Origin of the sequence: Streptomyces showdoensis, assembly GCF_039535475.1 — a bacterium.
GTDB lineage: Bacteria > Actinomycetota > Actinomycetes > Streptomycetales > Streptomycetaceae > Streptomyces > Streptomyces showdoensis.
In genome coordinates, this window is record NZ_BAAAXG010000027.1 from 191,387 (window position 1) to 305,245 (window position 113,859).

Consider the following 113,859-nt stretch of genomic DNA (forward strand, 5'->3'; position numbering starts at 1 on the left):
CGCCACGAAGAGGAGCAGTACCTCGGTCATCGGTTCACCTCCGTCCCTCGACGAGTCCCATGATCAGTCAGGGGAGGGAGGACCGCGCGATGTCGGCTTCGGGAACGGCTACTGGGAGGCTCGCCCATGGGCGGACGCTCACACCTTTCGATAGTGCTGGGGCCGTGCTCACGCACGGCCGGGGATGCTCAGAGCGATCGGATGATCGAATTCTGACCACCCATAGTAAAGGATGGGCAAAAGCGGGTGGCTTTCAGTGACCGGTGGTGACCGCAAGCGGCTTCACCCAGCGGGTCCACTGCTCCTGCGGGCCGTAGCCGGTCGCGCGCCACGCGGCCTGCCCCCGCTCGTTCCGGTCCAGCACCATCGCGTCCGCGCGCCGGCCGCCGAGCCGTGCGAACCGCTCCTCGGCCGCGGCGAGCAGCGCGCCGCCGATGCCCCGGCGGCGGTGGTCCGGGTGGACGGCGAGGCGGTAGAGGTGGCACCGCCAGCCGTCGAAGCCGGCGATCACCGTCCCCACCAGCTCCCCGTCCCGCTCCGCGAGCAGCAGGGACTCGGGGTCCCGCTCGACGAGGCGCTCCACGCCCGCGCGGTCGTCGCTGATGCTCGTGCCCTCGGCGGCGGCCTTCCAGAAGGCGAGTACGGCGTCGAGGTCGGCCGCCACCGCGGCCCGTATCCGAAGATCGTCCATGCTCGCATCCCACCACCGCCCCGGGCCTGCCGTCGACCGTGTTTCACGGGTCAGGACGGGCCGGGGCCCGGCCCCCGGCGTCAGGAGGGCGCGGACCCCCGCAGCCGTGCGATCACCGGGCCGAACGCCTCCATCGCCCGGTCCAGCACCGTCAGGTACGAGAAGCCGAACCGTTCGCGGAGCGCCTTCACCCGGTCGGCGATCTCCGGCACCGTGCCGATCAGGAGGATCGGCAGGTCCAGGATCAGCTCCTCGTCGAGGTACGGCGCCAGCGGGAGGAACTCGGCCGCCGCGGCCGGCCGGTCCTCGGTCACGATCACCCGCTGGACGAGCAGGTTGAGCTCCGCGGGCGTCGTGCGGCCGGCCTCGCGCTCGAAGCCCCGGTAGGACTCCACCCGCCCCGCCAGCTCCTCGGCGGTCAGCACCGTCACCCCCTCGCCGGTGAAGCGGCCGCCGCTGAAGGCCGTGACGTCGGCGTGCCGGGCGGCGAGCCGCAGCACCCGTTCCCCGTTGCCCCCGATGAGCAGGGGCGTGCGCGGGCCGCCCTCCTCGCCCTTGAGCGTCCCGGCCAACTCCTCGACGGTACGGGCGAGATGGCCGACCCGTTCGCCGGGGGGCAGGAACGGGATCCCGGCCCGCTCGTGCTCCGCCCGTACGTAGCCGGTGCCCAGGCCGAGTTCGAGCCGCCCGTCGGTCAGGGCCGCGGTCGTCGCCACCTCGCGGGCCAGCAACGCCGGGTTCCAGAAACCCGTGTTGAGCACGAAGGTGCCGAGTCGCGGCCGGGTCGTCGCCGCGGCGGCCGCCACCAGCGAGGGGAACGGGGCCGGCATGCCGAGGTGGTCCGCGACGAGGATCAGGTCGTACCCCAGCTCCTCGGCCCGGCGGCAGCGCGCCCGCCACTCGGGACCCGTGCCCGGCGTGAGCATGTTGACGGCGAATCGGAAGGGCGACACCACGGCGGTACCTCCAGGTCGACGAGCCGCTGCGAGCGGCGACGAGCGGCGACGAGCGGCGAACGGCGACGAGCGGCGAACGGCGACGAGCGGCGACGGTCGGCTCAGCCTGGCACGCCCGGCGCGGCACCGGCGCGGCGCAACGAGCGGATCGCCGGAATCGCGAGCAGGGCCGCGCAGCCCGCCAGGCAGGTGCCCGCCGAGACCAGCAGCAGCCGCCCGGGCGAGGCCAGCGCGGTGGCCGGTCCCGCCAGGATCTGGCCGAGCGCGATCCCGGACACGGACCCGGCCAGCTCGTACGCGCTGACCCGGTTCAGCACGGCGGGCGGGGTGTGGGTCTGCACGCTGGTCGCCCACATCACCGACCAGAACGCCAGGGCGCCGCCGCCGAGGACATGGCCCGCGAGCAGCACCGGCAGCCCGGAGTCCAGCGCCACGCAGAGCGGCAGCACGGTGTGCAGCGCCATGGCCACCGCCCCGGCGGCCAGCGGCCGGGCCGGACGCAGCCGCAGGGCGAGCAGCCCGCCCAGCACCGTACCGGCACCCAGGAAGGAGACGGCGAGGCCGTACGCGTCCGGGCCGAGCCGGGCGCCGATCAGCGCCGAACTCAGCGGCACCAGCGGGCCGAAGAGCAGCACGCCGTACGCGACCCAGATCAGGATCACCGCCCACATCCAGGTGCGGGAGCGGAACTCGTGCCAGCCCTGGCGCAGATCGCGGCGGAGGGAACGCACGGGGGAGGCGGCCGTGATGGCGCCCTCGGTGCCGGTGCCGGTGTCCGTGTCGGCGGCGGCCGGGGCGAGCCGGATCAGGGCCAGGCAGAGGGCGCTGAGCAGGAAGGTCCCGGCGTCGATCGCGTACACGGCGCCGGCGCCGGTCAGCGCGATCAGCAGTCCCGCCAGGGCCGGTCCGAGCAGATGGGCGAGGGCGTCGGCCACCTTGAGCGTGGCGTTGGCCCGCTGCGGTTCGGCGGCGACCAGCGGGACCATCCCGTTCGCGCCCGGCAGGAACATCGCGACGGCCGCGCCCGCCAGCGCCGCCATGGCCACCAGTAGCCAGAACGGCGGCCGTCCGGCGAAGAAGGCGGCCGCCAGCACGCCCTGGGTGAGCACCCGGACGAGGTCGGCGCCGACCATCATCCGGCGCGCGCCGAACCGGTCGGCGAACACACCGCCGAACAGGACCAGGAGGACGAACGTCCCGGTCCAGGTGCCGAGGACGATGCCGACCCCGGAGATCCCGTACAGCGCGCCGACCGCGAGCGCGGCGGCCACCGGCATCATCGCGTCGCCGAACAGCGACACCGTACGGGCGGCGAAGTAGAGGGTGAAGCGCCGGTCCCACAAGGGGAGCCGGACGGAGGCGGATGAGGGGGAGGACGGGTTCCGAGCCTGCGTGATGGTCACAGGAGGGATCATGGTCTGGACCACTCGGCCCGTCCCAGTGTCCTGACCGACATGAAGGGGTACTTTCGCGCCATGACGCCGTCCCGTCCGCTGCCGGAGTCCCGGGCCCGCCACCGGGTGGTGGCCCTGTTGCAGCCCCAGCAGTCCACCTTCCCGCTGTCCTGCGCCGCCGAGGTGTTCGGCGACCACGGCCCCGCGATCCCCGCCCGCTACGCCTTCGAGGTCTGCGCCGAACGGCCCGGCCCCGTCCGCACCCAGGCCGGCTACGACCTGCTGGTCACCCAGGGTCTGGAGGCGCTGGAACGCGCGGACACCGTCCTGGTCCCCGGCAGGCAGCGGCCGGCCGACGCGGAGGTGCCGCCGGAGGTCGCCGCCGCGGTCCGCCGGGCGCACGCGCGCGGCGCGCGGATCGTCGGACTCTGCTCGGGCGCCTTCGTGCTCGCCGCCGCCGGACTGCTCGACGAGCGGCGGGCCGCCACCCACTGGGCCCGGGCCGCCGAGCTCGCGACCCGCTTCCCCCGGGTCCGGGTCGACCCCGGCGTGCTGTACGTGGACCACGGCGACGTCGCCACCAGCGCCGGGTCCGCGGCCGGCGTGGACCTCTGCCTGCACCTGGTGCGCACCGACCACGGCGCCGCGTACGCGATGCGGATCGCCCGGCAGATGGTGACGCCGCCGCACCGTGAGGGCTGCCAGCTGCAGTACGCCGAACTCCCCACCTCCGGGCCGGTCGCCGACTCGCTCGCCCCGCTCCTCGAATGGCTGTCGGGGCGGCTGGACCGGCCGACCGGCATCGCCGAGATGGCCGCCTACGCGCAGCTCTCCGCCCGCACGCTGACCCGGCGGTTCACCGAGCAGCTGGGCATCAGCCCGGGGCGCTGGCTGCTGGACCGGCGGCTCGCCGCCACCCGGGCGCTGCTGGAGGAGACCGACCTGCCGGTCGAGACCATCGCGCGCCGGGTGGGCCTCTCCTCGGCGGTCAACCTGCGAAGGCGCTTCCACGAGGCGCTGCGCACGACACCGGCGGCGTACCGGCGCACGTTCCGCGCGAACGGGACCGGGGACGGGACCGGGGACGGGACCGGGGACGGGAACGCGGCCGAGGCCCCGGCCGGGGCCCATGGCGCGGCCCATGGCGCGGACGAGGCCGTCGGCTAGCCGTGCGGCGGGGTGTTCAGCCGCCCGTCACGAAGCAGAACTCGTTGCCCTCGGGGTCGTGCATCACCTGGAAGGTCCCCTGCTCGTCCGTCACCGGGCCGCCCGAGCGGCGCGCGCCCCGCGGCAGCACCTCGTCGGCCGCCGCCACCGGATCGGCGACCTCCACGTCGAGGTGCAGGCGGTTCTTCGCCGCCTTGCCCTCGGGCACCTTCTGGAAGGCGATCCGGACGAACCCCGGCGGATCGACGTACGACCAGTCGGGGCTCCGGTCGACCGGAGCCCCGCCGAGGAGGGCCGACCAGAAGCGGGCGAGGGCCGACGGGTCGGCACAGTCGAAGACGATCTCCTGAACGCGAGCACGCATGCGGGCCAGCGTACGGAGTTCAGGCGCGGGTCGCCGCCGCGAACTCCTCGGTGAACGCCGCCGCGTCCCAGTTCCCGCCCAGCGCGGGCGCCAGCCAGCCGGCCGCCGCCGCGCGGAACGCCTCGCCGTCCAGGGCGCCGGCGCCCGCCGGCACCGCCCCGAGCAGCGGGGCGTCCGACACCGCGGGCAGGTCCGCCAGGTTGCACCGGGCCGCCAGGTCCGGCTCCCCGGGCCAGCTGCCCACCACCACGCCCAACTGCTCGATCCCGCGCGCCCGGAGGGCCTCCGCCGTCAGCGCGGCCGAGTTGAGCGTGCCGAGTCCGGCCGTGGCGACGACGAGGACGGGCGCGCCGAGCAGGCGGGCCGCGTCGGCGAGCGTCCCGCCCTCCTCGTCGAACCGTACGAGGAGGCCGCCGGCGCCCTCCACGAGCACCAGGTCGTGCTCCTCCGCCAGCTTCCGGGCCGCCTCCGCGACCTCCGCCGGGCCGACCGGTGCCATGCCGGCGCGCCGGGCCGCCGTGTTCGGCGCCAACGGCTCGGGGAACCGCGCGAGTTCCTCCCCCGTGGCCGCCCCCGACAACCGCAGCACCTCGTCGACGTCCCCCGCCTCACCCGGTGCCACCCCCGTCTGCGCGGGCTTCAGCACGGCGACGCTGCGGCCGGCCGCGGTGGCGAGGGCGGCGGTGGCGGCGGTGACGATGGTCTTGCCGATCTCGGTGCCGGTGCCGGTGACGACGATGACGGTCATGCGGATCCTTTCGAGGTGGTGCTCTGCGATCGATGGCGGGCGCCGCGACCCGCCGGGGGTGCGCGGCGCCCCGCGGCCGGTCAGCCCGCGCGGGCCGCCGCGCGCACCGCCGTCGCGATGCGGGACACGTCCGCGTCCCCCGTCACGAACGGCGGCATCGTGTAGATCAGGTCCCGGAAGGGCCGCAGCCAGACCCCCGACCGGACCGCCGCGCGGGTCGCCGCCGCCATGTCGACTTCGTGGTCGAGCTGGACGACGCCGATCGCGCCCAGGACGCGGACGTCCCGGACCCCCGGGAGGGCGGACGCCTCCGCGAGGCCCTCGCGCAGGCCGGCCTCGATGCGCTTGACCTCGACCTGCCAGTCCTGCGAGAGGAGCAGGTCGATCGAGGCGAGCGCGACGGCGGAGGCCAGCGGGTTGCCCATGAAGGTGGGGCCGTGGGCGAGTACGGGGACCTCGCCGCGCGAGATGCCCTCGGCGACCCGGCTCGTGCAGAGCGTCGCCGCCATCGACAGGTAGCCGCCGGTCAGCGCCTTGCCCACGCACATCACGTCCGGCGAGACCCCGGCGTGGTCGGCGGCGAACAGCGCCCCCGTACGCCCGAACCCGGTGGCGATCTCGTCGAAGACGAGGAGGACGCCGTGCTCGTCGCAGGCCTCGCGCAGCACCCGCAGGTAGGCGGGGGAGTGGAAGCGCATGCCGCCCGCCCCCTGCACCACCGGCTCCACGATGACCGCGGCCAGCTCGTCCGCGTGCCGCCCGATCGCCTCGCGCAGCAGCTCCGCGTACGACTCCTCGTACGCCGCCGGCGGGGCGTCCACGAACACCTGCCGCTGCAGCACGCCGGACCACAGCTCGTGCATCCCGCCCTGCGGGTCGCACACCGACATCGGCTGCCAGGTGTCCCCGTGGTAGCCGCCGCGCCAGGTGAGCAGCCGCTGCTTGCCGGGTCGGCCGACCGAGCGCCAGTACTGGAGGCACATCTTGGCCGCCACTTCGACGGCGACCGAGCCGGAGTCGCTGAGGAAGACGTGCCGCAGCGGCTCCGGCGTGATCTCCACCAGGCGGGCGGCGAGCCGGACGGCCGGCTCGTGGGTGAGCCCGCCGAACATCACGTGGCTCATCCGGTCGAGCTGGCCGCGCACCGCCTCGTTCAGGACGGGGTGGTTGTAGCCGTGGATCGCCGACCACCAGGAGGACATGCCGTCGATCAACTCGGCCCGGCCCTCGGACGGTTCGGCGAGCCGGAGCCGCACCCCGGACGCGGAGTCGACGACCAGCGGCTCCGCGCGGCCCGGCATCGGGCCGTACGGGTGCCAGACGTGCGCCCGGTCCAGGGCCAGCAGTTCGTCGTTACGCATTCGGCGCGAGGTCCGTACCGGCGCCGCGGCGGCGCACCGCCACCAGGTCCGTCCTGGCCTCGGAAGCCGAGGGAGCCGCGGGAGCCGCAGGGGCCGAGGCCGCCGCGGGCTCCGCGGGCTGCTCGGACACCGCGCCGCCGCACGGACCGCAGCCGCCGCCCGCCTCCGCGTGGGAGCCGCAGCCCCCGCCACCGGCCGACGCGTGGGAGCCGCAGCCCCCGCCACCGGCCGCCGCGAGCGCGTCCGCACGGTGCGCCGGGAGCGTCGTCGTGCCCGCGCCCTCCACCTCGAAACCGGCGTCCGCGATCATGTCGAGGTCGGCCTGGCCGGCCTGGCCCTCGCTGGTCAGGTAGTCGCCGAGGAAGATCGAGTTGGCGATGTTCAGGGCCAGCGGCTGCATCGTCCGCAGGTGGACCTCGCGGCCGCCCGCGATCCGCACCTCGACGTCCGGGCAGACGAACCGGACCATCGCGAGGATCCGCAGGCAGCGCTGCGGGGTGAGGTTCCACTCCTTGGCGAGCGGGGTGCCCTCGAAGGGGATGAGGAAGTTGACCGGGACCGAGTCCGAGTCGAGCTCGCGCAGCGCGAAGACCACGTCGACCAGGTCCTCGTCGGTCTCGCCCATGCCCGCGATCAGGCCCGAGCACGCGGACAGGCCCGCCGCGTGCGCCTTCTGCACGGTGTCCACCCGGTCCGCGTAGGTGTGGGTGGAGGTGATCTCCCCGTACGTCGCCTCGGACGTGTTCAGGTTGTGGTTGTACGCGTCGGCGCCGGCCTCCCGCAGCCGCTCCGCCTGGCCGTCCGAGAGCAGACCGAGGCAGGCGCAGACCTCCACGCCCTCGTTCTCCTCCTTGATGGCCTCGATGGTCCGCCCGACCCGCTCGACGTCACGGTCCGTCGGTCCGCGGCCGCTCGCCACCAGGCAGACCCGCTTCGCGCCGCCGGCGACCCCGGCGGCCGCCGCCGCGGAGGCCTCGTCGGGCTTCAGCCACGTGTACTTGAGGATCCCCGCCGTGGAGCCGAGGCGCTGCGAACAGTACGAGCAGTCCTCGGGGCACAGGCCGGACTTCAGGTTCACCAGATAGTTGAGCTTCACCCGCCGCCCGAACCACTGACGGCGCACCTTGCCGGCAGCGGCCACCACATCGAGCAGGTCGTCGTCGGAGGTCGCCAGTACGGCGAGCGCTTCTTCACGGGTCGGCGACTCGCGCCGCAGCCCCTTGTCCACCAGCGTGTTCAGCAGGTCCATAAGCGCTGATCCTGGCGTACCGCACGCCCCTCGGCCAAGGAGGAACTGAACAAACGACCCCGTTTGAGGTGTGTGTATGGCCACACCCTGACCTCGGCCCGGGACGGTTAGGGTCTGTGCGCTGCCTACAAAAGGATCCGCCATGCCGCCGTACGCCGAGGACCCGCAGGACCCGAGCGCGGGGCGGGACCCGCGCGAGGCCGCTTTCGACTGGACCGACACCGCGGCACGGCAGCGCGAGCGGGCGGGCCTGGTGCGCACCCTGCGCCCCCGGGCGGCCGAGTCCGACCTGCTCGACCTCGCGGGCAACGACTACCTGGGCCTGACCCGACGCCCGGAGATCACCGAGGCGGCGGCCGGGGCGGCCCGCCGCTGGGGCGCGGGCGCCACGGGCTCGCGGCTGGTCACCGGCTCCACCCGGCTGCACGCCCGGCTGGAACGCGAACTCGCCGAGTTCGGCGGCTTCGAGGCGGCACTCGTCTTCTCCTCCGGTTACACCGCCAACCTCGCCGCGCTCACCGCGCTCTCCGTGCCGGACGGCCTGATCGTCTCCGACGCGGGCAACCACGCCTCCCTCGTGGACGGCTGCCGACTGGCGCGCGCCGAGACGGCCGTGGTCCCGCACACCGACCCGGAGGCCGTCGCCAAGACCCTCGCCGCCCACCCGGGCCGCCGGGCGCTGGCCGTCAGCGACTCCGTCTTCTCCGTGGACGGCGACCGGGCCCCGCTCGCCGAACTCGCCGCGGTCTGCCGGGCGCACGGCGCGGGCCTGGTCGTCGACGACGCCCACGGCTTCGGCGTGCTGGGCGAGGGCGGGCGCGGCGCGCTCCACGAGGCGGGACTCGCCGGCGCCCCGGACGTCGTCGCCACCCTCACCCTCTCCAAGTCGCTGGGCAGCCAGGGCGGCGCGGTCCTCGGACCGGCCCGGGTGATCGAGCACCTGGTCAACGCGGCCCGCACCTTCATCTTCGACACCGGACTCGCCCCGGCCGCCGTGGGCGGCGCGCTGGCGAGCCTGCGTCTGATCGCGGCCGAACCGGGCCTGGCGGCCCGGGCCCGTGCCGTGGCGGCCCGCCTGCACCGGCTGCTCACCGAGGCCGGGCTGACCGCCGCCCGCCCCGACGCGGCCGTGGTCTCGGTCCGCGCCCCGGGCCCGCAGGAGGCGCTGCGCTGGGCGGCGGACTGCCGTGAACGGGGTCTGGGCGTCGGCTGCTTCCGGCCGCCGTCGGTCCCGGACGGCATCTCCCGCCTCCGGCTGACCGCCCGGGCGGACCTCACGGACGCGCAGATCGAGCGGGCCGTGGAGACCATCGTCCGGACGGCTCCGGACGGGGCGGCGGAGAGGGAGCCCGACGCGGGCTGACCGCGGGTCACGCGCGGTTGTCCGGTCGCCCGTCGCACCGTTCACTGCTTCGGGCGACAGATATCCGCATATCTTGGTGGATCGCCACCCAGGGCGGCACGATCGGTGGCAGTCTGGCGCGCAGCGCAAACCGGGGCTCGGCCCGGTGGGAAAGGGACGGCGTCGCCATGGCAGATCACCAGGAAGCAACCGTCACGCTGCCGAGCGATCCGGCCTCGGTAGCGGCCGCCCGGCGGTACGTCGCCGAGGTCCTCGGGTCCTGGGGGCTCGACGACATCGACGAGGGCGACGACATCGCGGACACGGTGCGGCTGATCGTCTCCGAACTGGCGACCAACGCCGTCCAGCACACCTTCGGCCAGTCGCCGACCTTCACGGTCGACGTGCGCCTGGAGCGCGACGAGCAGTTGCGCATCGGGGTGACTGACAGCCACCCGCGCTGGCCGCGGCGGCTGCCCGCCGCCGTGCAGCAGGACAACGGGCGCGGCATGGTGATCATCCGCTATCTGGCCGCCGAGGCGGGCGGGCGGCTCTCCGTGACGCCCACGGAGGAGGGCGGCAAGACGGTCTGGATCCGACTGCCCTGGCCGGCGGCGCACGCCGCCTAGGCTTCTCGGCCCAGCGGCGGTCCGTGCGGTCGCGGGGGTCGCGCCCGGGCGGGAGGAGGGGCCGGCGGCGCCACCGGACGCTCCTCCCGCACCGTCGTGCATCACGTCGGTACTTCACACTTCGTACATCGGCGCATCAGCGCATCGGCTGATCAGGCCGACGAGCCCGTGCGGCGGGGTCCGCTCGTCAGCGGACGCGGCCGTAGGAGATCTTCGAGCTCCAGATCTTGTCGAGCTTCACCCATGAGCCGGTCTTCGGCGAGTGCCAGATCTTGTTGTTACCCGCGTAGATTCCGACGTGGTACACCCTTCCGCCGGAATGGAAGAAGACCAGGTCCCCCTTCTGTCGGCCGGCCGCCGAGATGTGCCGGGTCTTGTTGTACTGCTGCTGCGCGGTGCGGGGCAGCGTCTTGCCCGCCTTCTTGTACGAGTAGAGCGTGAGTCCCGAGCAGTCGAACCGGCTCGGTCCCGTGGCTCCGTACCTGTAGGGCGATCCCTTCTTCGAGGCGGCGACGTTCAAGGCCGTGTTGGCGTAGGACGTCGCGGCCTGGGCCTCCGGCGCCGCTCCTGGGGCGAGCAGCGTGCCGCCGACGGCGGCGAGGGTGAGAGCCGAGACGGCTCCGGCCCGGGACAGCAGGGACGGGACATGAATCTGCGCAGTCATGCGCAACCCTTCGTCAGCCGCCTGTGAAGGATGACCTGTCGGGTTCGGGCAGGCGAAGATGCCCGGCCGCGGCTGCGGCTTCACCCCGAGGAACGTCCCGTACTGCTCGCGAACGTCCCGTACTGCTCGGGTCCTCCACTCCTGCCGATCCACTCCTGTCGACCAGACGTCCGGGACGGCGGCAGGACTCGGCGTCCGCCCGGACCGCCCCGCCGTGGGTGGCGGGGGCTTGTCGTCGACGAGGATCTTGACCCACGGACAGGGCGAAATCCGAGCTGAAACGGCGATATGTGAGGCTCCTCACGACTGATCCATACGGGTGGACAGTCTCGTTTCTCGATCTTCGGAGGTTTGGCCGATGAGCCCCGCACCTGCGACGGAACGCCCGATTCCGCCAGATGCGTACTCCTGTTGCGCAACTCGTCCGGGTTCTATGTCGATACGTCGACTACGCCGAACGAGGGAGTGATTCTGCGCTTTCCGTGCCCCGGGTGGACCTCGACACGACACGCCGGAGTGTCAACTCGCGGGCTCTTCGGGGACGGTGACCCGGCCGGCCCGTCGCTCTCCGTCCAACACCCGTAACGCGCGCGCCAATGTGTCGGCGTGGACCTCGCTCTCGCCCCGCATATGCATGAGCGTCAGGGCGTCGCGCAGCGCCGTCGCCCGCCCCACCAGCGCTTGAGCGGCGCGCAGGGCCCCATAGGTATGCGTGGATCTGGATGGATTGATCCGCCCCAGGAGGTCCACGACTTCGAGGTACGTGTCGACGAACTCGCCCTCGGCGCGGGTCAGTGCGGGGAGCGGCGGCAGCTCCGGGACCATCGCGGGATCACCCCTCCCCGGCGCCGGTCGAGTGGGCGCGGGTCTGAACCACGTGGTCCACCAGGCCGTACGCCAGCGCGGCCGGCGCGTCCAGGACGGTGGTCCGGTCCAGATCGGCGCCGGTCCGCTCGCGGCTCTGTCCGGTGTGCTCGGCGAGCAGGCCGACGACCAGCTCGCGCTGGCGCAGCAATTCCCGGGCGTGGATGTCCAGATCGCTCGGCTGCCCCTGCAACGGTTCGTCCATGGTGGGCTCCTGGAGGACGATCCGGGCCCCCGGGAGCGCCAGCCGCCGCCCCGGCGAGCCGGCCGCGAGCAGGACGGCGGCGGGCCCGACGGCCTGGCCGAGGCAGGTGGTCTCCACCTCGCAGGAGAGTGTCCGCATCGTGTCGTAGACCGAGGTCATGGCGCTGATCGAACCGCCGGGGGAGTTGATGTAGAGGGAGAGCGGCTGCCCGGGGGACGCGTGGTCCAGGTACAGGAACTGGGCGATGGCGTCGTTGGCCGAGGTCTCGTCGATCGGCGTGCCGAGGAAGACGATGCGTCCTTCCAGCAGCTTCGAGTAGGGGTCGAGGGTGCGGCTGCCGTAGCCGGTGCGCTCGGTGAACTCGGGAAGGACGTAGCGGGCCTCGTGCATGGCGTACTCCTCTGTCTGTAAAAAATGTACAGGACGTACAGACCGTAAGATGAGGAGCATGGCCTACGAGATTCCGGTGACGCAAGCGCGCGCAGAGCTCGCCGATCTGATCAACCGTGTCGTCTACGGCAATGAGCGCGTGGTCGTGACCCGCCACGGCAAGCCGCTCGTCGCCCTGGTGTCCGCCGCTGACCTGGAACTTCTCGAGGCGGCCGAGCAGCCGTCCGAGGAGCGGGCGATCAGCTCGGTCGCCGCCGTGCACACGATCGCGTCCGCTCCGGGTGAACAGCGCCGTTTCGGCATCGCCGCCCACCACCGCGACCCGGGCGCGCCGGGCGCCCCCGGCGTCGGCGGCTGAGGCAGGGGCGAACGCCTTCGCGTCGAGCGCGTTCGGTCGGGGCCCGTGAAGGTATACGAGCCCCGACCCCGGCGACGGGAAGTCCGTGGCCGGGAATCGTCCACCCCGTACTCCCGCGTGCTGAACTCCACGGCGTCGCAAAGCCCGAGTTAACCAGCAGGAAAAACTTCCGCCCTAACGTGCAATGTCTGGCCCGCAGGCCCTTCCCCCGACGTCAACAGAGTGTTGAAGATCGTTAGGGTCCCTGCGTCCGGGAGTCATGCCCGGTGGACGACAGTGAGGTGGAAGCGTGCAACTCAGCCCCCATGAGCAGGAACGGCTGCTCATCCATGTCGCGGCGGACGTGGCCGAGAAGCGCCGGGCCCGTGGCGTCCTGCTCAATCACCCCGAGGCCGTCGCGCTCATCACCTCGCACGTCCTGGAGGGCGCGCGGGACGGTCGGACCGTCGCCGAACTCATGGCCTCCGGCCGCAAGGTGCTCACCCGCGACGACGTCATGGACGGCATCCCCGAGATGATCCACGACGTCCAGGTCGAGGCCACCTTCCCCGACGGCACCAAGCTGGTGACCGTGCATGAGCCGATCATCTGAGGGGGCACGGCCGATGATCCCCGGAGAGATCCTGTACGCGGACGGCCCCGTGGTCCTCAACGAGGGCCGCCCGGTCAGCCGCCTCACCGTCCTCAACGCCGCCGACCGGCCCGTCCAGGTCGGCTCCCACTACCACTTCGCCGAGGCCAATCCCGGTCTGGACTTCGACCGCGCCGCCGCGCGCGGGCTGCGGCTGAACATCGCCGCGGGCACCGCCGTCCGCTTCGAGCCCGGCATCCCCGTCGAGGTCGAGCTGGTGCCGATCGCCGGCCGCCGGGTCGTACCGGGGCTGCGCGGCGAGACCGCCGGACCCCTGGACACCACCCGGCCGGAAGGAGGCGACCGTGCCTGAGCTGCACCGCGCCGTGTACGCCGACCTGTTCGGCCCCACCACCGGCGACCGGATCCGGCTCGCCGACACCGATCTGCTCGTCGAGATCGAGGAGGACCGCTCCGGCGGGCCCGGCCGGGCCGGCGAGGAGGCCGTGTTCGGCGGCGGCAAGGTCATCCGGGAGTCCATGGGCCAGTCCAGGACCACCCGCGCCGAGGGTGCCCCCGACACGGTGATCACCGGCGTCGTGGTCATCGACCACTGGGGCATCGTCAAGGCCGACATCGGCATCCGCGACGGCCGGATCACCGCCCTCGGCAAGGCCGGCAACCCCGACACGATGGACGGGGTCCACCCCGAGCTGGTCATCGGCCCCGAGACCGAGGTGATCGTCGGCAACGGGCGGATCCTCACCGCCGGCGCCGTCGACACCCATGTCCACTTCATCTCGCCGACCGTCGTCGAGCAGGCCCTCGCCACCGGCGTGACCACCCTCGTCGGCGGCGGCACCGGCCCGGCCGAGGGCACCAAGGCCACCACGATCACCCCCGGCCCCTGGCACATGGCCCGGATGTTCGAGGCCCTGGACACCTTCCCCGTCAACATCGGTCTGCTCGGCAAGGGCAACACCATGTCCCGGGAGGCCATGCACTCCCAACTGCGCGGCGGCGCCCTCGGCTTCAAGATCCACGAGGACTGGGGGGCCACCCCGGCCGTCATCGACGCCTGTCTGAGCGTCTGCGAGGAGACCGGCGCCCAGCTGGCCATCCACACCGACACCCTCAACGAGGCGGGCTTCGTCGGCGACACCCTCGCCGCCATCGGCGGCCGCACCATCCACGCGTACCACACCGAAGGCGCGGGCGGCGGGCACGCCCCGGACATCATCACCGTGGTCTCCGAGCCGCACGTGCTGCCCAGTTCGACCAACCCCACCCGGCCGCACACCGTCAACACCATCGAGGAACACCTCGACATGCTGATGGTCTGCCACCACCTCAACCCGGCCGTCCCCGAGGACCTCGCCTTCGCCGAGTCACGGATCCGGCCCTCGACCATCGCGGCCGAGGACGTCCTGCACGACCTCGGGGCCATCTCGATCATCTCCTCCGACTCCCAGGCCATGGGACGGATCGGCGAGGTGATCATGCGGACCTGGCAGACCGCCCACGTGATGAAGAGGCGGCGCGGCGCCCTCCCCGGCGACGGGGACGCCGACAACCACCGGGCCCGGCGCTACGTCGCCAAGTACACGATCAACCCGGCCGTCGCGCAGGGCATGGGCCACCTCATCGGCTCGGTCGAACCCGGCAAGCTGGCCGACCTGGTGCTGTGGGAGCCGGCCTTCTTCGGGGTCAAGCCGCTCGTCGTGATCAAGGGCGGGCAGATCGCCTACGCGCAGATGGGCGACGCCAACGCCTCCATCCCCACCCCCCAACCGGTGCTTCCCCGCCCGATGTTCGGCGCGCTGGGACGGGCGGCCGCGGCCGGCTCGGTCAACTTCGTCGCCGAGGCGGCGATCGAGGACGACCTGCCGCGGAAGCTCGGCCTGCACAAGGAGTTCACCGCGATCGGCTCCACCCGCCGGATCACCAAGGCCGACATGCGGGAGAACGACGCGCTGCCCCGGGTCGAGGTCGACGCCGACACCTTCTCGGTGAGCATCGACGGCGAAGCGGTCGAACCCGCTCCCGCCGTCGAACTGCCCATGGCCCAGCGCTACTTCCTCTTCTGACGGGCCCCGCACTCCATGAGATCCGCACTCCTCGTGCTCGCCGACGGGCGTTTCCCCGCCGGCGGGCACGCCCACTCGGGCGGCGCCGAGGCCGCCGTCAAGGCCGGCCGGCTCAAGGACGCCGCCGACCTGGAGGCCTTCTGCCGCGGCCGGCTGCACACCACCGGGCTCACCGCGGCGGCCCTCGCCGCCGCCGCGGCGCTCGGCGCCGATCCGTACGCACTCGACGCCGCCGCCGACGCCCGCACCCCCTCGCCCGCCCTGCGCGCCACCGCCCGCAGACTCGGCCGGCAGATGATGCGGGCCGCCCGCGCGGCCTGGCCGGGCCCCGAACTCGACCGGCTGTCCACCGCGTTCCCGCGCGGCGCCCACCAGCCGGTGGTCCTCGGCACCGCGGCCCGCGCCGCCGGGCTCGGCCCCGAGGACGCGGCGCACTGCGTCGGCTACGAGACGGTGAGCGGACCCGCCACCGCCGCCGTACGCCTGCTCGGCCTGGACCCCTTCCAGGCCACCGCGGTCCTCGCCCGGCTCGCCCCCGACCTCGACCACGTCGCCGCCCGGGCCGCGGCGGCGGCCCGCGAGGACGACGTGGACGCCCTGCCCGCCGCCTCCGCCCCGCTGCTCGACCTCACGGCCGAACAGCACGCGACCTGGCCGGTCCGCCTCTTCGCCTCCTGAACCACGGCCTCGGCGCGCCGAGCACCCCGAGCACCCCGGCACCCCGAGCACCACGGCGCCCGAGCACCCCGGCACCCCGGCACCCGAGGACGCCGCGGGGCGCCGCGTACGCGGTAGTCCCCCCGAGCGGCCCCCGCACCCCGACAACCCTGGAGCCCCCATGCACCTCGACCACGGCCACGACCACATCCACGCCGTCTCCGCCGACGCCCGCCGCCCCGACGGCACCCGCCGCGCCCTGCGCATCGGACTCGGCGGCCCCGTCGGCTCCGGCAAGACCGCCACCGTCGCCGCCCTCTGCCGCGAGCTCCGCGACAGCTTCTCCCTCGCCGTCGTCACCAACGACATCTACACCCGGGAGGACGCCGAGTTCCTGCTCCGCGAGGCCGTGCTGCCGCCCGAGCGGATCCAGGCCGTCGAGACCGGCGCCTGCCCGCACACCGCGATCCGGGACGACATCTCCGCCAACCTCGAAGCCGTCGAGGACCTGGAGGACTCGGTCGGCCCGCTCGACCTGGTCCTCGTCGAGTCCGGCGGCGACAACCTCACCGCCACCTTCTCCCGGGGCCTGGTCGACGCCCAGATCTTCGTCATCGACGTCGCCGGCGGCGACGACATCCCGCGCAAGGGCGGCCCCGGCGTGACCACCGCCGACCTCCTCGTCGTCAACAAGACCGACCTCGCCCCCCACGTCGGCTCCGACCTGGACCGGATGGCCGGCGACGCCGCCGCCCAGCGCGGCGAGCTGCCGGTGGCCTTCCAGTCGCTCCGCTCCGCCGAGGGCGTCGCCCCGGTCGCCGACTGGGTCCGGGCCCGGCTCGCCGCGTGGACCGCATGAGCCTGCGCGCCACCGCCCGGATCGTCGCCGCGCCGGACGGTTCGCTCCCCGTCCTGGAGAGCGACGGGCCGCTCGCCCTGCGCCGCACCCGCGCCCCCGGCCCGTACACCCGGGTCACCGTCGTCGGCGCCATGAGCGCCCCGCTGGGCGGCGACCGGCTCCTCCTGGAGGCCGAGGTACGGGACGGGGCGCGGCTCCTGGTCGACTCCGCCGCGGCGACCGTCGCCCTGCCCGGCGTCGACTCGGCCCCCGCCACGTACGACCTCCGGCTCACCGTGGGGGAGGGGGCGGAGCTCCGCTGGCTGCCCGAGCAGCTGGTCTCGGCGGAGGGTTCCGAGCTGCGGATGCGGACCACGGTCGAACTCGCCGAGGGCGCCCGGCTGGTGCTCCGGGAGGAGCAGATCCTCGGCCGGCACGGCGAACGGCCCGGCACCCTCGCCACCCGGCTCACCGTGCGGCGCGCCGGCCGTCCCCTGCTCGACCAGGAGCTGGGGTACGGGCCGGGCGCCCCCGGCGGCTGGGACGGACCCGCCGTCCTCGGCGGTCACCGGGCCACCGGGCAACTCCTGGTGGTCGACCCGGCCTTCCTCGCAGAAGGGGGCGAGAGGGGCGAACCGGTCGAATCCCGGCTCCTCGGCGAGCATGCCGTGCTCGTGCCCCTCGCCGGTCCCGCGGCCCTGGTCACCGCCGTCGCGCCCGACGCGCTCGCGCTGCGCCGCGCCCTGGACGAGGGCCTGGAGCTGCTCGCTCCGAAGTGAGTCCCGCTCAGCGGTACACCGCTCTCCGGTTATTGGTTCGGCAAAGAAACACGCGTACGCCCTTTTACCGGAGGCCCCAAGGACGAAAGGATCCCCCGGACAGCCCACCACGGCGCTGCCACGGGGGCGGCGCCCACCGAGGGGGAGGAACCACTTGAGACGTACAGCAGTGCTCGGCTCCGCCGGCACTCTGATGACGGCGACGCTCATAGTCGGCGCGCTGGCCGCACCGACGGCCGGCGCGCAGAGCCGCCACGACCGCGACGACGAGGCGCGCGGCGCGACCATCGCCGCCGCCCGCGCCGCGAAGGCCGGCATCGACTGGCAGGACTGTCCGGCCGACTGGGGGCTCGAGAAGCCCATCAAGTGCGGCTGGGTGACCGTTCCGGTCGACTACGCGCGGCCCAACGGCAAGACCATCAAGATCGCCGTGGACCGCATCGGCGCGACCGGCACCCCGGCCGAGAAGCAGGGCGCGCTGCTCTACAACCCGGGCGGCCCCGGCGGCTCCGGTCTGCGCTTCCCGCGCCGCGTCACCACGAACAACAAGATCTGGGCGAACGCCGCCAAGGCCTACGACTTCGTGGGCTTCGACCCGCGCGGCGTCGGCCACTCGGCGCCGATCTCCTGCGTCGACCCGACGGACTTCGTCAAGGGCCCGAAGCTGGACCCGGTCCCGGACAGCGAGGCGGACAAGCTGGCCCAGCGCAAGCTGGCCGCCGCGTACGCCAAGGGCTGCGCCGAGAAGAGCGGCGACATGCTGCCCTTCATGACCACCCGCAACACCGTCCGTGACCTGGACGTCATCCGGGCGGCGCTCGGCGAGAAGAAGCTCAACTTCGTCGGCGTCTCCTACGGCACCTACCTCGGCGCCGTCTACGGCACGATGTACCCGGACCACGTGCGCCGCATGGTCGTCGACAGCGTGGTCAACCCGGCGAAGAGCAACATCTGGTACCAGGCCAACCTGGAGCAGGACATCGCCTTCGAGGGCCGTCTCAAGGACTGGATGACCTGGGTCGCCCAGCACGACGACACCTTCCACCTCGGCAAGACCCTCGCCGAGGTGCAGCAGCAGTGGGTGACCCTGCGCGCCGCCGCCAAGAAGGCCCCCCTCGGGGGGAAGGTCGGCCCGGCCGAGCTCATCAACTTCTTCCAGAGCGCGCCGTACTACGACTCCTCGTGGATCCCGGTCGCCGAGGCCTGGAGCGCCTACGCCCAGGGTGACCCGCAGCCGCTCATCGACGGTGCCGCCCCGGATCTCACCGACACCGCCGGCAACATCGCCTCGGAGAACGGCAACGCGGTCTACACGGCCGTCGAGTGCGCCGACGCGCCGTGGCCGACCAGCTGGAAGAAGTGGGACCGGGACAACTCCCGCCTGCACGAGCAGAACCCGTTCATGACCTGGGCCAACGCCTGGATGAACCTGCCCTGCGCCACCTGGTCCGGGCCGCGCCAGCAGCCCACCCAGGTGAAGACGGGCAAGGGCCTGCCGCCGGTGCTCATCGTCCAGTCCGAGCGTGACGCGGCGACGCCGTACGCCGGCGCGGTCGAGCTGCACAAGCGGTTCAAGGGTTCGCGCCTGATCACCGAGAAGGGCGCCGGCTCGCACGGCGTCACCAACCTGGTGAACTCCTGCATCAACCCGAAGGTCGAGGCCTACCTGCTCACGGGCAAGGTCGACAGCCAGGACGTGACGTGCGAGCCGCACGCCACGCCCAAGCCGTAACACCCGCACCACAGGGGGGCGGTCGCCGTACGGCGGCCGCCCCTCCGCGTGTCAGCGCGCGGCCAGCCAGGCGTCCTCCGCCGCGTAGTCGAAGAAGTCCACGCCGTACTTCACCAGACCGGGGAAGGCCTCCCGCCAGTCCCGCTCCGCCACCGCGGCGGCCAGGTACTCGATCGTGCCGGGCAGCGACTCCGCGTACCCCGTCACCGGCCGGTAGCCCAGCTCCCGCTCCGCCGCCGCCATGTCGCAGACCATCGGGCGGGGCGTCGTCCACGGCGTGTAGCCGACCATGTCCTTCCCGGGCGCCCCGTCGAACAGGACCGTCTCGCTGCTCACGCCCATCGCCGCGTCGATCGCCGCGCCGATCTCGGCCACCGAGGGCGCCTGCGGGTCGGCGGCGTTGAGCACCCGCGTCCCCGGCTGCGCGGCGGCCAGCCGGACCAGCTCCGCCAGGTTGTCCACGTGCACCGGGTGGAAGACGGACCGCCCGCCCTCCGCCAGGATGCGCACCGGGCGCCCGTCCAGCGCCCGCTTGACGAACCACAGCTCGCGCGGCCCCGGGCTGTACGGGCCGTGCACGGCCGCCGCCCGCAGCAGGGTGGCCGGCAGCCTCCCGGCCGCCGCCAGCAGCTCCCGCTCCAGCGCCACCTTCCGGGTGCTGTACGAGCTGTCGCCCGGCGCGACCGTGCCCAGGGTCTCCGGGACCGGCAGCGGGTAGTCCGGGAAGCCGTCCGGCTCGTCCTGCGTGTCGAAGTTGCGGCCCTGCGCGTCCTGGTAGACGGCGGCGCTGGAGATCACCACCGCCGATCCGATCCGCTCGGCGAGCCCCGTCAGCTGCCGCCCGTGCGCGGCGTCGAAGGCCACGACGTCCACCAGGACGTCGGTGCCCCCGCCGAGCGCCGTCGCGAGCGCCCCCTCCTCCGTGCGGTCCACCGCCACCGACCGGACCTCCGCCGGCCACCTCTCGTCCCGGCCGCCGCGGCGCGAGGCGGCCGTCACCTCCCAGCCGTCCTCGACGAGCGCCCGCACGGCCGCCCGCCCGATCTGTCCCGTCGCTCCCAGCACGAACGCGTTTCCCTTGGTCATGCGGGGGACGCTACGGGCCGGGGGCCGCGCCGCCCAGGCCCTTTCGCCGTGCGCGGATCCGCTGTGGGCGTCAGGCCGGCGGGAACTTCCCCGGTCCCTCGTCCGTGCCGCCCGCCGCCTTCACGTCCGCCGCGTAGGCGTCCACGTACTCCTGCCCGGACAGCCCGAGGATCGCGTACATGATCTCGTCCGTGACCGCCCGGACCACGGCCCGCTCGCCCTGCATCCCCGCGTGGCGGGAGAAGTCCAGCGGCTCCCCGAAGCGGATCGTGACCCGCCGGATCCTCGGCAGCACCCGCCCGGGCGGCTGGATCTCGAAGGTCCCGACCATCGCGCAGGGCACCACCGGCACCCCCGCGGTCAGCGCCATCACGGCCACCCCGACCTTGCCCTTGTAGAGCCGCCCGTCGTGCGAGCGGGTCCCCTCCGGGTAGATGCCGAGCAGCTCGCCGCGGCCCAGCACCCCGAGCCCCTCCCGGATCGCCGCCCGGCCCGCCTCCTTGCCGGAGCGGTCCACCGGGATCTGCCCGACGCCGCGGAAGAACGCGGCCGTCAGCCGGCCCTTCAGGCCCGGGCCCGTGAAGTACTCCTGCTTGGCCAGGAAGGTGATCCTGCGGTCCAGCATCACCGGCATCAGGAAGTGGTCCGAGAAGGACAGGTGATTGCCGGCGACGATCGCCGCGCCCTCCTCCGGCACGTGTTCCAGGCCCTCCACACGGGGCCGGAACAGCAGCTTCAGGAGCGGACCGAAGAGCAGGTGCTTGAGGACGTGATAGATCACCGGCAACCCCCGTCGGACGTCGGACAAGCTGTGCGCGGCCCCGTCAGGGCTGGGGCTTCGGGCGTGGACGCGGGCGCCCGGCCCGTGGCTCGCCGCTGTCCGCGGCGGCCATCCCGATCGTGACCACGCCGAGAATCACCCAGCCGAACCAGAGCCAGCCGCTGCTGCCGAGCGCCACCGTGTACGCGGTGGTGAGCACCAGGGCGGCGGCGGTGACCGCCGCCATCGTCTTCGTGGGACCGGACATCATCGCTCAGCCCTCCTCGAAGCCATCGTGACTCCTGGGACGGGCCGGGCGCCAGCCCTGCGACGGCGGGGAAACCGTGCTAGGGGCGGAACCAGGGGGCGCTACTGCGAGGGACGCCCCTGGAGCGAGGCCAGGTACGCGTTGTACGCCTCCAGCTCCTTGTCGCCGTCCCGGTCCGCCTGCCGGTCCTTGCGGACCGCCTGGCGCTGCTCGGAGTGGTACCACTGGTAGACCAGGGCGATCAGCACCAGCACCGACGGGATCTCGCTGAACGCCCAGGCGATGCCGCCCGCCGCGTTCTGGTCGGTCAGGGCGTCGATCCCGAGCGAGGCCGGCGGGTTCTTGTACACCTCGACCAGCGGTTCGGTCGCCATCATCATCGCGATGCCGAAGAACGCGTGGAACGGCATGCCCGCGAAGAGCTCCAGCATCCGCATCACGTAGCCGGGGCGGTGCGGGCCCGGGTCGACGCCCATGATCGGCCAGAAGAAGACCAGGCCCACCATGAGGAAGTGGACCATCATCCCGATGTGGCCCGCCTTGGAGCCCATCAGCGTGTCGAACAGCGGGGTGAAGTACAGCCCGTACAGGCTCGCGATGAACATCGAGATCGTGAACGCCGGGTGCGTGATGATCCGCATGTACCGGCTGTGCAGCAGCTTCAGCAGCAGCTCGCGCGGACCCGTGGAGCCCCGCCCCGCCACCGGCAGCGCCCGCAGCGCCAGCGTCACCGGCGCGCCGAGCAGCAGCAGGATCGGCGACAGCATGGAGATCACCATGTGCTGCACCATGTGCACGCTGAACATGACCATGCCGTAGTCGTTGAGCTTGGTGCACATCACCAGGGCGATGCTCAGCACGCCCACCGCGAAGAACACCGTCCGGCTCACCGGCCACGCGTCCCCGCGCTTCCGCAGCCGCGCCACGCCCCAGCCGTACAGCCCGAGCCCGGCGACGCAGCCGATCAGGAAGAAGAGGTCGGGGGAGAACTCCAGGGCCCGCCCCAGCGTGAACGGCGGCAGATCCATGGTCATGCCGTGCCCGCTGTGATCCATTTTTCTACTCCTGGAGCCCGATTCGCGCTTGTTGTCCGCACCAGACTAGAACCGCCCCCGGCCGCGACTGCGACCGGGGGCGGTTCCTGGGGTGACGGGGTGCCTCAGAGCACGCACTCGGCCTCGGCGTAGCGCTCCGCCGGGACCGTCTTCAGGGTCTCCACGGCCTGCGCCAGCGGCACCAGCTCGATCTCCGTGCCGCGCAGCGCCGTCAGCATGCCGAAGTCGCCGCGGTGCGCCGCCTCCACCGCGTGCCAGCCGAAGCGGGTCGCGAGGACGCGGTCGTACGCGGTCGGGGTGCCGCCGCGCTGGACGTGGCCGAGGATGACCGGGCGGGCCTCCTTGCCGAGGCGCCGCTCCAGCTCGGCGGAGAGCTGGTTGGCCACGCCGGTGAAGCGCTCGTGGCCGTAGATGTCGGTGCCGGCGGTCTTGAACTCCATCGAGCCCTCGCGGGGCTTCGCGCCCTCGGCGACCACCACGATCGCGAAGCGCTTGCCGTCCTCGAAGCGGGCGCCGACCCGGGCGGTCAGCTCGTCGATGTCGAAGGGACGCTCGGGCACGACGATCGCGTGCGCGCCGGCGGCCATGCCGGAGTGCAGCGCGATCCAGCCGGTGTGCCGGCCCATGACCTCGACGATCAGCACGCGCTGGTGGGACTCGGCGGTGGTCTTCAGCCGGTCCAGGGCCTCGGTGGCCACCGTGACGGCGGTGTCGAAGCCGAAGGTGACGTCGGTCGAGGCGATGTCGTTGTCGATGGTCTTGGGCACGCCGACGATCGGGAGGCCCGCCTCGGAGAGCAGGTTGGCGGCCTTGAGGGTGCCCTCGCCGCCGATCGGGATGATCGCGTCGATCCCGAGGTCCGCGACGTGGCCCTTGGCGCGCTCGACGCCGTCGACCAGGTGCGCGGGCTGGACCCGGGAGGAACCGAGCATGGTGCCGCCGCGGGCGAGTATGCCCGCCACCGAGTCGAGGTCCAGCTTGCGGTAGTCGCACTCCAGGAGGCCCTTCCACCCGTCGTGGAAGCCGATGACCTCGTCACCGTGGTCGACGACGGCGCGGTGCACGACGGACCGGATGACGGCATTCAGACCGGGGCAGTCTCCGCCGGAGGTGAGCACACCAATGCGCATAGCCCAAAAACCTTTGCAACGTGGGCCGACTCCCGGACCACGTCGTCCGGCTGGATCCCCGCCACCCTATCGGTGCAGGGTGGCGGGGCCGAACCGGATGTCCGCACAGTGGACAACGTACTTTCGTACGAGAGATGTACGGACCGGGGCGATACGGGCCGTCAGGCCGGCTGCGAGGCCGCCGCGATGCGCTCGGCGCGCAGCGCCTCGTACCACCGGTCGTCCGTCGGCGGCAGCGCGTTCACGTCCAGCGCCAGCTTCAGCATCAGGTCCGCGACCTGCGGGTTGCGGGCCATGACGGGGCCGTGCATGTACGTGCCGAAGACCGTGTCGTTGTACGCGCCCTCGGTGCCGTCGCCGGTGCCGTTGCCGTTGCCGAAGACGGTCCGGGCGAACGGGCGGGCGGTCGGGCCGAGGTGGGTGACGCCCTGGTGGTTCTCGAACCCGGTGAGCTGGGGCAGGCCCAGGTTCGGGTCGATGTCCGCGAGCACGTCGCCGACGCACCGGGCGCCCTCGCCGCGGACCGTCGTCACGTCGAGCAGGCCGAGGCCCGCCTGGCGCTCGCCGACGTCGTTGACGAACTCGTGGCCCAGGATCTGGTAGCCGGCGCAGACCGAGAAGATGATCGCGCCGTTGGCCGCCGCCCGGCTCAGACCGCCGTCGCGGAGCAGCCGCTCGGCCGCGAGCCGCTGCGGCCGGTCCTCGCCGCCGCCGATGAGGTAGATGTCGCCGGAGGTCGGGACGGGCTGGTCGCTGCGCACGTCGACGCGCTCGACGCTGAGTCCGCGCTGGCGGGCGCGGCGCTCGACGACGAGGACGTTGCCCTGGTCGCCGTAGGTGCTGAGCAGGTCCGGGTAGACCCAGACCAGACGCAGGCTGCTGTCAGTCATGCTGCAAGTCCTTCTGCGGGGTCGTGTCGGGTCAGTTGCCGACGCGGCGGCGGACGTCCTGGAACGCGGTGTAGTTGCCGATCAGCTCGATCTGGCCGGGCGGTGCCACCGTCACGGCCTCGTCGATCGTCTCGCACACGCGGAAGTCCACGCCGGCGACCTCCAGCCGGACCGCGAGGTCCAGCTTGCGGTCGCCGATCACCATGATCGGGTGGCCGGCCAGGCGGCCGTAGTCCACGTCCCACAGCCAGGAGGTGTCCGTGCCGTCGGCGCCGCGGGCGTTGACCGCGAGGATGACCGGGGTCGGCGGCTGGTCGATGAGGGAAAACGTTTCGAGCCAGCCGGCCGGGTTCTTGGCCAGCAGGAGCCGCAGCTCGCGGCCCTGGAAGGAGACCACGTCGTAGCGGCCGGCGACGGCCTGCACCTGGTACATGCGCTCCAGCGCGACCTGCGGCGGCACCCCGAAGACCGCGGCGACCGCGGCGGAGGTGGCGGCGTTGGCCTTGTTGGCGCGGCCGGGCAGCTGCAGGTGGATCGGCCAGGCCGAGCCGTGCGGGTCGAGCACGTGGTCGCCGCTGAGCGCCCAGCTCGGCGCCGGACGGCGGAAGCCGCACTCGCCGCAGAACCAGTCGTCGCCGGGGCGCTGCATCACACCGCCGCAGGCGGGGCAGGACCAGGCGTCGTCCTTCCACTCCTGGCCCGCGGCCACCCACACCACGTTCGGCGAGGAGGAGGCGGCCCAGACGATCAGCGGGTCGTCGGCGTTGGCGATGACGACGGCCTTGGTGCCGTTGAGGCCCTCGCGCCACTTCTCCGCGAGCATGCGGGTCTCCGCGGCGCGGTCGAGCTGGTCGCGGGAGAGGTTGAGCAGCGCGATCGCCTTCGGGGTGGTGTCCCGGGCGACGCCCGCCAGGTACTTCTCGTCGACCTCGATGACGCCGTACTTGGCGTCCGAGCCGCCGGCCAGGGCCGAGGTGATGCCCGCCGGCATGTTGGCGCCGAGGGCGTTCGAGACGACCGGGCCGCTGGCGCGCAGCGCCTCGGCGATCAGTCGCGTCGTGGTGGTCTTTCCGTTGGTCGCCGACACGAGGACGACGTCCAGGTGCTGCGCGAGCCGGCCCAGCAGATCAGGGTCCAGCTTGAGCGCGACCCGGCCGCCGATCACCGATCCGCTGCCGCGTCCCGCTGCCCGCGACACCGCGGCGGCGGCCTTGCCCGCCGTCACGGCCAGTTTCGCGCGCGGCGACAGCGGCTCCGAGTTGCTGCCTGACATCGTCCTTGTTCCTCCTTGCGTCGGTCCGGGCTCAGCCTATCGAGATCCGGCCAGCAGCCCGAACCGCGCCTCCGTGGCGCGGGTGGCTGCCCCCTGAACGTACCCTTGCGCCCATGCGAAACCGCTTGATCCCCGGCAGTTCCGGCCATGTCCGAGCGATGACCCTGCTCGGCGACCCGGTGCTGCACACGCCCTGCGCGCCCGTCACCGACTTCGGGCCGGAGCTCGCCCGGCTCGTCGAGGACATGTTCGCGACCATGTACGCGGCGAACGGCGTGGGCCTCGCCGCCAACCAGGTGGGCGTGGGGCTGCGGGTCTTCGTGTACGACTGCCCCGACGACGAGGACGTCCGGCACCTGGGCCATCTGGTCAACCCGCGCCTGGTCGAGGCCGACGGCGACGTGTACCGCGGCCCCGAGGGCTGTCTGTCGCTGCCGGGCCTGGAGGCGCCGACGCCCCGCTTCGACCGTGCCGTGGTCGAGGGCGTCCGGGTGGACGGCACCCCGGTCCGGGTCGAGGGCACGGGCTTCTTCGCCCGCTGCCTCCAGCACGAGTCCGACCACCTGGAGGGCGGCGTCTACGCGGACCACGTGACCGGGTGGCGGCGGGGCAGGCTGCTGCGGCAGATCCGGAAGGAGCCGTGGGGGAGCGGGGCGGCGGCGCTGTAGCCGCCGCGGGTGCGGGCGCGGGCTCAGAACCCGGGCCCGTCCGGCCGGTCGCCGGCCGCCGCGAGGCGGCCCCACAGCAGGTCCGCCATGCTGCGGACCAACTGCTCCCGGGAGCAGGGGCGTTCGCCGAGCCACCAGTCCCCGGCGGCGTGCATCATGCCGACGATGCCGTGGCCCCAGATGCGGGCCTGGGCCTCGCCGTCGGGGCCGAGGTCGACCCGCTCGGCGATGACCTGGCCCAGCTCCTCGCCCATGCGCCGCAGCAGCGGCGCCGAGTGGCGTCCCACGTCGAAGCCCTGCTCGGACTGGTGGGACTCCTCGGCCGGGTGCATGAGGAAGCGGTAGACCTGGGGCATCGCCTCGATGGAGGCCAGGTAGGTGTCCAGGGTGGACTCGACCCGGCGGCGGCGGTCGGCGGGCGCGTCCAGCGCGGCCCGGAGCGCCGAGAGCAGGGCGTCGGTGTGGCGGGTGGCGAGGGCCCGGTAGAGGCCGCCCTTGTCGCCGAAGTGGCGGTAGAGGATCGGCTTGGTGATCCCGGCCTCGGCGGCGATCGCGTTCATCGAGGCCTTGGGGCCGTCCCGGAGCACCACGCGGTCCGCCGCCTCCAGCAGTTCGCGGCGCCGTTGGTCGGCCGGCTTCTGCTGCTCGGTGGTGGTCCGGTGTGTGGTGTCCATAAGCGTGTCTCCCCGCCCGTGCGAATTCCTGAGGCTGTCGCAACGTAACACCCTGACGGCACTCGGTGCCGATCGGGCGGAACCGCTCCGCTGCTGGTTGACAGCCTCTACCCGTCGGTAACAGACTGCTGTTACCGCAAGTAACATACCGCCGGGAGGGAACATGGCCGAGTTCACGCTCGAACTCAACGACGACCAGAAGCAGGTGCGCGACTGGCTCCACGGCTTCGCCGCCGATGTGATGCGCCCGGCGGCCGCCGAGTGGGACGAGCGTGAGGAGACGCCCTGGCCGATCATCCAGGAAGCGGCCAAGATCGGCATCTATTCCCTCGACTTCTACGCCCAGCAGTTCTTCGACCCCACCGGCCTCGGCATCCCGATGGCCATGGAGGAGCTCTTCTGGGGCGACGCCGGCATCGCCCTCTCCATCGTCGGCACCGGCCTCGCCGCCGTCGGCGTGCTCGCCAACGGCACCGAGGAGCAGATCGGCACCTGGATCCCGCAGATGTACGGCGACGCCGCCGACGTGAAGGTCGCCGCCTTCTGCTCCTCCGAGCCCGACGCCGGCTCCGACGTGGCTTCCCTGCGCACCCGCGCCGTCTACGACGAGGCCAAGGACGAGTGGGTGATCAACGGCACGAAGACCTGGGCGACCAACGGCGGCATCGCCAACGTCCACGTCGTCGTCGCCGCCGTCGACCCCGAGCTCGGCTCCAAGGGCCACGCCTCCTTCATCGTGCCCCCGAACACCCCCGGCCTCTCGCAGGGCCAGAAGTTCCAGAAGCACGGCATCCGCGCCTCGCACACCGCCGAGGTCGTCCTGGAGGACGTCCGGGTCCCCGGCAGCTGCCTGCTCGGCGGCAAGGAGAAGCTGGACGAGCGCCTGGCCCGCGCCCGAGAGAAGGCGAAGGCGGGCGGTGGCGAGCGGGTGAAGAACGCCGCCATGGCCACCTTCGAGGCCTCCCGACCCGCCGTCGGCGCCATGGCCGTGGGCACCGCCCGCGCCGCGTACGAGGTCGCCCTCGACTACGCGAAGACCCGCGAGCAGTTCGGCCGCCCCATCATCGACAACCAGGGCGTCGCCTTCCAGCTCGCCGACATGCGCACCCAGATCGACGCCGCCCGGCTGCTCGTCTGGCGCGCCTCCTGGATGGCCACCGCGGGCAAGCCCTTCACCTCCGCGGAGGGCTCGATGTCCAAGCTCTACGCGAGCGAGGTGGCCAAGAAGGTCACCGCCCAGGCCATCCAGATCCTGGGCGGCAACGGCTACACCCGGGAGTACCCGGTCGAGCGGATGCACCGCGACGCCGCCATCTACACGATCTTCGAGGGCACCAGCGAGATCCAGCGCCTGGTCATCGCCCGCACGCTGTCGGGCATGCCGATCCGCTGACCCGGAGCCGGAGCCGGAGCCGGAGCCGGAGCCGGGGCCCGGAGGGGGCGGAGCGTGTCACACGACACAGAACTCGTTGCCCTCCGGGTCCTGGAGCACCACCGCGTAGTACTCCATGCCCTCCGGCCGGTCCATCGTGTACAGCACCGAGGCGCCCAGGACGGTCAGCCGGGCGACCTCGGCGTCGACCCGCTCGCGGCGCAGGGCGAGCGGGACCGCCCGGCCGCCGCCGACCTTCAGGTCCAGGTGGAGCCGGTTCTTGACGGTCTTCGGCTCGGGGACCGCCTGGAACCAGACGCGCGGCCCGACGCCCTTCGGGTCGACGATGGACTCGGGCAGCTCGCCCGCGCCGTCCGCCAGCTCCTCCTCCGGGACGCCCAGCGCCCGCCAGTACGCCAGCCAGCTCACGTGGCCCTCCGGCGGCGGCTCCGGCTCGTAACGCAGGGCCTCCGCCCAGAAGGGCACCAGGCGCCGGGGGTCGACGCAGTCGATCGTGAGCTGCAGGGTCATCTCGGTCTCGTCCATCCCGGAAGCCTCCCAGACCCCACTGACAGCGGACCGGAACGACGACTGCCGGAGCCCGCTCCCGTACGGCAGAATCGAACGCGCCGACGAACACCACGGGACGTCGGACGGAACGTCACACGGGGGGCCGCACGATGACGACGACCACCAGCGCCACCGCACGGCAGGTGCCCGAACTCACGGGCGTCCCGCTGCTCGGCTCGCTGCTCGACCTCAAGAACGACTCGCTCGGCACCTTCCTGAAGGCCCGCCGCGACCACGGCGACGTCGTCCGGATCACCGCAGGACCGCCCGGCGCCCGGGCCACCGTCCACTGCGTGTTCTCCGCCGAGGGCGCCCAGCAGGTGCTCGCCACCGACGCCGCCAACTTCCGCAAGGACAACGCCTTCTACCAGGAGATCCGGGAGTCCTTCGGCAACGGACTGCTGACCAGCCAGGACGGCGACTACCTGCGCCAGCGCCGGCTCGTCCAGCCGCTCTTCACCCGCCGCAGCGTCGACGGCTACGCCGCCGCCGTCGCCACCGAGGTCACCCGGCTCACCGACGGCTGGCGCACGGCGGGCCACGGCTCCGTGGACGTCGTCCACGAGATGGCCGGGCTGGCCCTGCGCGCCGTCGCCCGCATCCTCTTCGGCACCGACGTCGACGAGGCCGTCGGCATCGTCGAGCGCTGCTTCCCCGTCCTCGGGGACTACGTCTCGCGCCGCGGCTACGCGCCCCGCAAGCTCCCGCGCTCCTGGCCCACGCCCGTCAACCGGCGCGCCGCCACGGCCCACGAGGAGCTGTACGCGGTCTGCGACCGGATCATCGCCGAGCGGCGCGCGGCCGGCACCGACGGCGCCGACGGCGGGGGAGACGGCGAGGACCTGCTGAGCCGCCTGGTCGCCGCGAGCGACGGCGCCGACGGCTTCGACGCGGGCGAACTGCGCGAGCAGGTCCTGGTGTTCCTGCTCGCCGGCCACGAGACGACCGCCACCTCGATGGGCTTCGCCCTCCACCTGCTGGCCCGCCACCCCGAGGTGCAGCGGCGGGCCCACCAGGAGCTCGACGAGGTCCTGGGCGGCCGCACGCCGGGCGCCGCCGACCTCGACGCGCTGCCCTACCTCACCCGGGTCCTCAAGGAGGCCATGCGGCTCTTCCCGGCCGCCCCGGCCATCGGCCGGCGGGCCGTCGAGGCCACCGAGATCGGCGGGTACGCGATCCCCGCCGGGGCCGACGTGATCGTCGCCCCCTGGGTCACCCACCGCCACCCGCGCTACTGGGACGACCCGGAGCGCTTCGACCCCGAGCGCTTCACCCCGGAGCGGGAGGCCGAGCGCCCCCGCTACGCCTGGTTCCCCTTCGGCGGCGGCCCGCGCGCCTGCATCGGACAGCACTTCTCGATGCTGGAGTCGGTGATCGCCCTCGCGATGATCCTCCAGCGCCACGAGCTGGAGGCGATCGACACCCACGTGCCGCTCGGCTCGGCGATCACCCTCCAGGCCCTCGGCCCGGCCCGCTGCCGGCTGAGGCCCCGCACCGCCCGGGAGGGCTAGGCCCGCAGGCCAGGCGGGACTTTCCGGACGCGACCGAGGCCCTGTCGTTCGGATCAGGCCTGGCCGGCCCGCGGTGCCAGGCCGGATCCGGACACGAGCAAGGGCCGCGTCGCCACCAGCACCGTGGCGTACAGCTCCTCGTCCTCCAGGATCCGGGCCGACAGGCCGTGCGCGGTGACCGCCGCCACGGCCCGGTCGGCCTGGCGCTCGCTCGTCTCCACCAGCAGGTGGCCGCCCGGCGCCAGCCAGTCGGCCGCCTCGGCCGCGACCCGGCGCAGCACCTCCAGGCCGTCCGCGCCGCCGTCCAGCGCCACCAGCGGCTCGTGGTCGCGCGCCTCGGGCGGCAGCAGGGCCACGTCCTCGCTCGGCACGTACGGCACGTTGGCGACGAGGACCTCGATCCGGCCGCGCAGCGCCTCCGGCAGCGGCTCGAAGAGGTCGCCCTCGTAGACCCGGCCGCCGCGCGGCTCCAGGTTCCGCCGGGCGCAGCGCACCGCCGCCGGCTCGATGTCCGAGGCGTGCACCTCGGCGCCCGGCACGGAGGCGAGCAGCACCGCCCCCGCCGCTCCGGAGCCGCAGCACAGGTCGACGCAGACGGCGCCCGGCCGGGCCAGCGCCACCGCGCGGCCCATCAGGAACTCCGTGCGCCGGCGCGGGACGAACACGCCCGGGTCGACCTCGATCCGCAGCCCGGCGAACCCGGCCCAGCCCACCACGTGCTCCAGCGGCAGGCCCGAGACCCGCCGCCGGACCATCGCGTCCAGTTCGGCGGGGCCCCGCGCCGCCGCGGTCAGCAGCTCCGCCTCCTCCTCGGCGAAGACGCAGCCCGCGGCCCGCAGCCGCTCCACCACGCCGGCGATCGCGAGCTCAGGCAAGCTGGGCCTCGATCGCGGCCACGACCTCGGGGGCCTCCGGCTCGGTGCGCGGGCGGAAGCGGGTGACCACGCCGTCGCGGCCGATCAGGAACTTCTCGAAGTTCCACTGCACGTCCCCGGCCGCGCCCTCGGCGTCCGCGACCTTGGTCAGCTCCGCGTACAGCGGGTGCCGGCCGGCGCCGTTGACGTCCGTCTTCTCCAGGAGCGGGAAGGTCACGCCGTACGTCGCGGAGCAGAAGGTGCCGATCTCCTCCGCGCTGCCCGGCTCCTGGCCCGCGAACTGGTTGCAGGGCACACCGACCACGGTGAAGCCGCGGTCCCCGTACTCCTTCTGCAGCCGCTCCAGACCCGCGTACTGCGGGGTGAGGCCGCACTGCGAGGCCACGTTGACCACCAGGACGGCACGGTCACGGAAGTCGGCGAGGGAGATCGGGTCCCCGGTGAGGGTCTTCAGCGGGATCTCGTACAGGCTCATGGACAGCTCCTCGGTTGCATGGGGTTTGATCTCAACATGGGAGACGAACCACTGGCAATCGAGATCGATTCCGCCGCACAGCCGGCGCCGGGCCGCGTGTGGTGCCGGCTGTGCGGCCGCCCGCTGACCGGAGCCGAGTCCCGCCGCACCGGACTCGGCCCCTCCTGCGACGCCAAGCTGCACCCGCCGGGCCCGGACATCCGCACCCGCCGCCACGAGGTCGAGCAGGACACCCTGCCCGGCGTGTGAGGCGCGAGGGGCCCCGCTAGAGCTTGCGGAACAGCCCTTCCTGCACCACCGACACCAGCAGCCGGCCCTCGCGGTCGTAGATCCGGCCGCGGGCCAGCCCGCGCCCGCCGTGCGCGATCGGCGACTCCTGGTCGTACAGGAACCACTCGTCGGCCCGGAACGGGCGGTGGAACCACATCGCGTGGTCGAGCGACGCCATGTCGAAGCCGCGCGGCCCCCACAGCGGCTCCACCGGGATGCGCACCGCGTCGAGCAGCGTCATGTCCGAGGCGTAGGTCAGCGCGCAGGTGTGCACCAGCGGGTCGTCGCCCAGCGGCCCCACCGCCCGCATCCACACCGCGCTGCGCGGGTCCGCGCCCTGGACCTCCTCCTTCGTCCAGCGCAGCCGGTCCACGTAGCGGATGTCGAAGGGCTGCCGCCGGGCCATCCGCTCCAGCGCCTCCGGCAGCGCCCCCAGGTGGTCGCGGATCTCGTCCGCCAGGTTCGGCAGGCTCTCCGGGTCGCCCAGGTGCCGGGGCGGCAGCTGGTGCTCGAAGGCCGACTCCTCCGGGCGGTGGAAGGAGGCCGTCAGATTGAAGATCGTCCGGCCCTCCTGGATCGCGGTGACCCGCCGGGTGGTGAACGAGCGCCCGTCGCGCACCCGCTCCACCTGGTAGACGATCGGCACGCCCGGCCGGCCCGGCCGCAGGAAGTAGGCGTGCAGCGAGTGCACCGGGCGCTCGCCGTCCGTGGTGCGCCCGGCCGCCACCAGGGCCTGGCCGGCGACCTGCCCGCCGAAGACCCGTTGCAGCGACTCCTGCGGGCTGCGGCCGCGGAAGATGTTCACCTCGATCTGCTCCAGGTCGAGCAGGTCCACGAGTCTCTCGGCGGGGTTGGTCACCTCATGCTCCTTCGGATGTCTCCACGGGGATGCCCCCAGGCGATGCCCACGAGGGGTGCCTGCGAGCGATGCCTACGAGGGGTGCCTACAGCTGTCCGACCGAGGTCACCCGCACGACCGCCCGGCCCTCCTCGTCCGAGGCCGCCAGGTCCACCTCCGCGCTGATGCCCCAGTCATGGTCACCGTTCGGGTCGGCGAAGGTCTGCCGGACGCGCCAGAGCCCGTGCTCCGCGTCCTCCTCGATGGCGAGCAGCTTCGGGCCCCGGGCGTCCGGACCGGTGCCCAGGTCCTCGTACTCGTCCCAGTACCCGTCCATCGCCTCGCCCCACGCGTCGGCGTCCCAGCCGGACTCCCCGTCCAGCTCGCCGAGCGCGTCCACGTTGTCCAGCGCCGCCAGCTCCACCCGGCGGAACATCGCGTTGCGCACCAGGACCCGGAAGGCGCGGGCGTTCGCCGTGACCGGCTTGACCTGGTCGGCCTTCTCCTGGGCCTCCTCGGCCGTCTGGACCTCCGGGTTCGCCAGCTGCTCCCACTCGTCGAGCAGCGAGGAGTCCACCTGGCGCACCATCTCGCCCAGCCACTCGATCAGGTCCTGGAGGTCCTCGGTCTTCAGGTCGTCCGGGATCGTGTGGTCCAGCGCCTTGTACGCGCTCGCCAGGTAGCGCAGCACGATGCCCTCGGTCCGCGCCAGCTCGTACCAGGAGGTGAACTCCGTGAAGGACAGCGCCCGTTCGTACATGTCACGGATGACGGACTTCGGCGAGACCGGGTGGTCGCCGACCCACGGGTGCGACTTCCGGTAGACGTTGTACGCGTGCCAGAGCAGCTCCTCCAGCGGCTTCGGGTACGAGATCTCCTGGAGCCGCTCCATGCGCTCCTCGTACTCGACGCCGTCCGCCTTCATCTGGCCGACCGCCTCGCCGCGCGCCTTGTTCTGCATGGCGGCGAGGATCTGGCGGGGGTCGTCGAGGGTCGACTCGACCACCGAGACCATGTCCAGGGCGTAGGAGGGGGACTCCGGGTCCAGCAGGTCGAACGCGGCCAGCGCGAAGGTGGACAGCGGCTGGTTCAGCGCGAAGTCCTGCTGGAGGTCGACCGTGAGCCGGATCGTGCGGCCCTCGGCGTCCGGGGTGTCCAGCTGCTCCACCACGCCGCCGTCCAGCAGCGAGCGGTAGATCGCGATGGCCCGGCGGATGTGCCGCAGCTGGTTGCGGCGCGGCTCGTGGTTGTCCTCCAGGAGCTTGCGCATCGCCTCGAAGGCGTTCCCCGGCCGGGCGATCACGGACAGCAGCATGATGTTCGTGACCTTGAAGCGCGAGGTCAGCGGCTCCGGCTCGGAGTCGATCAGCTTCTCGAAGGTGGTGTCGCTCCAGGCGACGAAGCCCTCGGGGGCCTTCTTGCGGACCACCTTGCGGCGCTTCTTCGGGTCGTCGCCGGCCTTGGCGAGCGCCTTCTCGTTCTCGATGACGTGCTCGGGCGCCTGCGCGACCACGAAGCCCGCGGTGTCGAAGCCGGCCCGGCCGGCCCGGCCCGCGATCTGGTGGAACTCCCGCGCCCGGAGCGTCCGCACCCGGTTGCCGTCGTACTTGGTCAGCGCCGTGAACAGCACCGTGCGGATGGGCACGTTGACGCCCACGCCGAGGGTGTCCGTCCCGCAGATCACCTTCAGCAGACCCGCCTGCGCCAGCTTCTCGACCAGCCGCCGGTACTTGGGCAGCATGCCGGCGTGGTGCACGCCGATGCCGTGCCGCACGTAGCGCGAGAGGTTCTGGCCGAACTTGGTGGTGAACCGGAAGTTGCCGATCAGCTCGGCGATCTTGTCCTTCTCCTCGCGCGAGCACATGTTGATGCTCATCAGCGACTGCGCCCGCTCCACGGCCTGCGCCTGGGTGAAGTGGACGATGTAGACCGGTGCCTGCCGGGTCTCCAGGAGCTCGGTGATGGTGTCGGTGATCGGCGTGAGCCGGTACTCGTAGGAGAGCGGCACGGGCCGCGTCGCCGAGCGGACCACCGAGGTCGGCCGCCCGGTCCGCCGGGTCAGGTCCTTCTCGAACATCGACACGTCGCCGAGGGTGGCCGACATCAGGATGAACTGGGCCTGCGGCAGTTCGAGGATCGGGATCTGCCAGGCCCAGCCGCGGTCCTGCTCCGCGTAGAAGTGGAACTCGTCCATCACGACCTGGCCGATGTCGGCGTCCTTGCCGTCCCGCAGCGCGATCGAGGCGAGCACCTCGGCGGTGCAGCAGATGACGGGGGCGTCCGCGTTCACCGAGGCGTCGCCGGTGAGCATGCCGACGTTCTCGGTGCCGAAGATCTTGCACAGGTCGAAGAACTTCTCCGACACCAGCGCCTTGATCGGCGCCGTGTAGAAGGTCACCTGGTCATTGGCCAGGGCCGTGAAGTGCGCCCCCGCCGCGACCAGCGACTTTCCCGAGCCGGTCGGGGTGGAGAGGATCACGTTCGCCCCGGAGACCACCTCGATCAGCGCCTCCTCCTGAGCCGGGTAGAGCGTGATGCCCTGGTCCTCCGCCCATGAGGAGAAAGCCTCGAAAAGGGCGTCGGGGTCGGCGGTCGGCGGGAGCTGATCGATAAGGGTCACGCCCCCATCTTGCCTGGATTCCGTTCGGATGAGGGAACCGGCCACCGGAAGGAAGATCACGGAGGATAGGCTGGCCCGTCGACCGGTCGCGCGACCGGTCGGCCGACCGTGCGTCAACTGGGCGCCGGCGTACGAGGAAACGGGGCGGGCACGACCATGATGGGACCGGCGCACTCGCTGTCCGGCGCAGCGGCCTGGCTGGGTGTCGGGGCGGCCGCGGCGGCGCTCGACCACCCGATGCCGTGGCCGGTTCTGGTCGTCGGCGCGCTCATCTGCGCGGGCGCTGCCCTCGCCCCCGACCTCGACCACAAGTCGGCCACCATCTCGCGCGCCTTCGGACCCGTCTCCCGCGGCCTGTGCGAGGTCGTCGACAAGCTCTCGTACGCCGTCTACAAGGCCACCCGCTCCTCCGCCGACCCGCGCAGGTCCGGCGGCCACCGCACCCTCACCCACACCTGGCTGTGGGCGGTCCTGATCGGCGCCGGCTGCTCCGTGGCCGCGGTCACCGGCGGCCGCTGGGCGGTCCTGGCGATCCTCTTCGTGCACCTGGTCCTCGCGGTGGAGGGCCTGCTGTGGCGGGCCGCCCGGATGTCCAGCGACATCCTGGTGTGGCTGCTCGGCGCCACCAGCGCCTGGATCCTCGCCGGGGTCCTCGACCAGCCCGGCAACGGCGCGGCGTGGCTGTTCACCGAGCCCGGCCAGGAGTACCTGTGGCTCGGCCTGCCGATCGTGCTGGGCGCCCTCGTCCACGACATCGGCGACGCCCTGACCGTCTCCGGCTGCCCGATCCTGTGGCCCATCCCGGTGGGCCGCAAGCGCTGGTACCCGATCGGCCCGCCGAAGGCCCTGCGCTTCCGCGCCGGCAGCTGGGTCGAGCTGAAGGTCCTGATGCCGGTCTTCATGCTGCTCGGCGGGGTGGGCGGGGCCTCGGCCCTCGGCTTCCTGTAGCGGTTCCGTCAGCCGTTCCGCCCCTGGGCCGAGGTACGCGGAAGGGGCCGCCCCGGTTCGACCGGGGCGGCCCCTTCGCGCTGTGCACGCCGAGCGGGCCCGGCGCGCCCGGCGTGCGCCTATCCGTGCCAGGAGCGCCACAGGGCCGCGTACGCCCCGTCCGCCGTCACCAGCTCGTCGTGGCTGCCCAGCTCGCTGATCCGGCCGCCCTCGACCACCGCGATCAGGTCGGCGTCGTGCGCCGTGTGCAGCCGGTGCGCGATGGCGATCACCGTGCGGCCGTCCAGCACCCGGGCCAGCGAGCGCTCCAGGTGGCGGGCCGCCCGCGGGTCCAGCAGCGAGGTCGCCTCGTCCAGGACCAGCGTGTGCGGGTCGGCCAGGACGAGCCGGGCGAGCGCGACCTGCTGGGCCTGGGCCGGGGTGAGGGCCAGGCCGCCCGAGCCGACCTCGGTGTCGAGGCCCGCGTCGAGGGCCCGCGCCCAGCCGTCGGCGTCGACCGCGCCGAGCGCCTCCCACAGCTCCGCCTCCTCGGCGCCCGGCCGCGCCAGCCGCAGGTTGTCGCGGAGCGAGCCGACGAAGACGTGGTGCTCCTGGTTGACCAGGGCCACGTGCTCGCGGACCCGCTCGGCGGGCATCCGGGCCAGCTCCGCGGAGCCGAGGGTGACGCTCCCGGAACGCGGCGCGTAGATGCCCGCGAGCAGCCGGCCGAGCGTCGACTTGCCGGCCCCCGAGGGACCGACCAGGGCGAGCCGGGTGCCCGGGGCGACGTCCATCGACACCCGGTGCAGCACGTCCACGCCCTCGCGGTAGCCGAAGCGCACCTCGTCGGCGCGGACCGCCCGCCCCTCCGGGCGCACCGTCCCGTCCCCGGCCTCCGGCTCGATCTCCCGGACGCCCACGAGCCGGCCCAGCGACACCTGGGCGACCTGGAGCTCGTCGTACCAGCGCAGGACGATGCCGATCGGGTCGACCAGCATCTGCGCCAGCAGCGCGCCCGTGGTCAGCTGCCCCACGTCCATCCAGCCCTGGAAGACGAACACCCCGCCGACCAGCAGTACGGACGCGATCACGATCGTGTGCGTGAGGTCGACGACCGGGAAGAGCACCGAGCGCAGGTAGAGCGTGTAGCGCTCCCAGCGCGTCCACTCCCGGATCCGCTGGTCCGAGAGGTCGATCCGGCGCTTGCCGAGGCGGTGCGCCTCGATCGTGCGGCCCGCGTCCACGGTCTCCGCGAGGGCCGCGGCCACGGCCGCGTACCCGGCGGCCTCCGAGCGGTACGCCGAGGGCGCCCGGCGGAAGTACCAGCGGCAGCCGACGATCAGCAGCGGCGCCGCGCACACCAGCGCGAGCGCCAGCGGCGGGGCGGTCACCGCGAGACCGCCGATCAGCAGTCCCGCCCACACCACACCGACGACGAGCTGCGGCACGGCCTCGCGCATCGCGTTGGCGAGCCGGTCGATGTCGGTGGTGATCCGGGACAGCAGGTCGCCGGTCCCGGCCCGCTCCAGGACACCCGGCGGCAGGGCCACCGAGCGCACGAGGAAGTCCTCGCGCAGATCGGCCAGCATCTCCTCGCCGAGCATCGCGCCGCGCAGCCGCACCAGCCGGGTGAAGACCGTCTGGATCAGCAGCGCGACCGCGAACAGGGCCGCCGTGCGCTCCAGGTGCAGCTCGCGGGCGCCGTCCGTCAGCCGCTCGACGACCGAGCCGAGCAGATAGGGACCGGCCATCGAGGCGATCACCGCGATCGCGTTGACCCCGACGAGCAGGGCGAACGCCCCGCGATGGCGGCGCAGCAGGTCCCGGACGTACGTCCGCACCGTCGCCGAGCCGCCCACCGGCAGCGTCGTCGCCGACTGGGGTGCCGCCGGGTCGTACTCCGGGGGCGCCAGGCCGATCATGCCGACTCTCCTTCCAGCTCTTCTTCCAGCTTTTCCGCCAGCACGTCGTCGAGGTCCCCGAGCCGCCGCGGCCCGCCGTCGAGGGCGTGCCCGGCAGGCTCGTCGCGCTCGTCGTCCGTCTCGCGGGTCACGACGGCCCGGTAGCGGGGCTCGTCGGCCAGCAGTTCGCGGTGGGTGCCGACCGCGACCGCCGCGCCCTCGTGGACCAGGACCACCCGGTCGGCGAGGTCCAGCAGCAGCGGCGAGGAGGCCAGCACCACGGTCGTGCGGCCCGCGCGCAGCCGCTTGATCCCGTCGGCCACCCGGGACTCGGTGTGGGAGTCCACCGCCGAGGTCGGCTCGTCCAGGACCAGCACCTCCGGGTCGGTGACCAGGGAGCGGGCCAGGGCGAGCCGCTGCCGCTGTCCGCCGGAGAGCGACCGGCCGCGCTCGGTGATCCGGGTGCGCATCGGGTCGCCGCCGGTGTCGACGGAGGCCTGGGCCAGGGCGTCCAGGACGTCCCCGCACTGGGCCGCCTCCAGGGCCGCCCGCGCCGCGACCGCCCCCGAGGACGGCACGTCCAGCAGCTCCCGCAGCGTGCCCGAGAGCAGCACCGGGTCCTTGTCCTGGACCAGGACCGCCGTGCGGGCCGCGTCGAGCGTCAGCTCGTCGAGGGCGACCCCGCCGAGCAGCACCGAGGCGTGGTCCTCGCCCGGCTCCGGCGGATGACCGCCGAAGCGGTCCGCGAGCCGTCCCGCCAGGTCCGGGTCCCCCGCACACCACCGCGGTGAACCGGCCCGCCGGGGCGAGCACCCCGGTGACCGGGTCGTACAGGTCGCCCGCGGGCAGCTCCTCGGCGTCCCGCGCGGGGGCGGGGGCCGTCGTGGTGCGCGACAGGGCGAGCACCCGGGCGGCGCGCTTCGCGGACGGGCGCGAGAAGGAGTACGCCATCGCGATCTCCTCGAAGGTGCGCAGCGCGTGATGGGTGAGCGCCACCGCCCCGTAGACGGTGACCAGTTCGCCCACCGAGATCCGCCCGTCCAGTGCCAGCCGCGCGCCGTACACCACGACCGTGAGCATCAGCAGTCCGGGCAGCAGCACCTGGACGGCCGCGATGACCGCCCACATCCGGGCGCTGTGCACGGCGGCCTCGCGCACCTCCTGGGAGGCGGCCCGGTAGCGGCCGAGGAACAGCTCCTCGCCGCCGATGCCGCGCAGCACGCGCAGCCCGGCCACGGTGTCGGAGGCCAGCTCGGTGGCCCGGCCCGCCTTCTCGCGCTGCACGTCGGCCCGGCGGGTGGCGCGGGGGAGCAGGGGCAGCGCGGCGAGCGCGAGGACCGGGACGCCCAGCGCGACGACCACGCCGAGGTCCGGCTGGTAGAGCACGAGCCCGACGCAGACGACGACCAGGCTGACGGCCGCCGCGGCGAACCGGGAGGCGGCCTCCACGAACCAGCCGATCTTCTCGACGTCGCCGGTCGACACGGCCACGACCTCGCCCGCCGCGACCCGCCGGGTCAGCAGCGAGCCGAGTTCGGCGGTCTTGCGGGAGAGCAGCTGCTGGACCCGGGCGGCGGCCGTGATCCAGTTGGTCACGGCGACCCGGTGGGCCATCGTGTCGCCGGCCGCGATCGCGCAGCCGAGCAGGGCGAGCAGCCCCACGCCCAGCGCCAGCCGGCCGCCGTCGCGGTCCACGACCGCCTGGACGGCGAGGCCGACGCCGATCGGCAGCCCGGCGATGCCCAGTTGGAACAGCAGGCCCCAGAGCAGGCACTTCACCTGCCCGCCGAGCTGCTGACGGCCGAGCCAGAGGAGGAACCTGCCGCCCGACCGGACGTCCGGGACCCCTGGGTCGGCATACGGTAGATCGCGAATCTGCATGATGTCCCAAGCGCCTTCGACCGGTGTCTCTCACCGGTCCTGTCCGGTGACTCCCACCGGTCCTGTGGTGTCCCGCATCCTGTGATGTCCCGAACCCACCAAGGCTCGCTCCACGGCCCACCGCTCGGCAATCGGTTTTCCTGCGCACCGCTTTCGGCACCTTCGAGACAGAACCCGCCAAGCCCGGCCCACGCCCTCTGGACCGGGCGCCGGAACCCGCGCTTCACTCCGGTCCCATGAGACAACGGAAGATCATGAGCATGATCGGCGGCCTCACCCTCGCCGCGGGTCTGCTGCTCGCCGCCCCGGCGGCGCACGCGGCGGACGACCCCGCCACCCCGCCTGCCGAGTTCACCACCGACTGGCACGATCCCGTGACCGCCGCCCCGCCCGTCACCACCCCCGGCACCCCCAGCTGCCAGGTGACCCTCGCCGAGGCGCAGTTCCGCGACTTCACCCCGTACCGCGGGAGTTACACCCCGCCCAGGGAGTGCGGCACCCGCTGGAACAAGGTCGTCCTGCGCCTGGAAGGGAAGGTGAAGGGGCGTCAGTACGACCGCCTCGGGCACCTCTCCGTCGGCGGCGTGGAGATCTTCCGCACCTCCACCCCGCAGCCCTCGCCCGACGGCATCGCCTGGTCGGTCGAGAAGGACGTGACCCGCTACCGCGAGGTCCTCAGCCGCCCCCAGCCCGTCGAGATGCTCATCGGCAACGTCGTCAACGACACGTACACCGGGGTCTTCGACGTCCGCGTCACCCTCACCTTCCACACCGCCGAGGGCCCGGTGAAGCCCGCCGCCGGCACCCCCGACCGGATCCTGCCGCTGACCGGCGCGACCCTCACCACCCCGCGCAACACCGAGCGCGTCCTCGCCGAGGTGTACGCCACGGGCTCGGGCGGCGGCTGCGAGGAGTACTGGTACCTCACCGTCCCCGACGCCGCGCCCTACTCCTGCAAGGCCGCCGACGGCCCGTACCGCGAGGTGCGGATCGCCGTCGACGGACGGCTCGCCGGCATCGCCGCGCCGTTCCCGACCGTCTGGACCGGAGGCTGGTCCAACCCCTTCCTCTGGTACGTCACCCCCGCCCCGCGCGCCTTCGACATCCAGCCGGTCGTCTACGACCTCACCCCCTTCGCCGCGCTCCTCAACGACGGCCGCCCGCACCGGGTGGAGGTCTCCGTGGCGGGCGTCCCCGCCGGGCAGACCGGCTGGGGCACGCCCGCCAACCTGCTGCTGTGGCAGGACGAGGGCAGCGCCGTCGTCACCGGAGGCCTCGACCGGCACGAGGAGGGCGCCCCGCGCGGCTCCGCCGTGTACACGGCCGGCGCACCGGCCCGGCTGGACACCACCGGCGGGCACACCCTCACCGTCGCCGGCCACCTGAACACCTCGCACGGCCGGGTCTCCACCACTGTCGCCCGCACCCTCGACCACCGCTCCGCCCACCGCTGGGGCGCGGACGAGAACCCCGACGCGCTCACCGCGTACTGGACCGACGACGAGACGGTGACCGTCGGCCGGACCGTCACCCGCACCCACCGCACGTACACCATGGACGGCGAGACCACCGTCGGCGCCGGCGACCGGCTGCGGACCGTGCTCACCCTCGGCGACCGGGCGGCCGTCACCGTCGAGCGGAACGGGAAGCGGCTGTCCTGGTCCCGCCTCGACGACACGTACACCGGCGACGCCACCTACACCACCGGCGTCCCCCGCGACCAGCGGCACGCGGTCGGCACCAGCGCCGAGCGCTACCGCCTGTACGGCTCCGACGGCTGCCACGACCGCTCGCTCAGGACCGTCCAGGGCACCCTCGTGGAGGACCTGCGGCGTTGCTGAGCGGATGCGGTCCGGCGCCCGACCGGTGATCCTGGACGGGAGCACAGCCCGCCAAGGAGGCTCGGATGAGCGTGATGGACAAGCTCAAGCAGATGCTGAAGGGTCACGAGGACAAGGCCGGTCAGGGCATCGACAAGGCCGGTGACTTCGTCGACGAGAAGACCCAGGGCAAGTACAGCGGCCACGTCGACACCGCCCAGGAGAGGCTGAAGGACCAACTGGGCACCGACCGGCCCCAGGACCCGCCGCCGCAGTAGCCCCCGGCAGGCACGTGCGGCGGAGTCCGTGCGCCGCGGGGACGGGAGGACCCGCCCCCGCGGCGCACGGCGTCCCGGTCACGGGCGGGTGGCCCGCTCCAGCTCCATGAGGGCGGAGTGGTAGCTGCGGCCCGTGGCGCGGTCCATGCCGATCTCGCACATCCGGTTCGCCGACAGGTGCGCGTCGAACGGCCGGGCCGTCACCTCGGCCGCCTCCCGGGCCGTCGCCGACGCGGTGAGCTCCGGGTGCAGCATGCCCCGGTCGCCCGCGAAGGCGCAGCAGCCGGCGTCCTGCGGCACGACCACCTCCTCCGCGCACGCCCCGGCGAGCACCGACAGCCGGTCCTCGTCGCCCAGGTGCCGCATGGAACAGGTCGGGTGCACGACCGCCGACCCGACCCGGCGGCGCACGTCCAGCCGGGGCAGCAGCTCGTCCGCCGCCCACACCAGCGAGTCGAGGAAGGTCAGTTCGGCGTGCAGCTGCCGGTTGTCGTCGGTCAGGTACGGCACCACCTCGTGGGCGATGCCGAGCGTGCACGACGAGGCGTCCACCACCAGCGGAAGGCGCCCGCCCGCCGTCCAGCCCCAGGCCGCCTCCACGATCCGGTTGGCCATCACCTCGTTGCCCCGCTCGTATCCCTTGGAGTGCCAGATCGTCGCGCAGCAGGTCCCGGCGACGTCCTCGGGGATCCACACCGGGCGCCCGGCCCGCGCCGAGAGCGCCACCACGGCCTCCGGCAGCGACGGGCCCCGGTAGCCGTCCGGATTGCCGAAGATCCGGTTCACGCACGCCGGGTAGTAGACCGCGACCGCCGCCGGCCGGTGCGTGCGCGGGAGCCGGCGCGGAGCCGCGCCCGGGATCTCCGGCAGCCACTCCGGTACGAGGTCGGGCCGCACCGCCTTGCGCGCGAGCCCCGTCACGGAGCCGAGCAGCCGGTCGCCGATCCGCTCGGCGGCCCCCACCGAGAGCCGGGCCGCGGCCTCCACGGCGCGGAAGTGCTCCGCGGCGAGCGCGGCGATCCGCTCCTCGCGCGGCGAGTGCCGCTCGTGCCGGAACTCCTTCATCAGCGCGCCCGTGTCGATCCCGACGGGGCAGGCCAGCTTGCAGGTGGAGTCGCCCGCGCAGGTGTCGACGGCGTCGTACCCGTACGACTCCAGGAGACTCGTCTCGACCGGGGCGCCGTCCGCCTGCCGCATCATCTCCCGCCGGAGCACGATCCGCTGGCGCGGAGTGGTCGTCAGGTCGTGGCTCGGGCAGGTGGGTTCGCAGAAGCCGCACTCGATGCACGGGTCGGCGATCGGCTCCACCGTCGGGATGGTCTTGAGGCCGCGCAGGTGGGCCTGCGGGTCGCGGTCGAGGACGATCCGGGGGGCGAGCACCCCGTCCGGGTCGATGACCTCCTTGGTCCGCCACATCAGCTCCGTCGCCCTGGGCCCCCACTCCAGCTCCAGGAAGGGCGCGATGTTGCGGCCGGTGGCGTGCTCGGCCTTCAGCGAGCCGTCGAAGCGCTCCACGGTCAGCTTGCAGAAGTCGTCCATGAAGGCCGCGTAGCGCTCGACGTCGGCGGGGTCGCCGGCGTCGAAGGCGAGCAGGAAGTGCAGGTTGCCGTGGGCGGCGTGACCGGCGACGGCCGCGTCGAAGCCGTGCCGCGACTGGAGTTCGAGGAGCTCGGCGCAGGCCTCGGCGAGCCGGGCCGGCGGCACCGCGAAGTCCTCGGTGATCAGCGTCGTCCCGGAGGGGCGCGAGCCGCCGACCGCGGTCACGAAGGCCTTGCGGGCCTTCCAGTAGCCGGAGATCGTCCCGGCGTCCCGGGTGAAGGCGTTGGTCACGGAGCCGACCGGGGCGACCAGGTCGAGCCCGGCCAGCACCCCGGCCGCCGCTTCCTCGTACGCCAACTGCCCGGCCTCGTCCGGCGCGCGGAACTCGACGAGCAGCGCGGCCGTCTCCTTGGGCAGCTCCGCCCAGTCGGCGGGCACCCCGGGCACCTTCACCGAGGCCCGCAGGGTGTTGCCGTCCATCAGCTCGACGGCCAGTGCCCCCGCGTCGTTGAAGAGGGGCACGGCCGCCGCGGCGGCCGGCAGGGACGGGAAGAAGAGCAGTGCCGTGCTGACCTTCCGGTCCAGCGGCAGGGTGTCGAAGACGACCTCGGAGATGAAGCCGAACGTGCCCTCGGAGCCCACCATCAGGCCGCGCAGGATCCCGACCGGGGTGTCCGCGTCGAGGAAGGCGTCCAGGCGGTAGCCGTTGGTGTTCTTGATGGCGTACTTGGCGCGGATCCGGGCCGTCAGCTCCGGGTCCGCCTCGATGTCCGCCTTCAGTCCGAGCAGCCCGGCGCACAGCCGAGGCTCGGCCCGGGCCAGCTCCTCGTCGGCGGCCGGGTCGGCGGTGTCGACGACGGTGCCGCTCGGCAGGACGAAGGTGAGGGAGGCGACCGTGCGGTACGAGTTCCGGGTCGTTCCCGCGGTCATCCCGGAGGCGTTGTTGGCGACGACGCCGCCGATCGTGCAGGCGATCGCGCTCGCCGGGTCGGGGCCGAGCACCCGCCCGTACGGCGCCAGGGCCGCGTTGGCCCGGACGACCGTGGTCCCGGGCAGGATCCGGGCCCGGGCGCCGCCGTCCAGGACCTCGACGCCCGCCCAGTGGCGGCGCACGTCGACCAGGATGTCCTCGCCCTGCGCCTGCCCGTTGAGGCTGGTCCCGGCCGCCCGGAACACCACCTCGCGGCCCTTGCCGTGCGCGTACGAGAGGACGGCGGACACGTCGTCGATGTCCTCGGCGACCACCACGACCTGCGGCACGAAACGGTAGGGGCTCGCGTCGGAGGCGTACCGCACCAGGTCCGAGATCTTCGAGAGCACCTTGCCGGGGCCGAGGACGGCGGTCAGCTCCTCCCGCAGGTGCTTCGGCGTGCCACGGGCCTGGAGGTCCGGCACCCGGTCGGGCGCCGCCCGCCGAGGCGTTCCGGCTCGCAGGGCCTGCGGGTTCGGCTCCAGTACGGGCATGGCCAGGGCTCCCCTCCGGCGCGGCCGGGCCCCGGTCTCAGCAGGCGCGCCCCGGACCGCGGTCGACCAGGGCGGACAGCAGACCTCCGAGCACCTCGCGCTGTTCGACGGTCAGTGGGGCCAGCATGTCCTCTGCGGCGGCGCGGCGCGCGCTGCGCAGCTCCCTCAGCGTGTCGCGGCCGGTGTCGGTGAGCTCGATCCGCACCACCCGGCGATTGCTCGGATCGGGCACCCTGCGCACCCGCCCGGCCGCCTCCAGGCCGTCGACGAGGCTGGTCACGGCCCTGGGCACGACTTCGAGCCGGGCCGCGAGGTCCGCCATCCGGGGCGGCTCCTCGTAGTGCGCGACGGTCCGCAGCAGGCGGAACTGGGCGGGCGTGATGCCGACCGGCTCCATGTACCCCTTGTGCGCCCGCTGCAGCCGGCGGGTCAGGCGGAGCAGCTGCTCCGCGAGGAGGCCGTCGGGGTCGGGGGCGCGGTCCGGGGTGCTCATGCGGGAATGATATCAGGAGAAAGTTCATTGTGAGTATAGGTAACAATGAGCTATGCTCCGCATGTGGTCGACTGGAGTCGACTGAGCCCGTCCCCGTCCCCGTCCCCTCACTTTCCTGTCCCCCCGCTTCCCCGCCCCTCCCCGCACCGGCACCCGCCGCCGCACCCGAATCCTCGTAGGAGCCCATGCATCCGCACGACGAGTCCACCTGGACGCCTCCCTCCCGTGAACCCGGCCGCCCCGAGGAGCCCGCGCAGCTGCGGCGCATCCTGCGGCTCTTCCGCCCCTACCGGGGCCGTCTCGCCGTCGTCGGCCTGCTGGTCGGCGCGTCGTCCCTCGTCTCCATCGCCTCGCCCTTCCTCCTGAAGGAGATCCTGGACACCGCGATCCCGCAGGGGCGCACCGGGCTGCTCAGCCTGCTCGCGCTCGGCATGATCGTCACCGCCGTGACCTCGGGCGTCTTCGGCGTGCTCCAGACCCTGATCTCCACCACCGTCGGCCAGCGCGTCATGCACGACCTGCGCACCGCGGTCTACGCCCAGCTCCAGCGAATGCCGCTGGCCTTCTTCACCCGCACCCGCACCGGTGAGGTCCAGTCCCGGATCGCCAACGACATCGGCGGCATGCAGGCGACGGTCACCTCGACCGCCACCTCCCTGGTCTCCAACCTCACCGCCGTCGTCGCCACCGTCGTCGCCATGCTGGCGCTCGACTGGCGGCTCACCCTCGTCTCCCTGCTCCTGCTCCCGGTCTTCGTCTGGGTCAGCCGCCGGGTCGGGCGCGAGCGCAAGCGGATCACCACCCAGCGGCAGAAGCAGATGGCCGCCATGGCGGCGACCGTCACCGAATCCCTCTCCGTCAGCGGCATCCTGCTCGGCCGCACCATGGGCCGCGCCGACTCGCTGACGCGGTCCTTCGCCGCGGAGTCCGAGCGCCTCGTCGACCTCGAAGTGCGCTCCTCCATGGCCGGCCGCTGGCGGATGTCCGTCATCGGCATCGTCATGGCCGCCATGCCCGCCCTCATCTACTGGGCCGCGGGCCTCGCCCTCCAGGCCGGCGGCCCCGCCGTCTCCCTCGGCACCCTCGTCGCCTTCGTCTCCCTCCAGCAGGGCCTGTTCCGGCCCGCCGTGAGCCTGCTGTCGACCGGCGTGCAGATCCAGACCTCGCTCGCCCTGTTCCAGCGCATCTTCGAGTACCTCGACCTGCCGGTCGAGATCACCGAGCCCGCCGAGCCCGTCCGCCCGGCGAAGATCGCCGGCGAGGTGGTCTTCGAGAAGGTCGGCTTCCGCTACGACCCCGAGGGCGAGGGCCGCCCCACCCTCGACTCCATCGACCTCACCGTCCCCGCCGGCGGCAGCCTCGCCGTGGTCGGCCCCACCGGCTCCGGCAAGTCCACCCTCAGCTACCTGGTGCCCCGCCTGTACGACGTGACCGAGGGCCGCGTCACCCTCGACGGCACCGACGTGCGCGACCTCGGCTTCGACACCCTCGCCGAGGCCGTCGGCGTGGTCTCCCAGGAGACCCACCTCTTCCACGCCTCCGTCGCGGACAACCTGCGCTTCGCCAAGCCCGACGCCACCGACGCGGAGATCGAGGCCGCCGCGCGCGCCGCCCAGATCCACGACCACATCGCCTCGCTGCCCGAGGGGTACGAGACCCTCGTCGGCGAGCGCGGCTACCGCTTCTCCGGCGGCGAGAAGCAGCGCCTGGCCATCGCCCGCACCATCCTGCGCGACCCGCCGGTGCTCATCCTCGACGAGGCGACCAGCGCCCTCGACACCCGTACCGAGCACGCGGTCCAGCAGGCCATCGACGCGCTCTCCGCGGGCCGCACCACCATCACCATCGCCCACCGGCTCTCCACCGTCCGCGACGCCGACCAGATCGTCGTCCTGGAGGACGGGCGGATCGCCGAGCGCGGCACCCATGACGAACTCCTCGCCCGGGACGGGCGGTACGCGGCACTGGTCCGTCGGGACGAACACGCGAACGTGGGAGCGGTTGTTCCCCAGAACGTGTGATCGTGCTGCTTTTCGTTGCCCAACTCCCGTACGGCGTCGGATGATTACGGAGCGCGAACGGCGGGCTGCAGACCGCGACCGCGCAGTCCCACAGAAAGCTCTGTACGAGGAGAAGCACCACCATGAACGTCATCACCCACCTGCTCGCCGGCGTCCTCCACTTCCTGGGCTGGCTCGTCTGACCCTCACGCCCGGCAGGAAAGCGGCGCCGTCGGTCCCCCGTCCCAGGGGACCGGCGGCGCCGCCGTGTGTCCGGCGCTCCCCGGATTCGCGCGCGCACCGGGTTAGCGTGCGCCCATGACGTACCGGTCCTGGCAGCCCGAGCGCCGTCGCCGCCGCCGCACCCGCCTGACCCGGCGCGGCCGCCTCGCGCTGCTCCTCGGCGCCGTCCTCGCCGTCGCCGCCGCGATCACCGTGCCCCTGCTGCTGGGCGGGGAGGAGCGGCCCGCGCCCGAGAAGCGGCGCACCCTGCTCATCCCGGAGGGCTGGCGGGCCGGAGAGGTGTACGCGGCCGTCGACCGCTCCCTCGGCCTGCCGCAGGGCACGACCCGCGCGGCCGCCGGGGCCCGGGCCACCGGGCTGGCCCTGCCGCCCGCGGCGGCGGGCAATCCGGAGGGCTATCTCTTCCCCGCCACGTATCCGGTGGTGAAGGCCACGACCCCGCAGGGCCTGCTCCGCTACATGGTCGACACGGCGGGCAGGCGCTTCGCCGGCGAGCGCATCACCGAGGGCGCCCGGCGGCACGGCATGAGCGTCCACCAGACCGTGATCATCGCGAGCATCGTGCAGGCGGAGGCCGACAGCGCGGCGGACATGGGCAGGGTGGCGCGGGTCGTCTACAACCGGCTCGGCCGGGGCATGGCGCTCCAGATGGACTCCACGATCAACTACGCCCTGGGGCGGGACACCGTGGACACCACCCACCAGGACACCCGCATCGACAGCCCCTTCAACACCTACGAGCGCCGGGGCCTGCCCCCGTCGCCCATCGGGAACCCGGGCGACGCGGCGATGACGGCGGCGATCGACCCGGCCGACGGCGACTGGCTCTACTTCGTGACCGTGAAGCCGGGCGACACCCGCTTCACCGCGAACTACGCCGAACACCAGGCGAACGTCGCCGAGTTCAACGCGCAGCGACGGGCCGCGGGGCGTTCCTGAGGAGCCGGCCGATCTCGGAGACGGCCGCCCGCCCGGCGCGGTTGGCGCCGATCGTCGAGGCCGAGGGGCCGTAGCCGACCAGGTGGACGCGCTCGTCGCGGACCGCCCTGGTGCCCTCGACCCGGATGCCGCCGCCCGCCTCGCGCAGCCGCAGCGGCGCCAGGTGGTCGATCGCGGCCCGGAAGCCGGTCGCCCACAGGAGCACGTCCGCCTCGACCGTCCGCCCGTCGTCCCAGGCCACCCCGGACGGGGTGATCCGGTCGAACATGGGCAGCCGGTCCAGGATCCCGCGCTCGCGGGCCGAGCGGACGGCGTCGTTGAGCGGGAGTCCGGTGACCGACACGACGCTCTGCGGGGGCAGTCCGCGGCGCACCCGGTCCTCGACCAGGGCGACCGCGGCCCGGCCCTCGACCTCGCCGAAGGGGCCCTCGCGGTAGACGGGCTCGCGCCGTGTGACCCAGGTGGTCTCCGCCGCGACCTCGGCGATCTCCATCAGGTGCTGGGTGCCCGAGGCGCCACCGCCGACGACGATCACCCGCTGCCCGGCGAAGGCCTCGGGACCGGGGTACTGCGCCGTGTGCAGCTGGCGGCCCCGGAAGGTCTCCTGTCCCGGGTAGCGCGGCCAGAACGGGCGGTCCCAGGTGCCGGTGGCGTTGATCAGCGCGCGCGTGGAGTACACGCCCTCGGAGGTCTCGACGCGCAGCCGCCCGCCCTCGCCCTCGCGCACCGCCGACACCTCGACCGGGCGGTGCACCCGCAGGCCGAAGCTCTCCTCGTAGTCGGCGAAGTAGGCGCCGATCACCTCGGCGGAGGGACGGGCGGGATCGGCCCCGGTCAGCTCCTTGCCGGGCAGGGCGTGCATCCCGTGGACCTTGCCGTAGGTGAGCGAGGGCCAGCGGAACTGCCAGGCGCCGCCCGGGCGCGGGGCGTGGTCGAGGACCACGAAGTCCCGGTCGGGCTCGAACCCCGAGCGCCGCAGGTGGTAGGCGGCGGACAGGCCCGCCTGCCCGGCGCCGACGACGACCACGTCCACTGCGTGTACCCCGAAATCGTTCACGGTTCCACCAACCGTGGGCGGGTCCGGCTTCTTCCCGCCCCACCCACGGGGACGGCACGGAGCTGCCCGCACCGGCGGCACGGAGCTGCCCGCACCCCGCACCGACGGTGCGGAACTACCGCCCGCCACCGCCCGTCACGAGCAGCGGCGCCCCGCCCGGCGCGGAGGCGGGGCGGCCGTTCGCCGCCGGGACGCCCCGCAGCGGCGAGTCGGGGACCGTCGGCAGCAGGCCGCGGGCCGCCAGCTCCGGGGTCACGCCCTCGCCGAACCAGTACGCCTCCTCCAGGTGCGGATAGCCCGACAGCACGAAGTGCTCGACGCCCAGGTCGTGGTACTCCTCGATCCGGTCGGCCACGTCCCTGTGGCTGCCCACCAGCGCCGTCCCGGCCCCGCCCCGTACCAGGCCCACGCCCGCCCACAGGTTCGGCGCGATCTCCAGCCGGTCCCGGTCGAGCGTGCCGCCGCCGTGCAGCGCCAGCATCCGCTGCTGGCCCACCGACTCGCTGCGGCCCAGCGCCGCCTGGGCCGTTGCCACCGTTTCCGGATCGAGGTCGGCGAGCAGCCGCTCGGCCGTCGCCCACGCCTCGCGCGAGGAGTCGCGGGAGATGGTGTGCAGCCGGATGCCGAAACGCACCTCGCGGCCCCGCGCCTCCGCGAGCCGCCGGATCCAGTCGATCTTCTCCTTCACCTGCCACGGCGGCTCGCCCCAGGTCAGATAGACGTCCGCGTGCTCGGCGGCGACCGGCCCGGCCGCCGCCGAGGAGCCGCCGAAGAAGATCTCCGGCAGCGGCTCCGGCGGCAGCGCGGTCAGCCCGCCCTCCACCTGGTAGTGGCCGCCCTCGAAGTCGTACGGCCGCCCGCCCCACACCCCGCGCACCACCCGCAGGAACTCGGCGGTCCGCTCGTAGCGCAGGTCGTGGTCGAGGAAGTCGCCGAAGCGCCGCTGCTCGGCCGAGTCGCCGCCGGTCACCACGTTGAGCAGCAGCCGGCCACGGGTGATCCGCTGGTACGTGGCGGCCATCTGGGCGGCGAGCACGGGGGAGATCGCCCCCGGCCGGAACGCCACCAGGAACTTGAGGCGTTCGGTGTGCTGGGCGAGGGCGACGGTGGTCAGCCAGGCGTCCTCGCACCAGGTCCCGGTCGGCGTGAGGACCGCCTCGAAGCCCAGCCGCTCGGCCGCCTTGGCGATCTGCGCCAGATACTCGATGTCCGGGGCCCGCACCCCGCTCGCGGCGCGCGTGCGGCCGATGCCGCCGTCGCCGTACACGTGCCGGTCGACGAGGGTGCGGCCGTCGCCGCCGGTCGGCAGGAACCAGTGGAGGTGGACGGTCATCGGGAGCTGCCCTTTCGGTAGCCGCGCCGGGTCGGCGGACGGCGGCGGGTGGTCGTCGAAGCGGGTGCCGACACGGTCGGCGAAGCGGTGGGGCAGCGGTCCGGAGGAACCGGCCGCTGCGCGGTCAGGCGGCCTGGGGTACGGGCACGCCCGCCCGCTCGCCGAGCTCGGCGAGCAGCCGGGTGCGCAGGGCGGCGAGCGCCGGGTCGGCGGGGGAGCGGGGCCGGCCGAGGGCGACCGGCACGTCGTACCCGATGCCGCCGTCCCGCATCACCAGCACCCGGTCGGCGAGGAGCAGCGCCTCGTCGACCTCGGAGGCGGCCAGGAGCACGGTGCGGCCGCGCCGCCGCGACGCCTCGCCCACCAGGCGCAGGGCCTTGACCCGGGCCGGAGCGTCGAGCCCCGCGAACGGCTCGTCGAGCAGCAGCAGATCGGACTCCCGCTCCACCGCCCCGGCCAGCGCGGCGCGTCGGGCGGGCCCCCGCCACACCCTCCGCCACGGCGCCGGGCGCGGCGCCTGGAGGACGACGGCGCGGCGCCGGGGTACGAGCACGGTGCCGCTGATCTCGCGGTCGAGCCCGGCGAGCGCCCGCAGCAGCGTCGACTTGCCGCAGCCGCTCCGCCCCACCAGTGCGGTGAACTCACCGGCCGGCAGGCTCAGATCGAGCCCGTCGAGCACGGTGCGCCCGTCGAAGGAGCGGGTCAGACCGCGGACGGTCACGGCCCGGGGAAGGTCGGTCGCCATGGGCGGCAGCCTTTCGAAGGTGCGAACGCCGACCCCGCACCACCGGCGGAGGGAAGACGTCGGGAAGACGCGCCGCCGCCCGCGGACGCGCACCGCGCAGGCGCCACGTCCGCGGCCGTCACCGCGTCGGAAAGGCCCGAGGGGCCGCAGAAAGAGAAGGGGAGGGCGTCAGCGGCCGCGACAACACGCGGCGGAGGCCACCCGCAGCAGGTCGATGTGACCGCGCGTGGTGAGCAGGGCTGTACGCAACATGGCGCGAACGTAGCGAGCCGTCCCGTACCGGGTCAACGGTGTCTCGGAGCGTGGACGCGCGATCCCGGCCCGTGAACGGCAGGATGACCCCATGCCCTTCAGCACCACGGTCCTCAGCCTCACCACCGGCTCCACGGAGACCGTCACCGACCTCACCCGCCACTGCGAGGACTTCCTCGCCCGCACCGCGCAGGGAGCCGACGGCCTCCTCAACCTCTTCGTCCCCCACGCGACCGCGGGCCTCGCCATCCTGGAGACCGGTGCCGGCAGCGACCACGACCTCCTCACCGCCCTCCACCACCTGCTCCCCGCCGACGACCGCTGGCAGCACCGCCACGGCTCCCCGGGCCACGGCCGCGACCACGTCCTCCCCGCCCTGGTCCCCCCCGCACGCGACCGTGCCGGTCCTCGGCGGCCGCCTGGAGCTCGGCACCTGGCAGTCGATCTGCCTGGTGGACACCAACCGGGACAATCCCCAGCGGGAGGTCCGGCTGTCGTTCCTCGGGTAGCCGGCCGGCCTCGGACAGCCCGGCATCGGGCTCTCACCCGGCCGGGGTGATGGTCACCTTCACGTGCTTCATGATCGGCTGGTCGCTCTGGGTGCTGTAGTCGTCCAGCGCGCACAGCACGTTCATCTCGGGCATGTAGCCGGCCGCGCAGCCGCGCGGGATGTCGTACGGGATGGCGAGATAGCCCTTGAGGTAGCGCTCGCTCCCGTCCCGGGCGGTGCTGGTGATGTCGACCGGGCCGAGGTCGGCGATGCCGCGCTCGCGCATGTCCGCCCGGTTCATGAAGACCAGCGTGCGCAGGTTCCTGATGCCGCGGTACCGGTCGTTGCCGGAGTAGATCGTGGTGTTCCACTGGTCGTGCGAGCGCATCGTGCCCAGCGCCAGGGTGCCGGGGGCGGGCACCACGTCCGGCAGGGCGGCGGCGGAGAACTCGGCGCGTCCGGAAGGGGTCAGGAAGACCAGCTCGCGGGCGGGCTGCCGGATGCGGAAGCCGAGCGGCAGCCGCACCCGCCGGTTGAAGTCCTCGAAGCCGTCGAGCGCGCGGGCCATCGTGTCCCGGATGCGGTCGTAGTCCTCGACGTACCACTCCCACGGGGTGGCGCTGTCGGGGAGCGCGGCGCGGGCCATGCCGGCGATGATGGCCGGTTCGGAGAGCAGGTGCGGCGACGCGGGCTTCTTCATGCCGATCGAGAGGTGCACCATGCTCATCGAGTCCTCGACCGAGGTGGACTGGACGCCCTTGCGCTGGTGGTCCTTCTCGGTCCGGCCGAGGCAGGGCAGGATCAACGCCCGCCGCCCGTGCACGACATGGCTGCGGTTCAGCTTGGTGCTCACCTGCACGGTGAGCTCGCAGGCCCGCAAGGCCTCGTACGTGTACGGGGTGTCGGGCGCGGCCAGGGCGAAGTTGCCGCCCATGCCGACGAAGACCCGCACGTCGCCGCGGTGCATCGCCTTGATGGTGCGCACGGTGTCCAGGCCGTGGTCCCGGGGCGGGTCGATCGCGCAGGCCTCGGCGAGCCGGTCCAGGAACTCCTCGCTCGGACGGTGGTCGATGCCGCAGGTGCGGTTGCCCTGCACGTTGCTGTGCCCGCGCACGGGGGAGGGGCCCGCGCCCTCCCGGCCGAGGTTGCCGCGGAGCAGCAGCAGGTTGACGATCTCCCGCACCGTGTCGACGCCGTGCTCGTGCTGGGTGACGCCGAGGCACCAGCTGACGATGGAGCGGTCGGCCTCGCCGTACACCCTGGCGGCCTTCAGGATGTCGGCCCGGCTCAGACCGGACTGGGTCTCCAGCTCCTCCCAGGGCGTGGCCTCGCACAGCGCGCGGTACTCCTCGAAGCCGGCGGTGTACCGCTCGATGAACTCCCGGTCCAGGGCCTTCGGGTCCGTGACCGACTGCTCCAGGACCGCCTTCGCCATGCCGCGCAGGAGCGCCATGTCGCCGCCGATGCGCGGCTGGAGGTCGAGGGTGCCGGTCCGGGTCGAGCGGAAGGTGGCCATGTCCTTGAAGTCGTGCGGGATGATCGTCCGCGTCGCGGCCGCCTCGACGAGCGGGTTGACGTGCACGATCTGCGCGCCCCGGTGGTACGCCTCGGCGAGGGCGGTCAGCATCCGGGGCGCGTTGGAGGCCGCGTTGACCCCCAGGATGAACAGCGCGTCGGCGCTCTCCCAGTCCTTCAGGTCGACGGTGCCCTTGCCGGTGCCCAGGGAGGCCTGCAGCGCCCGGCCGCTGGCCTCGTGGCACATGTTCGAGCAGTCGGGCAGGTTGTTCGTGCCGAGCTCGCGGGCCATCAGCTGGTAGAGGAAGGTGGCCTCGTTGCCGAGCCGGCCCGAGGTGTAGAAGGAGGCCCGGTTCGGGTCGTCGAGCGCGCGCAGGGCACCGCCGACGAGCGCGAAGGCGTCCTTCCAGGTGATGGGGACGTAGTGGTCCGACTCCGGGTCGTAGACCATCGGCTCGGTCAGCCGGCCCTGGTTCTCCAGGTCGTAGTCGGTCCATCCGGCCAGCTCGGTCACCGTGTGGGCGGCGAAGAACGCGCGGTCCACCCGCTTCCGGGTCATCTCCCAGGTGACGTGCTTGATGCCGTTCTCGCAGATGTCGAGGTGCAGCCCCTTGGTGTCGTCCGGCCAGGCGCAGCCCGGGCAGTCGAAGCCGGTGTTCTCGTGGTTCATCTTCATGATCGCCCGGGGCCCGTCCAAGGGGAGGGCTCCCTCGCGCACCATGAACCGGGTCACGCTGTCCGCCGCGCCCCAGCCCGCGGCGGGGTGGTGGTAGGGGCGGAACTCCGGCTTCCCCTCGGGGACGGGTCCCACGCGGGGTTCGAGGGACTCCCGCGCTTCCGGGGATCGCTTCGATGCGGGGGATCCCTCGGGTTCCGGGGATCGCCGCTCGCCCTTGTCGACGCTCATGACTCTCACCCTTACCGGGGCAGCGGGGGACGCGACTGCGCTCTCGGGCAGGCTATGTCCGCTCGGGTACCGCCGCCATCCGAGTCCCGCACGGCGGCGGACCCACCCGGGGGGCGCCTCGTCGCCTCCCGTCCGGCCTGGCCAGGCCGGACGGGCCGCTGACAGACTGGCCGGCGATCTGCCGAAGGAGCACCTCGTGTCGATGATCCACCGTCTGCGCAGCGCGGTCCGCCGGACGTACCGGCGTGCCGTGGACCTCAGCCACCCGGCGCGCTCGCCGCTCGGCAGCGCGGTCGTCAACTGCGTGGTCTACCGGGACGGGGTGCGGCAGCCCGCCGTCCGGTCGGCCGAGGAGGCCGTGCGGCGCGTCCGCAGGGCGGACGACGGGTTCGTGTGGATCGGGCTGCACGAGCCGGAGGAGAAGGAGTTCGCGGGGCTGGCCGAGCTGTTCGGGCTGCATCCGCTCGCGGTGGAGGACGCCGTCCACGCCCACCAGCGGCCGAAGCTGGAGCAGTACGACGACGTGCTGTTCGCCGTCTTCAAGACGGTGCGGTACGTGGAGCACGACGAGCTCACCGCGACCAGCGAGGTGGTGGACACCGGCGAGCTGATGGCCTTCATAGGGCCCGGCTTCGTCATCACCATCCGCCACGGGGGACACGGCTCGCTCGGCCCGCTCCGCGAGGTGCTGGAGTCGGTGCCCGAGCAGCTCGCGAAGGGGCCCTCGGCCGTCCTGCACGCCATCGCGGACCACGTCGTCGACGACTACCTCGCCGTCGTCGAAGCCGTGCAGGACGACCTGGACGCGATCGAGACGGCGGTCTTCTCCGAGCAGGGGCACCGCGGCGACGTCGGCCGCATCTACCAGCTCAAGCGCGAGCTCCTGGAGCTCAAGCGGGCCGTGACGCCGCTGGGCAGGCCGCTGCAGCGGCTGGCGACCGAGCCGGTGCCGGTCGTCGCGCCCGAGATCCGCGCGTACTTCCGCGACGTCGCCGACCACCTGGCGCGGGTCACCGAACAGGTCGCCTCGTACGACGCCCTGCTCGACTCGATCCTCCAGGCCCACCTCGCGCAGGTGACCGTCGCCCAGAACGAGGACATGCGCAAGATCACCGCCTGGGCCGCGATCATCGCGGTCCCGACGATGGTCTGCGGCGTCTACGGGATGAACTTCGACCACATGCCCGAGCTGCGCTGGACCTACGGCTATCCCGTGGTCCTCGGCGTCATGGCCGTCGCCTGCTTCGTCATCCACCGGGGCTTCCGCCGCAACGGCTGGCTCTGACCCTCCGCCGGACCGGCCGCACACCTGGGGGCACGGGCGGGACCACGTCCCTTCGGGGCATCCGGCACCCGTTCTCCGCGTGGCGCCGGACCCTTTCGCCGGGCTTCGGGATAGGAGTGGTCGCCGTCGGCGGTCGGCGGTGATCGCCCTGCTTCGGAAAGGCGGGAGTCCGGTGGCCGTCAAGCCCGTTCCCGAGGGACGTCCGCGCGTCACGCCGTACCTCTGCGTCGACGGAGCCGCCGCGGCGATCGACTTCTACGTCGCCGTGCTCGGCGCGACCGAGCGGACGCGGATGCCGGCGCCCGACGGCAGGATCGGCCACGCCGAGCTGGAGCTCGGCGACTCGGTCCTCATGCTCGCCGACGAGTACCCCGAGATGGGCTTCCGCTCGCCGAAGGCGGTGGGCGGGACGCCCATCACCCTCCACGTGTACGTCGAGGACGTCGACCAGGTCTTCGCCCGGGCCCTGGCCCGGGGCGCGAAGGAGCTGTCGCCGGTCAAGGACGAGTTCTACGGCGACCGCACCGGGCAGCTGGAGGACCCGTTCGGCCACCGCTGGAACCTCGCCACGCACGTCGAGGACGTCCCGGAGGAGGAGATGGAGAAGCGGGCCCAGGCGGCCCTGCGCTCCATGGAGCCCGCCCCCGACGGCGACTGAAGCCCGCCGCCGGCCGCTCCCCGCATCCGCGGACCCGCTCCGCGCCGAACCATCGGCACAAGGGCGTGCGCGGCCCGGACCCGGCCGCGACCACGCCACGAACCCCGGTGGAACGGATCAGCGCATGGACACTCCCAACCCCTCCGAGGGCGCCCTCTGCCTGGTCACCGGCGCGAGCGGGTACATCGGCGGGCGGCTCGTGCCGGAGCTGCTCGACCGGGGGTACCGGGTGCGGTGCGTCGCCCGGCATCCGGAGAAGCTGCGGGACTTCCCCTGGGCCGGGCGGGTGGAGATCGTACGCGGGGACGTCACCGACGCCGTGAGCCTGCGGGCGGCCCTCGACGGCGTCGAGATCGGCTACTACCTCGTCCACTCGATGGCCTCGACGGCGCGCTTCGAGGAAGCCGACCGGCTCGCCGCCCGCACCTTCGCCACCGAGGCCCGGGCGGCCGGCCTGCGCCGCATCGTCTACCTGGGCGGCCTCGCCCCGCGCGGCGTACCGGACGCGTCCCTCTCGCCGCACATGCGGTCCCGCACCGAGGTCGGGCGCATCCTGCTCGCCTCGGGCGTCCCCACCACGGTCCTGCGGGCCGCCGTCGTCATCGGCTCCGGCTCGGCCTCCTTCGAGATGCTGCGCTACCTGACCGAACGGCTGCCCGTCATGGTCACGCCGAGCTGGGTCGGCAGCCGCGTACAGCCCATCGCGGTCCGCGACGTGCTCCGCTACCTCGCGGGCAGCGCCGCCATGCCCCCGGACGTCAGCAGGACCTTCGACATCGCGGGCCCCGACGTGCTCACCTACCGGGAGATGATGGTGCGGTACGCGCAGGTCGCCGGACTGCGCAAGCGCCTCATCGTCTCCGTGCCGATGCTCACGCCCCGGCTCTCCAGCCACTGGATCGGACTGGTCACCCCGGTCCCCGCCGCCCTGGCCCGGCCGCTCGCCGAATCGCTCCGGCACGAGGTCGTCCGCACCGAGGACGACATCACCCGCTACGTCCCCGACGGCCCGGGGGAGCCCCGCACCTTCGACGAGTCGCTGCGGCTCGCCCTGCGCCGGGTCCGGGACGCCCGGGTCACCACCCGCTGGTCCTCCGCCGCCACGCCCGGCGCGCCGAGCGACCCGCTGCCGACCGACCCCGACTGGGCCGGCGGCAGCCTGTACACCGACGAACGCTCGCGCGCCGTCGACGCGAGCCCGGAGGCGCTGTGGCGGGTCATCGAGGGCGTCGGCGGCGAGAACGGCTGGTACTCGTTCCCCCTCGCCTGGGCGGTCCGGGGCTGGGCCGACCGGCTCGTCGGGGGCGTGGGACTGCGCCGGGGCCGCCGGGACGCCGAACGGCTCCGGGCGGGTGACGCGCTGGACTTCTGGCGGGTGGAGGAGATCGACCGCGGCCGCCTGCTCCGCCTCCGCGCCGAGATGCGCCTGCCCGGTCTCGCCTGGCTGGAAATGGGCGTCGACCGCGACGAACGGGGCCGCACCGCGTACCGCCAGCGGGCGCTCTTCCACCCCCGGGGCCTCGCCGGGCAGGCGTACTGGTGGAGCGTGGCCCCCTTCCACGCCGTGGTCTTCGGCGGCATGGCCCGGAACATCGCCCGGACCGCCGAGGCGGAGGCCGTCGCCCGGACCGCCGAGGGCGGGGCCGAGGGCGGGGCCGAGGGCGGGGCCGAGGGCGGGCGAGGGTCCGGGGAAGGGAACGGCACCCCGGACCCGCGCCCGCCGGACCCGCGCCCGTGACCGCTCATCCGGCCAGCATCGTCTCCAGGGTCGTGAACGGGTCGGCGAGCCGGGCCAGTTCGTACGCCTCCTCGTACGCCCCGTCGCCTATCTGGAGCCGCGCCGCCCGCTCCGCGTCCTGCCGCAGCGGCTTCAACTCCGGGGTGCCGCGCTGGGGATGACCGACCATCTCCCAGAACACCTGGCCCGCGCCGTACGCGACCGCCGCCTCCTCGCCCCGCTCCAGCGCCGCCAGCGCGACCGCCAGCAGATCCAGGCCCAGGCCCAGGCCGAAGGCGTCGCCGATCAGACGCTTGTCGCGCAGCATGGCCCGGGAGTGCGCGGCGGCGTCCGAGGCGCGCTCCTCGAACAGCGCTATCACCGCCAGCTGGTACTCGGTGTAGGAACGCGTCCAGTGCTCGCCCGCCGCGACCGAGTCGTCCCGCAGCGCCTCCGCCGCGGCCCGGGCCCTGCGCAGGGCCCCGGAGGCCGTCAGCGCGAAGACCCGCACCAGCCGGCACCGCGCCGCCGCGGCCGCGCCGGCCACCGGCCCGGTCAGCGCGCGGTCGGCGACGGCCAGCGCGTTCAGGGGCTCGCCCCGCAGCAGCATCACCAGGCCGCGCAGGTACGCCGCGTCCGCGAGCAGCGTCGCGTCCCCCGCCCGGACCGCCTCCTCGTCCGCCCGGCCGGCCAGCCGGGCCGCCGTGTCGTACTCGCCCCGCAGACAGCGCACCACCCCGAGCGCCCAGCACACCCGCGCCATCACGGCCGGGGGCCCGGAGACCAGTTGCAGGCACTCCTCCAGGTAGTGCGAGGCCTCGTGCAGGTGCCCCGAGCACGCCCAGAAGAAGCCCACGGCCCCGGCCAGTTCGGCGGCCCCCCGCGGGTCGGTCGCCAGCAGGTGCTCCAGCGCCGCGCACAGGTCGCCGTAGCAGGCGGACAGCCGCGTGGCCGCCTCCGCCTGCCCCGGACCCCACCAGGAGTCCTCGGCGGTCCGGGCGAGTTCGTGGAAGCGCCGGGCGTGCCGGGTGGTCGTCGCCCGGGTCTCGCCGAGCTCCGCGAGCCACAGCGCCCCGTACTCGCGCACCGTGTCGTACAGGTGGACCCGGCCGCCGGACAGCGTGACCACGCTCTTGCGGACCAGCCCGTCGAGCGCCCCGGCCAGCACGTCCTCGGTCAGCGGTCCGCCCCGGCAGACCCGGGTCACGTCCTCGATCGTGGCGCCGGACCGGAACACCGAGAGGCGCGCCCACAGCAGGCGTTCCTGCGGCTCGCACAGTTCGTGGCTCCACCCGATCGTCGTCCGCAGCGCCCGGTGACGGGCCGGCTGGACCCGGCTGTCCGGGGCCTCGGCGAGGGCGAGCCTGCCGCGCAGCAGCCGGGCCATCTCCCGCACCGGCCGCTTCCGCAGGTGCCCGGCGGCGAGTTCCAGGGCCAGCGGCACCCCCTCCAGCCAGCGGCACACGTCGGCCGCGGCGACGTACTCCTCCGGCCGGGTCCACCGGACGCCGACGGCCTCCGCGCGCGCGGCGAAGAGCTCCATGGCCTCGGTGTCGGGGTCCAGCGGGCCGACGCGGAACCGGGTCTCCCCCGGGAGGCCGAGCGGCTCGCGGCTGGTCGCGAGCACCACCAGCCCGGGGCAGCGCGCGAGGAGGACGCGGACCAGCGCGGCGCAGGCGGCGAGGACGTGCTCGCAGGAGTCCAGGACCAGCAGCACGCGGCGGCCGCCGATCCACTCGGCCAGGCCGTCCACCGGATCGCCGGCCGAGTGGTCCGACAGGCCGCAGGCGTCGGCGACCAGCGAGGTGACCAGCGACGGGCCGCTCAGCGACCAGAGCGGGACCCAGTGCACGGCGGCGAACGCCTCCGGCCCGCACTCCCCGGCCACCCGCGCGGCGAGCCGGGACTTGCCGATGCCGCCCATGCCCACCAGCGTCACGAGCGACCGCCCGGACACCAGCGCGCCCAGCTCCCGGACGGCCCCTTCCCGCCCGACGAACGGCCCGCTCTCTGGTGGATTCCAACTGTCCATGCCCCGCATTCTCGGGCAGAACCCGGCCGTTCCCGACCACGGGAGCCGGGCGACCGCGTTCTTCGGCCGTTTCCGCATCAGGTGCATCCGGACGGCCTCCCGGGCCGGAAACCCGGGGTGCAGGAGTCTGCGACCAGTACGTACGCCGCCGGCGCGGGTTCGCGGACGGCGGCCCAGCAGGGAGGGCGCGATGACCGTCTCCGTCGTTCTGTACACCTCGGACCTCAGGGTGCACGACCATCCGCCGCTCAGGGCCGCGCTCGAAGGGGCCGAGGAGGTGGTCCCCGTGTTCGTCCGCGACCCGGCCGTGGACCGTGCGGGCTTCGCCGCTCCCAACCGGCTCGCCTTCCTCGCCGACTGCCTCGCCGACCTCGACCGGGGCCTCGCGGAGCGCGGCGGCCGCCTCGTGGTGCGGGAGGGCGACACCGTCTCCGAGGTGCTGGACCTGGTGCGGCGGACCGAGGCCGACGAGGTGCACATGGCGGCGGGGGTCACGGCCTTCGCCGCCGCGCGGGAGGCCCGGCTGCGCAAGGCGCTCGAGAACGACGGCCGGCGGCTCTACGTGCACGACGGCGTCGTCACCGTCGTCCCGCCCGGCGACGTCCTCCCGCAGGGCTCGGACCACTTCGCCGTGTTCACCCCGTACCACCGGCGCTGGGCCGCCGAGCCGATCCGGACCCCCCTGGCCGCCCCGCGGGCGGTCCGCGTGCCCGCCGGGGTGCGGTCCGCGCCGCTCCCGCGGCGGGCCGCCGTCGCGGACGTCTCGCCCGCGCTCGCCGTCGGGGGCGAGAGCGAGGGGCGCGCACGGCTGGGCGCGTGGCTCGCGGCCCACGCCGACGCGTACGAGGAGCGCCACGACGACCTGGCCGGCGACGTCACCTCCCGCCTCTCGCCCTACCTCCACTTCGGCGCCGTCTCCGCGACCGAGGCGGTGCACCGGGCGAACCGGCGGGGCGGCGCGGGGGCCGCCGCGTTCGTGCGGCAGCTGTGCTGGCGCGACTTCCACCACCAGGTCCTGGCCGCGCGCCCCTCGGCGGCGGGCGCCGACTACCGTCCACGGCACGACCGTTGGCGCCGGGGCGCCGACGCCGAGGCGGACCTCGCCGCCTGGCGGGAGGGACGGACCGGCTACCCGGTCGTGGACGCCGCCATGCGCCAGCTCGCCCACGAAGGGTGGATGCACAACCGGGGCCGGCTGCTCACCGCCTCCTTCCTGACGAAGACGCTCCGCATCGACTGGCGCGAGGGGGCCCGCCACTTCCTCGGCCTGCTGGTGGACGGCGACGTCGCGAACAACCAGCTCAACTGGCAGTGGGCGGCGGGCACCGGCACGGACACCCGGCCCAACCGCGTCCTCAACCCGGTGCGGCAGGCCAGGCGCTACGACCCGGACGGCGCCTACGTCCGGCGCTGGGTCCCGGAGCTCGCCGGCCTCGACGGTCCGGCCGTCCACGAGCCCTGGCGGCTGGTCGGGCTCGACCGGGCGTCCCTGGACTACCCGGAGCCGCTGGTCGACCTCGCGGAGGCCCTGGAGCGCTTCCGGGCGGACCGGGGCGGGGCCTGACCCCGGGCTCCCGTACGGCAGCGTCCCGAACGACCGAGCGCACGCGGACCGTCCTCCCGCCCTCCCGGGCTACGCGGACTGCCGGGCCCGCACGGGCGGCTCCGTCCCCCGGCCGGCGGGGCCCGGCAACGGCGGGCCGCCCCCGGGCGCGAGCGGGCGGTCGCGGGGTCAGGCCGTGACGCCGCCCGCGGGCTCCCCGTACAGCCGGGAGATCACGGCGATCGCCTCGCGCAGTCCGGTCGGCCGCGCCGTGCCGGGGGCGGGCGTCCGGCCGAGCCAGCCGGGGCCCGCGAGCAGGACCAGGGGAGCGGTGCGCGCTCCCCGCACCCCGAACGAGGTGCCCGCGAGGTGCCGGGCCAGGGCGTGGTGCGCGGTGGAGCGCGCCTGTGACCAGAGCACGACGGCGGCGGGCCCCGACCGACGCACCGCCGCGTCGATGGCCTCCGCGGGCACGGCCGCGCCGAACATCCGGGTCGGCAGGCCCTGTTCGGCCAGTCCGGCGGCGAGCGCCTCCAGGGGCAGCGTGTGCTGCTCGCCGGGGACGCAGGCCAGCACGACGGGGGCGAGCGGGGAGGCGGGTCCGGCGACGGCGCCCCGCCGCAGCGCGGTGGAGACGTGCCAGGACAGCAGGTGCTCCACCTCGACGTAACGGTCCCCGGAGGACTCCCACTTCCGGCCCACCGCGTGCAGCGTCGGGGCCATGATCTCCTCCCACGCGGTGACCAGCCCGTGCTCCGCCAGCACCTGCCGCAGCAGCACCTCCATGGCCGGACCGTCGAGGCGCACGGCCGCGCGGGCGAGCCCCCGGCACTCCTGCCGTACGTCGCCCAGCGGCAGCCCGCCGCCGGGCCCCGCCCGGCGGGGGGCCGTCTCCCGGGGTTCCTCCGGAGGCGCGGCGCCGGGGAGCACCGCCTGGGCGGCCCTGGCGGCCCGGGCCGCCTCGGCGGGCGGGACGCCGGAGGCCGTGAGGCGGCACATCTCCTCCAGCATCGCGACGTCCGCGGGGCTCCACCGGCGGTGCCGTCCGTCCGCGCGGACGGCGGGTCCGATGCCGTACCGCTGGTCCCAGGAGCGCACCGTGGTGGGGGAGACGCCCAGGCGCCGCGCGACGGCGCCCGTCGTGATCCCGTGAGACGGGCCGGACGGGCCGGACGGGCCGGACGGGCCGGATGGGCCGGATGGGTCGGGCATACCACCCACCATACGATGCGGAAACGCTGCGACGGCGGCCCAGCTGGGCAGCTGCCCAGCAGCTCAGCAGCTCAGCAGCTCAGCAGCTCAGTCGCGAGCCTCCCGCGGCTCGACGCGGAAGTCGAAGGCCAGGGTGCCCGGGTCCAGGGCGGTCGTGCCGCCGTCGACCGTGAGGGTCGCGCCGTTCACGAAGGAGGCGGCGGGGGACAGCAGCCAGGCGACGGCCTCGGCGACCTCGCGGGGCTCGGCGGGCCGCCCGGCGGGCAGCGGCCGGGTGACCTCCTCGTACGCCGCGTCGACCCCGCCCGCCCCGAGTCCCGCCTCCTCCGCGAAGCGGCTCATGCGGCGGTCCGCCATGTCGGTGCGCACCCAGCTCGGGCACACCGTGTTGGCGCGCAGCCCCGCGCCCGCGTAGTCGACCGCGAGCGAGCGGCAGAGCTGGAGGAGCGCCGCCTTGGAGGTGGCGTAGGCGGCGTTGCCGACGCCGTTGCGCAGGGCGGAGACCGAGGCGACCGCGACCACCGCGCCGCGGGCTTCGAGGAGGTGCGGGAGCGCGGCCCGCAGCAGGTGGAAGGGGCCGGTGAGGTTGGTCAGCATGACCGACTCCCAGTCCTCCAGCGTCACCGAGCCCACGCTTCCGCCGCGCCCGATCCCGGCGTTGAGCACCAGCCCGTCGAGGCGGCCGTAGGCGGTGACGGCCGTCTCGACGAGGGCGCGCACGTCCGCCGGCTCGGTGATGTCCGACGGGACGGGCAGCGCCCCGGTCTCCGCCGCCACGAGCCGCAGGGGTTCGGGGCGGCGGCCGGAGACCACCACGTGGTGACCCGCCCCGCGCAGCAGCCGCGCGGTGGCGGCGCCGATGCCCGTCCCGCCGCCGGTCACCAGGTACACCCGCTGGTCCGCCATGGTCGTGGCCCTCCGTCGACTTCTTCGCCTGCTCCGGCAGAGGACCTGATCCTATGGGGGCGGGTGGGGAGGGTGACCGGCCGTCAGGCGCCTCCGGCCAGTCCGGCCAGCCGGCGCCGGTCGAGCGGGGAGGCGCGGCGGTCGAGGCGCTGTTCCAGGAGGTCGCGTGCGGTGTCGGCGTGGCCCGCCTCCACCAGCGCGTACAGCAGCGTCTCCTCGACGACCTCGCGCTGGGCCGCGCTGCCGCCCACCCGGCGCAGTGAGGGCAGCAGCTCGCGCAGCCCCCGGACCGCCGTGTTCCACTCCTCCTCCAGGACGGCCTCCAGCGCGCTGCACAGCGGGACGACCACCTCGCGCTGCACCGGGTCCGCGCCCGCCGCGTGGGTCCGCAGCCGGCGCAGCGCGGGCAGGTCGCCGGCGGCGGTGAGGGCGACGGCGCCGTGCAGCGCGGTGAAGGCGGACGCGGGGCGTTCGACCAGCTCGCGGGCGCAGGCGTCGAGCACGCCGTCGACCGGTACCCGGCCGGTCCAGTTCTGCGCCATCCGGGCACGCCACAGGAGCGAGCCCGAGTCGACCAGCGCCCGCACGCCGTTCACCTGCCCGGGGGCGAGCTGCGCGTACCAGCGGCGGCGCACCGCCGCGGCGTCGTCGAGGGCGAGCTCGTGCAGCGCCACGTGCCAGGAGAAGTGCGCCCGGTGCACGGCGCCGCGCCCCTGGGAGCCGATCCAGCCGTCGAGCCAGTCCCGGCCGGCCTGGTGGTCGCCCGACTCGTAGTGGACGTGGGCGAGGGCGTGCACGGCGTGGCCGGAGGCGGGCTCCGCCGCGAGGGCCGTCCGCGCGAGCTCGCCCGCCTCGTCGATCCGGCCCTGTTCCTGCCGCACGAAGGACAGCAGCGAGGTGTGGAACCAGTGGCCCTCGTAGGCGTGCGCGGTGCCCTCCACCAGGCGCCGCGCCAGCGAACCGTCGATGTCCCCGACCCCGGAGAAGGCGATGGTGGGGACCGCGACGGCGAGCGCGAAGGCGTCACCGGGGAAGCGGTCCAGGTGGGCGATGAGGGCCCGGTCGCCGGCGCCCGGGCCGTCGGGGCCGTCCGGTCCGCCGGGTCCGGCACCGTGGGTCTCGACCCGCCGGGTGACCATCTCCACGAACGAGCGCTCCCGTTCGTCCCCCCGCTCCCGCACGCTGCGCTGCGCGTCCGCGAGCGCCCGGGCCACGTCGACCTCGGCCCCGCACTCGTGCCCCAGCAAGGCCAGTGCGGCGTGCCCGAGAGCGAACCCGGGGTCCAGCTCCGTCGCCCGCGCGAAGGCCTCCGCCGCCTTCGCCCGGACGGTGATCACCCGGCCGAGCCCGCCGCGGAACGAGGCCGCCGCGGCGGCGTGGGTGGACAACGGAAGCCCGAACTGGTCGGTGGGCCTGCGGCGGACCGGCCGCGGGGCGCCGCCGAACGGGGCGAGGACGGCCTCGGCGATCTCCTTGGCCTGACCGCGGATCTCGGGGATCGCGGTGGTCTCCCACAGCTCGCCGCGCCGGGGCGCGCCCAGCGTGAACAGCGGGCGCTCCGCGCGCCCGGCGGCGTCGAGGAGCCGGCCCGCGTCGGTGGCCACGCCGATGCCGAGCGGCCCGGGAACGGCGAGGCCGTCGCCGAGCAGGCCGGTCCACAGGGGGTCGCCGCCCGCGTCGGCCCGCAGCCCGGGCCCCGTGCAGTCCACCACCCAGGCCACCCGCAGCGTGCCGCCGTCGGCGAGGGAGACGGTGAGGCCGCCGTCCTCGCGGGGCGCGGCGGAGGCGATCCGGCCGGAGTGGATCCGCAGTCTGCGGGCCGCCCGCGCCCGGGCGACGGTCTCGGCGGTGGACGGGGCCATCCGGTGCCGGTGCACGTTCCAGGGGGTGGCGTCGCGGCCCAGGAACTCGGCCCGCTCGTCGTCGGTGAGCCCCTGCCAGAGCTGCCCGATCCAGGGGCGCAGGCCGTCGAACGCGGGCCGCCAGTCGCCGTGCGTGCGGCGGGTCTCGGCGACGTACCGCAGCACCTCGCGGCGGAGCCGGGCGAAGGGGAGCACCGCCAGGTCCCGGGGCGGCAGCACGGCCTGGAGCGGGGCGAGCGCGTGCGGCTGGGGCAGCAGGCCGGTGCGGGAGACGGCGTGCACCGTGCGTCCGGGCCGGTCGAGGACGAGCGCGAGGTCGACGGCGGTCAGCCCGGTGCCGACGAGCAGCACGTCGTCGGAGTCGGCCACGGCGTCCAGCGCGCCCGGCGTCCACGGGCGGGCGATGAAGCGCTCGGAGCCGCGCAGTTCCTCCGGGGCCCAGTCCGAGCGGCCGGCCGCCGGGCCGGTGGCGAGGACCACGCTGTCCGCCGTCACCGTGCCGCCGTCCGCGAGCCGCAGCTCGACCCGCCCGCCGGCGGCCTCGGCGCAGCCGGTGGCCCGGGTGCGCAGCCGGCGTACGGAGACGGTGCCGTGCGCCGTGATGATGGCGCGGCCGAGGGTGTCGGCGAGGTAGGAGCCGTAGCGGTAGCGGGAGGCGAAGTCCGCGGCGGTGACGGTGGGTTCGCCGTGGCGGCAGAGCCAGCGGCGGAAGTGGCCGGGGTCGTCCGGGTAGCAGCTCATGCCGCCGACCGGGACGTTGAGGCGGTGCTCGGGCACCTCCGTGGAGTACGCGACGCCCCGTCCCGCCTCCGCCGCCGGGTCGATGAGGACCAGGTCGAGGGGGGTGCGCCGACGGGCGGCCGCCTCGCACAGCTGGACGGCGACGAGCGCACCGGCCGCGCCCGCGCCGACGACCGCGACGGTGGGGCGCGGGCGCCCGGGAGCGGGGGCCGCGGGTGAATCGGGCGAGGGAGCGGACACCACGGACACGTCGGACACCTCCGGGTCGGGCGGACACTGCACGAATGAAGTTCACTATGTCGATGAACAAAGTGGAGTCGCAATGCGGCTTCCGGACAACCAGGTCACGTGGGCGTGTCGTTGACGGATCCGCACCCCGGCGGAGGCCACCCGCCGACCGGGCGTGAGACATTGAACGGGTGAGGATCTCAGCACGAACGGACTACGCCATCCGCGCCATGGCGGAACTGGCCGGCGAGCAGGACCGGCCGCTGAAGGCGGAGGACATCGCCGGACGCCAGGACATCCCGGTCCGCTTTCTCTTCGTCGTGCTCAGCGACCTGCGCCAGGCCCGGCTGGTCTCCAGCGTGCGGGGCCCCGACGGCGGTTACGCGCTGACCAGACCGCCCGGGGAGATCACCGTCGCCGACGTCATCCGGGCCATGGACGGCCCGCTCGTCAGCGTCCGCGACCTCAAGCTGACGGGCCTGGAGTACCAGGGCGCCGCCGCCCCCATGCCGGACGTGTGGCGTGCCGTACGGGCGAGCCTGCGGCAGGTCCTGGAGGGCACGACCCTCGCGGACCTGGCCCGGGGGACGCTGCCCGAGCTCGTACGGGAGCGGGCCCGCGAGTACACCGACGACGTGCGGACCTATCCGTAGCGGAGGGCGGGCCCGCTCACCCCGTCGCGCGCGGCGGGGCCTGGGCCTCGGAGAGCAGGAGCCGCGGCGTGCCCGTCCCGTCGGCCGGTACGGTCCAGGTGTCCTCGACGCCGGTCCGGCCCTCGGTGGCGGGCAGCGCGTAGGCGAGGGTCCGGTCGTCGAGCCAGACGGCCTGGTCGTCGACGCTGCGGCGCTCGGCGAGCGCGGTCGACTTCAGGGTGCGCAGGTCCATGACGTGCTCGCGCCACAGCGCCGCCGTGCCGAGCACCCGCTTCTTGTACGCGACCCGCGTCCCGTCCGGGGAGAGCGAGGGGCACTCCACGTTCTCCGCCAGGCCGGTGACGCTGCGCCCGGCGAGCGAGCCGCGTACGAGGTACGTCTTCTCGCGCGTGCTCAGGGTGGCGTAGAAGGTGTCGTCGTCGCCCGTGAAGGTCACGCCCCAGAAGTTGACGTCCGCGTTGCGGTAGGGCGCGCCGTTCAGGGTGATCGCGAACTCCTCCAGGTTCGGCGACAGTTTCCAGCCACGGGTGTCCAGGACGGACGTCCGGGTGGAGAAGAACGCCGTTCCGTACGACTCGCCCTTCACGAACACCGTCCACGCGGCCAGCCGGCCGCTGGGGGAGACCCGGGCACGGCTCGGGATGCCCGCGACGGGATAGGTCCGCAGGGTGCGCAGGCCGGAGTCGAGGATCCGCGCCCGGTACGAGGGCCGGCCGAGCGTGGTGGTCGCCTGCAGGCACACACCGGTGCCGGCGGCGGCGTGGAAGCGCAGGCAGGAGACGTCCGAGGCGGTGCGGGTCGCCCCGGCGGGGGAGCCGGCCGGGACGGAGACGAGCCGGTCGCGCTGCGGGCCCGCGGCCATGTTGCGGAAGACCAGCCGGCCCGGATCCTTCAGGTTCACCCTCCCCTCCGCGAACGCGGGCCCGCCCGCCCGCGGCGTGTTCTCCTCGGCGGCCCGGTCGGCGGCCGAGAGCACCGACCAGGCGCCGACCCCGGTGAGGAGCAGCACCCCGGCGGCGAGGACGAGCAGGCGGCGCAGCGGGGTGAGGGTCATCGAGGATCTCCCGTCGGGCGCAGCGCGACACCGGCGACGGCCGCGCAGCAGGCGAGGCCGGCGGCCGCCGCGGCGAGCGCGGGGCCGTCGCCCCACGCGGCCCAGGCGGCTCCGAAGGCCAGGGAACAGCAGAAGCGGGCCAGCGCCTGGCCGGTGCCGACCAGGGCGATGCCGCTGGCCCGCAGCCGCTCCGGCACCACCGCGGCGACGGCCGCGGGCAGCACGCCGTCGGTGGCCGCGTAGAACGCGCCGTGCAGGGCGAGCACCAGGTACGGCAGCGCCGGGAGGTCCGGCGCCCACAGCAGCAGCCCGTAGCCGAGGAGCAGGGACGCGTGCCCGGCCAGGAACACCGTCCGCCGCCCGATCCGGTCCGCCAGCCGCCCGGCCGGCAGGGCGAGCAGCAGGAAGACGGCGGCGGTCCCGAGCGGGAGCAGCGGGAAGAACTGCTCCGCCACGCCCGTACGGCGTTGCAGCAGCAGGTAGAGGAACGCGTCGCTCACGGTGGTCAGGCCCAGCAGCACGGCACAGCCGAACAGCGCCCGCAGCCGCCGGCCCCGCAGCAGGCCGAACGCGGCCCGCAGGTCGGCCCGTTCCCCGGGGACGTCGGCCGCCGATGCCGATGCCGATGCCGATGCCGATGGCGCCGGTGCCGGGGATTTCTTTCCGCTCGGAACGAAAAGAAGCAGGACCAGCACCCCGAGCGCCGCCACGCAGCCGCTCACCGCGAACACCGCGTCGTAACCGCCCGCCGCCACGCCCAGGATCAGGAACGCGGCGATCGGGCCCAGCAGCGCCCCCGTGGTGTCCATCGCCCGGTGCAGGCCGAAGGCCCGGCCCTGCCGCTCCGGCGGCACGGAGAGCGAGATCAACGCGTCCCGCGGCGCCGTGCGCAGCCCCTTGCCGGTGCGGTCCAGGGCCAGGGCCACGCCCAGCGCGCCCAGGTGGTGGACCAGCAGCAGCGGCTTCACCAGCGCCGACAGGCCGTAGCCGATCCCCGCGATCAGCTTGTGGTTGCGCACCCGGTCGGCCAGGTGGCCGCCGGTCAGCTGGACCAGGGCGCTCACCCCGTTCTGGACCCCGTCGAGCATGCCGAAGCCGAGCGGACTGAGCCCGAGCCCCATCACGAGGTAGAGCGGCAGCACCGCCGTGACCATCTCCGTGGACACGTCGGTGACCAGGCTGACCGTGCCGAGCGCCAGCACGGTCGGGGAGACCGCCCGGGCCGTGCCCCGCAGGCGGTCCTGCGCGGAGGTCGCCCCCTGCGGTGTGGAACGGTCGGCAAGATACACAGTGCAAGGACCCCAACTGCCGTGAGAATGCGGTACGCGGGTGATCGCGCGCCCACTGTAGCCGCTGCACGTCCGTGAGTTAGGCGGGATCGGGGCGGCTTAGCGACTGCTTGCCACCAATTCCTCGAAAGCCCTCATCGACACCGTGTTGTAGGCCTATCTTCCCGTTGTACGCTGCGAGTTGAGCACAACGTTCGCGCTGTGCGCTGGGGGTGTCCGTGGGGGGTTCCACCGGCAGGAGGCCGAAGCGCCGTCGCTTCGGGCCCGCCTGTCCGTGCTGTTTCCGCTGTTCTCATCGCTGTTTCCGCTGTTCTCATCGTCATGTTCAACGCGGCTGGGGAGCCGCCGAGTAGAAGCCACCCGCGCCGACGCGCGACTGCGGCATCCCTCCAGGGTGCCGCGAATCCGTCGTGCGCGTGCGCCGGGCGCCCACGCCACCACCGACCCGCAACGCCCGCAACGCCCGCAATTCCGCACGTGCGCCAACAGCCAGCCGATCCGGATCAGCGCCCTGATCCGAACCGACCCGAGGGGGGTGGGTGTGTCAGATCGTCCTGCCAACACACCCGACAGTCCAAGCAGTTCACGGATGACGGAGCTCGCCCGAGCGGACCGGCCGCTCCACGACCTCGCCACCCGCCTGCTCGCGGTGGCCGAGCGGGGACTCCCCGCCATGCTCCTGCCGGAGGGGAACGGCTTCGTCTTCACCCGCGCCGGCCACCGCGCCGACGACGGCACCGTCCGCCTGGAGCAGCGCGGCACCAGCATCCGCTACGCCGCGATCACCGTGCTCGGCGCCCGCTTCCTCCCCCTCGACCGGCAGCGCGCTGTCCTCGGCGGCCACACCGCCGAGGAGTTCGCCGGAGAGCTGATCGAGCGGCTGCCCGGGGTGCGCAACCTCGGCGACGCGGCACTGATCGCCTGGGCCGCCGCCGAGACCGGCCACCCCAAGCTGTCCGACGCCCTCGACCGGGTCACCGCCCTGGACGAGCCCGGCCGCCCCCAGTACACCGTCGAGGCCGCCTGGGTGCTCTCCGCGCTCGCCGCCGCCCGCGCCACGCTCGACGTCGAGGACCGGCTGAAGAGCGCCCGCGACCGCCTGCTGCGCGCCCGGATCGGCACCAGCCCGCTCTTCCCGCACGCCACCGGACCCGGCCTCAACCCCTGGTACCGCGCCCACATCGGCTGCTTCGCCGACCAGACCTACCCGCTGCAGGCCCTCGCCCGCGCCCACGCGAGCGGCGACGACCCGGAGGCGCTCGCCGCCGCCGACGCCTGCGCCACCCGCATCTGCGCCCTCCAGGGCGACGGCGGCCAGTGGTGGTGGCACTACGACGCCCGCCGGGGCACCGTCGTGGAGGGGTACCCGGTCTACAGCGTCCACCAGCACGCCATGGCCCCGACCGCCCTCCTCGACCTGACCGAGGCCGGCGGCACCGACTTCGGCGAGCCGATCCGCAAGGGCCTGCGCTGGATGACCGACGTGCCCGAACTCACCGCCGCCGGCCTGAGCGAGCCGATGATCCTGGACGAGCTCGGCGTCACCTGGCGCAAGGTGTACCGCGGCGACCCCAAGAAGGCCGTGCGCGCCGCCCGCGGCCTGACCACCCGCGTCGCCCCCGGGCTCCGGCTCGGCCCGCTGGACGGGGTGTTCCGGCCGACCGCGGTCGACCGCGAGTGCCGCCCGTACGAGTTCGGCTGGATGCTCCACGCCTGGCTGGGAGGGATCGCGAGATGACCCCCGACCCCCGCACCGGGCACCCGGCGAAGCGGCAGACCCTGTTCGGCGTGCGGCTCGACGCGCTCACCATGGACGAGACCGTCGCCCGCTGCCTCTCCGCCGTACGCGCCGGGGAGCGCCTGGAGATAGGCGTCGTCAACGCGGCCAAACTGGTCAACATGCGACGCGATCCCGCCCTCGCCCGGGCGGTCTCCGGCTGCGACCTCGTGCTCGCCGACGGGCAGGCCGTCGTCTGGGCGGGCCGCCTGCTGCGCCGCCCGCTGCCCGAACGCGTCGCCGGCATCGACCTGTTCACCCGGCTGCTCGGCGAGGCCGAGAGGGCCGGACTCTCCGTCTACTTCCTCGGCGCCAAGCAGCCCGTCCTGGACGAGATGCTCCGCCGGGTCGCCGTCCGCTTCCCCGGCCTGCGGGTCGCCGGCAGCCGGCACGGCTACTTCGAGGACGCCGACCAGCCCGCCATCGCCGACGCGATCGCCGAGAGCGGCGCCCACATGCTGTTCCTCGGCATGACCTCCCCCAAGAAGGAGATCTTCACCGCCGGTTACGGCGAGCGCAGCAAGGTGGCGCTCGTGCACGGCGTCGGCGGCTCCTTCGACGTCCTCGCCGGCGTCACCCGCCGCGCCCCCCGAACGCTGGCAGCGGCTCGGCTTCGAGTGGCTCTACCGGGCGCTCCAGGAGCCGCGCCGGCTCGGCCGCCGCTACCTCACCACCAACGTCTCCTTCGCCCTCATGACGGGCCGGGAGCTGTTGCGCCCCACCCCGTCCGTCACCCCGGTCAGCACCGCCAGCAGGGAGTCATGATGCGCGTCGTCGTGGTTGGACAGGGCTATGTCGGCCTGCCGCTCGCCATCCGGGCCGCCGAGACCGGTCACGAGGTGATCGGGTACGACGTGGACACCGAGCGGGTCAAGAGCCTCGCCGCGGGCGAGTCGTACGTCGAGGACGTCTCCTCCGAGCGGCTGCGCGCCGCCCTGGAGGCCGGCAGCTACCGGGCGAGCGACGCCGTGCGCGACTGCGGCGGCTTCGACGTCGCCGTCGTCACCGTGCCCACCCCGCTGCACGAGGGCACCCCCCGACCTCCGCTACATCGAGGAGTCGGCCCGGGACCTCGCCCGCTACCTGCGCCCCGGCGCGACCGTCATCCTGGAGTCGACCACCTACCCCGGCACCACCCAGGAGCTGTTCGGGCCGCTCCTCGAAGAGGGCTCCGGGCTGGTCGCCGGAGCCGACTTCCACCTGGGCTACAGCCCGGAGCGGATCGACCCCGGCAACCCGGTCTGGGGCTTCGAGCAGACCCCCAAGGTGGTCTCCGGAGTGGACAAGGCCTCCCTCAAGGCGGTCCGGAAGTTCTACGACGGACTCGTCGAGACCACGGTGCCGGTGAGCTCGCCCAAGGAGGCCGAGCTCGCCAAGCTCCTGGAGAACACCTTCCGGCACGTCAACATCGCCCTCGTCAACGAGATCGCGATGTTCGCCCGCCACCTCGACATCGACGTGTGGCAGGCCATCGACGCCGCCTCCAGCAAGCCCTTCGGCTTCATGCGCTTCACCCCGGGGCCCGGCGTCGGCGGCCACTGCCTGCCCATCGACCCCTCGTACCTCTCCTGGCACGTTCAGCGCGAACTCGGCACCAGCTTCCGCTTCGTCGAACTCGCCAACGACATCAACAACCACATGCCGGACTTCGTGACCCGGCGCCTGGTCAACGCCTTCAACGCCCGCAAGCGGTCGGTCAACGGCTCCCGCGTCCTGCTGCTCGGCCTCGCCTACAAGAAGAACACCGGCGACGCCCGCGAGTCGCCCGCGCTGCGCATCTCCCAGCTCCTGCTCGACATGGGCGCCGAGGTCCGTGCCGCCGACCCGCACGTCGTCGAGGGCCACCGCGTCGACAACCGGCTCGTCCGGGTCGACCTCACCAAGGAGGAGCTGGAGGCCGCCGACGCCGTCGTGCTCATCACCGACCACGACGCCTTCGACTACGAGCTCGTCGAGGCCCACGCCGACTACGTGCTCGACTGCCGGCGCCGGCTGAGCGGACCCCGGATCGAGGTGCTCTGAGCCGCATGTCCGGACCGGACGACACGAACGACACGCACGACACGAACGGGACGCAGGGAACGCAGGGAATGCACGGAACGCAGGACACGCACGGAACGCACGTCAAGAGGGTCGTCTGCGTCGCCGGCGCGCGCCCCAACTACATGAAGATCAAGCCGGTGATGGACGCCCTGGAGGCCAGGGGCGCCGAGGTGTTCCTCGTCCACACCGGGCAGCACTACGACCCGGCCATGAACGACGTCTTCTTCCGCGACCTCGGCCTGCGCCCGCCCGACCGCTTCCTCGGCGTCGGCTCCGGCAGCCACGCCGTGCAGACCGGGCGGGTCATGGCCGAGTTCGAACCGCTCGTGGCGGACCTCGCCCCGGACCTCGTCGTCGTGGTCGGCGACGTCAACTCCACGCTGGCCTGCGCCCTGGTCACCGCCAAGGCCGGGCCGCTGCTCGCCCACGTCGAGGCCGGGCTGCGCAGCCGCGACTGGTCGATGCCCGAGGAGGTCAACCGGGTCGCCACCGACCGGATCAGCGACTACCTCCTCGCCCCCTCGGAGGACGCGGCCGAGAACCTGCGGGCCGAGGGCTACCGCGAGGACCAGATCCACGTCGTCGGCAACGTCATGATCGACACCCTGTTCGCCAACCGCGAGCGGGCCCTCGCCGGCGACGCCCTCGCACGCCACGGCGTCGCCCCCGGGGAGTACGGCCTGGTCACCCTGCACCGGCCCGCCAACGTGGACGACCCCGAGGTGCTCGCCGGACTGCTCAAGGCGCTCGGCGAGGTCGCCGCGCACTGCCCCCTCGTGCTGCCCGTCCACCCCAGGGCCGCCGAGAAGCTGAACGCGCTCGGCGTGCCCGGCGGCATCCGGCTCGTCCCGCCGGCCGGATACCTCGACTTCATCGCCCTCCAGGCCGGCGCCCGGATCGTCCTGACCGATTCCGGTGGGGTCCAGGAGGAGACCACCGCGCTCGGCGTGCCCTGTGTGACCCTGCGGGACAACACCGAGCGCCCGATCACGGTCGACGAGGGCACCAACGTCCTCGCCGGCCGCGATCCACAGCGGATTCTGGCCACCGCCGTACGACTCCTGTCGGACCCGCCGCCACCGCGCCGCCCCGCACTGTGGGACGGGCACGCGGGGGACCGGATCGCCCGGGTCCTGCTGGAAGGGGGGACCGCGGGCGACCGCCCGCGGCCCACCGACCCCCGTTGATCGCAGACGTGGTGATCGCGAAGGGCTCACAACCTGACGCGATCCCACCTATCCTCTTCAGCGGTACGGCAGTTGAGCAGCCGCCACATCGGGGGCGCAGGGGGGAACGCCATGGACCTCGCAGAAATCTTCCGGGTCATGTGCCGGCGGTGGTACGTCCTCGTGCCCGGGCTGCTGCTGACGGCCGGCCTGACCGTCGGGGCGTGGTTGCTCGTCCCCACCGCGTACGAGTCGCAGAGCACCGTCGCGCTGCTCAACTCCCGCAAGGGGGCGGCGGCCGACGGCAACCCCTTCCTCAGCATGGAGCCCTCGCTGACGGGCATGGCCGACAGCCTCGCCCGCAACGTCAACTCCGACGTGTCGGTCGCGGAGCTCAAGGACAAGGGGCTGACCGAGAAGTACGAGGCGAAGATCGCGGACAACGCCCAGGGGCCGCTGCTCTGGCTCACCGTGACCGGTGACGACCCGGACGCGGTGCTGAAGGCCAACAAGACGCTCATGGAGTACACCGCGCAGCGGCTGAAGGACCTGCAGGCGGACCAGAAGGTCGAGGCGGACTCCATGATCCGGCTCACCACCATCGTTCCGCCCCAGGACCCCCAGGCCCAGATGAAGTCCAAGGTCCAGTACCTGATCATGGCCGCCGGACTCGGCTTCGTGCTCAGCCTCGTGGCCACCTTCTTCGTGGAGGCCCGCCGGCGCCACGACGCCCCGGCGAAGCACCGTCAGACCTCGCCCGCGGCGGAGACGGCGGACGCGGCGGACTCCGCGGATCCCGCGGGGGAGGCGGTCCCGGCCGCGCCCGGCCCGCTTGTCGACCCCGAGGTCTCGGCCGAGCCGTCCGCCGCCCAGCCGCTCGACCAGCCCACCGTCCAACTGCCCGTGCTGCCCGCCGCCGCCGAGCGCCGCCCGGCCAAGCGCCCACCGTCCTGGGTGAAGTGACGAGGAGCCCTCTCCGATGGAAACAGCGCCCGCCGGGCCCGCCGCGCCCGCCGCCCCCGGTGACCAGGCGTCCCTGGGGACCAAGGTCCGCTCGGCGACCCGGTGGAGCCTCATCAACACGATGGTGATGCGGCTCGGCAACTTCGCCACCGGCATCGTGCTCGTCCGCTACGTCCTCGACCCCGCCGCCTGGGGCGTGTACGGGGTCGCCCAGACCGTCCTCATGGTCCTGCTCTCCGCCAACGAGCTCGGCGTCTCGCTGGCCATCGTCCGCTGGGAGGGGGACGTACGCCGGTTCGCGCCGACCGTCCTCACCCTCAGCGCGGTCTCCAGCGGCCTGCTCTACCTCAGCCTCTTCGCCGCCGCGCCCGCCGTCGCCGCGCTGCTCGGCTCCACCGAGGCCACCGCGGTGCTGCGCGTCATGTGCATCTGCCTCGTCCTCGACGGCCTCTCCCAGGTCCCCGCGGGCGTCCTCACCCGAGAGTTCGCCCAGGGCCGCCGGATGGTCATCGACGCGCTCAACTTCGTCGTCAGCACCTCGGTGACCCTGGCCCTCGCCCTGCACGGCTGGGGCGCCATGAGCTTCGCCTGCGGAGCCGTCGCCGGCAACGTCGTCGCCCTGGCCGGCTGCGCGATCGCCGCCCCCGGGATGCTCCGCTTCGGCTGGGACCCCGTCCAGGCCCGGGCACTGCTCCGTTTCGGCCTGCCGCTCGCCGGCGCCAGCATGCTCGCGCTCGCCGTCGTGAACGCGGACGCCATGATCGTCGGCGCGGTCCTGGGCAACGTGTCCCTCGGCTTCTACATGCTCGCCTTCAACATGGCCGGCTGGCCCGTGCGCGTCATCTCGGAGACCGCCCGCCGGGTCTCCTTCGCCGGCTTCTCCCGGCTCGCCGACGACCCCAAGGCCCTCTCCCAGGGCTTCGGCAGCGCCCTGGGCCTGCTGATGAGCGCCACGGTCCCGGCCTGCGTCCTGCTCGGCGCGCTCGCCGGGCCCGCCGTGGAGCTCGTCTACGGCGCCACGTGGCTGCCGGCCGCCCAGGCGCTGCCCTGGCTGATGGCCCTCGGGCTCGCCCGGATCGCCGCCGAGCTCACGTACGACTGCCTCGTCGCGATCGGCCGGCGCCGCTCGCTCCTGCTCATCCAGGGGCTCTGGCTGGTCACCCTGATCCCCGTCCTGGTGCTGGCCGCCCGTGCCGGGGGCATCGAGACGGTCGCCGCCGGACACGTCCTGGTCGCCGGCGCCGTCGTGCTGCCCGCCTTCCTGCTGGCCCTGCGCCGCGGCGGGATCGCCACCCGGGCCGTCGCCCGGGTCTGCGTCCGCCCGGTCCTCGGCGGCGCCCTCATGGCCGCCGTCCTGGTGCTGCTCCGCCGGGAGCTGGGGGAGGGGCTCGGGGCGCTGTCCGCCACGTGTGTCATCGGGCTCGTGTGCTACGCGCTGTGCGTGCTGCCGGCCCGCAGACTGGTGCGCGGCGCGCTCGCGCGGTTCCGCCGCGCCCCGGCGGCGGAGCAGCGGGAGGCCGCCGCCCCCGCCGTACCGGCGCAGAAGCAGCCGGCCACCCCGGCATCCGAACGATGAGGTGAGTCCCCTGGCCCCCACCGGCCGCCACAAGCTCTCGTCCCGCACCGGCCGCCGCAAGCTCCTCGGAGCGGTGCTGCTGACCGCCCTCCTGCTCTTCTCCCTGATCACCTTCACCGGACTCGGCGGCAAGGCGGTCTGCCTGGGCGGCGCGGCGCTCTGCGACTCCCGTGCCATCACCGCCCCCGGGGAGGGCGCCGGCGGAGCGTCCCGGCCGGCGGACCCGGACCCGACCGCGAGCCCCGCCGCCCCCACCGCGAGCCCGTCCGGCTCCGGGTCCCCGGGCCCCGTCCCGTCCTCCAGCCTCTCCCGGTCGCCCGGCCCGCGGGACGCCAAGCCGCCCGCCCGCAGGGGCTGCGCGAGCCCCCGGGCCTGCGGCTACCCCGACGCGAGCACCACCGGGCCGCGGATGGCGACGCTGACCCCGCAGAGCACCGGGAACGCGAGCATCCGCACCGACGGCACGGTCATCAGGGGCTGGGACATCACCGGCTCCCTCGACATCTACGCCAACGACGTGACCGTGATCGACAGCCGCATCACCTCCACCAACTGGTGGGGGATCAACCTGCGTCCGGGCTTCAAGGGACTGCGGATCCTGCACACCGAGATCAACGCCGTCCCCGGAAAGGGCCCCAACAACGGCGGCTCGGACTACGCCGTCTCCAACATGAGCACCAGCTCGGTCGAGGTCGGCCACTGCGACATCTCCGGCTTCGGCGACGCCCTCTCCATGGGCCAGGGCAACCTGCACGACAACTACGTCCACGGCATCGTCCCGTACAAGAACCTCGACGGGGTGTGGCAGCACACCAACGCCGTGATCAGCAACGGCGGCGGCCAGGGCAAGCTGATCATCCGGCACAACACCCTGATCAACGCCACCCCCGTCGACCAGGGAGCCTCGGCCGCCGTCGGCCTGTTCGCCGACGCCGCCCCCGTCACCCACACCGTCGTCGACGACAACTGGCTGGCCGGCGGCGCGTACGCGCTCTACGCCGGCGGCAAGGACTCCTCCGGCATCGAGGTCACCGACAACGTCTTCTCGCCCGAGATCTACCCCTCGGGCGGCCGGTACGGCGCCGTCGCCTACTGGAACGCCGCCGGTCAGGGCAACATCTGGCGCGGCAACCGGATGGCCGACGGGACCCCCGTCGTGCCGGCCCCGGAGTGACCCGACGACGTCGGCAGATCGGCTGATAAATCCCCACCGTACGCATAGGGTTGGGACCGACCCCACCCTTTCCTCGATCATCAGGTGGTTGATGCGATGTCCGGCCTCCGTGCCCTCCGCAATCGTTTCGTCGACGCGCCCGACTCGCTCGGCGAACGATTCCGCGCGGCCCGCTGGGAGCGGTTCCGCAACTGCTTCCCCGGCATCGCCGACATGCGCGTCGTCGACCTGGGCGGCACCGCCTCGAACTGGACGCGCTCCCCGCTCCGTCCGAAGCACGTCCACCTGGTGAACCTGGAGGCGCACCCGGCCGAGCTGCCCGACTGGATCACCGCCGAGATCGCCGACGTCACCGACCCGGAGATCCCCGGCAAGCTGGGGGAGTTCGACCTGGTGGTCTCCAACTCCACCATCGAGCACGTCGGCGGCCCCAGCCAGCGCCGCCGCTTCGTCGCCGCCATCGAGCAACTCGCCCCGCTGCACTGGGTGCAGACGCCCTACCGCTACTTCCCGGTGGAGCCGCACTTCCTCGCCCCCGGTTTCCAGTTCCTGCCGCTGGCCGCCCAGGCCAAGCTGGTGCGGCACTGGCCGCTCACCCACAGCCGCCCCGCCACGCCCGAGGAGGGCATGGACGCGGTCATCAACATCGAGCTGCTCACCCGGGCCGAGATGGGCTACCTCTTCCCCCGCTCCGTGATCCTCAGCGAGCGGGTGGCCGGGCTCACCAAGTCGCTGACGGCCGTCCGCACCCGGGTCTGATGCGCCGGGTCCTCAGGGGGCCGTGGGAACTCCTCAAGCGCCTCTTCGGCTGGCTGGTCCTGTACGAGCTCCGCAACAAGGTCCTCCTCGCGCCCGGAGCCGTGCGGCTGCGGCGCTTCGAGGACGCCGAGACCGCCCGGCTGGCCCGCGTCCTGGGCCGGCGCCCGACGGCCCGGGTCGCCACCGTCATCGCCACCCACCGGCGCCCCGAGGCGCTGCTGCGGGCCGTGCGCTCGGCCCTGGAGCAGTCCGTGCGGGACCAGGTCGTCATCGTCGTCGACGACGGCGCCGGACTGCCCGAACTCCCGGCCGACCCGCGCCTGTTCGCCGTCTCCCTCAGCCGGAACACCGGCGTGGCCGGGGTGGTGCGCAACGTCGGCATCCGGCTGACCGCCTCGCGCTACGTCGCCTTCCTCGACGACGACAACCTCTGGGAACCGGAGCACCTCCAGGAGGCGCTGGAGACCCTGACCACACCCGGCGGTCCCGACGGGGTGTACACCGCGCTGCGCAGGGTACGTCCGGACGGCACCGACATGGACGTCCTGTCGGTGCCGTTCGACCGGCGCAGGGCCGCCCACGAGGCCTTCCTCGACACCAACGCCTTCGTCGCCCGCCGGGTGCCCGCCCTGCGCTTCAGCAGGCTCCGGCGCACCCCCGAGGTGCTGCCCCGGGAGGACTGGGAGCTGATCCGCCGCTACAGCCGCGGCCACCGGGTCGCGCACCTCGCCCGGCCCACCGTGCGGTACCTGGTGAACCCGGGCAGCTTCTACACCTCCTGGTGAGGCGAGCGGGGCGCGCCCAGCAGGGCGCGCACCGCCGCCCGGGCCGGCTCCCGGCCCAGCGCGGCCCGGGACAGCTCCCGCAGCAGCACCGCCGAGCGGAACGCCACCGTCGCCGGCAGGCCGTGCCGGCGACGGAACAGCCGCACCCGGTTCACCACGAGCAGCGACCACAGCCGGGGCGAGACCCGGGAGTCCCCGCCGAGGTGGCGGGCCCGCGCCTCCGGCTCCAGCCGGGTGCGCAGCCCCAGGTCCCGGGCGCGCAGGCAGTAGTCCGTCTCCTCCGAGTAGAGGAAGAAGGACTCGTCCCACGGCCCGCAGGCCGCCACACACGCGGGTGACAGGGCGAGCAGTGCCCCGGTCGCCCAGTCCGCCTCGGTCCGCCCGGCGTACGCGTCCGGCGCCGTGACCAGCTCGCTCCAGCGGGGGAACCGCCCGGCCCTGCGGTTGCCCAGCACCGCCTCGCCGAGCGCCCGGGTCACGCTGGACTCGCGCCGCAGCGAGTGGATGAGCTCCCCGTCCTCCTCGTGGAGCACCGGCACGCTGATGCCGACCTCGGTCCCGTCCGGCAGCGGGGTGCCCAGCGCCCCGACCAGGGCCGCGGCGCAGCCCTCCGCCATCCGCACGTCCGGGTTGCAGATCAGCACCGCGCCGAAGCCGCCCTCCCAGGCGGCCGCGGCCCGCAGGGCCGCGTTGATCCCGAAGGAGTACCCGCCGTTGCGGCCCGTCTCCACGACGGTGGCCTCGGGCGCGTGCTTGCGGACCACGGCGACGGTGTCGTCCGCGGAGTCGTTGTCCGCGACGACCAGCCGCCAGTCGAGCCCCGCCATCCCGGACGGCAGCGAGTCCAGGAAGCCGGGCAGCACCTCGGCGCTGTTCCAGGTCACGACGACGACGGCGACGGGCCCTGCGCCCTGCTGCTGAGCTTGCATCAGATCTCCACGAGGTGCGATGGGTCGGGCGTGCGGGGGCGCGGTGCCGGGCCGGCCCTCCGGGCCGCCTCCGCCTCACCCCGTACGAAACCGAGGCAGCTGCCCCCCGCGCCGAGGAGCAGGAAGAAGACGCCGGCGAACATGGGGAAGCTCAGCGTGTCGAAGGTCGCGCTGATCACCAGGGCGACCAGCGCCGAGGCGAAGAAGGCCTGGCCGAGCTCCCGGTCGGACTCGTGCCGGGCGAGACGGCGGATGGCGCCGCCGTTGTGCACCCCGGTGAGCCCCAGGACGAGGAGGACGAGGACGCCGAGCGCGCCCAGCTCCGCCAGCGTCAGCAGGTACTGGTTGTCGGTGAAGAAGTAGCGCTCCGGCGTGAAGGTGCCGAAGCCCCGGCCGAAGACCGGGTCCTGCAGGAAGTACTCGGCGATCTTCGGGTACTTGATGGTGCGGGCCTGGGTGCTGCTGTCCGCGTTGTTCAGGCTGCCCGAGAAGAGCGTGGTGATGGTGCCGATGAGCCCCGGCACCAGGACCTTGAACACCGCCACCGCGCCGAACAGGATGCCGATCGCGGTCCAGCGCCGCTGCGGCTTCCAGCGCGGCACCATGATCAGGACGACCACCAGCAGTCCGATGATCGAGGTCCGCGACACCGTCAGGGGCAGCCCGCCGCCCAGCAGCACGACCGGCGCCCACAGCTTCCACTTCTTCAGGTGGGCCCGGGCCGGGTCGAAGGCCTGGGCGATGGCGAACGGCAGCAGGATGGCGAGCATCCCGCTGAACTCCAGCGGATGGGCGGTCAGCGAACGCGGCCGGGTGAACGAACCGCGGTCGAGCACGGCGACGTTCGCCACGCTGGAGTTGAGCCCGGGGATGCGCAGCGAGTCGGCGATGTTGGTGCCGGTGAAGAAGTCGTACAGGCCGAGCAGCGCGACCACCGAGCCCATCACCACGAGCCGCCGCATCAGCACGTCCAGCCGCGCCCGGTCCTGGATCCCGGCCGTGGTCAGCACCACCAGGGACACCCAGACGAGCAGCACGATCAGCCCCCGGTCGGCGGCCAGTATCTCCTTCTGCGAGCTGATCCGGTCCTGGTTGGCGACGTACGACAGGAGGACCGTGACCGCCAGCAGCAGCATCACCGTCCGCATGGTGCGGGTCCCGGGCGCGGGGGCGATCCGCCCGCCGCACCAGGTCGCCAGGTACCAGAACAGGCCGAGGAGCGCGAAGACGTTCGCCGGGGTGCCCGCGCCGCCGAGGGCCGGCAGCGCCAGGTTCGACGGCAGGAACAGGGCGAGCGCCAGATAGCCGGTGAGGACGGCGGTGGCGTCCAGCGGCCGGGTCAGCAGGGTGCGCAGCCGCCCCGCGCCGGGCCGGGGCGCCGGGACCGGCCGCGGCGGCAGCCCGCGGGTGCGCCGGCGGGCCGCCGCCCAGGTCTCGATCACGAAGGACAGCAGGAAGGCGGACGTGATGCCGAAGACGACGACCGCGGCCACCTTCTGGTACCGGGACTTGGGCTGCGAGACCGGCTTCTGCGGCGGCACGATCCGCGCCGAGCGCACGTAGTAGCCCTCCGGCACCCGGGCCTCGTCCTGGAGGACCCGCAGCTGCTCGGAGGCGTAGTCGGTGATCTTCCGGGTCTCCTCCAGGACCTTGTCCTTGTCCTCGCCCTTGACCGTCAGCGTGAGCAGCGGCCCCTCCGCCTGGGCGGCGAAGTCCACGCCGTACTCGTCGGTGATCCCACGGCCTTGGAGTAAACGGGCCGTCTCCGCCGACTGGAGGGCCCGGATCAGCACGTCGGCCGTGCCGATCAGCGAACCGCTCGCGTACGCCAGGGGGTTGCCGTAACTGGGCGCCGGTTTGGCCACCTTGCTGGAGTTGAGCAGCGCGAGCTGGCTCTGCGACTCGTACGTCACGGGGACGGTCGTGTACAGGTAACCGCCCGCGAGCAGACTCAGCAGGGTCAGCGGCACCATCACGTACCAACGCCCGGCCAGGACGCGGAAGATCTCGGCGATGCTCACGAACCCTCCCCCGGTTCCTCTTCGTGCTGCCAGTATCGGTGCTGATGGAAAGAGACGTGCTGACTCCCGAAGGACTGGCCCGTGTGCTGCTGCGCCGCTGGTACGTCCTGGTCCTCGCCATGCTCCTCACCGGCGTCGCCTGCTACCCGGCCCTGCGGCCGGCACCGCGCTTCCAGAGCTCGGCGGTGCTGGTGGTCAAACCGCCGCGGACCGGCAACCAGCCCAACCAGCTGACCAACCTCCAGCCCTCGCTGGCCCTGGTGTCCTACGCCGTGGTCCAGCAGCTCCAGTCGCCCGCCGGACAGGCCGAGCTGCGGGCGGCCGGGGTGCACGGCACCTACCGGCTCACCCCCCGCAACAGCGGCACCAGCGCCACCCCGTACTACTCGATCCCCACCCTGCAGGTCGAGTCGGAGCAGACCGGTGCCGAAGAGGCCGACCGGCAGGTCCAGTTGATCATCGGGGTGTACGGCAAGCACCTGAACGCCCTCCAGGCCACCCAGCACGTGCCGTCCGCCACGCTCCTCACCGTCGACCTGGTGAACCGGCCGGGCACCGTCGCGCTGCCGCCCAACCGCACCCGCGCGGTGGCCGGCGTGGGCGCGCTGGGCACCCTCGCCGGCGTGATGACGGCGCTGTGGATCGAGCGGATCGCGACGGCGCGGCGAGCGGGCCGGGAGCGGCGGCTCAGCGCGCAGCACCGTACTCCGTGAGCCGCCCGTCCCGCTCCTCGTAGCGCTCGCCCGTCTCCGGGCACCGCCACAGACCGGGGGTGCCCGGCTCCTCCGTCAGCCGGACGCCGGCCTTGCCGACCCAGCCCGCCCGGCGGGCCGGGACGCCCATCACCAGGGCGAAGTCGGGGACGTCCGCGGTGACCACCGAACCGGCCGCGACCAGCGCCCAGCGCCCGATGGTCACCGGCGCCACGCACACCGAGCGGGCGCCGACCGCCGCGCCGTCGCCGATCCGCACGGCGACCGGCTCCCAGTCGCCGCCCCGCTTCAGCCGCCCGTCCGGGTCCACGGCCCTCGGGTTGTGGTCGTTGGTGAGGACGACGGACGGTCCGATGAAGACGCCGTCGCCGAGCACCGCGGGCTCGTACACCAGGGCGTAGTTCTGCAGCTTGCAGTTGTCCCCGATGGTCACCCCGGGGCCGACGTACGCGCCGCGCCCCACCACGCAGTTCTCGCCGAGACGGGCGTCCTCGCGGATCTGCGCGAGCTCCCACACGCTGCTGCCCGCGCCGACGACGGCCTTCTCGTCGACCTGGGCGGTGGGCTGGACGCGGTAGTTCACGGATGTGCCTTTCGTTCCATGGAGGAGAGGGGGACTAGATGCCGCGGCGCTTCCAGGACCGCCACCAGAGCCACTCGCGGCCCCGGTCGACCACGGCCGAGAGCACCAGCGGCTGGAGGTACGGCATGACCCGCGCCCCGATCCGCCGCCGCAGCCGCAGCGCCCGGTACTCCGGCAGCGTCTCGGCGTCCGGCCGCCACTGCTTGGCGAGGCTCACCAGCTCCTCGACCGGTACGACGTCGGTGCGCCCCCGGTCGTAGGCCCGGTAGGCCCGGCGCAGTGCCTGGCGGGCCAGCCGGGTGTCCACCAGGCCCGCCAGGCGGTCGGCCTGGGGGAGCAGGTCCGCGCACTTCTCCAGGACCGCGGTGAACGCGGCCCTGCGCTGGCGCAGGTCGTCGAGCTGGCCCCCGAAGTCGGTGGTGGACATGTTGTTGCCGTGGACCCGGTAGTAGGCCTGGTCCGCCCCCGCGACGTAGCCGACGTCGGCGTGGGCGGCCAGCCGCATCCACATCTCGATGTCCCCGGCGTGCGGCAGCCCGGGGTCGTAGCCGCCCACCTTCCGCTGGAGGCTGGTGCGGACCACCACCTCCGGGGAGGTGATGCACCCGGTGCCCTCGCGGAAACGCCGCTCCAGCCACCAGTGGCCGGGGTAGACCACGGAGCCGGTGGAGCGGGTGCGGGCCGCGGGGAGCGGTCCGCCGTGCCGGAAGCGCAGCGGCCTGCCGTAGGCGAAGCCGGCCTCCGGGTGGGCGTCGAGCAGGGCCACGGCCCGGACGAGCGCCCCGGGGACCAGCCGGTCGTCGGCGGAGAGCAGCACGACGTAGTCGCCGTCCGCCCACTCCAGCAGGCCCTCGTTGTAGGTGGCGATGTGCCCCTTGTTGGTCTCGTGGACCCGTACCTCGATCCTCGGGTCGGAGGCGGCCAGCTTCCTGGCCGCCTCCGCCGAGTCGTCGGGGGACGCGTCGTCGATGATGAGCACCCGCACGTCGAGGCCGGGCTGTTCGTCGAGCACGCTGCGTACGCAGTCGGCCAGGAAGTGGCCGTACTTGTAGCAGGGGATGACGACGCTGACTGAGCTCATGTGGTGCGTTCCCCGATTTCGCTGTGTCCGGTCGGACGGTCGGCCGGTCAGTTGGTCGTGAAGACCGGGCCGACCCAGTAGTTGGTCGAGTTGTAGGAGCTGTTCGGGAAGGCGCTGGTGGCGCCGTACCGGTACAGCCCGTTGGCGCTGCCGCCGGAGTCGGCGGGCGCCGACAGCGGGTAGTTCAGGTGGGCGCCGGTGAAGTACCCCGGATCTGATGCGTAGTTGCCGTTCGGAGCGTGGTACGAGGCCACGTAGGTGGCGCCCGCGGTGATCGTGACCGGACTGGCGAAGGTCAGCGTCTGCCAGCCGGTGGCCGTCTCTCCGGTGAAGGTGCCGGTGGCCAGCAGGGTGCCGTCGGCGGCCCACAGGCTGCCGGTGTGGCTGCCGGTGTTGGTGGCCCCCTTGTAGAACGTGACGCCCGTGACCTTGCCCGCCAGCGAGGACTGGAAGCGGGTGCCCAGTTCCAGGGAGTTGCCGTCACTGGTCTCGGCGGTCTTCACCGGCACCGTCTGCGCGTTCCACAGGGTGCACGGGCAGGCGGCGGCCGGCGGGGTCGAGCTGGTCGTGAAGGTCCAGCTGACCGGGTCGGCCATCGCGTTGCCCCACAGGTCGGCGGCCTGGACGGAGACCGTGTACGTGGTGCCCAGGGCCAGCTGGCTGTTGAGGGTGAAGGCCGCCGTCTTGCCGTCCCCGTCGAGCGTGGCCCGGCCCGGGACGGTGGCGCCGCCGGGGCCCTGGACGGTGAAGACCAGGGTGCCGCTGTCGATGCTCTGGTTGAAGGTGGCGGTCAGCGGGGCCGTGATCGACACGTTGGTCGCCCCCGGGGCCGGGGTGCGGCCGGTGACGGTGGGCGGCACGGTGCTGGCCGAGCCCGTCTCCAGGATGGCGTCCACCCAGTAGTTGCTGCCCGCGGACGCCTGGTTCGGGAAGCCGCTGGTGCCGCCGTACCGGTAGACGCCGTTCCCGCCGTCGGTGCCGGACTGGAGCGCCGTCAGCGGGGCGAGGCCGGCGGCCTTGTCGGTGAAGTAGTGGGCGTCGTAGGAGTACCCGCCGCTGGGGGCGAAGTACGAGGCGATGTACGTGGTGTTGGCCTTCGCCGGGACCGGGGTGGCGAACTTCAGCTCCTGCCAGCCGGAGGCGGTCTCGTTGGTGAAGGTGCCGGTCGCGAGGAGCTGGCCGGTGGCGGACCACAGGCTGCCCTTGTGGGTGCCGACGTTGGCGCTCGACTTGTAGAAGCGGACGCCGGTGATCGTGCCGGGCACCGAGCTGCGGACCTTCACGCCGAGCTCGACCGAGCTGCCGTCGCCGCTGTTCGCCTTCGTCGGGGCGGCGGTGGCCGGCCACACCGTGCACGGGCACTGCTGCTGGGTCACGGTCAGCGGGACGGTGGTGACGTTGCCGAGGTTGACGCTGTCGTCGACGGCGCGGACCTTGAGCTGCACGGGTCCCTCCGCCAGCGGGGTCCACTTGTAGCTCCAGGTGCCGGTGCCCTCGGCGGCCTTCCAGGTGGTGCCGCCGTCGGTGGAGACCTCGACGCGGGCGACCACGCCGCCGGAGTCGGCCGCCGTGCCGGTGACGGTGATCTGGCGCAGCGCGGGGACGGAGGCGTTCGCGGTCGGGGTGTTCACGGTGACCGTGGGGCCGGTGATGTCGTCGGACGCGTAGGCGGGGACCAGGTCGTCCTGGCGGGTCTTCGGCTGGATGCCCATGTCGGCCAGGATGTTCACCGTGGCCTGCTGCATCCGCTTGTCCGCGGTGATCACGCCGCCGGCGGGGTCGGCCGTCGGGACGTTGGTCAGACCCCAGGACCACTGCACGGTCCCGGTGCCGAACACCAGCGCCTTGGAGGTCTGGTCACGGAAGGCGACGAGGCTGTGGGTCGCGGTCCCGTTCCCGTAGTAGTTGCCCCAGTCGAGCAGGTAGTTGCCGTCGTTGACGTCGACGGTGGTGGAGGACATCCGGATCTGCCCGGCCGGCCGGGAGGCGTTCTCGACGTCGCTGTTCCACTCGTAGCCGAGGGTGCCCTGCGGGAAGGTGGCGACCTGGTTGCCGGTCAGACCGGCGACCGAGGTGTTGCGCCACAGGCGCATCTTCGCGTAGGCGGCGGGCACGGTGATGGCGTCGTTGCGCGGGCCGTTCACCTGGAACAGGGAACCGGTGAGGATGTTCTGCGGCCGGTAGGGCTCCCCCTCCTTGGTGCTGTCCGGGTCCATCCAGGTGCCCGTCCACACGTTGCTCGGGTCGGGAACGCCGTTCGGCGTGGGGAACTTGAGCTTGGTCTCCTTGTAGCAGACCAGGGTGCGGTTGGCGGTGTTGCTGCCGTCGATGCTCGGTTCCAGCCGGGTCTTCCAGAAGATCTCGTTGCCGGAGAAGTACGTCTGGTGCTGGCCCGCCTTGCGGGCGTTCAGCACGTTGGTGAACTGCTCCTGCGTCCAGTACTCGTCGTGCCCCTGCGACATGAACATCTTGTGGTTGGCGAGCAGCGCGGAGCCCCGGGTGGCCGTGTCCAGACCGGAGACGTAGCTGAGGTCGTAGCCGTTGCGCTCCAGCCAGGAGATCATCTCGAACTCGGAGCCGTAGATGCCGTTCTCGCCGCCGATGTCCATCGGGCGGTTGTAACTCACCTTGTACGCGCGCCCGTCGGGGGCGGGCCCCTGCCCGTCGTAGAGGTTGGTGCCGCCCCAGTCGTTGTACGCCTGCCAGGTCTGGTCCGAGGTCTGCACGAGGATCTCGGAGCGGCTGGCGTCGTTGCGCACCACGAACGGGTACGGCATGAGGCCGTTGCCGTCGGCCTGGTCGAAGTTGGCCACGTACAGGCCCGAGACCGCGTCGGAGGGGACCGTCCAGCTCGCCGTGGTGGGCCAGTTGCCGCAGTCCATCAGGCCGGTCGGCTGGTCCTTCAGGCAGCTGGGCCGCTGCGTCAGGTAGGTGGCGGGGTAGGTCTGGTCGGCCTGCGCCTGGGTGGACACCAGCCGCGCGCCGTCACCGCCGTACCAGCCGAGCCGGTAGATCCGGACGCGGTACGAGGACGGGGACTGGACCTTGAACTGGAGGGTCTCCCCGGCCTGGAGGCTCATCTTGGTGGGGAACCCCGCGATGTCGCCCCAGGAGCTGCCCGCGAACCAGTCGGACATGGGTGTGCCCGGCTTGGAGTTCTCGCAGGTGATGGGGTTGCTGCCCGTTCCGCATGGATCGGCGAGCGCGCTCGCCTCTCCGGCCGGCGGCAAGAAGATCGCTGTCAGGGCCGCGGCCAGGGCGAACAAGGCGCCTCTGGCCCGACGGAATCGGTTTTGCATCGCTGTACCTTTCACGGGCAGTACAGGTCCAGGCCTTCCGGCCGGGGTGGGGAGCGGGCCCTAGTTCAGGGCGTTGACCAGCGCGTCCACGACCTGCTGCTGCTGGTCGTGGGAGATCTGCGGGAAGAGCGGGAGCGAGAGGATCTCGCCGGCGGCCCGCTCGGCGTGCGGGAAGTCCCCCCGGTGGTACCCGAGGTGGGCGTAGGCGGGCGTCAGGTGGACCGGGTCCGGGTAGTGCACCCCGGCGCCGATGCCGCTCGCGTTGAGCTTGCCCACCACCGCGTCGCGGTCCGCCCCGGGCACCCGCACCACGTAGAGGTGCCACACGTGCTCGTTGCCCTCGGCGGTGGAGGGGAGAACGAGCCGTCCGGCGCCCGCGAGCGGGGCGAGCAGCTCGTCGTAGCGGGCCGCCGCCGCCCGCCGGGCCGCGTTTCCGGCGGCGAGCCGGCGCAGCTTGGCCCGCAGCACCACGGCCTGCAGCCCGTCGAGCCGGCTGTTGAAGCCGGGCACGTCGTGCCGGTACTTCTGGACCCCGCCGTGGTTCGCGATCGCCCGCATCAGGGCGGCGGCCTCGGGGTCGTCGGTGAGCACCGCCCCGGCGTCGCCGTAGGCGCCGAGGTTCTTGCCCGGGTAGAAGCTGGTGGCGGCGATGCCCCCGCTGCCCGGCGTACGGCCGTTCCGGCTCGCGCCCTGGCTCTGGGCGGCGTCCTCGACGATCCGTACGCGCTCCGGGAGCGCGGCGGCCAGCGCCGCCACGTCCGCGCTCTGCCCGTACAGGTGGACCGGCACCACGGCCCGGGTGCCCGCCCCGACCGCGGCCGCGGCCGCCGCGGGGTCGATCAGCAGGGTCTCCGGGTCGCAGTCCACCAGGACCGGCCGGGCCCCGGCGCGGGCGACCGCGCCCGCCGTGGCGATGAAGGTGTTCGCGGGGACGATCACCTGGTCACCGGCCCCGACCCCGCTCGCCCGCAGCGCCAGCTCCAGGGCGTCCGTGCCGTTGGCGACGCCCACGACGTGCTCGACGCCGCCGAACTCGGCGTACTCCCGCTCGAACTCCCGGACCTCCTCGCCGCCGATGAAGGCGGTGCCGGCCAGGACCCGGTCGAAGCCGGCGCGTATCTCCTCGGCGACCTCGGCGTGCGCCGCCTTCAGGTCGACCAGGGGAATCTGGTTCATCAGCCGTTCACTCCTCGTGCCGGGACCAGCGGGTCCCCCTGGGTGGTGTCGTGGTCGAGCTGTTCGAGGGCCGAGGAGGCCGCCGCGCGCAGCCGGCGGGCCGGGGAGCCGGCCCAGACCTCGCCCTCGGGGACGTCGGCCAGGACCGTGCTGCCCATGCCGACGAGCGACCAGGCGCCGATCGCCGTGCCCTCGCGGACCAGCGCGCCGGCGCCGAGGTAGGCGCCCCGGCCGATCCGGGCGCCGCCGCCGAGCCGTACCCCGGAGGCGAGGGTGGCGAAGTCGGCCACCTCGTCGTCGTGGGTCAGGACGGTGTGCGGCATCACGGCGACGTGCCGGCCCACCCGCACCGCGGCGGTCAGGACCGTGTGGGCGAGGAGCACCGTGCCGGGGCCGAGCGTCGACGTCCCCGACACCACCGCCGTGGGGTGCACGACGGTGGCGTAGCGGTCGTCCGGCAGCCCGAGCCGGGCGACCACCCGGGCGCGGGCCGCGTAGTCGCGCGGGCTGCCCACGCAGACCACGAAGGACGCGCCGGGCAGCTCCCGCACCAGCGCGCTGCCGCCGAGCACGGGCACGCCGTCGACCTCGACGCCGTGCAGCGCCGGGTCGTCGTCGAGGTGGCCCGCCAGGGGCAGGCCGGCGGCCCGGACGGCCTGCGCGGTCTCCCGCGCGAAGCCTCCGGCGCCGATGATGACGAGCTGGGTCACGGACGCGCCGCCGCTTCCCGCAGGACGGCGACCACGCGGTCCTGCTGCTCCTCGGTCAGGGTGTGGAACAGCGGCAGGATCAGCGAGTCGCGGGCGATCCGCTCGGTGGCCGGCAGCGGTCCGGCGGGGTGGCCCGCGTAGGCGGGTTCCAGGTGGCTGGCCATGATGCCGCGGCGGGCCGAGATCCCGGCCTCGGCGAGCACGGCGAGCAGCTCGTCGCGGCCGACCGGGAACTCCTCGGCGAGCAGCACCCAGTACGACTGGAAGTTGCCCTCGCCGTGCGCGGGGTCGGTCACCGGCGTCAGACCGGGCACGTCCGCCAGCAGCTCCGTGTAGCGGGCGGCCAGCTCGCGGCGGCGGGCCACCAGGGCGTCCAGCTTCGCCAGCTGGGCGAGGCCGACCGCCGCCTGGATGTCGGTCATCCGGTAGTTGAACCCGGTCTCCAGGTAGCTCTCCAGGACCGGCTTGCCGCTCGCGTGCCGTTCGGCCGCCGACACGTTCATCCCGTGCTCGCGCAGCCGGCGCAGCCGCGCCGCCCACTCGGCGTCGTCGGTGGTGACCATGCCGCCCTCGCCGGTGGTGAGCAGCTTGCGCGGGTGGAAGGACCAGGCGGCGAGCAGCGCGCCCCGCCCGACGGAGGCCCCGTCGACGGTGGAGCCGATCGCGCAGGCCGCGTCCTCGACCAGCGGCAGCCCCCAGCCCTCGCAGGCGGCCCGCAGCGCGGCCACGTCGGCCGGCACGCCGCCCTGGTGGACCAGGAGGACGGCCTTGGTGGCCGGGGTGCGGACCGCGTCGACGGTGGCGGCGGTGAGGTTGCCGGTGGCGAGGTCGACGTCGGCGAAGACCGGTTCGGCGCCCACGTACCGCACGGCGTTGGCGGTGGCGATGAAGGACAGCGAGGGGACCACGACCTGGTCGCCGGGGCCGAGGCCGAGCGCGACCAGGGCCAGGTGGAGCGCGGTCGTGCAGGAGCTGACCGCCACCCCGTGCCGGGCGCCGACCCGCTCCGCGAAGGCCCGCTCGAACTCGGCGACCTTCGGTCCCTGCGCGACCCAGCCGGACCGCACGGTGTCGGAGGCCGCCCGGGCCTCCTCCTCGCCGAGCCAGGGCACCATCACCGGGATCCGGACGGGCGCCTTCGCGGCGGCCGTGTCGGCGTCCGTGGCCGTCGCCCCCTTCTCGGCCCGCCACCACTCGACCAGGTCCCGCAGCCCGGTCCGCAGGTCGATCTCGGCCTTGAAGCCGAGCCGCCCCTCGGCGAGCGTGGTGTCCGCGAGCCGCCGGGTCACCCCGTTGACCGCGCGGGCCGGGCCGTGCACCGGCTCCAGGTCCGAGCCCATCACCTCGAGGAGGCCGTCGGCCAGCTCGCGCAGCGAGGTCTCGGTGGCGCTCGCCACGTTGAACACCTCGTCGGTCAGGCCCTCGCGCGCCGCCAGGATGTTGGCGCGGGCGATGTCGCGGACGTCGACGAAGTCCATCGTCTGGGTGCCGTCGCCGAGGATCAGCGGCGGCTCGCCCGCCTCGATCCGCTCCATCCAGCGGATCAGCACCTCGGTGTAGAGGCCGTGGATGTCCATCCGGGGCCCGTACACGTTGAAGTAGCGCAGCGCCACGTAGTCCAGGCCGTACATGGCGTGGAAGCTGCGCAGCATGCCCTCGTTGAAGGCCTTGGCCGCGCCGTAGAACGTGTCGTTGTTGTACGGGTGGTGCCGCTCGGTGGTCGGGAACGACTCGGCCAGGCCGTACACGGAGGCCGAGGAGGAGGCGATCACCTTCCCCACCCCGGCGGCCGCGGCGGCCTCCAGGACGTTGAACGTGCCGTTCACCATGACCTCGTTGGCGAGCCGGGGCTCCTCCGCGCACTGGGTGATGCGGATCGCCGCCAGGTGGTAGACGAGGTCGGCCCCCTCGGTCACCCGGTGCACGGTCGACGCGTCCCGGATGTCGCCCTCGACGAGCTCGACCCGGCCGCCGGCCAGGGCCTTGGCGAGGTTGGCCCGGCGGCCGCGCACGAAGTTGTCCAGGACGACGACCTGGCTCGCACCCCCCCTCCACCAGGAGGTCGGTCACATGGGATCCGATGGTCCCGGCACCGCCGGTGACCAGGACCCGCTTGCCCGCGATATCGCTCAACGCCGTTCTCCCAGCACTTCGTTCCCGTTCTTGATGGACCGGTCCGAGCCGGTCCGCAGCCCGACGACGGCACCGCGGAACTGCAGGCTCCGCGAGGCCGCCTCCAGGATGTCCAGCACCCGGAGCCCCGCCCGCCCGTCGGTCAGCGCCGGCCGGCCCTCCGTGATCGCCGCCGCGAACTCGTCGACCATGCTGCGCAGCGCCTCCTTCTCGCCGATCGCCGGGGCGATCATGTCGCCGCTGCGGTACGAGATGAGGGCGTCCCGGCGCTCGTCCGCGCCCAGCTCCTGGGGCGTCGCTAGGTCCACCCCGCGGTCGAACAGCGCGACGCGCTGCGCGGGGTTGAGGTCGTCCCAGATCAGGGTCCGCTTGGAGCCGCCGACCATGGTGGTGCGGACCTTGGTGGGGGAGAGCCAGTTGACGTGCACGTGGGCGATGGCCCCGGTGTTCAGCTGGAGGGTCAGGTACGTGATGCAGTCCTGGCCCGCGCCGATCGGGTCGGCGCCGTGCGCGGCGACCGCGACCGGCTCCACGTGCTCCGGCAGGATGAAGTCCAGGATGGACAGGTCGTGCGGGGCGAGGTCCCACAGCACGTCGATGTCCTTCTGGACCAGGCCCAGGTTGATCCGCACCGAGTCCACGTAGTGGATGTCGCCGAGGGCGCCCTCGCGCACCAGCTCGCGGATCTTCGCCACGGCCGGGGTGTAGCAGTAGGTGTGGTCGCACATCAGGGTCAGGCCGCGCTCCTCGGCCTCGGCGACCAGCCGCGCCCCGTCGGCGTACGTGGTGGCCAGCGGCTTCTCGACCAGCACGTGCTTGCCCGCGCGCAGCGCCGCGAGGGCCACGTCCAGGTGGGTCCCGGCCGGGGTGGCGACGGCGACCGCGTGCACGTCCGGGTCGGCGAGGACCGCCGCGTAGTCGTCGGTGGCCTGGACGGTGGAGTACCCGCCGAGGACCCGCTGGGCGCGCGTGACGTCGAGGTCGCAGAGCCAGCGCAGCCGGAAGCGGTCGCTGCCCTGGAAGTTGCGCACCAGGTTCGGGCCCCAGTAGCCGGCGCCTATGACGGCGACCCCCAGCGGCCCGTCCGGACGAGCCGCGTCCTTCGCGTCGCTCACGTGTGTTCCCTTCATCGTCAGTAGGCCCCCGTCCCGCGCAGGACGGCGGGGCCGGTGCGCAGCAGGATCAGCGCGTCCAGGCCGAGCGACCAGTTGTCCACGTACGCCAGGTCGAGGCGTACGGCCTCGTCCCAGGGCAGGTCGGAGCGTCCGCTGACCTGCCACAGGCCGGTGAGGCCCGGTTTGACGAGCAGCCGGCGCCGGACCTCGTGGCTGTATCCGGCGACCTCCTCGGGCAGCGGCGGGCGCGGCCCGATGAGGGACATGCGCCCGTTCAGCACGTTCAGCAGCTGGGGCAGTTCGTCGATCGAGTACTTGCGCAGGGTGGCGCCCACCCGGGTGACGCGCGGGTCGTCGCGGACCTTGAACAGCAGGCCGTCGCTGTTGTGGTTCGCATGGGCGAGCTCGGCCCTGACCGCCTCGGCGTCGGGCCGCATCGTACGGAACTTGAACATCGTGAACTGCTTGCCGTGCAGGCCCACCCGGACCTGCCGGAACAGGGCCGGACCGCGGCTGCCGAGCCGGACGGCCAGGGCGACGGCGCACATCAGCGGCGCGAGCACGAGCAGCAGGACCGCGGCGGCCAGGCGCTCGGCCAGCTCCTTGGGGAGCCGGGCCCAGCGGGACAGCCGCGGTGCCTTCAGATGGATCAGCGGGACCCCGCCGACCGGCCGGACCTCCAGGCGGGAGGCGGCCACGTCGCCGAAGGCGGGGGCCAGCAGGAAGTCGCCGCCGGCCGCGGCGGTGCTCCAGGAGAGCCCGCGCAGCAGGGTCGCGTCGATCTCCGGCGAGGGCAGCACCACCACGGTGGTGGAGCCGCCGAAGGCCCTTATGGCGCGCGGGACTTCGTCGACCCCGCCGAGCACCGGCACCCCGAAGGCGTCGACGCCCTCGGCGTTCAGCGGGTCGGTCAGGCACACGCCGGCGATGTCCAGGCCCTGGAGCACGGCCCCGGCCGGGGCGCCGGGCCGCCCGTCCCGCCGGAGCGCGGCGAGGAGTTCGGCGACGCCGGCCGAGGGTCCGACCAGGATCGCGGTGGTCCGGTTCCGGCCCTGCGCCCAGTCGCGGCGCAGCCAGCGCCGGAGCAGGAATCGGGCGGCCAGGGCGAGGGCGGCCACGGCCGGGGCCGCCAGGATCATCTCGTGGAGCAGGTCGAGGTCGCCGACGAGGCCCCAGCCGAGCACCGCGGCGAGCGCCGGCAGGACCAGGGCGCCGCGCAGCACCCGGCGGTATATCTCGCCGCCGGAGCCGAACGAGCCCCGCTCGTAGGCCCGGTGGGCGTACATCAGCGTGACCCAGGCCGGCGGCAGGCCGAGGACGACGGGCCAGTGGCCCACCGCGCCGAGGACACTCACCGCGGCCGCGACGGCCGCCGCGGTGTCCGCGGCCAGCAGGATTATCTGGTGTCTCCTCCGCCACCACAGGCGGTGGACGTCGAAATGTGTGGATTCGACTCGATGCCGCTCATGCGTGACCGGCAGGACGGTCATCCATTCCCCCCAAGGGCGCTTCACGCGCACCCCGTCGAACGCCGTCGCTCTTTCCCCGGTCCGCCCACGAGAGCGGCTCGCGGGCAGGGGAAAGGCAGCGGTGGTGCGACGAGGGTGCGCGGCTCTTCCGCCTGACTGAACGGTGCGGACCGCGGTCGCAAGTCTCCCCAGCCACGGCCGGTGTCCGCACAGGACGCAGAATCCGCCCGGGACGAGTCGTGTTCGTGCCCCAGCGGATCCGGCAGCGCTCAATCTAGACCAACTGGGGCAGGCCAGCCAGGAGTTGTGTGAAACTCCTACCGATAGTTGAAGGAACTGTAAGAGTGGGACGCCTTGGTCATACTGTCCCCGTGCCCAGCATCGTGATCCCCGCCCACAACGAGGAACGTACCCTCGGCCGCCTCCTGGACGCCCTCCTGGAGGGCTCCCGTGACGAGGAGTTCGACATCGTCGTCGTGTGCAACGGCTGTACGGACGACACCGCCCGCGTCGCCGGGGAGCGCGGCCCGCGGGTGCGGGTCGTCGAGACCCCCGTGCCCTCCAAACACGAGGCCCTGCGCCTCGGTGACACGCACGCCCGCGGCTTCCCGCGGATCTACGTGGACGCCGACGTGGTGCTCGGCGCCGGGGACGTCCGTGCCCTCACCGCCGCGCTCGACGCGCCCGGCGAGGTCCTCGCCGCCGCGCCCGAGCGGGAGCTGCCGATGACCGGCTGCTCCTGGCGGGTGCGCGCGTACTACCGGGTGTGGCAGCGGCTGCCCGCGGTCCGCGAGGGGCTCTTCGGGCGGGGCGTGATCGCCATGTCCGGCGAGGGCCACGCCCGGATCGCCGCGCTGCCCCCGCTGATGGCCGACGACCTGGCCGCCTCGCTCGCCTTCGGGCCGGCCGAGCGCAGCGTGGTCCGTACCGCCCGGGTGGTGGTCCGGCCGCCGCGCACCTGGCGGGACCTGATCCGCCGCCGGGTCCGGGCGGCCACCTCCACGGCCCAGCTCGAGGCCCACCAGGCGGGTCACCGGGAGGCCGGGCCGGACGCCTCGGCGCCCGCCGCGCCGCCCTCGGCCCGTACCGGCGTCTCCGACCTGAAGGCCCTGGTCCGCGCCGAGCCCGCGCTGCTGCCGGCCGTGGTCGTCTTCCTCTCGGCGGCGCTCGCGGCGCGCAGGGGCGCGCGGAAGGCCATCAAGGCGCGCGACTTCGACACCTGGCTCCGGGACGAGAGCAGCCGCCAGGACTGAATCGCGCCCGAACGCGCGGTTCCGGCCCTCCCGATGATCACCGCCGCCTAGGCTGCGGCTGACCGCACCACGGGAGGCCCTTCATGAAGTTCCGGATTCCGGGGCGGCGCGCCGCCGCACTGGCGGCGGCGCTGGCCGCCTGCGCCGTCTGGACCTCCGTCGCCCCGGCGGCGTCGGCCGGGACCACGGGCGGGACCGGTGGGGACCCGGCGCCCGGAGCGCCGCTGACCGCCGCCACCCGGTTCTACGTCGACCCCGACAGCGGCGCCGCGCGCCAGGCCGTCGTCGACGCGGCGGCCGGGGGGCCCGAGGGTGCCGCGAACGCCGAGAACATGCGCCGGCTCGCCGCGCTGCCGCAGGCCGCCTGGTTCACCGGCGGCACGCCCGGGAGCGTGCGCGCCGGAGCGCGCGCCCTCGTCGCGCGGGCGCGCGCCGCGCACCAACTCCCCGTGCTCGTCGCGTACAACGTCCCCGGCCGCGACTGCGGCCTCTACTCCAGCGGCGGCGCCGCCTCCTCGTCCGCCTACCGGGACTGGATCGCGGCCCTCGCCGAGGGCGTCGGCGAGGGACCCGCGCTGGTGGTCCTGGAACCCGACGGCCTGGCCGCCCTGCCCGAGGACTGCGCGGGGAACGTGGATCCGACCGGGGAGCTCACCGCCGCCCGGCTCGCCGACCTCGACTTCGCCGTCACGACGCTCAAGGCCCGCCCCGGCACCGCCGTCTACCTCGACGCGGGCAACAGTCAGTGGAAGGCCGTCGGCGACATCGCCCGGCGGCTGATCGACGCCGGCGTGCACAAGGCCGACGGCTTCTCCCTGAACGTCTCCAACTTCCAGCCCACCGAGCAGCTGACCCGCTACGGCACCTGGATCTCGAAGTGCGTCTGGTTCGCCACCCGGGGCCCCGACTGGGGCCGCGGCCACACCGACTGGTGCGCGAGCCAGTTCCATTCCGGCGCCGCCCCCAACGACGGAGCCCCCGGCAACGCGGTCTCGGCGGCCGACCCGTCCACCTGGCACTGGACCGACGCCTGGTACGACCGGGTCGCCGGCAGCCCGCCGGCCGCCGAGCTGCTCCACTTCGTCGTCGACACCAGCCGCAACGGCCGCGGCCCCTGGACCCCCGCCCCCGGCAGGTACACCGACCCGGAGACCTGGTGCAACCCGCCCGGTCGGGGCATCGGCCTCCGCCCGACCGCCGACACCGGGGTCCCGCTGGCCGACGCCTACCTGTACGTGAAGACCATCGGCGAGTCCGACGGCAGCTGCGCCCGGGGCACCGGCGGCACCGTCGACCCCGAGTACGGCATCGTCGACCCGCCCGCCGGCGCCTGGTGGCCCGCGTTCGCCCACGGCCTCGCCCGCGAGGCCCGGCCCGGCCTGACCCTCGACGCGGACCCCGCCCCTGCGCGATGATCACGGCCGCACCACGCCACCCCCCCTGACATCCCCCTGGGAGGACGTTGATGGCACGCCGCACCACCCGCGGCCTGATAGCCGTGGCCACCGCCACGGCCGCGCTCACCGCCCCGGTCACGACGGCCACGGCCGCCACGCCCGCCGAGACCGGCCCGCAGGCCCGCATCTTCATGGTCAATCCGGTGCAGTCCACGGGCGACCAGACCCTCGCCGACGCCAAGGACGCCGCCGCCGCGGTCCCCGCCTCGGCCTACACCACCGCCGTGCTGCGCAACCTCGACGGCAGTGGCGGGCTCTCCGGGCGCTGGGCGTACGTCAGGTCCGAGACCGGCGCCCCCGCGAAGGCCGCCGACGCCGCCGCGTACGACCGGCACGACGACGGGTTCGAGCAGGTCATGGCCTACTTCTGGGTCAACGAGGCCCAGGAGTACCTCCAGGGCCTCGGCTTCGGCACCGAGCTGCCCGGGGCCAACGACCGCCCGCAGCCCGTCCGCCTCAACCAGTGGGGCTCGGACAACTCCTTCTTCACCGACAAGAAGGACGAGATCCGCTTCGGCAAGGGCGGCGTCGACGACGCAGAGGACGCCGAGGTGATCGTGCACGAGTACGGTCACGCCGTGCACGAGGCCCAGGTCCCCGGTTTCGGCAGCTCCGCCGAGGCCGGCGCCATCGGCGAGGCCTTCGGCGACTACCTGGCCGTCGAGGTCGGGGCCAACGCGGCGGCCCGCTACGGCTGGCCGGTGCGGACGGACCTCGCCTGCGTCGCCGACTGGGACTCCGTCCCGTACAGCACGGCCCCGCACTGCCTGCGCCGGGTCGACTCCGGCAAGACCTACGCGGACCGGGTCGGCGAGGTGCACGCGGACGGCGAGATCTGGTCCCGGGCGCTGTGGGACATCCGCGGCGCGCTCGGCGCCCGGACCGCCGACCGGATCATCGTGAACGCCCAGTTCGGCTTCGCGCCCGACACCTCCTTCTCGGCCGCGGCGACGAAGACGATCGCCACGGCCCAGCGGATGTACGGCCCGGCGGCGGCCGACGCCGTCCGCGCCGCGTTCCGGGCGCGCGCCGTTCCGGGGGTCTGACCCACGGCTCCGCGGAGCGGGAAGGGGGGCCGTGCCGTCCGGCACGGCCCCCCGCCGTGTCACGGCGTGACGGTCAGCACCGGGCCTCCCGGGTCGAGCCGCAGCCGTGCCTGCTCAGCGCACGCCCTTGATCCCCGCCACGGAGGCCGCGCCGAGCAGGGTCAGCAGTGCGGCCACCCCGTACAGCCCGTCGTAGCCCAGGGTGCCGACGAGGAGCGAGGCCAGGAACGGGGCGATGATCTGCGGCCCCGCGTTGGCGATGTTGAGGACGCCCAGGTCGCGCGCCGCGTCGTCGGCGCTGGGCAGGACCAGGGTGACCAGGGCGGTGTCCACGGCCATGAAGCTGCCGAAGGCCAGCGCGGTCAGGACGGTGAAGACCAGCATGCCGGTCCAGGTCGGCACGAACACCGGCACCAGCATGGACACGCCGCTCAGCGCGCAGGACACCGCGATCATCGGCTTGCGGCGGCCCAGCCGGTCGGAGAGCAGGCCGCCGCCGACCGTGGCGAGCAGGGTGCAGACCGCGTCGATCGGGGCGGTGACCGCGACGGCGTCGGTGGGGGAGAGCCCTGCGGGCAGCTCGATGTGGTCCTGGAGGATGTACAGCTGGTACAGGGAGACCGAGAAGAATCCCAGCATCAGCAGGAAGCGGCCGATGAACGCCCAGCGGAAGTCGGCGTCCCGGAGGGTGGCGGCGAAGGCGGCGAACTGCCGCCCCAGCGGCACCGGTCGGGTCCGCTCCGCCGTCCGGCGGTCCCGCACGAGGGCGGTGAACAGGACGGCGGCGCCCGCGATGACCGCGCCGAGGACGAGGTAGCCGGTCGTGAGCGCGTCGGGGACGAAGAGCGCGGCGACGGAGATGCCGACGGCCGAGCCGATCGGGGTGCCGATGCCGACCATCGCCGAGGCGAGACCGCGCCGTTCGGCCGGCACCCGGTCCGGGACCACGGCGGTGAGCGCGGCCTGGAAGACGTTCATCGTCGCCTGGACGAGGCACCAGGCGAGGGTCACCAGCAGCACGGTCCGCACCGCGCCCAGCAGGGCCAGGGCGGCGAGGGCCGAGAGACCGCCGCCCAGGATCCACGGGTTGCGCCGGCCCGACCGGTCGGAGAACAGGCCGGCGAGGGGGTTGAACAGGGTCGCGAAGATCGCGGCCACCCCGGACACGAGCCCGAGGTTCGCCACCTTGTCGGCGGGGTCGAGGAGTTCGACCTGCACCGGCAGCAGGATGCCCCCGGCGCCCATGTAGACGGTGAACAGGGCCGCGTGGGCGAGCGAGAGCAGGGGCAGCAGCCGGCGCGGACCGGGCGCGGACGCGGGTCTCGACCCGGTGGGCAGGGTGGCGTCGGGGGTGTGCAAAGGGGCCTCCTCGGCGATGGCGCGGATGCGACGGGTGGCGTGGGGGGCCCAGGTGGTGCGGGTGGTGAGTGTGGTGTGTGTGGTGTGTGGTTCGAGTAGTGCGTGTAGCTGGGTAGTGCGTGTGGTTCCCGTGGTGCGGCTGGTGCGGCCGGAGCGACTGACGCGGTGGTCCGGGCGGGGCGCGCGCGCCCTGCTCAGCTGCCGAAGCCGAGTCCGGCCCGGTCCAGGGTCCGCAGCCACAGGTTGCGGCGGCCCTCGTGGGCGTCGGCGCGGGCCATCGACCACTGGGTGATCCCGATGCCGAGCGAGCGCACCGGCTCGGGCGGGAACGGCAGCGGCCTGCGCCGGACCAGGTCCAGGGAGGTGCGCTCGGTGCGCTGCCCGGCCAGCAGGTCGAGCATGACCTCCGCGCCGAAGCGGGTGGCGCCGACGCCGAGGCCCGTGTAGCCCGCCGCGTAGGCGACCTTGCCGCGGTGGCTGGTGTCGAAGAAGACGCAGAAGCGCGTGCTGGTGTCGATGGCGCCGCCCCAGGCGTGGCTGAAGCGCACCCCGGCAAGCTGCGGGAAGGTCGCGAAGAAGTGCCGGGCGAGCGTGGCGAAGGAGGCGGGCCGCCGGTCGTGCTCGGCCCGCACGGCGCGGCGGTGGACGGCGTCGTAGCCGCCCCACAGGACGCGGTTGTCCGCGGAGAGCCGCACGTAGTGGAAACTGTTGGCGCAGTCGGCCCAGCCCTGGCGGTTCTTCCAGCCCACGGAGGCGAGTTGGGCCTCCGTCAGCGGCTCGGTCATCAGCGCGTAGTCGTAGACCGGGACGGTGTACGGGCGGTGCCGGCGCAGCAGCGAGGGGTACGCGTTGGTGGCCAGCGCGACCCGCCGGGCGCGCACCCGGCCGTACGGGGTGGTGACGGAGATCCGGGCGCCGTCCTCGGTGAGCCCGGTGCCGGGGGTGTGCTCGTAGACCCGGACGTCCAGTTCCTGGCAGGCCCGCTTCAGGCCCCAGGCCAGCTTGGCCGGGTCGACCATGGCGACGCCGTCCTTGTTCCACAGCCCGCCGAGGAAGGAGGGGGAGTCGATCTCGGCGCGGACGGCGGACTCGTCGAGCAGCGTGACCTCCGCTCCGTGGCGCGCGGCGGCCTCGGCCTCCTCGTCGAGCCCGGCGAGCTGGTACGGCTCCGTCGCCACGGCGAGCGAACCCGTGCGCTCCCAGGCGCAGTCCATCCCGTAGCGGGCGATCGCGTCCTCGATGCCCTGGAGGTTCTCCCGGCCGAGGCGCTCCAGCCGCCCGATCTCGTGCGGCCAGCGCGCGAGGCCGTTGCCCAGGCCGTGGGTGAGGCTCGACTCGCAGAAGCCGCCGTTGCGGCCGGAGGCTGCACCGCCGGCCTGGTCGGCCTCGATGACGACCACGTCGGCGGACGGGTCGCGCTCCTTGGCGATGAGCGCGGTCCACAGCCCGGTGTAGCCGCCGCCGACCACCAGCAGGTCGCAGTCGGTGGGGCCGACGAGGGCGGGGGAGGCCTGCGGCCGGCTCGGGTCGTCCAGCCAGAACGGGATGGGCGAGGCGTCGCGCAGCGCGTGCACGGGGTCCATGGGCGGGGCTCCTTCGGATCGCGGAGGTACGGGCCTCCGAAGTGCCGCCATGAGACCCGGCCGGACGATTTTGCGTCAATGGTGTTGACGTAAGACCGCCCGGCGTAGGCCTAAGACCGCCCGGCGTCGGCGTGAGCCCCGCCCGGCGTCGGCGTGAGCCCCGCCCGGCGTCGGCGTGAGCCCCGCCCGGCGTCGGCGTGAGACCGGCCCGGCGTCCGCGTAAGGCCGCGCTCGGCGTCGGCGTGAGACCCGCTCGGCGTCCGCGTGAGCGCCGCCCGGCGTCCGCCGAAGCGCCGCCGACCGGAATCCCCCCTCGGGGCTACCCCTTGCGGTGCGCGGCGAGCCGCGCCCCGACCGCGTCCAGCATCAGCTCCAGCGCGAACGGGTGCCCGCTGTCCCGCATGTCCGCCGCGAGCAGCGGATACGTCGCGGCGACATGCGGGTGGGTGGCGGCCGAGAGCTTCCCGTACGCCGCGTGCCAGACCTGCTCGTCGGCCTCCCGGGCGGGCTCCGGCAGGGCCATGGCGGCCGCGTCCAGGGCCGCGAAGGCGAGCGCCTGGTCCACGAACGCGTGGTAGATCCGCACCGCCTCCGCGTCCGGGAACCCCGCCCCCCGCAGCACCGAGAGGATCGCCTCCACCGCCCGGGTCTCGTACTCGCGCCCCGTCGTGCGGTGCGCGGCGAGCGCCGCGGCCTGGGGGTTCGCCAGATAGGCGGCGTGGATGCGCAGGGCGATGTCCTGCAGGTCCGCCCGCCAGTCGCCGGTGGCCCGCCAGCCCGCCTGCGCCACCCCGATCAGCTCGTCGGCCAGGGCCAGGAGCAGGTCGTCGGTGTTGCGGAAGTAGCGGTAGACCGCGCTCGGGTCGGCGCCCAGGGCGGCGCCCAGCCGCCGTACCGACAGCGCCTCCGCGCCGTGCTGGGCGATGAGCCGCAGCGCCGTCTCGATGATGATCCGCTCGGAAAGGACGGTGCCCTGCTTGGTCGGGCGCCTGCGCTGTCGCCGGTTCTCCGGCACCACTCGTTCGGCCATGCCGTCGGACCTTATGACAACACCCTTGACGTGTAAACCGCCGCAGGGGTTGCATGACGCCCCTCGCACCGGCCCCCCTCGGGCCGGTCCGGCGGCTCAGCGCGGCAACGGCCGCCCTGACCCCTCACCCTCCAGGAGTACGTACATGAGCACGGCCGACCTGGTCTTCACCGGAGGCCCCGTCTTCACGGGCGACCCCGCCCGTACCCGGGCCACCTCCCTCGCCGTCGTCGGCGAGCGGATCATCGCCGTCGGCCACGACGAGGTCCGCGCCCTGATCGGTCCGAAGACCGAAGTCGTCGACCTGGCCGGCAAGCTGCTGATCCCGGGCTTCCAGGACGCCCACATCCACGCCGTCTCCGGTGGCATGGAGATGGCCGAGTGCGACCTCACCGGCACCACGGGCGTCGACGACTACCTGCGCATCATCGGTGAGTTCGCGGCCGCCCACCCCGACCGCCCCTGGATCACCGGCGGCGGCTGGTCCATGGAGAGCTTCGAGGGCGGGCTGCCCTCCCGGCGGCTGCTCGACGGGATCGTCCCCGACCGGCCGGTGCTCCTCGTCAACCGCGACCACCACGGCGCCTGGGCCAACTCCCGCGCCCTGGAGCTCGCCGGGATCACCGCCGACACGCCCGACCCGGCCGACGGCCGCATCGAGCGCGAGGCCGACGGGACCCCCAGCGGCGTCCTCCAGGAGGGCGCGGTCGCGCTCGTGCAGCGGCTGCTGCCGCCGAGCACCGCCGCCGACCGGCTCGCCGGACTGCTCCGTGCCCAGGCCCTGCTGCACTCGCTCGGCATCACCGGCTGGCAGGACGCCCTCCTCGGCTCCTTCAGCGGGATGGCGGACCCGGCCGACGCCTACCTCGCCGCCGCCCACGACGGCACCCTCACCGCACGGGTCAGCGGCGCGCTGTGGTGGGACCGGGCCCGCGGCGCCGAGCAGATCCCCGACCTCGTCGAGCGCCGCGCGAGCTCCTGCCACGGGCGCTTCCGGGCCGGCTCGGTGAAGATCATGCAGGACGGCGTCGCCGAGAACTTCACCGCGGCCATGACCAGCCCCTACCTCGACGCCTGCGGCTGCGCGACGGCGAACACCGGGCTGAGCTTCGTCGACCCCGAGGCGCTGCGCGGTTACGTCACCGAGCTCGACGCCCTCGACTTCCAGGTCCACTTCCACGCGCTCGGCGACCGTGCCGTCCGCGAGGCCCTGAACGCGGTCGAGGCCGCGGTCGAGGCCAACGGCCGGCGCGGCAACCGGCACCACCTGGCCCACCTCCAGGTCGTGCACCCCGACGACATCGCCCGCTTCGCCCGCCTCGGCGCGCTCGCCAACATCCAGCCCCTGTGGGCCGCGCACGAGCCGCAGATGGACGAGCTGACGATTCCGTTCCTCGGCCCCGAACGCGCCGCCTGGCAGTATCCGTTCGGCGACCTGGTCCGGGCCGGCGCGACCCTGGTCGCGGGCAGCGACTGGCCGGTCAGCAGCCCCGACCCGCTGGCCGGCCTGCACGTGGCCGTCAACCGGGCCGAGCCCGGCGCCACCGACGGCCGGGTCTTCCTGCCCGAGCAGCGCCTCGACCTCCCCACCGCCCTCGCCGCCTACACGGCCGGCTCCGCGCACGTCGGCGGCCACGACGAGGCCGGCAGCCTGCGCGCCGGGTACCTCGCGGACCTCGTCGTCCTGGACCGCGACATCCTGACCGCGCCGGACGCGGAGATCGCCGAGGCCCGCGTGGAGCAGACCTTCGTCGGCGGCACCCGCGTGTACGCGGGCTAGGGGGGCGTCGTGGCGGTCGGACGGGATCGACGAGCGGCGCCGCGCGGGGCCGCGGGGCACCGCACGCCCGGCGGCACCGCCACGGCGGTTTCCGGCGGTTGGACCGGAGCCCCGGAGGGGTCACCCCTCGGCGGCCGGACCCAAGCCGGGCCGGGGGCATTCCTCGGCGGCGGGTCCGGAGCCTCCGCGGGGTCGCCTCGCGGCGGCCGGGCCGGAACCGCGGAGGGCTCTCCCCTCGGCGCCCGGACCCAAGCCGGGCCGGGGGCATTTCTCGGCGGCGGGTCCGGAGCCTTCCCGGGGTCACCTCGCGGCGGCCGGGCCGGAGCCCCGGTGGGGTCACGACGAGGCCCGCACCCTGAGCCGGGCGGAGAGCAGCACACCCGGGGGGGTGCTGCCTCCGTCCTCCAGGGCGGAGACGAGCAGCGACACGCCCGCCTCGGCGACCTCGACCGGCCGCAGGCTCAGCGTGGTGACCGGCGGGTCGGCGTGGGCGGCGGAGCTGTCCTCGCTGACGCACACCACCCGCAGGTCCCCGGGCACGGAGAGGCCGCGCCGCCGCGCCGCGTCCAGGACCAGCGGCGGGCTCGCCTCCGCCACCACGAACAGCCCGTCGGGCCGGGGCTCGGCGCCCAGGGCCTCCTCGACCGAGCGGACCACCGGCCCGTTCCCGGGGGCCGGGACCAGGGTGACCAGCTCCTCGGCGCCGCGCCGCGCGCACCAGGCGCGGTAGGCGGCGTGGACCTGCCGGTGGAAGCGGGTCGTGCTGTCCGGGAGGACGAGCGCGGTCCGCCGCGCCCCCCGCTCGCGCAGGTGGTCCAGGGAGTCCCGTACCGCGGCCTCCGTGTCCACGTCGACCCAGTGCGCGCCCGGCCGGTCCGCGACCGACGCGTCGCTGAAGACCGGGATGCGCGCGGCGAGGAAGTCCTCGACCAGGGGATCGTCCTCGACGGGATCGGCGACGATCACCGCCTCCAGGGGCAGGTCGGCCCACTCCCGCTGCAGCGTCCCGGCGGGCAGCATCACCAGCGCGTAGCCGTGCCTCAGGGCGGCGGCCGCGGTCGCGCTCGTCAGCCGGGCGAAGTACGGGGAGTCCAGGTAGGTCCAGGGCTCGCCGGCGAACTCGCCCACGACGTAGCCGATCAGCCGGGCCCGCCCGGCGCGCAGCTGCCGGGCGGTGGCGTTGGGCCGGTAGCCCATCCGCCGCGCGGTCTCGCGCGCCCTCTCCCGCACCGCGGGGGAGAGGCGTCCGGTGCCGTTGAGCGCGGCGGAGACGGTCGTCTTCGAGAGCCCGGCCTCACGGGCCACGTCGACGAGCCGGACCCGTGGTCCGGAGGCCCGCGCGCCGGGTCCGCCGGGCCCGTCCCCGGCATGCCCTCCGAGCTGTTCAGATGTGGTCACAGTCCGATGCTGCCACCTCTGTGACCTCTGCAAAACCGTTCCCGCAAAGTCTTGTGCGGGAACGTTCCCGCATCAATACTCGCTCCATCCCCCCAGCCTCGCAACGCCTCGCAGCACCCCCCGCATCCCCAGTGCACGTCTCGACACCCGTAAAGGGGTGGGTCTCCTTGCGCACGCCCAGACTCCTCGCAGCCCTCGTCTGTACCGCGGCCCTCGCCACGGTGACCGGCTGCTCCGGCGCCACCCAGCCGGGCGCCGGCTCCGCCGCGTACACCGTCACGCCGACCTCCCCCGCGGCGAAGGGCCGGCTGTCCTCCCTCACCTGGTCGCTGTACGCCGAGCCGTACACCCTCGACTACGCCCAGGCCTTCGACTACCCGCCGAACACCGTCCTCGCCAACGTCTGCGAGCAGCTCCTGCGGGTCACCCCCGAGCTCAGGATCGAGCCCGGCCTCGCCGTGAAGTGGGAGAACCCCGACCCGCTGGTGTGGATCTACACCCTGCGCCCCGGCGTGACGTTCCACGACGGCAGCACCATGACCGCCGACGACGTCGTCGCCTCCCTCAAGCGCCAGATGGACCCGGCCACCGGCTCCCCCTGGGGCTCCGCCTTCAAGAACGTCAAGGCGGTCGAGAAGACCGGCCCCCTCCAGGTCACCCTCCGGCTCACCAAGCCCGACGTCCTCCTCAACGAGCTCATGGCCGCCTCCCCCGGCACCATCGAGAGCGCCGCCTTCCTCGCCAAGGCCGGCAAGGAGTACGGCGTCCCCGGCGGCAAGGTCAACTGCACCGGCCCCTACGCCCTGGACACGTGGCAGCAGGGCGAGTCCATCACCCTCAAGAAGCACCCCGGGTACTGGGACAAGAAGCTCACGCCCAAGACCGACACGGTCCGCTTCACCTTCGTCGAGGACCCCTCCGCCCGGACCAACACCTTCCTGTCCGGCACCGCCGACGGCGGCTACATGGTCCCCTCCTCCTCGCTCGCCCAGCTCCGCGCGACGAACAAGGGCAAGCTGTACTTCGGCCCCAACACCGCCGCCGCCAACCTCGCCGTCCTCGACTTCCAGGGCACCCTCGGCGACCTCAAGGTCCGCCAGGCCCTGTCCATGGCGCTCGACCGGAAGAACATCATCAAGGCCGCCGCCGGCGGCGTCGGCACCCCCGCCAAGGCCCCCACCGCGCGCGGCGCCTGGTCGCTCCTCCCCGAGCGCACCGAGGGCTACTTCAAGGACCTGCCCGAGCCCGTCTACGACGTCGCCGCCGCCAAGGAGCTCGTCGACCAGGCCGGCGCCACCGGCAAGAAGGTCACCCTGGCGACCAGCACCCTCGCCCCCGAGATCAGCGTCGTCGCCAACGCCGTCCAGGCCGCCGGCCGCCAGATCGGCCTCGACGTCCAGCTCAAGTCCGTCTCGCCCGAGGCGTACAGCAGCATCTTCGTCGACAAGAACGCCCGCAAGGGCCTCGACCTGGTCATCACCAACGGCTACGACAACACCCCGGACCCGCTGGAGTTCTACCAGTACTTCCGCACCGGCGACTTCGGCAACTACGGCAACTGGTCCGACCCCGGCTACGACGCCGCCTTCGACCGCGCCAACACCGCCGTCGACCCCGGCGCCCGCGCCGACCTCACCGCCGAACTCCAGAAGATCGTGGTCCGCGAGCTGCCCACCATCCCGCTCTACGAGGCCCCCTACACCGTCTTCCTCGGCAGCCGCGTCACCGGCGCCCCCACCGGCATCGCCCAGCTCTACTACCCCTGGGCCGCGACGATCGGCGCCGCGCACTGATGAACGGCATGCTCCGCTACTTCCTCGGCCGGCTCGCCGGACTCCTCGGCGTCCTGCTCGTCACCTCCTTCGTGGTCTTCGCCAGCGTGCACCTCGCCCCCGGCGACCCGGTCTCCTTCCTGCTGCACGGCCGCCCCGCGACCGCCGAGACCGTGGCCGCGCTGCGGGCCGAGTACCACCTCGACGACCCGCTCCTCGTGCAGTACGCCAAGTGGCTCGGCGGCGCGCTCCACGGCGACTTCGGCCGCTCCGCCCAGTACCACCAGGACGTCTCGGCCCTGCTCGGCTCCCGCCTCACCGGCACCGTGCTGCTCGTCGGCTACTCCGCCGTCCTCGTCGCCGTCGGCGGCGTGGCGGCGGGCGTGCTGGCCGCCCTGCGCCCCGGCCTCCTGGACCGGCTCGTCCTCGTCGCCACCGGCATCGCCACCGCCACCCCCTCCTTCGTCAGCGCGATCGCGCTGGTCTCCCTCTTCTCCGTCAACCTCGGCTGGTTCCCCGGCCCCGGCGGCACCCCCGAAGGACTCGGCGAACGCCTCTACTACCTGACACTCCCGGCCTTCGCCCTCGCCACCACCTTCGCCGGACTCCTCGCCCGCGTCACCCGCTCGGCGATGCTCGACGAACTCGGCCGCGAACACGTGGACGTCTCCCGCGCCCGCGGCGTCGCCGGACGCACCGTGGTCCGACGGCACGTGCTGCGCAACAGCCTCGGCCCCGTGGTCACCGTCGGCGGCACCATGCTCGCCGGACTCCTCGTCACCACCTCCGTGGTCGAGACCGCCTTCGACGTCCCCGGCCTCGGCTCCCTCCTCGTGCAGTCCGTCAGCGCCAAGGACTTCGCCGTCGTCCAGGCCGTCACCCTGCTCAGCGTCGCGGCCTTCGTCCTCGTCAACCTGGTCGTCGACCTCTGCGCCCCGCTCATCGACCCCCGGCTCACCCTCCACGGGGAAGGCACCTCATGACCCTCACCGCACGCCCCGAGGCGGCCGGCCCCGCGGACGCGCTCCAGCGCCGCCCCGGCCTGCGCCGCCTGCGGGCACTCGGCCAGGGCCCGATGTTCAACACGGCCGTGCTGCTCCTCGCCGCGCTCGTGCTCGTCACCGCCCTGGCCCCGTTCCTCGCCCCGTACGACCCCGAGGCGATGGACCTCACGTCGAGCCTCGTCGGCACCAGCGGCGACCACCTCCTCGGCACCGACCAGTCCGGCCGCGACATCCTGTCCCGGCTCATGTACGGCGCCCGCACCGGACTCCTCGGCCCGCTGCTCGTCGTCGCCGTCTCCACCCTCCTCGGCACCGTCCTCGGCGTCGTGGCCGGCTGGCGCGGCGGCTGGGCCGACGCCTTCCTCTCCCGGTCCATGGACCTGGTCTTCGCCATCCCCGGCCTGCTCCTCGCGATCATGCTGGTCGCGGTCGTCGGCTCCGGGATGACCGCACCCGTCATCGCCATGGCCGTCGCCTACACCCCGTACGTCGGACGCCTGGTCCGCGGCATCGCCCGCCAGGAGAAGGCCCGCCCGTACATCGAGTCCTACCGCGTGCAGGGCTGGTCCGGCTGGACCATCTGCCTGCGCCACCTGCTGCCCAACATCACGCCCACCCTGCTCGCCCAGTCGGCCATGAACTTCGGCTACGCGCTGATGGACCTGGCCGCCCTCTCCTTCCTCGGCTTCGGCGTCCAGCCCCCGACCGCCGACTGGGGCGCCATGATCAACGAGGGCCAGTCGGCGCTCCAGCAGGGCGCGATGCTGCCCGCGCTCGCGCCGTCCGCCTGCATCGTCCTCGCCGTCGTGGCGTTCGGCATCGTCGGCGAGGGCATCGCCGACCGGATCGCGAAGCGGGAGCGGTGAACCCCATGAGCAACACCCACGCGAACACCCGGCCCGTGCTGGAGATCGACCGGCTCACCCTGCGCCTCCCCGAGGGCCAGGCCGCCCGGCCGCTCCTCGACGGCGTCTCCCTGACCGTCGCCCCCGGCGAGACCGTCGGCCTCGTCGGCGAATCCGGCTCCGGCAAGTCCGTCGCCTGCCGCAGCGTCCTCGGCCTGCTGCCCCGCGGCGCCCGCACCACCGGCCAGGTACGCGTCTGCGGCCGCGACGTCCTGACCGCGGACCGGGCCGGACTCGCCGAGGTCCGCGCCCGCCAGGCCGCCATGGTCTTCCAGGACCCGCGCGCCTCCGTCAACCCGCTGCGGCGCGTCGGCGACTTCGTCACCGAGGGCCTGCGCGCCGCCGGCACCCCGGCCGCGAAGGCCACCGCCCGTGCCGAGGAACTCCTCGCCGCCGTCGGCATCCGCGACCCGCGCGGCGCCCTGCGCCGCCGCCCCCACGAGTTCTCCGGCGGCATGCTCCAGCGCGTCGTCATCGCCGCCGCGCTCGCGGGCGACCCGGCGCTCATCGTCGCCGACGAGCCGACCACCGCCCTCGACGTCACCACCCAGGCGGAGATCATCGCGATCCTCACCCGTCTCCAGGCCGAACGCGGCACCGGACTCCTCTTCGTCACCCACGACCTCGAACTCGCCGCCGCCATCTGCGACCGGGTGTACGTGATGTACGCCGGCCGCATCGTCGAGACCCGTGCCGCCGGCGAGCTCTTCGACCGCCCGCGGCACCCCTACACCGCGGGCCTGCTCTCCTGCACCCCGCGCATCGACCCCGACGCGCCCGCCCCCCGGCCCATCGAGGGCCGCCCGGTCTCCGTCTCCGAGGCCCCGCCGGGCTGCGCCTTCGCCGCCCGCTGCGCCCACGCCCTGCCCCGCTGCGAGGAAGAGGCGCCCGCGCTGACCGCGTACGGCGAGGGCCTCGCCGCCTGCCACCGCGCCGACGAAGGGATCCTGCTGTGACCGCCACCGCGAAGGGGGAGGGCCTGGTCGTCACGGGGCTCCGCAAGGAGTACGGCGACCACACCGCCGTCGACGACGTGTCCTTCGCCCTCGCCCCCGGCTCCTCCCTCGGCATCGTGGGCGAGTCGGGCAGCGGCAAGACCACCACCGTGCGCATGCTCGTCGGCCTCGAACGCGCCGACGCCGGCACGGTCACCCTGGACGGCCGGGACCGCTCCGCCCGCCCCCGCGGCCGGGCCGAACGGCTGGCCAGGGCGCGCGAGATCCAGATGGTCTTCCAGGACCCCTACCTCTCCCTCGATCCCCGGATCACCGCCGGCGGCTGCGTCGACGAGGTGCTGCGGCTGCACTTCCGGCTCGACCCGGCGGCCCGCCGGGCCCGGGTCGCCGAACTCCTCGACCAGGTCGGCCTCGGCCCGCGCGAGGCCGAGGCCCTGCCGCGCCGCCTCTCCGGCGGCCAGCGCCAGCGCGTGGCCATCGCCCGGGCCCTGGCCGCCGAGCCGCGGGTCCTCGTCCTCGACGAGGCGGTGGCCGCCCTGGACGTCTCCATCCAGGCCCAGATCCTCGAACTCCTCGGCAGGATCAGGCGCGAGGCCGGGGTCGGCTTCCTCTTCGTCACCCACGACCTCGCGGTGGTGCGGCACATCACGGACGAGCTGGTGGTGCTCCGCTCGGGCCGCATCGTGGAGTCCGGCCCGACCTCCCGCGTCCTCACCGCGCCGGAACACCCCTACACCCGCCTGCTCCTGGACTCGGTCCCGCGGCGCGGCTGGGACCCGGCCCGGATCGCGGGCGCCCGGGCGGCGGTGGGCTGAGCGGGAGCCCCGCCGGGACGCCGCCCGCCCGGGGCCGCCCGCGCCGGTCACTCGGAGAGCAGCCCCCCGGTAGAGCGCGAACAGCCGCGGCGCACGACCGCCTCGTCCCCGTCCCCGCCCTCGCTCCGGTCCCCTTCGTCGTCCCCGAGCCGTGCCGGCTCACGCCGGCACTCCGCCGCCGGCGCGCGGGCCGCGGCGCCCTGCCAGGGGCGGGGCAGGAGTTCGGGCGGCAGCAGGGGATCGGGCTCCATGGCCCCGTCGAAGGAGGCGGCGAGCCGGACGCCGAACCCCAGCCGCTCGGGCCGGGCGGGCGGCGGCAGACGCCCCGGTGATCAGCCCCCGTCCACCGGAAGCAGCGTCGGCCGCTTCGCCGTGCGCCCGTCGCCCGACGAGCGGCCGCGCAGCCGCCGGGTGAGCCAGGGCGTCAGGAAGGAGGCCACCCAGGCGGCTTCGGCGACGGCCGCGCGCGGGCCGGTGGCCGGGCGGACCGCGGGCGGCGGGAGCGGGTGGGACCAGGAGCCGTCGCTGCCGGAGAGGCCCAGGGCCTCGGCGACGGCGGCGGCGATCCTCGCGTGGCCGAGCGGCGACGCGTGGAGCCGGTCGGTGCTCCACAGGCGCGGGTCCGTGACGACCGGGTGGTGGCCGGTCTCGACGACGGTCACGCCGTGCGGGCGCGCGGCCTCGCGGATGCGGTCGTTGACCGCGGCGATGCGGGGCGCGACGGGGCGGGCCGCCGGAATCAATCGGGTCAGATCGGGGAAGGTCAGGGTCACGACCCGGGCTCCCTGGGCGGTGAGCGCGGCGAACATCGCCTCCAGCTGCCCGGCGACCCCGTCCGCGTCGAACCGCGGCCGCAGCAGGTCGTTCACCCCCGCCACCACGCTCGCCAGGTCCGGGCGCAGCGCGAGCGCGGGCCCGAGCTGCTCCGCCCGTACCTGTCCGGCGAGCCGGCCCCGTACGGCCAGGTTGGCGTAGTGGAGCTCCGGGCTGTCCCGCGCGAGCAGTTCGGCGAGCCGGTCCGCCCAGCCGCGCAGACCCCGGACGTCGTCGCCGTCCCCGACGCCTTCCGTCTGGCTGTCCCCGAGGGCGACGTAGCGCAGGTACGGGGGGCTCGCCTGAACCGTCATGCGACCGGCCGCCTTCTCTCACTCATTGGGTAATCGCGAATGTCATTATTCACTTTATTGATTATAGAGCTCGTGGTTGGAGCGAAGTGGCGCCCTGCCCCTCAGCCCACGTGGACGTACGGGCGGCGGGCGCGGTCCGGCTCGGCCTCGCGCAGCACCTCACGGGTGACCGGGGCGACCTCGCCCTGCCCGAACAGGAAGAAGCGCAGGAAGTTGGCGAAGGGGTTGCCCTCGGTCCACTCGAAGTAGATGTGCGGGCGCACGCCGGTGAGGTCGCGGGCGTGGAGCAGCAGGGCGCCGAGCGCGTTGGGGACGGAGGAACTCTCGACGGTCAGGACGCGGTAGCGGTCGTGCAGCACCTCGCCCCGCACCGTCAGGCCCGCCTCGAACTCGGACGGGTCGGTGATGGTGACCTCGACGAAGACGAAGTCCTCGGTGGTGGGCAGGTCGTTGTCGGCGCGGATCTGCTCGATCTTCTCGCGGTACTCGGCCTTGTCGCGCCGGTCGGGCTCGTTGGCGACGAACCGCGGGGTGCGGTTGGCGATGTCCCGGATGAA

Annotated in this window: 96 protein-coding genes, 5 pseudogenes and 1 riboswitch (2 of these 102 only partly in view); of the genes and pseudogenes, 46 read left to right on the forward strand and 55 right to left on the reverse strand. The window is 73.8% G+C overall.

What is annotated here, in order from left to right:
* From ABD981_RS33720 to ABD981_RS33735, 4 genes are all read right to left on the reverse strand, one after another.
* Positions 1–30, reverse strand: the start of a protein-coding gene (locus ABD981_RS33720) for a hemolysin family protein (protein WP_046907721.1). It extends 1,314 nt beyond the left edge of the window; 30 of the gene's 1,344 nt are visible here — the first part of the coding sequence; its start codon is at positions 28–30; its stop codon lies off the left edge, out of view.
* Between the two features lie 223 nt (positions 31–253).
* Positions 254–691, reverse strand: a complete 438-nt coding sequence (locus tag ABD981_RS33725) for a GNAT family N-acetyltransferase (protein WP_046907720.1) — start codon at positions 689–691, stop codon at positions 254–256.
* An 80-nt stretch (positions 692–771) separates the two neighbouring features.
* Entirely contained in the window at positions 772–1,647 is an 876-nt protein-coding gene (locus tag ABD981_RS33730; RefSeq protein ID WP_123954452.1) for a TIGR03621 family F420-dependent LLM class oxidoreductase, read from the reverse strand.
* 101 nt (positions 1,648–1,748) lie between these two features.
* Positions 1,749–3,050 (reverse strand): MFS transporter, encoded by a 1,302-nt coding sequence (locus ABD981_RS33735; protein WP_240495205.1) that lies wholly within the window; start codon positions 3,048–3,050, stop codon positions 1,749–1,751.
* A 72-nt stretch (positions 3,051–3,122) separates the two neighbouring features.
* Here ABD981_RS33735 and ABD981_RS33740 point away from each other — a divergent pair, with 72 nt between their 5' ends.
* Complete coding sequence (locus ABD981_RS33740; RefSeq protein ID WP_123954450.1) at positions 3,123–4,208, forward strand: GlxA family transcriptional regulator; 1,086 nt, start codon at positions 3,123–3,125, stop codon at positions 4,206–4,208.
* Between the two features lie 16 nt (positions 4,209–4,224).
* Here the strand turns inward: ABD981_RS33740 and ABD981_RS33745 are convergent, their stop codons facing one another.
* From ABD981_RS33745 to bioB, 4 genes are all read right to left on the reverse strand, one after another.
* Entirely contained in the window at positions 4,225–4,572 is a 348-nt protein-coding gene (locus ABD981_RS33745; RefSeq protein WP_046907719.1) for a VOC family protein, read from the reverse strand.
* 19 nt (positions 4,573–4,591) lie between these two features.
* Positions 4,592–5,320 (reverse strand): dethiobiotin synthase, encoded by a 729-nt coding sequence (gene bioD, locus ABD981_RS33750; RefSeq protein WP_046907718.1) that lies wholly within the window; start codon positions 5,318–5,320, stop codon positions 4,592–4,594.
* A gap of 80 nt (positions 5,321–5,400) precedes the next feature.
* Entirely contained in the window at positions 5,401–6,681 is a 1,281-nt protein-coding gene (locus ABD981_RS33755) for an adenosylmethionine--8-amino-7-oxononanoate transaminase (RefSeq protein WP_046907717.1), read from the reverse strand.
* Entirely contained in the window at positions 6,674–7,930 is a 1,257-nt protein-coding gene (bioB, locus tag ABD981_RS33760; RefSeq protein WP_046907716.1) for a biotin synthase BioB, read from the reverse strand. Before bioB ends, ABD981_RS33755 begins: the two co-directional genes overlap by 8 nt.
* Positions 7,931–8,072: 142 nt before the next feature.
* Here bioB and ABD981_RS33765 point away from each other — a divergent pair, with 142 nt between their 5' ends.
* Positions 8,073–9,293, forward strand: a complete 1,221-nt coding sequence (locus ABD981_RS33765) for an 8-amino-7-oxononanoate synthase (protein WP_123954449.1) — start codon at positions 8,073–8,075, stop codon at positions 9,291–9,293.
* 167 nt (positions 9,294–9,460) lie between these two features.
* A complete protein-coding gene (locus ABD981_RS33770) occupies positions 9,461–9,901 on the forward strand; it encodes an ATP-binding protein (protein WP_046907715.1) in 441 nt (146 codons plus the stop codon).
* Between the two features lie 187 nt (positions 9,902–10,088).
* Here ABD981_RS33770 and ABD981_RS33775 read toward each other — a convergent pair whose 3' ends face one another.
* From ABD981_RS33775 to ABD981_RS33785, 3 genes are all read right to left on the reverse strand, one after another.
* Complete coding sequence (locus ABD981_RS33775; protein WP_046907714.1) at positions 10,089–10,565, reverse strand: C40 family peptidase; 477 nt, start codon at positions 10,563–10,565, stop codon at positions 10,089–10,091.
* A gap of 3 nt (positions 10,566–10,568) precedes the next feature.
* Positions 10,569–10,744: riboswitch (cyclic di-AMP (ydaO/yuaA leader) on the reverse strand.
* A 340-nt stretch (positions 10,745–11,084) separates the two neighbouring features.
* Positions 11,085–11,390 (reverse strand): hypothetical protein, encoded by a 306-nt coding sequence (locus ABD981_RS33780; protein ID WP_046907713.1) that lies wholly within the window; start codon positions 11,388–11,390, stop codon positions 11,085–11,087.
* A 7-nt stretch (positions 11,391–11,397) separates the two neighbouring features.
* Positions 11,398–12,024 carry an ATP-dependent Clp protease proteolytic subunit gene (locus ABD981_RS33785; protein WP_046907712.1) on the reverse strand — a complete coding sequence of 209 codons (627 nt, stop codon included), beginning with the start codon at positions 12,022–12,024 and terminating at the stop codon, positions 11,398–11,400.
* Positions 12,025–12,082: 58 nt separating this feature from the next.
* Here ABD981_RS33785 and ABD981_RS33790 point away from each other — a divergent pair, with 58 nt between their 5' ends.
* From ABD981_RS33790 to ABD981_RS33825, 8 genes are all read left to right on the forward strand, one after another.
* Positions 12,083–12,382 carry a type II toxin-antitoxin system Phd/YefM family antitoxin gene (locus ABD981_RS33790; protein WP_046907711.1) on the forward strand — a complete coding sequence of 100 codons (300 nt, stop codon included), beginning with the start codon at positions 12,083–12,085 and terminating at the stop codon, positions 12,380–12,382.
* 289 nt (positions 12,383–12,671) lie between these two features.
* On the forward strand, positions 12,672–12,974 hold the full coding sequence (locus ABD981_RS33795) for an urease subunit gamma (protein WP_046907710.1): 303 nt from the start codon (positions 12,672–12,674) through the stop codon (positions 12,972–12,974).
* 13 nt (positions 12,975–12,987) lie between these two features.
* A complete protein-coding gene (locus ABD981_RS33800) occupies positions 12,988–13,326 on the forward strand; it encodes an urease subunit beta (RefSeq protein WP_046907709.1) in 339 nt (112 codons plus the stop codon).
* A complete protein-coding gene (locus tag ABD981_RS33805) occupies positions 13,319–15,040 on the forward strand; it encodes an urease subunit alpha (protein ID WP_046907708.1) in 1,722 nt (573 codons plus the stop codon). The genes ABD981_RS33800 and ABD981_RS33805 overlap by 8 nt, the downstream gene beginning before the upstream one ends.
* Before the next feature lie 15 nt (positions 15,041–15,055).
* A complete protein-coding gene (locus ABD981_RS33810) occupies positions 15,056–15,718 on the forward strand; it encodes an urease accessory protein UreF (protein WP_046907707.1) in 663 nt (220 codons plus the stop codon).
* A 160-nt stretch (positions 15,719–15,878) separates the two neighbouring features.
* Entirely contained in the window at positions 15,879–16,556 is a 678-nt protein-coding gene (gene ureG / locus ABD981_RS33815; RefSeq protein WP_046907706.1) for an urease accessory protein UreG, read from the forward strand.
* Positions 16,553–17,314, forward strand: a complete 762-nt coding sequence (locus ABD981_RS33820) for an urease accessory protein UreD (RefSeq protein ID WP_046907705.1) — start codon at positions 16,553–16,555, stop codon at positions 17,312–17,314. Before ureG ends, ABD981_RS33820 begins: the two co-directional genes overlap by 4 nt.
* A gap of 193 nt (positions 17,315–17,507) precedes the next feature.
* Positions 17,508–19,046, forward strand: a complete 1,539-nt coding sequence (locus tag ABD981_RS33825; RefSeq protein WP_046907746.1) for an alpha/beta hydrolase — start codon at positions 17,508–17,510, stop codon at positions 19,044–19,046.
* A 51-nt stretch (positions 19,047–19,097) separates the two neighbouring features.
* Here the strand turns inward: ABD981_RS33825 and ABD981_RS33830 are convergent, their stop codons facing one another.
* From ABD981_RS33830 to ABD981_RS33860, 7 genes are all read right to left on the reverse strand, one after another.
* A complete protein-coding gene (locus ABD981_RS33830; protein WP_205628158.1) occupies positions 19,098–20,132 on the reverse strand; it encodes an NAD-dependent epimerase/dehydratase family protein in 1,035 nt (344 codons plus the stop codon).
* Between the two features lie 70 nt (positions 20,133–20,202).
* Positions 20,203–20,913 (reverse strand): lysophospholipid acyltransferase family protein, encoded by a 711-nt coding sequence (locus ABD981_RS33835; RefSeq protein ID WP_046907704.1) that lies wholly within the window; start codon positions 20,911–20,913, stop codon positions 20,203–20,205.
* Between the two features lie 43 nt (positions 20,914–20,956).
* Positions 20,957–21,163, reverse strand: a complete 207-nt coding sequence (locus ABD981_RS33840) for a hypothetical protein (RefSeq protein ID WP_240495204.1) — start codon at positions 21,161–21,163, stop codon at positions 20,957–20,959.
* A 98-nt stretch (positions 21,164–21,261) separates the two neighbouring features.
* Positions 21,262–22,215 carry a cytochrome c oxidase assembly protein gene (locus ABD981_RS33845; protein ID WP_046907703.1) on the reverse strand — a complete coding sequence of 318 codons (954 nt, stop codon included), beginning with the start codon at positions 22,213–22,215 and terminating at the stop codon, positions 21,262–21,264.
* Between the two features lie 104 nt (positions 22,216–22,319).
* Positions 22,320–23,345: a 6-phosphofructokinase gene (locus ABD981_RS33850; RefSeq protein WP_046907702.1), complete on the reverse strand. Its 1,026-nt coding sequence runs from the start codon at positions 23,343–23,345 to the stop codon at positions 22,320–22,322.
* A gap of 161 nt (positions 23,346–23,506) precedes the next feature.
* Complete coding sequence (locus ABD981_RS33855) at positions 23,507–24,235, reverse strand: type 1 glutamine amidotransferase (protein ID WP_046907701.1); 729 nt, start codon at positions 24,233–24,235, stop codon at positions 23,507–23,509.
* Positions 24,236–24,266: 31 nt separating this feature from the next.
* On the reverse strand, positions 24,267–25,508 hold the full coding sequence (locus ABD981_RS33860; RefSeq protein WP_046907700.1) for a Mur ligase family protein: 1,242 nt from the start codon (positions 25,506–25,508) through the stop codon (positions 24,267–24,269).
* A gap of 113 nt (positions 25,509–25,621) precedes the next feature.
* On the opposite strand from ABD981_RS33860, the gene def reads away from it, so the two are divergent.
* A complete protein-coding gene (def, locus tag ABD981_RS33865) occupies positions 25,622–26,176 on the forward strand; it encodes a peptide deformylase (protein WP_046907699.1) in 555 nt (184 codons plus the stop codon).
* 23 nt (positions 26,177–26,199) lie between these two features.
* Here def and ABD981_RS33870 read toward each other — a convergent pair whose 3' ends face one another.
* Positions 26,200–26,850: a TetR/AcrR family transcriptional regulator gene (locus ABD981_RS33870; RefSeq protein WP_046907698.1), complete on the reverse strand. Its 651-nt coding sequence runs from the start codon at positions 26,848–26,850 to the stop codon at positions 26,200–26,202.
* 163 nt (positions 26,851–27,013) lie between these two features.
* Between ABD981_RS33870 and ABD981_RS33875 the strand changes: the two genes are divergently transcribed.
* Positions 27,014–28,243 carry an acyl-CoA dehydrogenase family protein gene (locus ABD981_RS33875; RefSeq protein WP_046907697.1) on the forward strand — a complete coding sequence of 410 codons (1,230 nt, stop codon included), beginning with the start codon at positions 27,014–27,016 and terminating at the stop codon, positions 28,241–28,243.
* Between the two features lie 57 nt (positions 28,244–28,300).
* On the opposite strand, the gene ABD981_RS33880 is transcribed toward ABD981_RS33875, so the two are convergent.
* Complete coding sequence (locus ABD981_RS33880; protein ID WP_046907696.1) at positions 28,301–28,768, reverse strand: VOC family protein; 468 nt, start codon at positions 28,766–28,768, stop codon at positions 28,301–28,303.
* Positions 28,769–28,902: 134 nt separating this feature from the next.
* Between ABD981_RS33880 and ABD981_RS33885 the strand changes: the two genes are divergently transcribed.
* Entirely contained in the window at positions 28,903–30,303 is a 1,401-nt protein-coding gene (locus tag ABD981_RS33885; protein WP_046907695.1) for a cytochrome P450, read from the forward strand.
* A gap of 53 nt (positions 30,304–30,356) precedes the next feature.
* Here the strand turns inward: ABD981_RS33885 and ABD981_RS33890 are convergent, their stop codons facing one another.
* The gene (locus ABD981_RS33890; RefSeq protein WP_046907694.1) at positions 30,357–31,178 is read right to left on the reverse strand and encodes a putative protein N(5)-glutamine methyltransferase; all 822 of its coding nucleotides are present in this window, start codon (positions 31,176–31,178) and stop codon (positions 30,357–30,359) included.
* On the reverse strand, positions 31,171–31,653 hold the full coding sequence (locus ABD981_RS33895) for a glutathione peroxidase (protein WP_046907693.1): 483 nt from the start codon (positions 31,651–31,653) through the stop codon (positions 31,171–31,173). The genes ABD981_RS33890 and ABD981_RS33895 overlap by 8 nt, the downstream gene beginning before the upstream one ends.
* Before the next feature lie 36 nt (positions 31,654–31,689).
* Here ABD981_RS33895 and ABD981_RS33900 point away from each other — a divergent pair, with 36 nt between their 5' ends.
* Positions 31,690–31,902 (forward strand): DUF6011 domain-containing protein, encoded by a 213-nt coding sequence (locus ABD981_RS33900; RefSeq protein ID WP_046907692.1) that lies wholly within the window; start codon positions 31,690–31,692, stop codon positions 31,900–31,902.
* Between the two features lie 16 nt (positions 31,903–31,918).
* On the opposite strand, the gene ABD981_RS33905 is transcribed toward ABD981_RS33900, so the two are convergent.
* Entirely contained in the window at positions 31,919–32,782 is an 864-nt protein-coding gene (locus tag ABD981_RS33905; protein WP_046907691.1) for an acyl-CoA thioesterase, read from the reverse strand.
* Positions 32,783–32,867: 85 nt separating this feature from the next.
* Positions 32,868–35,441, reverse strand: coding sequence for a DEAD/DEAH box helicase (locus ABD981_RS33910; RefSeq protein WP_123954448.1), 2,574 nt, complete (start codon positions 35,439–35,441; stop codon positions 32,868–32,870).
* Between the two features lie 96 nt (positions 35,442–35,537).
* Here ABD981_RS33910 and ABD981_RS33915 point away from each other — a divergent pair, with 96 nt between their 5' ends.
* On the forward strand, positions 35,538–36,329 hold the full coding sequence (locus ABD981_RS33915) for a metal-dependent hydrolase (protein ID WP_046907689.1): 792 nt from the start codon (positions 35,538–35,540) through the stop codon (positions 36,327–36,329).
* A gap of 119 nt (positions 36,330–36,448) precedes the next feature.
* Here the strand turns inward: ABD981_RS33915 and ABD981_RS33920 are convergent, their stop codons facing one another.
* Together ABD981_RS33920 and ABD981_RS33925 are read right to left on the reverse strand one after the other, a co-directional pair.
* Positions 36,449–38,230, reverse strand: coding sequence for an ABC transporter ATP-binding protein (locus tag ABD981_RS33920; protein ID WP_046907688.1), 1,782 nt, complete (start codon positions 38,228–38,230; stop codon positions 36,449–36,451).
* Positions 38,227–40,090, reverse strand: a pseudogene (locus ABD981_RS33925) (ABC transporter transmembrane domain-containing protein). The gene ABD981_RS33920 and the pseudogene ABD981_RS33925 overlap by 4 nt, the downstream one beginning before the upstream one ends.
* 236 nt (positions 40,091–40,326) lie before the next feature.
* Here ABD981_RS33925 and ABD981_RS33930 point away from each other — a divergent pair.
* Positions 40,327–41,931, forward strand: coding sequence for a peptide-N4-asparagine amidase (locus tag ABD981_RS33930; protein ID WP_046907686.1), 1,605 nt, complete (start codon positions 40,327–40,329; stop codon positions 41,929–41,931).
* A 65-nt stretch (positions 41,932–41,996) separates the two neighbouring features.
* Positions 41,997–42,188 (forward strand): antitoxin, encoded by a 192-nt coding sequence (locus ABD981_RS33935; protein WP_046907685.1) that lies wholly within the window; start codon positions 41,997–41,999, stop codon positions 42,186–42,188.
* A gap of 78 nt (positions 42,189–42,266) precedes the next feature.
* Here the strand turns inward: ABD981_RS33935 and ABD981_RS33940 are convergent, their stop codons facing one another.
* On the reverse strand, positions 42,267–45,191 hold the full coding sequence (locus ABD981_RS33940) for an FAD-binding and (Fe-S)-binding domain-containing protein (protein ID WP_046907684.1): 2,925 nt from the start codon (positions 45,189–45,191) through the stop codon (positions 42,267–42,269).
* Positions 45,192–45,228: 37 nt separating this feature from the next.
* On the reverse strand, positions 45,229–45,684 hold the full coding sequence (locus ABD981_RS33945; RefSeq protein WP_046907683.1) for a MarR family winged helix-turn-helix transcriptional regulator: 456 nt from the start codon (positions 45,682–45,684) through the stop codon (positions 45,229–45,231).
* Between the two features lie 185 nt (positions 45,685–45,869).
* Between ABD981_RS33945 and ABD981_RS33950 the strand changes: the two genes are divergently transcribed.
* Positions 45,870–47,705 (forward strand): ABC transporter ATP-binding protein, encoded by a 1,836-nt coding sequence (locus tag ABD981_RS33950; protein ID WP_046907682.1) that lies wholly within the window; start codon positions 45,870–45,872, stop codon positions 47,703–47,705.
* 297 nt (positions 47,706–48,002) lie between these two features.
* The gene (gene mltG, locus ABD981_RS33955) at positions 48,003–48,866 is read left to right on the forward strand and encodes an endolytic transglycosylase MltG (protein WP_046907681.1); all 864 of its coding nucleotides are present in this window, start codon (positions 48,003–48,005) and stop codon (positions 48,864–48,866) included.
* Here mltG and ABD981_RS33960 read toward each other — a convergent pair.
* From ABD981_RS33960 to ABD981_RS33970, 3 genes are all read right to left on the reverse strand, one after another.
* Complete coding sequence (locus tag ABD981_RS33960) at positions 48,832–49,923, reverse strand: NAD(P)-binding domain-containing protein (protein WP_046907680.1); 1,092 nt, start codon at positions 49,921–49,923, stop codon at positions 48,832–48,834. The genes mltG and ABD981_RS33960 overlap by 35 nt on opposite strands.
* 115 nt (positions 49,924–50,038) lie before the next feature.
* Positions 50,039–51,256: an LLM class flavin-dependent oxidoreductase gene (locus ABD981_RS33965; RefSeq protein ID WP_046907679.1), complete on the reverse strand. Its 1,218-nt coding sequence runs from the start codon at positions 51,254–51,256 to the stop codon at positions 50,039–50,041.
* Between the two features lie 124 nt (positions 51,257–51,380).
* Positions 51,381–52,001: an ATP-binding cassette domain-containing protein gene (locus tag ABD981_RS33970; protein ID WP_046907678.1), complete on the reverse strand. Its 621-nt coding sequence runs from the start codon at positions 51,999–52,001 to the stop codon at positions 51,381–51,383.
* 343 nt (positions 52,002–52,344) lie between these two features.
* Here ABD981_RS33970 and ABD981_RS33975 point away from each other — a divergent pair.
* Positions 52,345–52,762: pseudogene (locus ABD981_RS33975) on the forward strand (secondary thiamine-phosphate synthase enzyme YjbQ).
* Between the two features lie 33 nt (positions 52,763–52,795).
* Here ABD981_RS33975 and ABD981_RS33980 read toward each other — a convergent pair.
* Positions 52,796–55,165 carry an FdhF/YdeP family oxidoreductase gene (locus ABD981_RS33980; protein ID WP_123954446.1) on the reverse strand — a complete coding sequence of 790 codons (2,370 nt, stop codon included), beginning with the start codon at positions 55,163–55,165 and terminating at the stop codon, positions 52,796–52,798.
* A 202-nt stretch (positions 55,166–55,367) separates the two neighbouring features.
* Between ABD981_RS33980 and corA the strand changes: the two genes are divergently transcribed.
* The 3 genes from corA (at position 55,368) to ABD981_RS33995 (ending at position 58,846) form a co-directional block, all read left to right on the forward strand.
* A complete protein-coding gene (corA, locus tag ABD981_RS33985) occupies positions 55,368–56,450 on the forward strand; it encodes a magnesium/cobalt transporter CorA (RefSeq protein WP_046907743.1) in 1,083 nt (360 codons plus the stop codon).
* Positions 56,451–56,622: 172 nt separating this feature from the next.
* Positions 56,623–57,108 (forward strand): VOC family protein, encoded by a 486-nt coding sequence (locus tag ABD981_RS33990; RefSeq protein ID WP_046907675.1) that lies wholly within the window; start codon positions 56,623–56,625, stop codon positions 57,106–57,108.
* 124 nt (positions 57,109–57,232) lie between these two features.
* A complete protein-coding gene (locus tag ABD981_RS33995) occupies positions 57,233–58,846 on the forward strand; it encodes an SDR family oxidoreductase (protein ID WP_123954445.1) in 1,614 nt (537 codons plus the stop codon).
* 4 nt (positions 58,847–58,850) lie between these two features.
* On the opposite strand, the gene ABD981_RS34000 is transcribed toward ABD981_RS33995, so the two are convergent.
* Positions 58,851–60,857 (reverse strand): ATP-binding protein, encoded by a 2,007-nt coding sequence (locus tag ABD981_RS34000; RefSeq protein ID WP_046907674.1) that lies wholly within the window; start codon positions 60,855–60,857, stop codon positions 58,851–58,853.
* A 190-nt stretch (positions 60,858–61,047) separates the two neighbouring features.
* On the opposite strand from ABD981_RS34000, the gene ABD981_RS34005 reads away from it, so the two are divergent.
* Positions 61,048–62,421: a cryptochrome/photolyase family protein gene (locus ABD981_RS34005; RefSeq protein ID WP_046907673.1), complete on the forward strand. Its 1,374-nt coding sequence runs from the start codon at positions 61,048–61,050 to the stop codon at positions 62,419–62,421.
* A 168-nt stretch (positions 62,422–62,589) separates the two neighbouring features.
* Here ABD981_RS34005 and ABD981_RS34010 read toward each other — a convergent pair whose 3' ends face one another.
* The 3 genes from ABD981_RS34010 to ABD981_RS34020 form a co-directional block, all read right to left on the reverse strand.
* The gene (locus tag ABD981_RS34010; RefSeq protein ID WP_046907672.1) at positions 62,590–63,612 is read right to left on the reverse strand and encodes a MerR family transcriptional regulator; all 1,023 of its coding nucleotides are present in this window, start codon (positions 63,610–63,612) and stop codon (positions 62,590–62,592) included.
* 87 nt (positions 63,613–63,699) lie between these two features.
* Positions 63,700–64,518, reverse strand: coding sequence for an SDR family NAD(P)-dependent oxidoreductase (locus tag ABD981_RS34015; RefSeq protein ID WP_046907671.1), 819 nt, complete (start codon positions 64,516–64,518; stop codon positions 63,700–63,702).
* An 83-nt stretch (positions 64,519–64,601) separates the two neighbouring features.
* Positions 64,602–67,361 carry an FAD/NAD(P)-binding protein gene (locus ABD981_RS34020; RefSeq protein ID WP_046907742.1) on the reverse strand — a complete coding sequence of 920 codons (2,760 nt, stop codon included), beginning with the start codon at positions 67,359–67,361 and terminating at the stop codon, positions 64,602–64,604.
* 179 nt (positions 67,362–67,540) lie between these two features.
* On the opposite strand from ABD981_RS34020, the gene ABD981_RS34025 reads away from it, so the two are divergent.
* Complete coding sequence (locus tag ABD981_RS34025) at positions 67,541–68,002, forward strand: RrF2 family transcriptional regulator (protein WP_046907670.1); 462 nt, start codon at positions 67,541–67,543, stop codon at positions 68,000–68,002.
* A 16-nt stretch (positions 68,003–68,018) separates the two neighbouring features.
* On the opposite strand, the gene ABD981_RS34030 is transcribed toward ABD981_RS34025, so the two are convergent.
* Together ABD981_RS34030 and ABD981_RS34035 are read right to left on the reverse strand one after the other, a co-directional pair.
* Positions 68,019–69,056, reverse strand: coding sequence for a TolB-like translocation protein (locus ABD981_RS34030; protein WP_046907669.1), 1,038 nt, complete (start codon positions 69,054–69,056; stop codon positions 68,019–68,021).
* The gene (locus ABD981_RS34035) at positions 69,053–70,345 is read right to left on the reverse strand and encodes an MFS transporter (RefSeq protein ID WP_205628157.1); all 1,293 of its coding nucleotides are present in this window, start codon (positions 70,343–70,345) and stop codon (positions 69,053–69,055) included. Before ABD981_RS34035 ends, ABD981_RS34030 begins: the two co-directional genes overlap by 4 nt.
* Positions 70,346–70,934: 589 nt before the next feature.
* On the opposite strand from ABD981_RS34035, the gene ABD981_RS34040 reads away from it, so the two are divergent.
* The 10 genes and pseudogenes from ABD981_RS34040 (at position 70,935) to ABD981_RS34085 (ending at position 80,588) form a co-directional block, all read left to right on the forward strand.
* Positions 70,935–72,083, forward strand: coding sequence for a hypothetical protein (locus tag ABD981_RS34040; protein WP_046907668.1), 1,149 nt, complete (start codon positions 70,935–70,937; stop codon positions 72,081–72,083).
* Between the two features lie 161 nt (positions 72,084–72,244).
* Positions 72,245–72,673 (forward strand): annotated as a pseudogene (locus ABD981_RS34045) (WecB/TagA/CpsF family glycosyltransferase); the annotation flags it as partial.
* Between the two features lie 70 nt (positions 72,674–72,743).
* A pseudogene (locus ABD981_RS34050) lies at positions 72,744–72,887 on the forward strand (hypothetical protein); the annotation flags it as partial.
* Positions 72,887–74,144, forward strand: a pseudogene (locus ABD981_RS34055) (nucleotide sugar dehydrogenase). The pseudogenes ABD981_RS34050 and ABD981_RS34055, both read left to right, overlap by 1 nt.
* A gap of 68 nt (positions 74,145–74,212) precedes the next feature.
* Positions 74,213–75,352: a non-hydrolyzing UDP-N-acetylglucosamine 2-epimerase gene (wecB, locus tag ABD981_RS34060; protein WP_046907740.1), complete on the forward strand. Its 1,140-nt coding sequence runs from the start codon at positions 74,213–74,215 to the stop codon at positions 75,350–75,352.
* A gap of 111 nt (positions 75,353–75,463) precedes the next feature.
* Positions 75,464–76,294, forward strand: a complete 831-nt coding sequence (locus ABD981_RS34065; RefSeq protein ID WP_205628156.1) for a YveK family protein — start codon at positions 75,464–75,466, stop codon at positions 76,292–76,294.
* 16 nt (positions 76,295–76,310) lie between these two features.
* Positions 76,311–77,870 (forward strand): oligosaccharide flippase family protein, encoded by a 1,560-nt coding sequence (locus ABD981_RS34070; protein WP_046907665.1) that lies wholly within the window; start codon positions 76,311–76,313, stop codon positions 77,868–77,870.
* 1 nt (position 77,871) lies between these two features.
* Complete coding sequence (locus ABD981_RS34075; RefSeq protein ID WP_123954443.1) at positions 77,872–79,044, forward strand: right-handed parallel beta-helix repeat-containing protein; 1,173 nt, start codon at positions 77,872–77,874, stop codon at positions 79,042–79,044.
* Positions 79,045–79,140: 96 nt separating this feature from the next.
* Positions 79,141–79,803 carry a class I SAM-dependent methyltransferase gene (locus tag ABD981_RS34080; protein WP_046907664.1) on the forward strand — a complete coding sequence of 221 codons (663 nt, stop codon included), beginning with the start codon at positions 79,141–79,143 and terminating at the stop codon, positions 79,801–79,803.
* Positions 79,803–80,588: a glycosyltransferase family 2 protein gene (locus ABD981_RS34085; protein WP_046907663.1), complete on the forward strand. Its 786-nt coding sequence runs from the start codon at positions 79,803–79,805 to the stop codon at positions 80,586–80,588. The genes ABD981_RS34080 and ABD981_RS34085 overlap by 1 nt, the downstream gene beginning before the upstream one ends.
* On the opposite strand, the gene ABD981_RS34090 is transcribed toward ABD981_RS34085, so the two are convergent.
* Together ABD981_RS34090 and ABD981_RS34095 are read right to left on the reverse strand one after the other, a co-directional pair.
* Positions 80,573–81,517: a glycosyltransferase family 2 protein gene (locus ABD981_RS34090; RefSeq protein WP_046907662.1), complete on the reverse strand. Its 945-nt coding sequence runs from the start codon at positions 81,515–81,517 to the stop codon at positions 80,573–80,575. The two genes, ABD981_RS34085 and ABD981_RS34090, sit on opposite strands and share 16 nt — an antisense overlap.
* Entirely contained in the window at positions 81,517–83,538 is a 2,022-nt protein-coding gene (locus ABD981_RS34095) for an O-antigen ligase family protein (protein WP_046907661.1), read from the reverse strand. The genes ABD981_RS34090 and ABD981_RS34095 overlap by 1 nt, the downstream gene beginning before the upstream one ends.
* 56 nt (positions 83,539–83,594) lie before the next feature.
* Here ABD981_RS34095 and ABD981_RS34100 point away from each other — a divergent pair, with 56 nt between their 5' ends.
* The gene (locus tag ABD981_RS34100) at positions 83,595–84,251 is read left to right on the forward strand and encodes a YveK family protein (RefSeq protein WP_240495203.1); all 657 of its coding nucleotides are present in this window, start codon (positions 83,595–83,597) and stop codon (positions 84,249–84,251) included.
* On the opposite strand, the gene ABD981_RS34105 is transcribed toward ABD981_RS34100, so the two are convergent.
* From ABD981_RS34105 to ABD981_RS34140, 8 genes are all read right to left on the reverse strand, one after another.
* Positions 84,226–84,834 carry an acyltransferase gene (locus ABD981_RS34105; protein WP_046907660.1) on the reverse strand — a complete coding sequence of 203 codons (609 nt, stop codon included), beginning with the start codon at positions 84,832–84,834 and terminating at the stop codon, positions 84,226–84,228. The two genes, ABD981_RS34100 and ABD981_RS34105, sit on opposite strands and share 26 nt — an antisense overlap.
* Before the next feature lie 34 nt (positions 84,835–84,868).
* Complete coding sequence (locus tag ABD981_RS34110) at positions 84,869–85,915, reverse strand: glycosyltransferase family 2 protein (protein ID WP_046907659.1); 1,047 nt, start codon at positions 85,913–85,915, stop codon at positions 84,869–84,871.
* Between the two features lie 47 nt (positions 85,916–85,962).
* On the reverse strand, positions 85,963–89,145 hold the full coding sequence (locus tag ABD981_RS34115) for a DUF4082 domain-containing protein (protein ID WP_240495202.1): 3,183 nt from the start codon (positions 89,143–89,145) through the stop codon (positions 85,963–85,965).
* Positions 89,146–89,274: 129 nt separating this feature from the next.
* Positions 89,275–90,390 carry a DegT/DnrJ/EryC1/StrS family aminotransferase gene (locus ABD981_RS34120; RefSeq protein WP_046907657.1) on the reverse strand — a complete coding sequence of 372 codons (1,116 nt, stop codon included), beginning with the start codon at positions 90,388–90,390 and terminating at the stop codon, positions 89,275–89,277.
* The gene (locus ABD981_RS34125) at positions 90,390–91,100 is read right to left on the reverse strand and encodes an acetyltransferase (RefSeq protein ID WP_046907656.1); all 711 of its coding nucleotides are present in this window, start codon (positions 91,098–91,100) and stop codon (positions 90,390–90,392) included. The genes ABD981_RS34120 and ABD981_RS34125 overlap by 1 nt, the downstream gene beginning before the upstream one ends.
* Positions 91,097–93,112 (reverse strand): aminotransferase class I/II-fold pyridoxal phosphate-dependent enzyme, encoded by a 2,016-nt coding sequence (locus ABD981_RS34130; protein ID WP_345530485.1) that lies wholly within the window; start codon positions 93,110–93,112, stop codon positions 91,097–91,099. The genes ABD981_RS34125 and ABD981_RS34130 overlap by 4 nt, the downstream gene beginning before the upstream one ends.
* 117 nt (positions 93,113–93,229) lie before the next feature.
* On the reverse strand, positions 93,230–94,348 hold the full coding sequence (locus ABD981_RS34135) for a Gfo/Idh/MocA family protein (RefSeq protein WP_240495200.1): 1,119 nt from the start codon (positions 94,346–94,348) through the stop codon (positions 93,230–93,232).
* A 17-nt stretch (positions 94,349–94,365) separates the two neighbouring features.
* Entirely contained in the window at positions 94,366–95,838 is a 1,473-nt protein-coding gene (locus ABD981_RS34140) for a sugar transferase (RefSeq protein WP_123954442.1), read from the reverse strand.
* A 350-nt stretch (positions 95,839–96,188) separates the two neighbouring features.
* Here ABD981_RS34140 and ABD981_RS34145 point away from each other — a divergent pair, with 350 nt between their 5' ends.
* The 3 genes from ABD981_RS34145 (at position 96,189) to ABD981_RS34155 (ending at position 99,573) form a co-directional block, all read left to right on the forward strand.
* The gene (locus tag ABD981_RS34145; RefSeq protein ID WP_123954441.1) at positions 96,189–97,070 is read left to right on the forward strand and encodes a glycosyltransferase family 2 protein; all 882 of its coding nucleotides are present in this window, start codon (positions 96,189–96,191) and stop codon (positions 97,068–97,070) included.
* Between the two features lie 83 nt (positions 97,071–97,153).
* Entirely contained in the window at positions 97,154–98,485 is a 1,332-nt protein-coding gene (locus ABD981_RS34150) for a glycoside hydrolase family 6 protein (RefSeq protein WP_046907654.1), read from the forward strand.
* Between the two features lie 50 nt (positions 98,486–98,535).
* Positions 98,536–99,573, forward strand: a complete 1,038-nt coding sequence (locus ABD981_RS34155; protein WP_046907653.1) for a M4 family metallopeptidase — start codon at positions 98,536–98,538, stop codon at positions 99,571–99,573.
* 114 nt (positions 99,574–99,687) lie between these two features.
* Here the strand turns inward: ABD981_RS34155 and ABD981_RS34160 are convergent, their stop codons facing one another.
* From ABD981_RS34160 to ABD981_RS34170, 3 genes are all read right to left on the reverse strand, one after another.
* Positions 99,688–100,932, reverse strand: coding sequence for an MFS transporter (locus ABD981_RS34160; RefSeq protein ID WP_240495199.1), 1,245 nt, complete (start codon positions 100,930–100,932; stop codon positions 99,688–99,690).
* Between the two features lie 194 nt (positions 100,933–101,126).
* Positions 101,127–102,515, reverse strand: a complete 1,389-nt coding sequence (locus tag ABD981_RS34165; RefSeq protein ID WP_046907652.1) for an NAD(P)/FAD-dependent oxidoreductase — start codon at positions 102,513–102,515, stop codon at positions 101,127–101,129.
* 319 nt (positions 102,516–102,834) lie between these two features.
* On the reverse strand, positions 102,835–103,545 hold the full coding sequence (locus ABD981_RS34170) for a helix-turn-helix domain-containing protein (RefSeq protein ID WP_046907651.1): 711 nt from the start codon (positions 103,543–103,545) through the stop codon (positions 102,835–102,837).
* 145 nt (positions 103,546–103,690) lie between these two features.
* On the opposite strand from ABD981_RS34170, the gene ABD981_RS34175 reads away from it, so the two are divergent.
* On the forward strand, positions 103,691–105,325 hold the full coding sequence (locus ABD981_RS34175; RefSeq protein ID WP_046907650.1) for an amidohydrolase: 1,635 nt from the start codon (positions 103,691–103,693) through the stop codon (positions 105,323–105,325).
* Between the two features lie 336 nt (positions 105,326–105,661).
* On the opposite strand, the gene ABD981_RS34180 is transcribed toward ABD981_RS34175, so the two are convergent.
* Complete coding sequence (locus ABD981_RS34180; protein WP_123954440.1) at positions 105,662–106,723, reverse strand: LacI family DNA-binding transcriptional regulator; 1,062 nt, start codon at positions 106,721–106,723, stop codon at positions 105,662–105,664.
* A gap of 167 nt (positions 106,724–106,890) precedes the next feature.
* On the opposite strand from ABD981_RS34180, the gene ABD981_RS34185 reads away from it, so the two are divergent.
* The 5 genes from ABD981_RS34185 to ABD981_RS34205 are packed head-to-tail and all read left to right on the forward strand — an operon-like array spanning position 106,891 to position 112,175.
* Positions 106,891–108,516: an ABC transporter substrate-binding protein gene (locus tag ABD981_RS34185; protein WP_046907648.1), complete on the forward strand. Its 1,626-nt coding sequence runs from the start codon at positions 106,891–106,893 to the stop codon at positions 108,514–108,516.
* Positions 108,517–108,524: 8 nt separating this feature from the next.
* Entirely contained in the window at positions 108,525–109,478 is a 954-nt protein-coding gene (locus ABD981_RS34190; RefSeq protein ID WP_046907731.1) for an ABC transporter permease, read from the forward strand.
* Complete coding sequence (locus tag ABD981_RS34195) at positions 109,475–110,365, forward strand: ABC transporter permease (protein WP_046907647.1); 891 nt, start codon at positions 109,475–109,477, stop codon at positions 110,363–110,365. The genes ABD981_RS34190 and ABD981_RS34195 overlap by 4 nt, the downstream gene beginning before the upstream one ends.
* 5 nt (positions 110,366–110,370) lie before the next feature.
* Positions 110,371–111,360: an ABC transporter ATP-binding protein gene (locus ABD981_RS34200; RefSeq protein ID WP_046907646.1), complete on the forward strand. Its 990-nt coding sequence runs from the start codon at positions 110,371–110,373 to the stop codon at positions 111,358–111,360.
* On the forward strand, positions 111,357–112,175 hold the full coding sequence (locus ABD981_RS34205) for an ABC transporter ATP-binding protein (RefSeq protein WP_046907645.1): 819 nt from the start codon (positions 111,357–111,359) through the stop codon (positions 112,173–112,175). The genes ABD981_RS34200 and ABD981_RS34205 overlap by 4 nt, the downstream gene beginning before the upstream one ends.
* 47 nt (positions 112,176–112,222) lie before the next feature.
* Here the strand turns inward: ABD981_RS34205 and ABD981_RS34210 are convergent, their stop codons facing one another.
* The 3 genes from ABD981_RS34210 to ABD981_RS34220 form a co-directional block, all read right to left on the reverse strand.
* Positions 112,223–112,426 (reverse strand): PaaX family transcriptional regulator C-terminal domain-containing protein, encoded by a 204-nt coding sequence (locus ABD981_RS34210; protein WP_345530486.1) that lies wholly within the window; start codon positions 112,424–112,426, stop codon positions 112,223–112,225.
* A gap of 81 nt (positions 112,427–112,507) precedes the next feature.
* Positions 112,508–113,302 (reverse strand): SGNH/GDSL hydrolase family protein, encoded by a 795-nt coding sequence (locus tag ABD981_RS34215; protein WP_046907644.1) that lies wholly within the window; start codon positions 113,300–113,302, stop codon positions 112,508–112,510.
* A 101-nt stretch (positions 113,303–113,403) separates the two neighbouring features.
* Positions 113,404–113,859: the 3' end of an APC family permease gene (locus ABD981_RS34220; RefSeq protein ID WP_046907643.1), read on the reverse strand. 1,515 nt of this gene lie beyond the right edge of the window; the window shows 456 of its 1,971 coding nt (coding positions 1,516–1,971); the start codon falls outside the window, past its right edge; its stop codon occupies positions 113,404–113,406.

Excerpts from the sequence above, each read along its gene's own strand:
- ABD981_RS33770 (WP_046907715.1), top strand. The coding sequence starts at position 9,461 with ATGGCAGATCACCAGGAAGCAACCGTCACGCTGCCGAGCGATCCGGCC.
- ABD981_RS33855 (WP_046907701.1), bottom strand. The coding sequence starts at position 24,235 with ATGACTGACAGCAGCCTGCGTCTGGTCTGGGTCTACCCGGACCTGCTC.
- corA (WP_046907743.1), top strand. The coding sequence starts at position 55,368 with ATGATCCACCGTCTGCGCAGCGCGGTCCGCCGGACGTACCGGCGTGCC.
- ABD981_RS33755 (WP_046907717.1), bottom strand. The coding sequence starts at position 6,681 with ATGCGTAACGACGAACTGCTGGCCCTGGACCGGGCGCACGTCTGGCAC.
- def (WP_046907699.1), top strand. The coding sequence starts at position 25,622 with ATGCGAAACCGCTTGATCCCCGGCAGTTCCGGCCATGTCCGAGCGATG.
- ABD981_RS33875 (WP_046907697.1), top strand. The coding sequence starts at position 27,014 with ATGGCCGAGTTCACGCTCGAACTCAACGACGACCAGAAGCAGGTGCGC.
- ABD981_RS34040 (WP_046907668.1), top strand. The coding sequence starts at position 70,935 with ATGACGGAGCTCGCCCGAGCGGACCGGCCGCTCCACGACCTCGCCACC.
- ABD981_RS34170 (WP_046907651.1), bottom strand. The coding sequence starts at position 103,545 with ATGGCCGAACGAGTGGTGCCGGAGAACCGGCGACAGCGCAGGCGCCCG.
- ABD981_RS33945 (WP_046907683.1), bottom strand. The coding sequence starts at position 45,684 with ATGAGCACCCCGGACCGCGCCCCCGACCCCGACGGCCTCCTCGCGGAG.
- ABD981_RS33980 (WP_123954446.1), bottom strand. The coding sequence starts at position 55,165 with ATGAGCGTCGACAAGGGCGAGCGGCGATCCCCGGAACCCGAGGGATCC.
- bioB (WP_046907716.1), bottom strand. The coding sequence starts at position 7,930 with ATGGACCTGCTGAACACGCTGGTGGACAAGGGGCTGCGGCGCGAGTCG.
- ABD981_RS34065 (WP_205628156.1), top strand. The coding sequence starts at position 75,464 with ATGGACCTCGCAGAAATCTTCCGGGTCATGTGCCGGCGGTGGTACGTC.
- bioD (WP_046907718.1), bottom strand. The coding sequence starts at position 5,320 with ATGACCGTCATCGTCGTCACCGGCACCGGCACCGAGATCGGCAAGACC.
- ABD981_RS34070 (WP_046907665.1), top strand. The coding sequence starts at position 76,311 with ATGGAAACAGCGCCCGCCGGGCCCGCCGCGCCCGCCGCCCCCGGTGAC.
- ABD981_RS33780 (WP_046907713.1), bottom strand. The coding sequence starts at position 11,390 with ATGGTCCCGGAGCTGCCGCCGCTCCCCGCACTGACCCGCGCCGAGGGC.
- ABD981_RS33930 (WP_046907686.1), top strand. The coding sequence starts at position 40,327 with ATGAGACAACGGAAGATCATGAGCATGATCGGCGGCCTCACCCTCGCC.
- ABD981_RS34150 (WP_046907654.1), top strand. The coding sequence starts at position 97,154 with ATGAAGTTCCGGATTCCGGGGCGGCGCGCCGCCGCACTGGCGGCGGCG.
- ABD981_RS34120 (WP_046907657.1), bottom strand. The coding sequence starts at position 90,390 with ATGAACCAGATTCCCCTGGTCGACCTGAAGGCGGCGCACGCCGAGGTC.
- ABD981_RS33870 (WP_046907698.1), bottom strand. The coding sequence starts at position 26,850 with ATGGACACCACACACCGGACCACCACCGAGCAGCAGAAGCCGGCCGAC.
- ABD981_RS34175 (WP_046907650.1), top strand. The coding sequence starts at position 103,691 with ATGAGCACGGCCGACCTGGTCTTCACCGGAGGCCCCGTCTTCACGGGC.
- ABD981_RS33950 (WP_046907682.1), top strand. The coding sequence starts at position 45,870 with ATGCATCCGCACGACGAGTCCACCTGGACGCCTCCCTCCCGTGAACCC.
- ABD981_RS34190 (WP_046907731.1), top strand. The coding sequence starts at position 108,525 with ATGCTCCGCTACTTCCTCGGCCGGCTCGCCGGACTCCTCGGCGTCCTG.
- ABD981_RS33895 (WP_046907693.1), bottom strand. The coding sequence starts at position 31,653 with ATGAGCCTGTACGAGATCCCGCTGAAGACCCTCACCGGGGACCCGATC.
- ABD981_RS33970 (WP_046907678.1), bottom strand. The coding sequence starts at position 52,001 with ATGGCGACCGACCTTCCCCGGGCCGTGACCGTCCGCGGTCTGACCCGC.
- ABD981_RS34000 (WP_046907674.1), bottom strand. The coding sequence starts at position 60,857 with ATGGACAGTTGGAATCCACCAGAGAGCGGGCCGTTCGTCGGGCGGGAA.
- ABD981_RS33860 (WP_046907700.1), bottom strand. The coding sequence starts at position 25,508 with ATGTCAGGCAGCAACTCGGAGCCGCTGTCGCCGCGCGCGAAACTGGCC.
- ABD981_RS33820 (WP_046907705.1), top strand. The coding sequence starts at position 16,553 with ATGAGCCTGCGCGCCACCGCCCGGATCGTCGCCGCGCCGGACGGTTCG.
- ABD981_RS33765 (WP_123954449.1), top strand. The coding sequence starts at position 8,073 with ATGCCGCCGTACGCCGAGGACCCGCAGGACCCGAGCGCGGGGCGGGAC.
- ABD981_RS34010 (WP_046907672.1), bottom strand. The coding sequence starts at position 63,612 with ATGCCCGACCCATCCGGCCCATCCGGCCCGTCCGGCCCGTCCGGCCCG.
- ABD981_RS34110 (WP_046907659.1), bottom strand. The coding sequence starts at position 85,915 with ATGAGCTCAGTCAGCGTCGTCATCCCCTGCTACAAGTACGGCCACTTC.
- ABD981_RS33885 (WP_046907695.1), top strand. The coding sequence starts at position 28,903 with ATGACGACGACCACCAGCGCCACCGCACGGCAGGTGCCCGAACTCACG.
- ABD981_RS34210 (WP_345530486.1), bottom strand. The coding sequence starts at position 112,426 with ATGGAGCCCGATCCCCTGCTGCCGCCCGAACTCCTGCCCCGCCCCTGG.
- mltG (WP_046907681.1), top strand. The coding sequence starts at position 48,003 with ATGACGTACCGGTCCTGGCAGCCCGAGCGCCGTCGCCGCCGCCGCACC.
- ABD981_RS33790 (WP_046907711.1), top strand. The coding sequence starts at position 12,083 with ATGGCCTACGAGATTCCGGTGACGCAAGCGCGCGCAGAGCTCGCCGAT.
- ABD981_RS34165 (WP_046907652.1), bottom strand. The coding sequence starts at position 102,515 with ATGGACCCCGTGCACGCGCTGCGCGACGCCTCGCCCATCCCGTTCTGG.
- ABD981_RS33825 (WP_046907746.1), top strand. The coding sequence starts at position 17,508 with ATGACGGCGACGCTCATAGTCGGCGCGCTGGCCGCACCGACGGCCGGC.
- ABD981_RS33900 (WP_046907692.1), top strand. The coding sequence starts at position 31,690 with ATGGGAGACGAACCACTGGCAATCGAGATCGATTCCGCCGCACAGCCG.
- ABD981_RS34155 (WP_046907653.1), top strand. The coding sequence starts at position 98,536 with ATGGCACGCCGCACCACCCGCGGCCTGATAGCCGTGGCCACCGCCACG.
- ABD981_RS33830 (WP_205628158.1), bottom strand. The coding sequence starts at position 20,132 with ATGACCAAGGGAAACGCGTTCGTGCTGGGAGCGACGGGACAGATCGGG.
- ABD981_RS33995 (WP_123954445.1), top strand. The coding sequence starts at position 57,233 with ATGGACACTCCCAACCCCTCCGAGGGCGCCCTCTGCCTGGTCACCGGC.
- ABD981_RS33880 (WP_046907696.1), bottom strand. The coding sequence starts at position 28,768 with ATGGACGAGACCGAGATGACCCTGCAGCTCACGATCGACTGCGTCGAC.
- ABD981_RS33850 (WP_046907702.1), bottom strand. The coding sequence starts at position 23,345 with ATGCGCATTGGTGTGCTCACCTCCGGCGGAGACTGCCCCGGTCTGAAT.
- ABD981_RS33745 (WP_046907719.1), bottom strand. The coding sequence starts at position 4,572 with ATGCGTGCTCGCGTTCAGGAGATCGTCTTCGACTGTGCCGACCCGTCG.
- ABD981_RS34085 (WP_046907663.1), top strand. The coding sequence starts at position 79,803 with ATGCGCCGGGTCCTCAGGGGGCCGTGGGAACTCCTCAAGCGCCTCTTC.
- ABD981_RS34195 (WP_046907647.1), top strand. The coding sequence starts at position 109,475 with ATGACCCTCACCGCACGCCCCGAGGCGGCCGGCCCCGCGGACGCGCTC.
- ABD981_RS33800 (WP_046907709.1), top strand. The coding sequence starts at position 12,988 with ATGATCCCCGGAGAGATCCTGTACGCGGACGGCCCCGTGGTCCTCAAC.
- ABD981_RS33940 (WP_046907684.1), bottom strand. The coding sequence starts at position 45,191 with ATGCCCGTACTGGAGCCGAACCCGCAGGCCCTGCGAGCCGGAACGCCT.
- ABD981_RS33785 (WP_046907712.1), bottom strand. The coding sequence starts at position 12,024 with ATGCACGAGGCCCGCTACGTCCTTCCCGAGTTCACCGAGCGCACCGGC.
- ABD981_RS33810 (WP_046907707.1), top strand. The coding sequence starts at position 15,056 with ATGAGATCCGCACTCCTCGTGCTCGCCGACGGGCGTTTCCCCGCCGGC.
- ureG (WP_046907706.1), top strand. The coding sequence starts at position 15,879 with ATGCACCTCGACCACGGCCACGACCACATCCACGCCGTCTCCGCCGAC.
- ABD981_RS33740 (WP_123954450.1), top strand. The coding sequence starts at position 3,123 with ATGACGCCGTCCCGTCCGCTGCCGGAGTCCCGGGCCCGCCACCGGGTG.
- ABD981_RS34005 (WP_046907673.1), top strand. The coding sequence starts at position 61,048 with ATGACCGTCTCCGTCGTTCTGTACACCTCGGACCTCAGGGTGCACGAC.
- ABD981_RS33935 (WP_046907685.1), top strand. The coding sequence starts at position 41,997 with ATGAGCGTGATGGACAAGCTCAAGCAGATGCTGAAGGGTCACGAGGAC.
- ABD981_RS34015 (WP_046907671.1), bottom strand. The coding sequence starts at position 64,518 with ATGGCGGACCAGCGGGTGTACCTGGTGACCGGCGGCGGGACGGGCATC.
- ABD981_RS33920 (WP_046907688.1), bottom strand. The coding sequence starts at position 38,230 with ATGATCGGCCTGGCGCCCCCGGAGTACGACCCGGCGGCACCCCAGTCG.
- ABD981_RS33965 (WP_046907679.1), bottom strand. The coding sequence starts at position 51,256 with ATGACCGTCCACCTCCACTGGTTCCTGCCGACCGGCGGCGACGGCCGC.
- ABD981_RS33725 (WP_046907720.1), bottom strand. The coding sequence starts at position 691 with ATGGACGATCTTCGGATACGGGCCGCGGTGGCGGCCGACCTCGACGCC.
- wecB (WP_046907740.1), top strand. The coding sequence starts at position 74,213 with ATGCACGGAACGCAGGACACGCACGGAACGCACGTCAAGAGGGTCGTC.
- ABD981_RS34080 (WP_046907664.1), top strand. The coding sequence starts at position 79,141 with ATGTCCGGCCTCCGTGCCCTCCGCAATCGTTTCGTCGACGCGCCCGAC.
- ABD981_RS33775 (WP_046907714.1), bottom strand. The coding sequence starts at position 10,565 with ATGACTGCGCAGATTCATGTCCCGTCCCTGCTGTCCCGGGCCGGAGCC.
- ABD981_RS34030 (WP_046907669.1), bottom strand. The coding sequence starts at position 69,056 with ATGACCCTCACCCCGCTGCGCCGCCTGCTCGTCCTCGCCGCCGGGGTG.
- ABD981_RS34090 (WP_046907662.1), bottom strand. The coding sequence starts at position 81,517 with ATGCAAGCTCAGCAGCAGGGCGCAGGGCCCGTCGCCGTCGTCGTCGTG.
- ABD981_RS33840 (WP_240495204.1), bottom strand. The coding sequence starts at position 21,163 with ATGATGTCCGGTCCCACGAAGACGATGGCGGCGGTCACCGCCGCCGCC.
- ABD981_RS34200 (WP_046907646.1), top strand. The coding sequence starts at position 110,371 with ATGAGCAACACCCACGCGAACACCCGGCCCGTGCTGGAGATCGACCGG.
- ABD981_RS34215 (WP_046907644.1), bottom strand. The coding sequence starts at position 113,302 with ATGACGGTTCAGGCGAGCCCCCCGTACCTGCGCTACGTCGCCCTCGGG.
- ABD981_RS34140 (WP_123954442.1), bottom strand. The coding sequence starts at position 95,838 with ATGACCGTCCTGCCGGTCACGCATGAGCGGCATCGAGTCGAATCCACA.
- ABD981_RS33915 (WP_046907689.1), top strand. The coding sequence starts at position 35,538 with ATGATGGGACCGGCGCACTCGCTGTCCGGCGCAGCGGCCTGGCTGGGT.
- ABD981_RS33845 (WP_046907703.1), bottom strand. The coding sequence starts at position 22,215 with ATGGATCACAGCGGGCACGGCATGACCATGGATCTGCCGCCGTTCACG.